This is a genomic window from Staphylococcus simulans (assembly GCF_047037175.1).
GTDB lineage: Bacteria > Bacillota > Bacilli > Staphylococcales > Staphylococcaceae > Staphylococcus > Staphylococcus simulans_C.
Genome location: NZ_CP178241.1, coordinates 2,072,820 through 2,188,162, shown reverse-complemented (window position 1 = coordinate 2,188,162; position 115,343 = coordinate 2,072,820). Strand labels below are relative to the sequence as shown.

General features: G+C 37.9%; 95 protein-coding genes, 1 tRNA gene, 1 pseudogene, 3 riboswitches and 3 other annotated features (2 of these 103 cut by a window edge). Of the genes and pseudogenes, 36 read left to right on the top strand and 61 right to left on the bottom strand.

Features of this window, described 5'->3' with window-relative positions; translation table 11 throughout:
• From treP to gltB, 5 genes are all read right to left on the bottom strand, one after another.
• Window positions 1-1,104, bottom strand: partial view of a PTS system trehalose-specific EIIBC component gene (gene treP / locus ACFCT9_RS10495; RefSeq protein ID WP_412519152.1) — the 5' portion only. 324 nt of this gene lie to the left of the window's left edge; the window shows 1,104 of its 1,428 coding nt (coding positions 1-1,104); its start codon is at window positions 1,102-1,104; its stop codon lies beyond the left edge, outside the window.
• 138 nt (window positions 1,105-1,242) lie between these two features.
• Window positions 1,243-1,632, bottom strand: a complete 390-nt coding sequence (locus ACFCT9_RS10490; RefSeq protein WP_412519150.1) for a VOC family protein — start codon at window positions 1,630-1,632, stop codon at window positions 1,243-1,245.
• A gap of 172 nt (window positions 1,633-1,804) precedes the next feature.
• Window positions 1,805-1,897: transfer RNA gene (locus tag ACFCT9_RS10485), tRNA-Ser, on the bottom strand.
• 132 nt (window positions 1,898-2,029) lie between these two features.
• Window positions 2,030-3,502: a glutamate synthase subunit beta gene (locus ACFCT9_RS10480; protein ID WP_412519149.1), complete on the bottom strand. Its 1,473-nt coding sequence runs from the start codon at window positions 3,500-3,502 to the stop codon at window positions 2,030-2,032.
• 24 nt (window positions 3,503-3,526) lie between these two features.
• Complete coding sequence (gene gltB / locus ACFCT9_RS10475; RefSeq protein ID WP_412519147.1) at window positions 3,527-8,017, bottom strand: glutamate synthase large subunit; 4,491 nt, start codon at window positions 8,015-8,017, stop codon at window positions 3,527-3,529.
• A 147-nt stretch (window positions 8,018-8,164) separates the two neighbouring features.
• Between gltB and gltC the strand changes: the two genes are divergently transcribed.
• From gltC to ACFCT9_RS10445, 6 genes are all read left to right on the top strand, one after another.
• Entirely contained in the window at window positions 8,165-9,049 is an 885-nt protein-coding gene (gltC, locus tag ACFCT9_RS10470) for a glutamate biosynthesis transcriptional regulator GltC (RefSeq protein ID WP_412519145.1), read from the top strand.
• 252 nt (window positions 9,050-9,301) lie between these two features.
• Window positions 9,302-9,694 carry a hypothetical protein gene (locus ACFCT9_RS10465; protein ID WP_412519143.1) on the top strand — a complete coding sequence of 131 codons (393 nt, stop codon included), beginning with the start codon at window positions 9,302-9,304 and terminating at the stop codon, window positions 9,692-9,694.
• Between the two features lie 95 nt (window positions 9,695-9,789).
• Window positions 9,790-10,902, top strand: coding sequence for a YibE/F family protein (locus ACFCT9_RS10460; protein ID WP_412519141.1), 1,113 nt, complete (start codon window positions 9,790-9,792; stop codon window positions 10,900-10,902).
• Window positions 10,899-11,681 (top strand): YibE/F family protein, encoded by a 783-nt coding sequence (locus ACFCT9_RS10455; RefSeq protein WP_412519139.1) that lies wholly within the window; start codon window positions 10,899-10,901, stop codon window positions 11,679-11,681. The genes ACFCT9_RS10460 and ACFCT9_RS10455 overlap by 4 nt, the downstream gene beginning before the upstream one ends.
• Before the next feature lie 79 nt (window positions 11,682-11,760).
• Window positions 11,761-12,033 carry a hypothetical protein gene (locus ACFCT9_RS10450; RefSeq protein ID WP_412519137.1) on the top strand — a complete coding sequence of 91 codons (273 nt, stop codon included), beginning with the start codon at window positions 11,761-11,763 and terminating at the stop codon, window positions 12,031-12,033.
• Between the two features lie 354 nt (window positions 12,034-12,387).
• Window positions 12,388-12,684 carry a HesB/YadR/YfhF family protein gene (locus ACFCT9_RS10445; RefSeq protein WP_412519135.1) on the top strand — a complete coding sequence of 99 codons (297 nt, stop codon included), beginning with the start codon at window positions 12,388-12,390 and terminating at the stop codon, window positions 12,682-12,684.
• 97 nt (window positions 12,685-12,781) lie between these two features.
• Here ACFCT9_RS10445 and ACFCT9_RS10440 read toward each other — a convergent pair whose 3' ends face one another.
• Complete coding sequence (locus tag ACFCT9_RS10440) at window positions 12,782-13,789, bottom strand: LysM peptidoglycan-binding domain-containing protein (protein WP_412519133.1); 1,008 nt, start codon at window positions 13,787-13,789, stop codon at window positions 12,782-12,784.
• Between the two features lie 484 nt (window positions 13,790-14,273).
• Here ACFCT9_RS10440 and ACFCT9_RS10435 point away from each other — a divergent pair, with 484 nt between their 5' ends.
• Window positions 14,274-16,691 (top strand): 5'-nucleotidase C-terminal domain-containing protein, encoded by a 2,418-nt coding sequence (locus ACFCT9_RS10435; protein ID WP_412519131.1) that lies wholly within the window; start codon window positions 14,274-14,276, stop codon window positions 16,689-16,691.
• An 83-nt stretch (window positions 16,692-16,774) separates the two neighbouring features.
• Here the strand turns inward: ACFCT9_RS10435 and ACFCT9_RS10430 are convergent, their stop codons facing one another.
• Window positions 16,775-17,572 carry an arylamine N-acetyltransferase family protein gene (locus tag ACFCT9_RS10430; RefSeq protein ID WP_412519129.1) on the bottom strand — a complete coding sequence of 266 codons (798 nt, stop codon included), beginning with the start codon at window positions 17,570-17,572 and terminating at the stop codon, window positions 16,775-16,777.
• Window positions 17,573-17,679: 107 nt separating this feature from the next.
• Here ACFCT9_RS10430 and merB point away from each other — a divergent pair, with 107 nt between their 5' ends.
• Both merB and ACFCT9_RS10420 read left to right on the top strand, forming a co-directional pair.
• Window positions 17,680-18,279, top strand: coding sequence for an organomercurial lyase (gene merB / locus ACFCT9_RS10425; RefSeq protein WP_412519128.1), 600 nt, complete (start codon window positions 17,680-17,682; stop codon window positions 18,277-18,279).
• Window positions 18,280-18,341: 62 nt separating this feature from the next.
• Entirely contained in the window at window positions 18,342-18,518 is a 177-nt protein-coding gene (locus ACFCT9_RS10420; protein WP_412519127.1) for a hypothetical protein, read from the top strand.
• 112 nt (window positions 18,519-18,630) lie between these two features.
• Here the strand turns inward: ACFCT9_RS10420 and ACFCT9_RS10415 are convergent, their stop codons facing one another.
• The 6 genes from ACFCT9_RS10415 to ACFCT9_RS10390 form a co-directional block, all read right to left on the bottom strand.
• Window positions 18,631-19,779, bottom strand: a complete 1,149-nt coding sequence (locus tag ACFCT9_RS10415; RefSeq protein WP_412519126.1) for a bifunctional cystathionine gamma-lyase/homocysteine desulfhydrase — start codon at window positions 19,777-19,779, stop codon at window positions 18,631-18,633.
• 16 nt (window positions 19,780-19,795) lie between these two features.
• Window positions 19,796-20,701 (bottom strand): PLP-dependent cysteine synthase family protein, encoded by a 906-nt coding sequence (locus ACFCT9_RS10410; RefSeq protein ID WP_412519124.1) that lies wholly within the window; start codon window positions 20,699-20,701, stop codon window positions 19,796-19,798.
• A 247-nt stretch (window positions 20,702-20,948) separates the two neighbouring features.
• Window positions 20,949-22,280: a sodium-dependent transporter gene (locus ACFCT9_RS10405; protein WP_412519123.1), complete on the bottom strand. Its 1,332-nt coding sequence runs from the start codon at window positions 22,278-22,280 to the stop codon at window positions 20,949-20,951.
• Window positions 22,281-22,570: 290 nt separating this feature from the next.
• Window positions 22,571-23,134 carry a TetR/AcrR family transcriptional regulator gene (locus ACFCT9_RS10400; RefSeq protein ID WP_412519121.1) on the bottom strand — a complete coding sequence of 188 codons (564 nt, stop codon included), beginning with the start codon at window positions 23,132-23,134 and terminating at the stop codon, window positions 22,571-22,573.
• 278 nt (window positions 23,135-23,412) lie between these two features.
• Window positions 23,413-24,138, bottom strand: a complete 726-nt coding sequence (locus ACFCT9_RS10395; protein ID WP_412519120.1) for an alpha/beta hydrolase — start codon at window positions 24,136-24,138, stop codon at window positions 23,413-23,415.
• 158 nt (window positions 24,139-24,296) lie between these two features.
• Window positions 24,297-24,797, bottom strand: a complete 501-nt coding sequence (locus tag ACFCT9_RS10390) for an isoprenylcysteine carboxyl methyltransferase family protein (protein WP_412519118.1) — start codon at window positions 24,795-24,797, stop codon at window positions 24,297-24,299.
• Between the two features lie 402 nt (window positions 24,798-25,199).
• On the opposite strand from ACFCT9_RS10390, the pseudogene ACFCT9_RS10385 reads away from it, so the two are divergent.
• Window positions 25,200-25,817: pseudogene (locus ACFCT9_RS10385) on the top strand (LysE/ArgO family amino acid transporter).
• Between the two features lie 188 nt (window positions 25,818-26,005).
• On the opposite strand, the gene ACFCT9_RS10380 reads toward ACFCT9_RS10385, so the two are convergent.
• From ACFCT9_RS10380 to ACFCT9_RS10345, 8 genes are all read right to left on the bottom strand, one after another.
• On the bottom strand, window positions 26,006-26,605 hold the full coding sequence (locus ACFCT9_RS10380) for an alpha/beta hydrolase (protein WP_412521667.1): 600 nt from the start codon (window positions 26,603-26,605) through the stop codon (window positions 26,006-26,008).
• Window positions 26,606-26,647: 42 nt separating this feature from the next.
• Window positions 26,648-27,631, bottom strand: coding sequence for a ring-cleaving dioxygenase (locus tag ACFCT9_RS10375; RefSeq protein WP_412519117.1), 984 nt, complete (start codon window positions 27,629-27,631; stop codon window positions 26,648-26,650).
• Between the two features lie 236 nt (window positions 27,632-27,867).
• A complete protein-coding gene (locus ACFCT9_RS10370; protein ID WP_412519115.1) occupies window positions 27,868-28,671 on the bottom strand; it encodes a DUF4097 family beta strand repeat-containing protein in 804 nt (267 codons plus the stop codon).
• Window positions 28,668-29,228 carry an HAAS signaling domain-containing protein gene (locus ACFCT9_RS10365; RefSeq protein ID WP_412519113.1) on the bottom strand — a complete coding sequence of 187 codons (561 nt, stop codon included), beginning with the start codon at window positions 29,226-29,228 and terminating at the stop codon, window positions 28,668-28,670. The genes ACFCT9_RS10370 and ACFCT9_RS10365 overlap by 4 nt, the downstream gene beginning before the upstream one ends.
• Window positions 29,221-29,544: a PadR family transcriptional regulator gene (locus ACFCT9_RS10360; protein ID WP_412519111.1), complete on the bottom strand. Its 324-nt coding sequence runs from the start codon at window positions 29,542-29,544 to the stop codon at window positions 29,221-29,223. Before ACFCT9_RS10360 ends, ACFCT9_RS10365 begins: the two co-directional genes overlap by 8 nt.
• 219 nt (window positions 29,545-29,763) lie before the next feature.
• Window positions 29,764-30,888 carry a 5-methyltetrahydropteroyltriglutamate--homocysteine S-methyltransferase gene (locus tag ACFCT9_RS10355; protein WP_412519110.1) on the bottom strand — a complete coding sequence of 375 codons (1,125 nt, stop codon included), beginning with the start codon at window positions 30,886-30,888 and terminating at the stop codon, window positions 29,764-29,766.
• Window positions 30,889-30,960: 72 nt separating this feature from the next.
• Window positions 30,961-31,195: a binding site (T-box leader), on the bottom strand.
• A 70-nt stretch (window positions 31,196-31,265) separates the two neighbouring features.
• A complete protein-coding gene (locus ACFCT9_RS10350) occupies window positions 31,266-31,736 on the bottom strand; it encodes a DUF523 domain-containing protein (protein WP_412519108.1) in 471 nt (156 codons plus the stop codon).
• A 16-nt stretch (window positions 31,737-31,752) separates the two neighbouring features.
• Entirely contained in the window at window positions 31,753-31,935 is a 183-nt protein-coding gene (locus ACFCT9_RS10345) for a hypothetical protein (RefSeq protein ID WP_412519107.1), read from the bottom strand.
• 75 nt (window positions 31,936-32,010) lie between these two features.
• Window positions 32,011-32,110, bottom strand: a riboswitch (SAM riboswitch).
• A 611-nt stretch (window positions 32,111-32,721) separates the two neighbouring features.
• Here ACFCT9_RS10345 and ACFCT9_RS10340 point away from each other — a divergent pair.
• Window positions 32,722-33,192 (top strand): thioesterase family protein, encoded by a 471-nt coding sequence (locus ACFCT9_RS10340; protein ID WP_412519105.1) that lies wholly within the window; start codon window positions 32,722-32,724, stop codon window positions 33,190-33,192.
• Between the two features lie 54 nt (window positions 33,193-33,246).
• On the opposite strand, the gene ACFCT9_RS10335 is transcribed toward ACFCT9_RS10340, so the two are convergent.
• From ACFCT9_RS10335 to ACFCT9_RS10290, 10 genes are all read right to left on the bottom strand, one after another.
• On the bottom strand, window positions 33,247-34,029 hold the full coding sequence (locus ACFCT9_RS10335) for a (S)-acetoin forming diacetyl reductase (protein ID WP_412519104.1): 783 nt from the start codon (window positions 34,027-34,029) through the stop codon (window positions 33,247-33,249).
• Between the two features lie 154 nt (window positions 34,030-34,183).
• Complete coding sequence (gene cysC / locus ACFCT9_RS10330) at window positions 34,184-34,783, bottom strand: adenylyl-sulfate kinase (protein WP_412519102.1); 600 nt, start codon at window positions 34,781-34,783, stop codon at window positions 34,184-34,186.
• Window positions 34,784-34,785: 2 nt separating this feature from the next.
• A complete protein-coding gene (sat, locus tag ACFCT9_RS10325) occupies window positions 34,786-35,985 on the bottom strand; it encodes a sulfate adenylyltransferase (protein ID WP_412519100.1) in 1,200 nt (399 codons plus the stop codon).
• Window positions 35,986-36,003: 18 nt separating this feature from the next.
• A complete protein-coding gene (locus ACFCT9_RS10320) occupies window positions 36,004-36,915 on the bottom strand; it encodes a sulfite exporter TauE/SafE family protein (RefSeq protein ID WP_412519098.1) in 912 nt (303 codons plus the stop codon).
• A gap of 137 nt (window positions 36,916-37,052) precedes the next feature.
• Window positions 37,053-37,814 carry a uroporphyrinogen-III C-methyltransferase gene (cobA, locus tag ACFCT9_RS10315; RefSeq protein WP_412519096.1) on the bottom strand — a complete coding sequence of 254 codons (762 nt, stop codon included), beginning with the start codon at window positions 37,812-37,814 and terminating at the stop codon, window positions 37,053-37,055.
• 98 nt (window positions 37,815-37,912) lie between these two features.
• Window positions 37,913-39,619, bottom strand: a complete 1,707-nt coding sequence (locus tag ACFCT9_RS10310) for an NADPH-dependent assimilatory sulfite reductase hemoprotein subunit (RefSeq protein ID WP_412519094.1) — start codon at window positions 39,617-39,619, stop codon at window positions 37,913-37,915.
• An 18-nt stretch (window positions 39,620-39,637) separates the two neighbouring features.
• Window positions 39,638-41,479, bottom strand: coding sequence for an assimilatory sulfite reductase (NADPH) flavoprotein subunit (locus tag ACFCT9_RS10305; RefSeq protein WP_412519092.1), 1,842 nt, complete (start codon window positions 41,477-41,479; stop codon window positions 39,638-39,640).
• Window positions 41,480-41,638: 159 nt separating this feature from the next.
• A complete protein-coding gene (locus ACFCT9_RS10300; RefSeq protein WP_412519090.1) occupies window positions 41,639-42,364 on the bottom strand; it encodes a phosphoadenylyl-sulfate reductase in 726 nt (241 codons plus the stop codon).
• 280 nt (window positions 42,365-42,644) lie between these two features.
• A complete protein-coding gene (locus ACFCT9_RS10295; RefSeq protein ID WP_412519089.1) occupies window positions 42,645-44,540 on the bottom strand; it encodes a DUF5776 domain-containing protein in 1,896 nt (631 codons plus the stop codon).
• A gap of 130 nt (window positions 44,541-44,670) precedes the next feature.
• The gene (locus ACFCT9_RS10290) at window positions 44,671-45,267 is read right to left on the bottom strand and encodes a complement inhibitor SCIN family protein (RefSeq protein ID WP_412519087.1); all 597 of its coding nucleotides are present in this window, start codon (window positions 45,265-45,267) and stop codon (window positions 44,671-44,673) included.
• Between the two features lie 163 nt (window positions 45,268-45,430).
• Here ACFCT9_RS10290 and ACFCT9_RS10285 point away from each other — a divergent pair, with 163 nt between their 5' ends.
• On the top strand, window positions 45,431-45,835 hold the full coding sequence (locus ACFCT9_RS10285; RefSeq protein WP_412519085.1) for an NUDIX hydrolase: 405 nt from the start codon (window positions 45,431-45,433) through the stop codon (window positions 45,833-45,835).
• A 156-nt stretch (window positions 45,836-45,991) separates the two neighbouring features.
• Entirely contained in the window at window positions 45,992-47,149 is a 1,158-nt protein-coding gene (chrA, locus tag ACFCT9_RS10280; RefSeq protein ID WP_412519083.1) for a chromate efflux transporter, read from the top strand.
• Between the two features lie 72 nt (window positions 47,150-47,221).
• Here the strand turns inward: chrA and ACFCT9_RS10275 are convergent, their stop codons facing one another.
• From ACFCT9_RS10275 to xpt, 6 genes are all read right to left on the bottom strand, one after another.
• Window positions 47,222-48,283, bottom strand: a complete 1,062-nt coding sequence (locus ACFCT9_RS10275) for a PTS sugar transporter subunit IIC (protein ID WP_412521666.1) — start codon at window positions 48,281-48,283, stop codon at window positions 47,222-47,224.
• 193 nt (window positions 48,284-48,476) lie between these two features.
• A complete protein-coding gene (locus ACFCT9_RS10270; protein ID WP_412519082.1) occupies window positions 48,477-49,253 on the bottom strand; it encodes a VOC family protein in 777 nt (258 codons plus the stop codon).
• A gap of 293 nt (window positions 49,254-49,546) precedes the next feature.
• Complete coding sequence (gene guaA / locus ACFCT9_RS10265) at window positions 49,547-51,088, bottom strand: glutamine-hydrolyzing GMP synthase (protein ID WP_412519081.1); 1,542 nt, start codon at window positions 51,086-51,088, stop codon at window positions 49,547-49,549.
• 16 nt (window positions 51,089-51,104) lie between these two features.
• A complete protein-coding gene (gene guaB, locus ACFCT9_RS10260) occupies window positions 51,105-52,571 on the bottom strand; it encodes an IMP dehydrogenase (protein ID WP_412519080.1) in 1,467 nt (488 codons plus the stop codon).
• 33 nt (window positions 52,572-52,604) lie between these two features.
• The gene (gene pbuX / locus ACFCT9_RS10255; protein ID WP_412519078.1) at window positions 52,605-53,873 is read right to left on the bottom strand and encodes a xanthine permease PbuX; all 1,269 of its coding nucleotides are present in this window, start codon (window positions 53,871-53,873) and stop codon (window positions 52,605-52,607) included.
• Window positions 53,870-54,460: a xanthine phosphoribosyltransferase gene (gene xpt / locus ACFCT9_RS10250; protein WP_412519077.1), complete on the bottom strand. Its 591-nt coding sequence runs from the start codon at window positions 54,458-54,460 to the stop codon at window positions 53,870-53,872. Before xpt ends, pbuX begins: the two co-directional genes overlap by 4 nt.
• Window positions 54,461-54,863: 403 nt before the next feature.
• Window positions 54,864-54,965, bottom strand: a riboswitch (purine riboswitch).
• 232 nt (window positions 54,966-55,197) lie between these two features.
• Between xpt and ACFCT9_RS10245 the strand changes: the two genes are divergently transcribed.
• The 4 genes from ACFCT9_RS10245 (at window position 55,198) to ACFCT9_RS10230 (ending at window position 59,188) form a co-directional block, all read left to right on the top strand.
• Window positions 55,198-55,596 (top strand): general stress protein, encoded by a 399-nt coding sequence (locus tag ACFCT9_RS10245; protein WP_412519075.1) that lies wholly within the window; start codon window positions 55,198-55,200, stop codon window positions 55,594-55,596.
• Window positions 55,597-55,743: 147 nt separating this feature from the next.
• Window positions 55,744-56,409 (top strand): hypothetical protein, encoded by a 666-nt coding sequence (locus tag ACFCT9_RS10240; protein WP_412519074.1) that lies wholly within the window; start codon window positions 55,744-55,746, stop codon window positions 56,407-56,409.
• 116 nt (window positions 56,410-56,525) lie between these two features.
• A complete protein-coding gene (locus ACFCT9_RS10235) occupies window positions 56,526-57,503 on the top strand; it encodes a hypothetical protein (RefSeq protein WP_412519072.1) in 978 nt (325 codons plus the stop codon).
• Window positions 57,504-57,862: 359 nt separating this feature from the next.
• Entirely contained in the window at window positions 57,863-59,188 is a 1,326-nt protein-coding gene (locus tag ACFCT9_RS10230) for an L-cystine transporter (protein ID WP_412519070.1), read from the top strand.
• Between the two features lie 119 nt (window positions 59,189-59,307).
• On the opposite strand, the gene nfsA is transcribed toward ACFCT9_RS10230, so the two are convergent.
• Window positions 59,308-60,063: an oxygen-insensitive NADPH nitroreductase gene (gene nfsA, locus ACFCT9_RS10225; RefSeq protein ID WP_412519068.1), complete on the bottom strand. Its 756-nt coding sequence runs from the start codon at window positions 60,061-60,063 to the stop codon at window positions 59,308-59,310.
• A 148-nt stretch (window positions 60,064-60,211) separates the two neighbouring features.
• Here nfsA and ACFCT9_RS10220 point away from each other — a divergent pair, with 148 nt between their 5' ends.
• The 5 genes from ACFCT9_RS10220 (at window position 60,212) to ACFCT9_RS10200 (ending at window position 65,383) form a co-directional block, all read left to right on the top strand.
• Window positions 60,212-60,988 (top strand): 2-keto-4-pentenoate hydratase, encoded by a 777-nt coding sequence (locus ACFCT9_RS10220; RefSeq protein ID WP_412519067.1) that lies wholly within the window; start codon window positions 60,212-60,214, stop codon window positions 60,986-60,988.
• Between the two features lie 381 nt (window positions 60,989-61,369).
• Window positions 61,370-61,939 (top strand): alkyl hydroperoxide reductase subunit C, encoded by a 570-nt coding sequence (ahpC, locus tag ACFCT9_RS10215; RefSeq protein WP_412519066.1) that lies wholly within the window; start codon window positions 61,370-61,372, stop codon window positions 61,937-61,939.
• A 16-nt stretch (window positions 61,940-61,955) separates the two neighbouring features.
• On the top strand, window positions 61,956-63,479 hold the full coding sequence (ahpF, locus tag ACFCT9_RS10210) for an alkyl hydroperoxide reductase subunit F (RefSeq protein WP_412519064.1): 1,524 nt from the start codon (window positions 61,956-61,958) through the stop codon (window positions 63,477-63,479).
• Between the two features lie 593 nt (window positions 63,480-64,072).
• A complete protein-coding gene (locus ACFCT9_RS10205; RefSeq protein WP_412519062.1) occupies window positions 64,073-64,696 on the top strand; it encodes a phosphatase PAP2 family protein in 624 nt (207 codons plus the stop codon).
• Between the two features lie 63 nt (window positions 64,697-64,759).
• Window positions 64,760-65,383, top strand: a complete 624-nt coding sequence (locus ACFCT9_RS10200) for an NDxxF motif lipoprotein (RefSeq protein WP_412519061.1) — start codon at window positions 64,760-64,762, stop codon at window positions 65,381-65,383.
• 63 nt (window positions 65,384-65,446) lie between these two features.
• Here ACFCT9_RS10200 and ACFCT9_RS10195 read toward each other — a convergent pair whose 3' ends face one another.
• Complete coding sequence (locus ACFCT9_RS10195; RefSeq protein WP_412519059.1) at window positions 65,447-65,887, bottom strand: carboxymuconolactone decarboxylase family protein; 441 nt, start codon at window positions 65,885-65,887, stop codon at window positions 65,447-65,449.
• Between the two features lie 157 nt (window positions 65,888-66,044).
• Between ACFCT9_RS10195 and ACFCT9_RS10190 the strand changes: the two genes are divergently transcribed.
• Window positions 66,045-67,211 carry an ArgE/DapE family deacylase gene (locus tag ACFCT9_RS10190; protein ID WP_412519057.1) on the top strand — a complete coding sequence of 389 codons (1,167 nt, stop codon included), beginning with the start codon at window positions 66,045-66,047 and terminating at the stop codon, window positions 67,209-67,211.
• Between the two features lie 54 nt (window positions 67,212-67,265).
• Here ACFCT9_RS10190 and ACFCT9_RS10185 read toward each other — a convergent pair whose 3' ends face one another.
• From ACFCT9_RS10185 to ACFCT9_RS10160, 6 genes are all read right to left on the bottom strand, one after another.
• On the bottom strand, window positions 67,266-67,853 hold the full coding sequence (locus ACFCT9_RS10185; protein WP_412519055.1) for a histidine phosphatase family protein: 588 nt from the start codon (window positions 67,851-67,853) through the stop codon (window positions 67,266-67,268).
• Between the two features lie 311 nt (window positions 67,854-68,164).
• A complete protein-coding gene (locus tag ACFCT9_RS10180) occupies window positions 68,165-68,776 on the bottom strand; it encodes a hypothetical protein (protein ID WP_412519054.1) in 612 nt (203 codons plus the stop codon).
• Between the two features lie 526 nt (window positions 68,777-69,302).
• Window positions 69,303-69,545, bottom strand: a complete 243-nt coding sequence (rpsR, locus tag ACFCT9_RS10175) for a 30S ribosomal protein S18 (RefSeq protein ID WP_002480324.1) — start codon at window positions 69,543-69,545, stop codon at window positions 69,303-69,305.
• Window positions 69,546-69,598: 53 nt separating this feature from the next.
• A complete protein-coding gene (gene ssb, locus ACFCT9_RS10170; RefSeq protein WP_002480323.1) occupies window positions 69,599-70,117 on the bottom strand; it encodes a single-stranded DNA-binding protein in 519 nt (172 codons plus the stop codon).
• Window positions 70,118-70,138: 21 nt separating this feature from the next.
• Entirely contained in the window at window positions 70,139-70,435 is a 297-nt protein-coding gene (gene rpsF / locus ACFCT9_RS10165; protein WP_412519052.1) for a 30S ribosomal protein S6, read from the bottom strand.
• A 162-nt stretch (window positions 70,436-70,597) separates the two neighbouring features.
• Window positions 70,598-71,581, bottom strand: coding sequence for a thermonuclease family protein (locus ACFCT9_RS10160; RefSeq protein ID WP_412519051.1), 984 nt, complete (start codon window positions 71,579-71,581; stop codon window positions 70,598-70,600).
• A 538-nt stretch (window positions 71,582-72,119) separates the two neighbouring features.
• On the opposite strand from ACFCT9_RS10160, the gene argF reads away from it, so the two are divergent.
• On the top strand, window positions 72,120-73,124 hold the full coding sequence (gene argF / locus ACFCT9_RS10155; protein ID WP_412519049.1) for an ornithine carbamoyltransferase: 1,005 nt from the start codon (window positions 72,120-72,122) through the stop codon (window positions 73,122-73,124).
• 86 nt (window positions 73,125-73,210) lie between these two features.
• Here the strand turns inward: argF and ACFCT9_RS10150 are convergent, their stop codons facing one another.
• The 5 genes from ACFCT9_RS10150 to ACFCT9_RS10130 form a co-directional block, all read right to left on the bottom strand.
• Window positions 73,211-80,161: an Ig-like domain-containing protein gene (locus ACFCT9_RS10150; RefSeq protein WP_412519047.1), complete on the bottom strand. Its 6,951-nt coding sequence runs from the start codon at window positions 80,159-80,161 to the stop codon at window positions 73,211-73,213.
• 438 nt (window positions 80,162-80,599) lie between these two features.
• On the bottom strand, window positions 80,600-81,697 hold the full coding sequence (gene ychF, locus ACFCT9_RS10145; RefSeq protein WP_412519046.1) for a redox-regulated ATPase YchF: 1,098 nt from the start codon (window positions 81,695-81,697) through the stop codon (window positions 80,600-80,602).
• Window positions 81,697-81,909 (bottom strand): DUF951 domain-containing protein, encoded by a 213-nt coding sequence (locus ACFCT9_RS10140; protein ID WP_002480311.1) that lies wholly within the window; start codon window positions 81,907-81,909, stop codon window positions 81,697-81,699. Before ACFCT9_RS10140 ends, ychF begins: the two co-directional genes overlap by 1 nt.
• Before the next feature lie 32 nt (window positions 81,910-81,941).
• Window positions 81,942-82,805 carry a mechanosensitive ion channel family protein gene (locus ACFCT9_RS10135; protein WP_412521665.1) on the bottom strand — a complete coding sequence of 288 codons (864 nt, stop codon included), beginning with the start codon at window positions 82,803-82,805 and terminating at the stop codon, window positions 81,942-81,944.
• A gap of 83 nt (window positions 82,806-82,888) precedes the next feature.
• On the bottom strand, window positions 82,889-83,692 hold the full coding sequence (locus tag ACFCT9_RS10130) for a ParB/RepB/Spo0J family partition protein (protein ID WP_412521664.1): 804 nt from the start codon (window positions 83,690-83,692) through the stop codon (window positions 82,889-82,891).
• 344 nt (window positions 83,693-84,036) lie between these two features.
• Window positions 84,037-84,382, top strand: a binding site (T-box leader).
• A gap of 115 nt (window positions 84,383-84,497) precedes the next feature.
• Here ACFCT9_RS10130 and ACFCT9_RS10125 point away from each other — a divergent pair.
• The 4 genes from ACFCT9_RS10125 (at window position 84,498) to ACFCT9_RS10110 (ending at window position 90,558) form a co-directional block, all read left to right on the top strand.
• Window positions 84,498-85,670: a trans-sulfuration enzyme family protein gene (locus ACFCT9_RS10125; RefSeq protein WP_412519045.1), complete on the top strand. Its 1,173-nt coding sequence runs from the start codon at window positions 84,498-84,500 to the stop codon at window positions 85,668-85,670.
• Window positions 85,624-87,465 carry a bifunctional homocysteine S-methyltransferase/methylenetetrahydrofolate reductase gene (locus tag ACFCT9_RS10120; protein ID WP_412519044.1) on the top strand — a complete coding sequence of 614 codons (1,842 nt, stop codon included), beginning with the start codon at window positions 85,624-85,626 and terminating at the stop codon, window positions 87,463-87,465. Before ACFCT9_RS10125 ends, ACFCT9_RS10120 begins: the two co-directional genes overlap by 47 nt.
• Entirely contained in the window at window positions 87,462-89,705 is a 2,244-nt protein-coding gene (gene metE / locus ACFCT9_RS10115) for a 5-methyltetrahydropteroyltriglutamate--homocysteine S-methyltransferase (RefSeq protein WP_412519043.1), read from the top strand. Before ACFCT9_RS10120 ends, metE begins: the two co-directional genes overlap by 4 nt.
• A 103-nt stretch (window positions 89,706-89,808) precedes the next feature.
• Entirely contained in the window at window positions 89,809-90,558 is a 750-nt protein-coding gene (locus tag ACFCT9_RS10110; RefSeq protein ID WP_412521663.1) for a cyclase family protein, read from the top strand.
• 467 nt (window positions 90,559-91,025) lie between these two features.
• Here the strand turns inward: ACFCT9_RS10110 and ACFCT9_RS10105 are convergent, their stop codons facing one another.
• The 10 genes from ACFCT9_RS10105 to rpmH all read right to left on the bottom strand — a co-directional run bounded on the left by ACFCT9_RS10105 (window position 91,026) and on the right by rpmH (window position 101,304).
• The gene (locus ACFCT9_RS10105; RefSeq protein ID WP_412519041.1) at window positions 91,026-92,186 is read right to left on the bottom strand and encodes an aminotransferase class I/II-fold pyridoxal phosphate-dependent enzyme; all 1,161 of its coding nucleotides are present in this window, start codon (window positions 92,184-92,186) and stop codon (window positions 91,026-91,028) included.
• Window positions 92,187-92,268: 82 nt separating this feature from the next.
• Window positions 92,269-92,380, bottom strand: a riboswitch (SAM riboswitch).
• 99 nt (window positions 92,381-92,479) lie between these two features.
• Entirely contained in the window at window positions 92,480-93,418 is a 939-nt protein-coding gene (locus ACFCT9_RS10100; protein WP_412519039.1) for a hypothetical protein, read from the bottom strand.
• Window positions 93,419-93,429: 11 nt separating this feature from the next.
• Window positions 93,430-94,353, bottom strand: coding sequence for a hypothetical protein (locus ACFCT9_RS10095; protein WP_412519037.1), 924 nt, complete (start codon window positions 94,351-94,353; stop codon window positions 93,430-93,432).
• Window positions 94,354-94,567: 214 nt separating this feature from the next.
• A complete protein-coding gene (locus ACFCT9_RS10090; RefSeq protein WP_412519036.1) occupies window positions 94,568-95,530 on the bottom strand; it encodes a hypothetical protein in 963 nt (320 codons plus the stop codon).
• Window positions 95,531-95,653: 123 nt separating this feature from the next.
• Window positions 95,654-96,496, bottom strand: coding sequence for a nucleoid occlusion protein (gene noc / locus ACFCT9_RS10085; protein WP_412519034.1), 843 nt, complete (start codon window positions 96,494-96,496; stop codon window positions 95,654-95,656).
• A gap of 46 nt (window positions 96,497-96,542) precedes the next feature.
• Window positions 96,543-97,265, bottom strand: a complete 723-nt coding sequence (gene rsmG / locus ACFCT9_RS10080) for a 16S rRNA (guanine(527)-N(7))-methyltransferase RsmG (RefSeq protein ID WP_412519032.1) — start codon at window positions 97,263-97,265, stop codon at window positions 96,543-96,545.
• Entirely contained in the window at window positions 97,266-99,140 is a 1,875-nt protein-coding gene (gene mnmG / locus ACFCT9_RS10075) for a tRNA uridine-5-carboxymethylaminomethyl(34) synthesis enzyme MnmG (protein ID WP_412519030.1), read from the bottom strand.
• A 16-nt stretch (window positions 99,141-99,156) separates the two neighbouring features.
• Entirely contained in the window at window positions 99,157-100,536 is a 1,380-nt protein-coding gene (gene mnmE / locus ACFCT9_RS10070; protein ID WP_412521662.1) for a tRNA uridine-5-carboxymethylaminomethyl(34) synthesis GTPase MnmE, read from the bottom strand.
• Window positions 100,537-100,669: 133 nt separating this feature from the next.
• Window positions 100,670-101,023: a ribonuclease P protein component gene (gene rnpA, locus ACFCT9_RS10065; protein WP_412521661.1), complete on the bottom strand. Its 354-nt coding sequence runs from the start codon at window positions 101,021-101,023 to the stop codon at window positions 100,670-100,672.
• 143 nt (window positions 101,024-101,166) lie between these two features.
• Complete coding sequence (gene rpmH / locus ACFCT9_RS10060; protein ID WP_000240855.1) at window positions 101,167-101,304, bottom strand: 50S ribosomal protein L34; 138 nt, start codon at window positions 101,302-101,304, stop codon at window positions 101,167-101,169.
• A 644-nt stretch (window positions 101,305-101,948) separates the two neighbouring features.
• On the opposite strand from rpmH, the gene dnaA reads away from it, so the two are divergent.
• The 6 genes from dnaA to gyrA all read left to right on the top strand — a co-directional run bounded on the left by dnaA (window position 101,949) and on the right by gyrA (window position 111,082).
• Complete coding sequence (gene dnaA, locus ACFCT9_RS10055; protein ID WP_412519028.1) at window positions 101,949-103,313, top strand: chromosomal replication initiator protein DnaA; 1,365 nt, start codon at window positions 101,949-101,951, stop codon at window positions 103,311-103,313.
• A 257-nt stretch (window positions 103,314-103,570) separates the two neighbouring features.
• The gene (gene dnaN, locus ACFCT9_RS10050) at window positions 103,571-104,707 is read left to right on the top strand and encodes a DNA polymerase III subunit beta (protein ID WP_057510713.1); all 1,137 of its coding nucleotides are present in this window, start codon (window positions 103,571-103,573) and stop codon (window positions 104,705-104,707) included.
• 369 nt (window positions 104,708-105,076) lie between these two features.
• On the top strand, window positions 105,077-105,286 hold the full coding sequence (yaaA, locus tag ACFCT9_RS10045; RefSeq protein ID WP_412521660.1) for a S4 domain-containing protein YaaA: 210 nt from the start codon (window positions 105,077-105,079) through the stop codon (window positions 105,284-105,286).
• Window positions 105,283-106,395 carry a DNA replication/repair protein RecF gene (recF, locus tag ACFCT9_RS10040; protein ID WP_412519027.1) on the top strand — a complete coding sequence of 371 codons (1,113 nt, stop codon included), beginning with the start codon at window positions 105,283-105,285 and terminating at the stop codon, window positions 106,393-106,395. Before yaaA ends, recF begins: the two co-directional genes overlap by 4 nt.
• Before the next feature lie 12 nt (window positions 106,396-106,407).
• Window positions 106,408-108,336, top strand: coding sequence for a DNA topoisomerase (ATP-hydrolyzing) subunit B (gene gyrB, locus ACFCT9_RS10035; RefSeq protein WP_412519025.1), 1,929 nt, complete (start codon window positions 106,408-106,410; stop codon window positions 108,334-108,336).
• Between the two features lie 61 nt (window positions 108,337-108,397).
• A complete protein-coding gene (gene gyrA, locus ACFCT9_RS10030; RefSeq protein WP_412519023.1) occupies window positions 108,398-111,082 on the top strand; it encodes a DNA gyrase subunit A in 2,685 nt (894 codons plus the stop codon).
• A 93-nt stretch (window positions 111,083-111,175) separates the two neighbouring features.
• On the opposite strand, the gene ACFCT9_RS10025 is transcribed toward gyrA, so the two are convergent.
• On the bottom strand, window positions 111,176-111,994 hold the full coding sequence (locus tag ACFCT9_RS10025) for an NAD(P)H-hydrate dehydratase (RefSeq protein ID WP_412521659.1): 819 nt from the start codon (window positions 111,992-111,994) through the stop codon (window positions 111,176-111,178).
• Between the two features lie 432 nt (window positions 111,995-112,426).
• On the opposite strand from ACFCT9_RS10025, the gene hutH reads away from it, so the two are divergent.
• Together hutH and serS are read left to right on the top strand one after the other, a co-directional pair.
• Window positions 112,427-113,941 carry a histidine ammonia-lyase gene (gene hutH / locus ACFCT9_RS10020; protein ID WP_412519021.1) on the top strand — a complete coding sequence of 505 codons (1,515 nt, stop codon included), beginning with the start codon at window positions 112,427-112,429 and terminating at the stop codon, window positions 113,939-113,941.
• A gap of 89 nt (window positions 113,942-114,030) precedes the next feature.
• Window positions 114,031-114,234, top strand: a binding site (T-box leader).
• Window positions 114,235-114,333: 99 nt separating this feature from the next.
• Window positions 114,334-115,343, top strand: partial view of a serine--tRNA ligase gene (serS, locus tag ACFCT9_RS10015; RefSeq protein WP_412519019.1) — the 5' portion only. It continues 277 nt past the right edge of the window; 1,010 of the gene's 1,287 nt are visible here — the first part of the coding sequence; its start codon is at window positions 114,334-114,336; the stop codon falls past the right edge of the window.

Here is a 115,343-nt window from a genome sequence, read left to right as displayed (position 1 = left end):
CATCTTACGACGTTTATAGACATACCAAGCACCTAGGGCTGCTGAACCTTGGCAGATATTTGAAATCGCAAGAATCGGCCATAAGTAAGTACCTTTTAATGAACTGCCCATTAATTGGAAGTCCACTGCCAAGAACATATGGTGTAACCCTGTAATTACAAGTGGCGCGTAGAATAAACCGTAAATTGCGCCGCCTAACCAACCTGCACGGTTGAATAAGAATGTCACAATATCTGTAATTCCTGTACCAATCCATAACGCAATCGGTCCGATAACTAAGAACGCTAGGAATCCAGTAACTAATAATGCGATTGGTCCTACAACTAACATCTTAATCGAATCATGAACGACTTTGTTTAAACCTTTTTCAATTTGCGCTAAAACATAAGCAGCTAATAATACCGGCAAGACTTGTCCTTGATAGTTCAACTGTTTAACGTCTAATCCAAAGATATGCCAAACAGGAATTTTAGATCCTTCATTCAAGGCATATTGTGATACCAATTGCGGATGCATTAAGACGAGTCCCAATACTAAACCAAGTACTGGGTTACCGCCAAACACACGCATACTACTCCAGCCAATCAAAGCAGGCAAGAAGATAAATGCAGTTGTCGCAATGACATTCACTATATCAGCGAAGTCATGAATTTGCGGGAATTGTTCTACTAATGGTTTTGGACCGAATAATTCTTTCATCGTTAAGAGATTATAAATCCCCATTAACAAACCGGCAGTCACGATGGCTGGTAAAATTGGGATGAAAATATCTCCTAATAATTTAACAAGTCTCTGTAACGGGTTCCCTTTTTTCGCAGCTGCTGCTTTGACTTCATCTTTTGAGGCACCTTCTTTACCGACCTCATTCATAAAACGTTTATACACTTCATCGACTGTCCCCGGGCCGATGACAATTTGGTATTGATTATCCGCTTTGAATTGTCCTTTAACAAGCGGGTTTTCACTTAATTCATCCTTATTGACTTTATTATCGTCTTTTAACACTAAACGTAATCGCGTGACACAATGCGTCGCTGTTTCTAAGTTTTCAGCACCACCGATTGCCTCCACAATCTGTTTAACATCTTTATCTTTTACAGCCATCTAACTCACTCCCTTTATGTTATCTTTGAATCTATTGTACTTGTCTAGACAAGTTGTGTAAAGGCTTTCATTTTAATTTTTTTAAAAAAGCGATAATCTTACAAATGAGATTACCGCTTCTTCGATTAAATACAACACTTAAGGTCGTTCAATAATTTGAATTAAATTACCACAAGTATCATCTAAAATCGCAAACTTCACACCATTTCCCATATCCATAGGTGCCATGGTGAAGCCTACACCTTGTTCTTTTAAATTTTGATACGTTGCTTGTACATCTTCTACATCAAACATGGTACAAGGAATACCTTCCTGCTTCAGCCCCTCTTGATATGCCTTTGCGACAGGATGTTGATTCGGTTCTAACAACAATTCAGTACCTTCAGGATCTTCTGGTGCAACGACGGTCAACCATCTATATTCCCCTGCAGGTGCATCTGTATGTTTTTGGAACCCTAATACTTCCGTATAAAATTTTAATGCTTGGTCTTGATCTTCCACAAAAATACTCGAGACTTTGATTTTCATTATGATTACCTCCGTTGTTTCGTCACTCTTTCATTCCTTTATTCGAAGCAAAGTAAACCTACACTTTTATCTTATGGTGTTAAAGCTATGATAGAAACTAAAAAGGCAATCATTCAACAATAGCGTTGAGTGATTGCCTTTTTATATCTATTAGTCTTGGATTTAAAAATAATGGCGGAGGAAGAGGGATTCGAACCCCCGCGAGCCGTTAAGCCCCTGTCGGTTTTCAAGACCGATCCCTTCAGCCGGACTTGGGTATTCCTCCAAAATAAGCACAAGAAATATTGTATGATATTTTCCAGATAAAGTCAACATTTCTCTTTAAGTTTTTATCTTTATGATAGCCAAATTCATAGAAAAACACACAGCCATAAAACGATAGCTGTGTGTTGAATCATTAACTTAATACTGTTTGCGTTTGTAGGTATTTGTGAACTGCTTTCGCAACGCCGCGACCTTCTTTAATCGCCCAAACGACTAAACTTTGACCACGTCTTGCGTCACCTGCCGCAAAGATATGCGGTTGACTTGTCGCATAATCTTTGTCGTTTGCGACAATACTGTTACGCTCTGTTTTCAAATTGAATTCATTTGGCACTGTATTTTCAGTACCGATAAATCCAATGGCTAATAAGACTAAATCTGCTGGCCAATGGCGTAAAGTATCGTTCATTTCTGTTGATCCGTCCGGTAATTGTCGCAATGTTTGTGTATACACACCGCGTACATTACCTAATTTATCAACATCATAACGCATAGAGTTTGCGCCATATGCACGAGGTTCAAAACCGAATTTCTCTTCATATTCACTATGTGCGTAATTCATTTTAAAGACTGGCATAGACATCGGCCAATAAGGATTACCTTCAATCTCATAACGTTCTGGTAATTTTGTGAATTGGTTGAACTGCACAATAGACTTACAATTTTCACGTAAAGCTGTTGCGACACAGTCAGCACCCGTATCACCAGCACCAATCACGATCACATTTTTACCTTCTGCAGTGATTGTCGCATCTTCTGGTTTTAATTCACCACTTAAAATTTGCGTTTGTTCTGTTAAATAATCTAAGGCGAAATGAATACCTTGTCCCATACGTCCTTCAAGCGGTAAATCTCTCGCTTGATGTGAACCTGTACAAACGATAATCGCATCAAATTGTTCATCTAATGTTTCCCGGGAAATATCGACACCAACTTCAGTATCAGTGACAAATTTTACTCCCGCTTCTTCCATCAAACGTATTCTTCTGCGTACAACTTCTTTATCCAATTTCATATTTGGAATACCGTACATTAATAATCCACCCGGTTCATGTGCACGTTCATAAACCGTTACATCATACCCCTTCGCATTCAATTCATCCGCAGCGGTTAAACCAGCAGGGCCGCTTCCGATAATCGCAACCGATTGTCCTAAGCGTTTTTCTGGTACACGCGGTTGTACCCATCCATTTTCGAATGCTTCATCAATAATCGTTCTCTCAATCCCCTTGATTGCGATCGACTCTCGATTAATCTTCATAACACATGATTGTTCACAAGGCGCTGGACACACACGTCCTGTAAAATCAGGGAAGTTGTTTGTTTCAGATAAGCGTTCATATGCTGCTCTGAAATCACCGTGGTATACTAAATCATTCCATTCTGGAATGTAGTTTCCGATAGGGCAACCAATTGTTTGGCGTCCTAAACTTTGACCTGTTTGACAAAACGGTGTACCGCAATCCATACAACGTGCACCTTGACGTTGTGCATCTTCTTTAGTGAAACGCTGTTGGTATTGAAGATGGTTTGTTAAACGCTCTGCTAACGAAAGTTCCGGCAGTGCTTGTTTGTCATACTTCATAAAACCTTTAAATTCACCCATATCTAAACACTCCTTCTTTTTTCGTTAATAGACAATTGAGAATGGACCTTCTAAATCTGATGCTTTACGTGTATCGTAGAAGGCATTCAAAATTGCTGTTTTAGAATTGTCTGCTTTACGTTCTTGATCTTCAATTTTATGCATCATTAATTTATAATCTTTCGGAATGACTTTCACGACTTTTTGAGCCACATTGTCAAAGTCAGCTAATACTGCTTTGGCTTTTTTACTGTCTGTATATTGAACATGTTCTTCTAACATATCCTTAATAACCGCAAATTCTTCTGGTTCAGTAATTGGGTCGAAATCAAGCGTTGGCAGTGCATGATATGATTTGAAGTGTGCTACATCATCAGGGAAGATGTAAGCAACACCGCCGCTCATACCTTGACCGAAGTTGTCACCGACATTACCTAAGACGATGACACGTCCGCCAGTCATATACTCTAAGCCATGATTCCCAATACCTTCTACGACTGCGTGTACACCACTATTTCTGATACAGAAACGTTCACCGGCATAACCGTTAATAAAGGCTTTACCGCTTGTTGCACCGTAGAAGCATACATTACCGGCAATAATATTTTCTTCACGTTCTTCATTTGGTGCATTAATGATAATCTTACCTCCGGATAAACCTTTACCAACATAGTCATTGGCATCACCTGTATGATGAATGGTTAATCCTGAAGGTGTGAATGCACCGACACTTTGGCCCGCATGGCCTGTAGTTTCAACATAAATTGTATCTTCGGGTAAACCTTCCGCTCCATGTGCGCGAGTAATCAAGCTGCCGGCAGTTACACCTACATCACGTTGCTCATTGCACAACTTGTATGTCCCTCTAAATAAAGCACCGTCTTTAATTGCTGCTTCAGCATCTGGAATCAATTCTGTTTGATCGAATCCTTTTTCCAAATGATGCTTTTGTTCAATTTGTTTGAATGTCGGTCCTTCATTTTGATAAAGCAACGGTGCCACATCAAGTGAACGCGCTTTGTCATTTGTGATTGAATGATTTGCTTCTAATAAATCAGTTCGACCAATCAATTCTTCAACAGAACGTAAACCAAGTTCAGCAAGCACTTCACGTAATTCTTGCGCAATAAAATGCATGAAGTTGACCACGTGATGTGCACGGCCGTTAAAGAGTTGACGTAAATCTTCATTTTGTGTTGCCACGCCGACAGGACATGTATCTTTATGACACACACGCATCATGACACAACCCAAAACAACTAACGGTGCTGTCGCAAAACCAAACTCTTCTGCACCTAATGCACAAGCATATGCTACGTCATGTCCAGTTAATAACTTACCGTCTGTTTCTAAACGAATACGTGAACGTAAGTCGTTCATCATTAAGGTTTGATGCGTTTCTGCTAGACCGATTTCCCAAGGCAGTCCAGCATGTTGAATACTTGTTTTAGGTGAGGCACCTGTACCACCGTCATAACCGCTGATAACGATTTTGTCGGCAAAGGCTTTTGCTACACCTGCCGCAATTGTTCCGACACCGCTCTTAGAAACTAATTTCACAGCGATATTCGCTTGTGGATTCGCATTCTTCAAGTCATGGATCAATTGTGCTAAGTCTTCAATAGAATAAATATCATGGTGAGGCGGTGGTGAAATCAAGCCGATACCAGGCGTTGAACCACGTACCTCAGCAATCCAAGGATATACTTTCGTACCTGGCAACTGTCCGCCTTCACCCGGTTTAGCACCTTGTGCAACTTTGATTTGAATTTCAGTCGCATGTTGCAAGTAATCACTTGTTACACCAAAACGACCAGATGCAACTTGTTTGATCGTACTTGTATAATCTTCGCCTTCTGGACCTTTCACATAACGTTCTGGGTCTTCTCCACCTTCACCGCTGTTACTTTTACCGCCAATCAAGTTCATAGCTTCTGCTAATGTTTTGTGCGCTTCAGCAGAAATCGAACCATAACTCATGGCACCGGTATTGAAACGGTGAACAATAGCTTCTACAGGTTCAACTGCATCAATACTGATTGGTGTACGTGCTTTAAATTGCATTAAGTGACGAATACGATCCGTACGTTGGTGATTGACTGTTTTAGAATATTCTTTGAACATGTCATAATCATTTTCACGACATGCATGTTGCAGTAATCGGATAGTAGTCGGATTGAATGCATGGTATTGACCTTGTTGACGCCATTGGAAGGTACTACCTGATTCCAAGTGCGCTTCTTTGCGACCTTGGCGTTTCTTGTTTTCTTCATCAATTAAGTCAATCGTTAATCCAGACAACTTAGATTGCGTACCTGTGAAGTACTTATCAATCACGTCATGAGATAAGCCGACTGCTTCAAAGATTTGTGCGCCTTGATAACTTTGAACGGTTGAAATACCCATCTTAGACATGACTTTGATGACACCTTCAGCTAACACATCTGTATACGTTTTAACTTGTGCTTCAACAGGTCCTGGCAATTCGCCTTGTTCTACTAATGCCGCAATCGTTTCTTGTGCTAAGTAAAGTACAACGGCATTGGCACCATAGCCTAATAAACATGCCACGTGATGGACTTCACGGATTTCTCCGCCTTTTGCTACTAAGCTTGTTTCTTGGCGTAAATCTTCAGTAATCAACGCCTGATGCAAGTAGCTGACCGCAAGTAAAATTGGAATTGCATAACCTGGTTCATCACGTAAACTGCTGTCATCCAATACTAAAATGTCATAACCTGCTTTAACCGCTTCAACCGCTTTCTCTCTCAACACTTCTAACGCATCTTCTAAGCTGCCGCTATACACTGTTGATAAGTGTTTCGCACGGAACGGTCCGTTTTCTGCAACTTTTAATTGTGCTTCTGTTAAGACAGGATGTTTCAATTGAAGACGATTTAACGCATCCGTACCCGGTACAAGCAAGTTACCTTCTTTACCTAAGTATGAAAGTTCACTTGTCACGATTTTTTCACGGTACGCATCGATTGGCGGGTTCGTAACTTGGGCAAATAATTGTTTGAAGTAATTGAATAATGACTCTGGACGTTCATTCAATACCGCAAGCGGTGCATCATAACCCATAGCACCAATTGGATCTTTCTTGCCGCGTACTAAATCAGCCATATATTTATGAACTTCTTCACGTGTATAACCGAATTGTTTCTGTAAGCGTTCAACAGTTTCGAAGTCCCAACCTTTTGATTCAAATGGTACTTCTAAATCTAAATCCACTTTATGTTTTTCCAACCATTCTTCATATGGCAGCTCACTCGCGATTTCCGCTTTCAACATATGGTTATGAACCACTTCATGTTTATCAAAATCAACAAGTAATAGACGACCTGGATTCAAGCGTCCTTTAAATGCCACATCCTCTTCCTCTACGTCAATAACACCTACTTCAGAAGAGAAGATGATGTAATTATCTTTCGTAACAGTATAACGACCTGGACGTAAACCGTTACGGTCAGTTAAAGCACCAATTTTGTCACCATTACAGAATGCAATCATTGTTGGACCATCCCATGGTTCCATCATATAGCTGTAGTACTCATAAAAAGCACGTACTGCACTTTGATTCGCTTTGCTGTATTGCCATGGTTCAGGCACTAATAACATCGCTGCTTTCTCAGGTTCCATCGCAAGCGATAAGAATTCAAGTGCGTTGTCGACAATCGCTGAGTCACTGCCGTCTACATCTAAAACTGCATGTACTTTCGGGCGATCATTTTCATCGAAAATCGTTTCTACTAAACGTTTCTGGCGTGCACGCATCCAGTTGACATTACCTCTAATCGTATTGATTTCACCATTATGCATCAATAAACGGTTAGGGTGTGCACGTTTCCAACTTGGGAAAGTATTCGTACTAAAACGAGAGTGGACTAAACCTAATTTAGATTCATAATCAGGGTGATTTAAATCATTATATAGTCCTTTAATCTGGTCAGAACGTAACCAACCTTTATAAACAATTGTTTTTGGAGATAAACTTGTGAAGTATAATTCCAACTCTTGTTCATCACCATAGAATTCAATTTGTTTACGTGCGAGATATAGGCGTTTTGCTGCATCTGCACTATGATTTAAATCAATAAAGACTTGTTGAATAACCGGCATTGTTTCTGCTACATGTGGTGCCACTGCTGAAACGTCTACAGGCACATCACGATACCCGATAACACGAAGTCCTTCCGTTTCAAAAAAGGCTTTAAAGACCGTTTCATGTCTTGAACCTGCAATGTGTTCTTTAGCGAAAAAGAAACCGACAGCATAGTTACCTTCTTCAGGTAAATCTAAATCTGTCTGTTCTTTGAAAAATTTAAATGGAATTTCAGTCATAATTCCTGCTCCATCACCAGTCATACCGTCGGCACCGATTCCCCCGCGATGATCCAGACGGCGCAGCATTTCTAGTGACTTAATGACAATATCATGCGTTCGTAAATTGTCCATGTTTGCATAAAATCCTATGCCGCAAGCATCATGTTCGTTTCTTGCATCGTACAAACCTTGCTTCTGCTCATTTGCCATGCTTGCTCCTCCTTTAAATATGCGTTGTATGAATTTTCAGATTATTATCGATAACTATTATAATATAGGAGGGTATTCTTCTGTTCAATTCAAAAATTAGATGATATCATTCTAATAATTAGAACAATAAGTGTGGTGCAGAAAATCATGGAATTTAAACAACTTAAATACTTCATTGAAGTAGCAAAGCGTGAACATTTATCAGAAGCCGCTTTAGAACTTAACATTGCGCAATCCGCCATCAGTCGCCAAATCTCACAATTAGAAGAAGAATTAAATATAAAGCTATTCAGAAGAGAAGGCCGTAACATCTATTTAACAGAAGCCGGCCAACGCCTCATGACACAAGCAACAAAAATTGTTGAACAAACCGAACAAACATTGAACATGTTCCGTCATGAACAAGAAGCTGAAGCTAAACGAATTAAAATCGGCTATGTCGAAAGCTATGTCTCTCAACTCTTAACGTTGCTAATACAAAAATTTGAAAAAGAACATGCGACAACGCTGTTACCGATGCAGCAGCCCAACGAAATGTTAATTAAATCTATTCTCAATCGTGATTTAGATGTCGCGTTTGTTGATTTAACCGCTGAACTTAAGAAATACAATGAAATAGAAATCATCCCATTATTCGAAGAAAACTATCAGTTATATGTCCCAAAACAAGATCCATTAACTGCGACAGTCAATCCGCCGCTAAAACAACTCAATACACAACCGATATTTTTGTTGGCAGATTTGCCTCAGCAACTTATACACCATCTTGAAAATACAGCGAAATGTACAACTTATCGTATTTCAACAGAACGACTCGCCTACTACTTGTTGAAACATAATCGCGGGTATTTGATTACACCTCATTATATGATGTTGCCTGAAAGCGAACATTTTGTACGGTTAAGCTTGGCACATACAGAACTCAAACGGACATTATGTACAATCGTTAGAAAAGACAATCATAAGCTAGAACTGACTGCTTTACTCAAAGAAATCACGACCTTGCTGTCTCATACTTCGGTTTATCATTAATAACTACTTTAAGCCCTGTGATTACACGTATTGTTGCATGTGTAATCACAGGGCTATTTTTAACGCTTCACTTCATTTTTTCTGTACTTTAAGCTCATTTACTTTTCGTTAATCTTCATCTGCACTTCCATCAATTTTATAGTTACCCTCTCTTTGGATCATGCACTTTATTCACGAATAACTTTCCATTTTCAATCAATTAGTATAACTTAAAGTTATATTACAATTAAATGATAGAAAGGAACTTAGATTATGCGCTATAAAATTAAGGAACAAGATTTATTAGAAAGTTTCAAACTTCATTATCCAGACTACGATTTTAAAGAGGGACGCCTACTTGTCGGCCAACACAAACGTGATAACCTAGAAATTTATTACTTGGGAGAAGATTTCTTTGCGGTAATGACTGTTGATTTCTTCTCATTCAACTTCTTAGAAATCGTGATACTCGAAAAAAATGCGATTGATGAAATTTCTTTGAAAGACGGTATGATATACAGAAAAATGTTTGTGAAAGTTGGCGATAAAACACTCAAATATAGTACGTCTCGTTTCTTACTCACAGACTTCCAACAAGACCATTATAATAAGTTTATTGATGGTCAAAAAGAACGTGTTATTTATAAAGATGGAAAATTTTTGTAAAAACAATCGATTTGAAATCATTGGCATTCTGCTTCCATTAAGCTTATAATCACGTTGTTAATTATTGATAGAGAATCTTAGAAAGGGTGACGAATATGTCATTCAAACAAAGACTACATCAGCCGTTTTTTTGGGTATTCATCGGCTTTGCGGTCATTTTCATCGCGAGTCTGGTATTCACAGTGTTTAATACACGTTTTTATCAAATGCCTATCGGTGAAATCACAAAGGTCCACCATCAAAAATCGGTTGATGTGACAGATGAACATCATAATCAAGATACAAAATATACCGAGCAGCTTGACTTCAAAGTATTAAATGGAAAGTTCGAAGGTCAAACCGGAACCATCAAGCATACTTATTATCAATCACAAGTAGATTCCGAAAAGTTTCGTGTACATAATAAGGTGCTGTTACATATTAACAAGCATCCAAGTGATGCGACGATTATCGAAAAGAAACGCGATACCCTAGTCGTGGCTATTACAGGTATCTTCTTATTGATTGTGCTTTGGGTCGGCCGTAAAGTCGGTATACAATCGATTTTATCGCTATTGATTAATAGTGGTGCTGTTTTAGGCGCAATTGCCATTCACAATGCGCTACCCTCTGTCAGCCTTTTTGGGTTAATGAGTCTAGCCGTCATACTCGCAACTGTAATCACATTATTACTCGTAACGGGTTGGCATTGGCGGACATGGATTACCATCGTCAGTACGTTGTTCGGTACCTTTATTTGTGTCGGCATTGCTGAAATGGTTATTCGAGCCACTGGCGGTTCAGGTATTAAGTATGAAACCATGAATTTACTTACCTTGCCACCTAAAGAAGTCTTCATGGCCTCTGTCATTGTCGGTACGCTAGGTGCAGTGATGGATGTTGCCATCACAATTGCGAGCGGTATGTATGAAATCAAAGAACGCACACCTGCGATTGATTCAAAACGCTGGGCATTAGCCGGTCGACATATCGGCCAAGATATTATGGGAACTATGACAAACATCTTGCTTTTCTCTTATTTAGCCGGCAGCTTACCGATGATGTTGATCTATTTAAGAAACGCCAATACAATTACGTATACAATTTCTATGAACTGGTCATTAGAAATTGCGCGTGCACTAATAGGTGGTATCGGCATTGTATTAACGATACCTGTCACCATTGTATTAATGGAACTTTGGGTGAAAGTAAGAGGTGAACAGGCATGAATGCGGTAATAATTCTAGCGTTAATTCTTTTCATTTTAATGATTATCTTTGGCGGTAAGAAAGGTGCTATTTCTTACGCTATGTTGTTTCTGAACTTTGTCTGTGTATTGCTTGCGTTGATTGCGATCGTGTTGCAGTTGCCGATTCCAATTGTCGCCTTAATCTTCTGCATTGTCGTTGCAAGTTTAAATTTATTTGGTTTAAACGGCAATAACGTTAAAACACAAGCGGCCTTTTATAGTACTTGTATCACAACACTTGTGTTGTTGAGTGCGATATATCTGGCTGTTGCACTTGGACATTTACAAGGATTTGCGGCAGAACAACAAGATGAAACCTACGTCTACTCTATGAATATCGGTATCAATATGATTCAGTTTATGGTCTTCACCACCTTGCTGGCAGTGATTGCGGCAGTGGTAGACCTTGCGATAACCATCAGTTCACCGATGTATGAGCTAAGTGAAACCAATACAAAACTCAACCAATTAGAACTATTTAAGTCAGGCATGCGCATTGGTCGAGAAATCCTGGCTACTTCAGCGAACACCATTTACTTAGCCTATTTCGGCGGTCAATTAACTTTGTTCTTTTGGTTCTTTAAATTGAATTATTCTTTCGGTCATATCATCAACTCTAAAATATTCGCACAAGAATTCGTCTCCATCTTGTTTGGCGGTATAGCTGTTGCGATGAGCATTCCGATTACTGCTTGGATAACTGCTTGGTTAATCAAACGTCAAACAAAGCATAAAGCCACTCAGACTACGCAAGTCTGACGTGAGTCAATCTATCGTCATGCATTTTGCACAATGTTATAATGTGGAAGTACCTTTTTAAGATAGGAGGTTATCTTTTATGGCAAAACAACCTAAATCAAAGTTACGTCGTTTATCTAATACGTTAAATATTGTCGGTTATGGTATTGAAGCTTATAACGCTTATGCTTACGATTCTAAAAACCGTAATTTATCACGTATCGGATTAGCGATTAATGTAACAGGAGGCATCCTTGATTTCTATACAGCATTGAAATCAGGTCGTTTCTTAACAAAAGTTTTCTCTTTCGCAAACTTAGCAACAGTCGTTGTAACGTCTTATAACCGATTCAAATCATTAAAATCAAAATAAAATTAAAATGAAGGCTCTATTTCATATCACTATCATATAAAATAGAGCCTTCATTTTTGATTTATACAACTTACTTCACCTATTCTATTTGAAATCATAGAACATCTAATGGTTTTTCATCCTAAATGCGATAATTCTAACCCACTTCGCACACTAAATCCCACTGTTTTCCAATATATTTATCATATCTATCACAATTGATTATCCATTCATTTTTTAACCGCTTCAAATTCAGATTGTGCAAGACTTTTCTTTAAAAGACTGCTATAATCGGGATTAAATAGAGATATATTTCAATTACACTTCTGCCTATCGACACAACTTAGTATCCGGCAACACCTAGGAGGTAACAACATGAAACTTCAAATCACTGATGAAGCATTGAAATGGTTTAGAAACGAATTGGACTTAGAACCAGGCGATAAAGTCAACTTCTATGTACAAGCTTATGTACACACTGGCTTACATGAACATTTTACAACTGCATTCAAAATTGAACCTTATGATAAAAACGCATCTGCAGCTGTAACAATCGACCGTATTACATTCTATATCAACGAGTCTGATGAATGGTTCTTCAAAGGACTAGACTTATTAGTTGATTACAACCCTGAAACAGATGAAATTGAATACAAAAGTACAAGACTATAAAATAACAAAATAACGAGAGGCATTGGTATAACCAGTTCCTCTCGTTTTGCATATTAAAAACCCAGAGGCCTATCCACCTCTGGGTTTAACATTCAAATTAATGAATGAAATTATAATAGCCGATTTGGCTTGCTGGAATTGTACGGTAAGTTGTGTAACCTGGGTTACCTGTAAAGTTCATTTCAGACACTAATAAACTTCCGTCACCATTAATACGTTCTACGAATGCAACATGACCGAAGTAACCTGCATCTGATTGTAAGATTGATCCTACTGTCGGATTATGGTCTACTGTGTAACCATCTGCGCGTGCCGCATTGTCCCAGTTATATGCATGCCACCAGTAAGTACTGATTGGTTTGCCGATTTGAGCACGACGGTTAAACGTATGCCATGTACATTGGCCCCAGTCATATAAGTTTGAGTGATAGAATACTGGCGTATAATATCCACCTGTTGATGTTGAAACACCTGGTGAAGGTGAATTTGTATTCGCAGCAGTTGTACCTGTCACTTTTAATTTTTGACCTGGATAAATAAAGAAGTTATTCAAGCCATTTAAACTCATAATGTTTTGGTAAGTTGTTCCGTATTTAGAGGCAATTAATGATAATGAATCACCTGGTTGTACTGTGTAAACTGAACCGCCTGAAACATTCGTTGTATTAGAAGTTGTCGTACTGTTAGATGCTGTACCTGACACCTTCAATACTTGTCCCGGATGAATTAAGAATCCGCTTAACCCATTTAATTGCATAATGTTTTGATACGTTGTCCCGTATTTAGAGGCAATTAATGATAATGAATCACCCGGTTGTACTGTATAAGTCGAACCACCTGAAACGGATGATCCACTTGAAGTACGTTGACTGCTTGTATTAGCAGAACCAGCTACTTTTAACACCTGGTTCGGGAAGATTAAGTTTGAACTTAAATTGTTTAATGATTTAATGTTCGCAATTGACGTATTATGACGTTGAGCAATTGACCATAAAGAGTCACCAGCTTGGACTCTATAAGTCGTAGCTGCATCCGCAGCTCCAGCTGTTGCGATAGCGGAAACCGCACTTGTCCCTACAACAGCAGCAATAATTTTCTTTTGCAATGGAAATGCCTCCTGACAATAGTATATTCTCTCTTTCAGCTCCGAACATTCTGTTCTGCCCCAACAGAAGTTCAAAAGCCGTTTTCTCTCTTTTCCACCTATACACTTAATTATTATACACGTCATTGAGCATACCTATATTATTATTACATGACATTTGTATTACAAAAAATTCTTTTAACTTTTTTAAATAGTGATGTAAGCGCTTAACTCGTCGTCCCAAAAGCTTCTACAAACGTAATAACTTTGAGTTTTTTGGCCATTCTCCCGCATATGTCAGGACTTATATCGTAGTCAAAAGCCCAACGCGCGCTCTCACTTTATAATTCCATACAAAATTTCAATCTATGAGTCACACAAATTGATTAAATAATTTACAAAATTAACAAAAAGACAATACCCCTCTACAACTTTCATTGATAAGATAGTGTTGTATGCACGTGATGCATATAAAACTTCATAAGATATACAAAGGAGGCTCCTCATGCACAAGCTACTGATCAGAACATGTTTCTTAGTTGCGATGTTGTTCATGGTATTTAGTTTCACAAGTTTCGCTGCAGAAACTGTGCAACCTGAAACACCTACAACAGATGCAAAAGTCGAACAGTCGACACCGCCATCTGATACAACAACAAAAGCAACAACAGATCCTGTTCAACAATCGACAGCAGCTGAACAGCCTGCAGAAAATATTGTATCTCCTTCAGATACAACAACACCTGCAGTAACAGCTGAACCGGCACCATCTAAAGCAACAACAACATCAGAAACACCCGCACAGGCCGGTGAACCAAAAGCAGATACTGCTGTTCAACCAAATGAAACAACACAAACGACAGCACCTGCAACTCAACCTGCACCAGATACAACATCTGCTGTTTCTAAAACAAACACAGTTGAACCAGCATCTCAAACGACACAACATGCGAAAATTCTGCATACCAATGATATGCATGGACGCATCTTAGAAGAAGACGGTCGTGTCATCGGGATGGCTAAATTAAAAACTGTCAAACAACAAGAAAATCCTGATTTAATGTTAGATGCCGGTGATGCTTTCCAAGGCTTACCGATTTCAAACAATACAAAAGGTGCAGACATGGCTAAGGCTATGAATGAAGTGGGCTACGACGCAATGGCTGTCGGTAACCACGAATTTGATTTCGGTGTTGAACAAGCACAAAAGTACAAAGAGCAATTAAACTTCCCTATTCTTTCCGCAAATACATATAAAGATGGGAAGCTCATGTTTGACCCGTACACAATCGTTAATAAGAATGGCATTAACTACGGTATTATCGGTGTAACGACACCAGAAACAGCTGTCAAAACACATCCAGATAATATTAAAGGTGTCACATTTACAGAACCGATTCCTGCTGTTCAAAAAATCATGGATCAAATCAAAGGACAAACAGATATCTTTGTTATTTTGTCTCACTTAGGCATTGATCCTTCGACTAAATCCGAATGGCGCGGAGACACACTTGCGGATACACTCGCACGTGATCGTCGTTTCTATGACAAAGAAATCATCGTATTAGATGGTCATTCTCACTCAGTCATCGAAAACGGCAAAATCAATCGTAACACTTTGCTTGCGCAAACAGGAACAGCGCTCGCAAATATCGGTAAAGTAGAATTTGATTATCAAAATAACAGTATCTCTAATCTGAATGCTTCATTAATCAATGTTAAAGATACTGCAGATATCACACCAGACCCTGCTTTAAAACAACAACTTGATGACGCAAAAGCAAAATTCGAAGCACAAGTTTCAGAAGTGATTATTCCTAATAATTCGATTCAATTCCAAGGTGAACGTGATGACGTTCGCAGACATGAAACAAACTTAGGCAACGCAATTGCTGATAGTATGGAAGCTTACAGCCAAAACGGCTTTTCTCACCCTGCTGACTTCGCAGTCACAAATGGTGGCGGTATCCGCGCTTCTATCGACAAAAATCAAGATGTTACATTAGGAGATATCATCACCGTTTTACCTTTCGGCAACACAATTTCACAAATTCAAGTCAAAGGTACAGATGTCGCAAAAATGTTTGAACATAGTTTAAGTGCACCTGTTGAAAATGGTCAATTAGGCGCAAACGGCGCATTCTTGCATATCTCTAAATCTGTTCGTGTTTATTACGATATCAACAAAGCACCAGGCGAACGCGTCTTAAAAATTGAAGTATTAAATAAACAAACTCAACAATTTGAAGCATTAGACCCTAACCGCATGTACTACATGACAACCAATGACTTTACCGCTTCAGGCGGCGACGGTTACGACATGTTAGGCGGTTTACGTGAAGAAGGCGGCTCTCTTGATAAAGTCTTCTCAGATTACTTAAGAAAAGCCGACTTATCACAATACGACACAGACAAAATCAGCCGTATTATCAATGGTCAGCCACCGGTTGCACAAACAGAAGAACAAGCTGATACAGAAACACAACCAACAACTGGCAACAATGAACAACCAAAACCAAATACAACGACACCACAAGCACCGACACAACCAGCATTACAACCTGTCGCAAGTACACAAACAACACAACAAACTGCTTCTTCAAATGTGATTCCATTCCCTGCAGCAACAGCACAAGCAGGATCATCGCAACACAACACATTTACGACAGCACAACAAACAGCTGCGACAACAACAGAGACACTACAATCTCATCAAACAGCACAGGCTTCAAATGTCTATGCATTACATTCAAACAATGCGGCAACACAAACTAAAGCCTCTGCATCTAAGCAAGATGCCTCAAGTACTGAGAAATCTTTACCTGATACAGGAAACAACAACCTTCCAGTATGGCCAATTGGTTTAATCCTTACAGGCATCGGTGCTGCATATCTTTCACGCAAACGAGATCATGCCGCATAAAAAACACAGCACAACTTCTGATTTTTCAGGGGTTGTGCTGTTTCTTTATCTACTGAGTATTTTACCAATGACATGTCTTATCACTATTCATTTTCATATGATGAATCAAATGTATGAATCGCTATTTTAGGAATATCAAAGTATTGGTTTAAAAATGTTTGATAATTCTCAGCTGTTGTATCTTGAATAGTTTTTTCACCATTGACTAATAGTGTTAAGTGATTGTCAGTCAACGTATTTCGGCCCACTTCGGTCGCCATAGTGATTAATAAGCCTTGTACAAAGATAGAATCTGGACTCGATTGATTAAATGCGATACCGTCTTTAAAATCTTTTAACTGTTTAGGTTCATTTAGCACACGATAACACGTCTGCCATTGATGATTATCATCAGACCATTTCTCAATATCATAATGTGTCCCATCGACATGATGTACACGATAACTGCCTGTCACATCCTGCACATCTGTTTCATCCATCGGCAACGCAAACTTCGGCATGTCCCCGAACCCGACATCCACAACATAAGGCACATCTTCAACCATAACTTGAAGTGACATATGTGAACCTTCACGTGCCCAACCTGTCGGACTTAATACTGTCGCAGATAATGCCTTTACTTCAAATCCTTTATATTCTAAATAGTGTTTAAAGAAATGGTTCATTTCATAGCAAAAGCCCCCGCGTTGTTCATCGACAACTTTATGCATCATCGCTTCGTCTGTCAGCGCAAGCGGCCAACCATTTTGTACATTGATATTTTCAAATGGCACATACAGCGCATAATGTCTGATATAGGCGTTCAAAGTTTCTAAACTTGTATCATTATATTGATTCGTATCTATTTCTAAATACTGTTCAAGTCTTGTAAAATCAACCATACTTCATCTTCCCTTTCTATATATTTTGTTTTAGTTGTTTATCGTGTTTCATAAGCGTAGAATTAAATCGAAATGATTACGATTAAAAAGAGAAGGAGTCGTTTTACATGCAATACTTTAATTTTGATGCGTTACTGACGCCGCACGAACATCAATTAAGACAAGCACTGATTCAAGACATTGTCGAGCAGCCAACTACTCCCCCTGCATTTACAGAAGCTCATCAAGCCTTGCTTGATAAGCATGTGATTGTTGTACAAGACCACCTTATCACTTGTCTCTATCCTTTTGCGACACATCCCACTTCATTCATAGTTCAACTTCAAGATCATACAACTGTCTATGCGATGTGTGCCATTGATGCATTAGGGATTCACTATACTTTAAATGAACCAATTAAGATTGAAGCACAATGTGCAGAGACAAAAGCACCGATTCAAATTTCACTTAAAGATGGCCAACTAACAACCGATTACAAAGAAGCTTATGTATTATTTAAAAATCTATGTTCAGAAACACAATGTGCGGATAGTTGTTGTCCTGAAATCCAATTTTTTGTCAGTAAACAAGCATTAGATCAATACTATCATACACATATCAATCAAAACATTGCGGTCGAAAATCATACAACCTATCATGCATTACCCCTTAATGAAGCAAACACTGTTGCTAAAGAAATTTTTGAAATCCGCGAAACTACTGAATAATAAATTAATAGTATAATACTATTTTCGATTTCTGCTGCAATACACTCAAGGAGACGTCTAATATGAAAGTTGAACTGAACACTAAAACGTATGGTAACCTCCCTTTAAAACTGGAAGTAGAAAAAGGTATATTCGTAGGCAAAAATGTCGAAGTTAAAGCAAAATTAGATTTAGAAACTGGAGAGGTGACTTTCCATATTTCTGAGGAAGATTTAGAAAAAATTAAGAAAGACATGTGATACTACACTTCATATTCCTAATCGATTCTTGATACAACTGATTTTAACAATACAAACAAAGGTGCCTCTCCAATATGGAAGGCACCTTTATATTATGCATTGATTTAATGAATTATTTTTGTAGTTGATCTAACGCTTGTTTTAAATCAGCAACTAAATCATCTGTATCTTCAATACCGACAGATAAGCGGATTAAACCATCTTCAATACCTTCTTTTTCACGTACTTCTTTTGGAATAGAAGCGTGTGTCATAAGTGCTGGTACTGAAATTAAGCTTTCTACTGCACCTAAGCTTTCGGCTAATGTGAAGTATTCAGTTTCACGAATGACTGCTTTTGCAGCATCAATATCAGATACGACAAATGATACAACACCTGTGTGACCTGATGCTTGGTTTTCATGTACATCGTGATTTGGGTGATTTTCTAAGCTTGGATGATAAACTTTTTTCACATTAGGGTGATCAGCAAGCATCGTTGCGACTGCTACTGCACTGCGGCTGACTTGTTCCATACGTAAGCCTAATGTTTTAATACCACGAATTAATAAATAACTGTCTTGCGGTCCAAGTACGCCGCCTGTTGAGTTTTGAATGAAGCCAAGACGTTCAGCTAACGCGTCATCACTTGTTGCGAGTAGGCCGCCAATGACATCACTATGTCCACCGATATATTTAGAAGCAGAGTGTAAGACAATATCTGCACCTAATTTTAATGGATTTTGGAAATAAGGAGACATGAATGTATTATCTACGACTGAAATTAAATTGTGTTTTTTCGCAATATCTGCGGCAGCTTTAATATCTGTTACACGTAATAATGGATTTGAAGGTGTTTCAATCATTAACATTTTTGTTTCTGGTTTAATCGCTGCTTCAATCTTTTCAACATCAGTTGTATCTACGAAATCTGCATCAATACCGAAACGGTTGAATACTTTTGTCAACACGCGGAATGTACCGCCATATACATCAGAATTCACAACGATGTGATCCCCTTTATCCAATAACATGATGACTGCTGACATTGCGGCTACACCTGAACCGAATGCGAAACCAAAACGGCCGTATTCAATATCCGCAATTGCACTTTCTAATGCCGCACGTGTCGGATTACCGCTGCGTGAATATTCATACCCTTCACGTAAATCCCCGATATCATCTTGTAAATACGTGCTTGTTTGATAAATAGGTGTCGTTACCGCACCTGTATAATCATCTGTAGTATGGCCGCCATGTACCATTTGTGTTTTCTTATTCATAAATCCTCTATCTCCTTTACGCTTTATTTTTTCCCGAATAATTAAAAATTGATTTAGACATATAACGGTCACTGCCGTCTGGGAAGATTGTGACAATCGTTCCTTTGTCTAAGCGTGCTTTGATGTCTAATGCACCTTGCAATGCAGCACCTGATGAACTGCCTACTAACAGGCCTTCTTGCAATGCGAGTTGTTTTACATTATGGAAAGCATCTTCATCTGTAATGGTTAAAATGTCAGTTACTAAAGCTTTATCTAAGAAGCCCGGCCATTTTTCAGAACCAATACCTTCTGTATCATGCAGACGTTTTTTACCGCCGTTCAATACAGAACCGACAGGTTCAACAATGACATTTTTAACACCATGTTGTGCTAATACTTCAGCTGTACCTGTAAATGTTCCGCCTGAACCGACACCTGCCACAAAATAATCAACCTCTGGCAATTCTTTTAAGATTTCTTGTGCCATCGTATCGCGATACGCACCTGGGTTGTCTTCAGACTCAAATTGATTTGTATAATATGCACCATGTTCCGCCGCATAGTCACGTGCTGCTTGTTGCGCACCTAACATACCGCCATTTTGCGGTGTACGAATCACTTGCGCACCTAATGCTTCCATAATCGAAATCTTTTCTGCCGCAAAACCAATTGGCGCATAAATCACACATTGTAAGCCATAGTGGTTCGCCGCAATCGCTAAGCCAATGCCTGTATTGCCAGCTGATGCTTCCACTATTGTGTCGCCGCGCTTAATTTGTCCACGTTCCATTGCTTGTTCAATTAAATATTTACCTAAGCGGTCTTTTACACTGCCGCCAGGGTTGAATTGTTCTAGTTTTGCATAAATTGATACTTTATCATCACTGAACGATTCCAATTTAACCAAAGGTGTATTACCGATTAAATCAAATCCAATCATAGATGTCCTCCCCGCGGAATGCATGATGACAGGCCCGATTCCTGTTTCTCATCACCCATTCCCATTATTCCTATCGTACTGGTATGAATTATAGCGTAATACCGTTGTAAATGCAATTTTCTCTTAATGTGTAAGTTAAAAATTTTGATGTAACTTCATTGTGTTTATTTAGGAGATTATGCATTAAAACCAAATACAAAAAGCTTCCTGCTGCATCACACAACAGGAAGCCTTTCAAAATAGGTATTTAATTAAAGAATTGAATCACGAAAACTAAGAGTATTACGATTGGTAAAACGTACTTCACCAAGTAATACCAAGGTATAAAGATTTTTAAACGATCACTGCCAAAGACAGATTTCAAATCTTCCTTCTTCAATAATTGACCGACAAATAATGTTGTTGCTAGTGCCCCTAACGGCATTAAAATGTTAGAAACTAAGAAGTCCATATTGTCAAAAATTGTACCGGCTAAGAAATGAATATCACTTAATGTACTAAATGATAAAGTTGCCGGGATACTGATAATAAAGACTAGTATACTACCGATAAGCGCAACCTTTCCACGCTTACGGTTGTCATTTTTAGTGAAGTTAGACACATTCAACTCTAATAATGAAATAGAGGATGTCAGTGCCGCAAACAAGAATAAGATCAAGAAGATTAAATAAAAGCCTGGACCAAAGCTCATTTTTTCAAATACATGCGGCAATACTTTAAAGAGTAAGCCCGGACCTTCTTCTGGTTTGTAACCGAATGCATTGATAGCTGGGAAAATCGCCAGTCCTGCAAGTAATGCGACCACAATGTTCATAATCACGATAGATAAAGCGGATGTTTTAATTGTCATTTCTTTAGGCGCATAACTTGCATAAGTAATCATTCCTGTCGTACCTAATGAAAGGGCGAAGAATGATTGACCTAATGCGAAGAGAATACCTTCCATCGTCAACTCTTCCATGCGTGGTTCTAATAAGAAACGAACCCCTTCAGATGCACCTTCTAATGATAATGAACGTACGACGATGAGGATTAAAAAGATAAACAGCAAAGGCATCATCACTTTAGATGCTTTTTCTAATCCATGTTCTACACCTAACATCACAATGACCATCGTCACTAAAATAAATGACCCTTGTCCTAACATGGTATAAAGCGGACTTGAGATGACTTGTTCAAACTGAATACTACCAAGCGTGCCATCTCTAAGACCGATAATCTGCATCGCCACTTGTGCGATATAAATCATAATCCAACCGCCGACTACGCTATAAAAACCAAACAAGACGAAAACAGCCAAGTTACCGCTCCAGCCAATAACATTCGTCCATTTCTTATGAGATAGTTTACCGAAAATAGCGGTTGTATAAGTTCTGCCAAGCTTACCGATTGTAAATTCCATAATGAGTAACGGCAAGCCTATGAAGATAGTAAATATTAAAAACATTAATAAAAACGCGCCGCCGCCGTAGATGCCTGCCATATATGGGAATTTCCACATGGCACCTAATCCGATCGCCGAACCTGCGCTTGCTAAAATAAATCCAGTTGAGGTTTTCCACTGTGATTGTTTCGACACGCTGCTCATCCTTTTCTATTGATTTCAGGATTAAAATCCATTTACTTTAAACAATTAAAGCGTTAAAGCGTTTATGCAAGTAAGTATACTATAACACAAATATAGCAATCCCTCAACTAGCATTCTGTCAAAAAATAGTACTTCATCCTTGCCATCATCAGGTTTTTAATCCATTTTTGATTTTTCCTTCTAAGCAGCAATAAACTTGTGATCAAGCTGATTTAGACATAAAAAAAGATTATCCATTTGGATAATCTCATCTAATTCTTCTAATTTTGGCTGATATGCGCTTAGTTAATACCTAACAAAGCATTTAATGTTGATTCAACATCTTTTTCCATTGTATAACGGCGATAACTCAATTCGTCAAAATAATTAACGAAAGTTGTGCGAACAAAGCCGCTTTCCATAATACCTAAAATTAAATCTTTGAAATCTCTGATTGGCATTGAAATATCGTTAGCTTCGAAATAACATTCTAAAACACGATTCAATTTGCTGTGTAACATCGCAATACCTTGATATAACTGTTCTTTGAACTCATCTGGGGCTTGGTTAAATTGTAAATACATGCGTAAATAACTGATGTTCGGTTTGAAAATCATGTCTAAAATAAAGTCACGCAAGTTTTCTAATGTACGTTGTGACACATTTTCCTGCAAGTCCAACATTCTTGAAAAATGTTGAATGATTCTATCCGCACACGCTTCATAAATATTCGCTTTGCTCGGAAAATAATAGTATAAACTGGCCTTCTTTATAGATACACTGTTGGCTACTTCTTCTAGGGTACAACCATAGTAACCTTTGTGTGCAAATAGCTCAATCGCGTTGTTGACTATTTCGTTTTTCATACGAAATACCTCCAATCATTTCTCTCTTCCTCTTTCTCTCTAGGTGGAAATAACTTCTTTTTCAGGGTAGTTAGTCTCTGTCAATTTTTTAACAATGGAATACTCTATGTTCAACTCACAGTCAACACACGTTTGAGTGTTCGTGGAAAACTTAATAGTAAAAGTACTCTTATGTTCATCATATCATATCCGAACACTCTGAAAAAAATATTATCCTGTATAATTTTACGCTACCTTCACCATTAAGTAAAACGTTTTCAAAAAAATACATTTAATTTTTACATAAAATCAATGATTTTTTCTATGACATTTTGTTTTTCTATGCCTCGTGTCATTAAATGCCCGGATTCCCTAAAGCACCCAGTCTCTATCTCCGATGCATTATTCACCCTTTCAGCAATCTTATCGACACTTTCTTTATAAGAAATGTCATCTTTCCCACCATATAACAATAGTGTCGGCATTTTGATTCTGCTAAGTTCATTCATCGTTTGATTTACAAACGATTCAAAATGCGCCGCACCTTCTTGATAAGCAGGTACATAAGCCATTTCTTCAGCTTGTTCTTCTTCAGTACAGCCGATGTAGTATTGTAATCTTGTACCATAGTAATTCAACCTGCTTAACACACCTTCTGCCGATTTATGGTAAGGGACTGACATTCCGATCACACGCGCCACTTCAAATTGTTCAGCTATTTTCAACGCAAAAATACCGCCCAACGATACACCCATAACAGTGATTTGACGGTATCCTTTCGTATGCAGATAACCATAAGCCGCTTCCGCATCTTCCCACCAGTCTCTAATATCATATTGTACAAACTCAGAAACAGGCAGGCCATGTCCTCTATAACAAGGTACATAACACGTATAGCCTTCTTTATGTAAGGATTCTGCGACGTCTTTCACATCTTGCACTGTCCCTGTAAACGAGTGCAACAACAGCACCGCTTCATCTCCCCCTTCTAAAAAGAGATGTTTAGGCGCTTTCACCTTCAACATGCATACTCACCTCCAACATTAACCTCATGTTTCTATTATAGGTGGTTCTTGCTACTGATTTCCACCTTATATTAGACACAATCATATATTGTTAAACTTTTAAATAAAAAAACCAAGAACATTTTAACTTTGTTCTTAGTCTTGCACAGTCGTTTTCTTTAATTAAGGTGTGCCATTGCGCTTTCTTCTTGCTTAATGCGCACATAGAGCGATACGGCGTAGGGAAGCAACAGTACACTCACAGGATAAGCTTGTGTCAACAAGATAACTCCGATTAATTCAGGAATAATATTTAAGAAGTAATTCGGGTGTTTCACAATCTTAAACAGCCCTGATTTTACAAGACGATGTTCTTTAAGTATGTAGACTTTCAATGTCCAAATTGGACCTAATGTACGAATCACCCAAAACAACATGATATAACTCACAATCAGTAATACGAGTCCAATTTGTGAAACCCCATTAAATGTCGGTTGTGAGAGACTCGTATAAACAAAACTCGTCACATAAATTAAGATATGTAATAACGCAAGATATTTTGAATTCTTTGCGCCATATTGTAGAGCGCCTTGCGCAATCAATTGGCGTTCATGTCGAATAGAAATGGATAATGAATATAAACGAATGACGAAGAATAAACCTAATAGGATTAAAACCATAATACGTGCCTGCCTTTTCTTTAAGAATTAAAAAAATCCGGATTTTGAAATAGAGACAAAACCCGGATATCCAATAAATAAGGATAATTGTTTTTCATATAGCGGTCATCAATATGAAAAAACCAGAAAGTAATAACTTAGATTCCTATTTATAGTTTAGTGTGTTACGTCTACACACACCATAAACCAAAAGTTAATAAATTATTAATTCCAGTTAAGAAACCCCTCTCACAACAAACATCTCTTTCAGCTCAACCTTGCTTACATGTGCGTTGTTGTATGCATTTCAGCTTTTCTGTATACTAAAAATCAATTCACTCGCATACAATCCTCTTTCATCACATGCCTAGCACAATCACAAAATCAAAGAGATGTTGTATAAAGAAAGAGGGTCGGTCTTAGATGGTACAAGCTATACTTCATGGTATTTTATTAGCGTTAGGTCTGATTTTGCCTTTAGGTGCACAAAACGTCTTTGTGTTCAACCAAGGTGCGAATCAAAAAAGATTCGCACGGGCTTTACCTGTCATACTCACTGCTGGTTTATGTGACACACTTTTAATTGTCGTCGCAGTACTCGGTGTATCTTTGATTTTAATGTCTATGCCGACGTTGCAATTAGTAATTTATCTCATTGGTTTTGTCTTCTTGATCTATATGGCTTGGTCACTATGGAAAGAAAAGCCTTCAAATATTGAAGAAGTTGAACCGATGCGTCCTAAGCAACAAATTTTATTTGCGCTCTCTGTTTCTTTACTTAATCCGCACGCCATTATGGATACCGTCGGCGTTATTGGAACAAGTGCTTCAATCTATGAAGGGACTGACAAATTAGCTTTCACTATTGCCACAATTTCTATTTCTTAGCTATGGTTTATCTTCTTGGCAATATTAGGTCGTGTAGTGGGGACTGTTGATAAGTCTGGGAAATTCATCTTAATCCTCAACAAAGTTTCCAGTATCATCGTACTCGCAGTTGCTTTCATCATCTTAAAGAACATCCTAGCTTTATTAATATAATCAAAATGAAACTTTTGCTGTGTTATCTCGGCTTCTGTATAGACAGAGGCCTTTTTATTTACTGACATATAAAAAGCACGCAGACTTCTGATGTTTATCAAAAGCCTGCGTGCTTGATTAAGGGGTTGGATTGAATTTGTCTTGGGGGCTTTCTTCAACCACGTGTCTATTCAGCTATTTATTTCAGTTTATTGTCCGTTAATGACTTTTGCTGCTTCATTGAGTGAATCTTCAGTAATGCCATGTGATTGTGTCCAATGCGTTGTAACATTTGCACCTGAACGTTGGAATAAGTCAATTAAACGTTCACTTTCAGATACAGGTACGATAGGGTCATGTGTACCCATTGAAAGATAAATGTCTGTACCAGTTAAATCTTTCACGTGATCAATGTGTGTTGGATAAAGACCTGCGAATAATAAGGCTTTCGCAAATTTAGTTTCATCACGTAACAATAAATTAATCGCAATGTTTGTACCGTTTGAGAATCCGACTAAAATTGCATTATCTAAATTAAAGTCATATTCTTTTGCGGCTGCTTGTAAGAACGCATATAACTCTGTACCGCGTTCTTCTAAGTCTTTCCAATCATATTGACCTTCACCATGACGTTTGAAGAAGCGTGTCATGCCGTTTTCGTCGACATTTCCTTTTACACCCAAAATATTATAGTTCGGGTTCAAACGCAGTGCGAGCGGGAATAAATCGGATTCATCTCCACCTGTGCCGTGTAATAAGATGAATGTAGGTTGATCTGCACTTTGACCTTTTCTAAATATATGTTTCATTGTATTTAAAGCCATCGTATCTGCCTCCTTAAAGCTAAATGATTAATTTTTACGGCCTGGTTGATTGTGGCGCGTAGTATCAATATGACGCACATCTGCTTCGATTTGTGCGCGATTTGGTTCCAAGAATGGTGGTAATGATAAGATTTCTCCTACTGTTTCGTAAGGTTCGTCTCCCATGAAACCTGGACCATCTGTCGCAATTTCAATTAAGATGCCTGGATAGAATTTAGAATATAATGATTTGAAATAGTAACGTTCTACAAATCCAGAGTTGCCGATTTGATATTTATTCAAACGGTCAATCCATACATCTAATTCATCTTTATCCGCAACACGGAACGCAGTGTGGTGGATTGTACCGAAACCTTGCATACCTGGGTTGCCGCCTAGTTTACGTACAATGACTTGTCCGCCGTTACCGCCTTTACCTGTTTCAAATAAGTGATAGTCGCCTTCTGATGTTACTTCTTTATAACCATATACTTCTTCGAAAATTTGTTTGAATGGTTCGAAACGACTGACGTTTAATTCGATTGGACCTAAACCAACAATCGCATATTCTGCAGGGACTGGCGCATTTTTCCATGCGACACCTGGTTCTACACTATCGTCTGAGTCTGTTTCATCAGAAATCAATGTGTAAAGTTGACCATCAAAGTCTTCAAAGCGTAAGATTTTTTTACCGAATAATTCAGTTGGCGCTTCATGTTTCACGTCAAACTCACTTAAACGGTCATTCCAAAAATCAATCGCCGCATCTGATGGCACACGTAATGTAATACGCGCAATTTCATCTGTGCCATGTGTACCTTTAGGAATACCTGGGAAATCAAAGAATGTCACATCTGTTCCTGCATTACCTTCATCATCCGCAAAGAATAAATGGTACGTATGAATATCATCTTGGTTCACTGTTTTTTTCACTAATCTTAGACCTAATACGTCTGTAAAGAAATCATATATTTTAACTGCATCACTTGTAATTGCTGTAACATGGTGCATACCTTTTAAATTGTTGTTCATTTTAATGTCATCTCCTTATATTTGAATAACTTCCCTTTTCTACTGTTATCTATCTCATTATGAGGAGGTTGTTCTTTTGATATACTTATTATATTTAATATAATAATACTACTTTTAAAATAATGCAAGCATTTATGCTCACACATCCTTTAAACATAGAAAAAAGCCCCAAAATTACGTATTTGGAGCTTGTTTACTATGAATAGCGCTTTATCTGCTTCAGCGCCTTAATTCCTTTAATTCACTTCAACTGTGCCTGTATCTGATTCTAACTCAAGTGTATGTGTCGCATTACCATAGCGTTTCTCTTTTAAATTAGGTTGGTGAATCTCTATATCAGCATCGCCATCATGAATGAGTTTCGTATGCTTTGGTGCCTGCGCATATTCTACTTTAATGTCGCCTGTATCTGATTTCGCTTGGAGGTTCACATCCCCTTTAATACCTTTAATTTCTGTGTCACCCGTATCGTTTTCAGATTTCATATTTTTAAACTGAGTATCTGTGACTTTAATATCACCTGTATCACTTTTAAGATTTAATGTATGAATATCAGAGGTTTTCAATAATAAATCTCCTGTATCCTGCTGACTTTCTAATTGATTTGCTTTTAAACCTTCAATCGTCATATCACCTGTATCATTGTAAATTGTCACATCTGAAAGTTGACGTTCAGGAACCGTAATCGTGATAGTCGCTTGTTTAATATTTCCAAATGTAAAATTAATCGTTGGATTCGGCAGTTTAGACTCAACAACTAACGTATCATTTTCAAGTGCACTTTTAACTTCTGTCTTTCCTTTAACGCCGCCTGACCCTTCAACACTGAAGTGATCACCTTTTTTAATCACGACGTTCGATGTATCGCTATTAATTTTTAAGTTCTTGATTTTCGCATCTTCCTGCTTATAATCTTTGGTGTAATGAATCGGCGTACCATGGTTTTTAAGTTGTTTCTTTCCTTCCACATAGCCCGCAATGCCAAAGCCGACTGTAATGACTAAACCTATACTAAAGATAATCAACAATGCTTTTCTCATGATTGCGCACTTCCTTTCACAACTTTAATATTCCAACGTAAATACTTCATAAAGAGAATATAACTCCATTTATAAGCTAGATACGTCACAGTAAATAACATCAGCCCGATTCCGAAACATGTAAATGAAATGTAGACATCCAACAAAAGAATTTCTCCAAAGCCGTCTATCATACCTTTTACAAGCAAGAATAAAGGCGCTGCTAAGAAAGTGAGGGTCGCAATGCCTAAAGATAATAAAATACTTAATAACGTTGCGATGACAATAGTAATGACGAAGAAGTTCAAAATACTTAGTCCCATGACTGCCAGCACCGCATTCGTCACATTCCCCGCATTACGTGAAGATTCTGCTTTATCTACCGCCGCATTCGCACTCATTTCACGTCCAATATCTTTCGGGTTGCCTAACTCTTGTGAAATTTCATCTTCAGTTTTACCTGCTTCTTTACCACTGATAAAGTGCGTTTCATATTCATTTAAAATGTCTTGGCGTTCTTCTGGTGAAACACGTGTTAAATAACGATTTAACAACTGTAAATATTCTTGTTTACTCATCTCTCTCACTCTCCTCAATAAATAAATCTACAGCTTCTGTAAATGCCTTCCATTCTTCAAGCAGTGCTTCTAAACGTTCTTGACCCGAGTCAGTGATACGGTAGTACTTACGTGCAGGACCTTCTGTCGACGGTTTGAAGTAAGTTGTTAAATAGCCTTCTTTCACTAAACGTCGCATTAAAGGATACACAGTGCCTTCAGCAATTGTGATACGCGGTGTAATCTTTTGTACAAGTGAGTAGCCATACTGATCTTCACCTTGGATAATCAACAGAACCAAGAATTCCAAAGCACCTTTCTTAAATTGTATATTCATAGCAAACCTCCAATACATTATTCAGTACTGTTTAATGTTTAATAGTAGTTCACTTATACTATACCTCTTACTATTAAATAATACAAGGTAGTGATTAAAATTCTTTGTCGGATTCGTGACTTTTGTGAAGTTAAGCTAAAGATAGGCATAAAAAAAGATGAATTTCACAATTAAATGTGAAACTCACCTTTTTTCTCTAATTATAAAATGATATCGCGCTTAACCTTTCACTTTTTCAGGCCATACTTCTTCCGCAACACTTTTGACTAAACGGATTTTCGCCCATTGTTGATCTTCGGTTAAATGATTGCCTTCTTCTGTTGAGGCGAAGCCGCATTGCGTACTTAAAGCTAAGCGTTCTAACGGAATGTATTGTGAAGCTTCTTTAATACGTTGAATCACATCATCTCTGTCTTCTAGTTCCCCATCTTTTGAAGTAATAAGACCTAAAACAACTTGTTTGTCTCCTGACACATGTTGGAGCGGTTCAAACCCACCTGAACGGTCACTGTCATATTCTAAAAGATAAGCATCTACATTTTCTTGATCGAATAAAGGTGAAGCGACACTATCATAAGCCCCTGACGCAAACCACGTTGAACGATAGTTACCACGACAAATATGCGTTTGAACACGCAAGTCTTTAGGCAAACGTTCAATCGTACGGTTATTCACCTCTTTAAACAAATGTTTTAAGCGTTCTTTTTCTTGTTGGTCTCCATTTTTAACATTGATTTCAGTCTGGTCACCTACTAAACGCCCCCATGTAGTGTCATCAAATTGAATTGTTTTTAGACCCGCTTCATACAAATCTTCAACCACCGTTTGATACGCATCCGCAATCGCATCTATTAACGCATCATCTGTTTCATAATATTGACGTGTCTCATTAATATTCTCTTTTCGTGTCAGTTCAGAGAAGAGTCTAGCGGGTGCCGGAACCGTTTGACGTGCTTCGATTCCTTCTGGTGTATGTTCTAATAAGAATTTAAAATGTGCGACAAATGGATGATTGTCTCCTGAAATCGGTCCTGTTAAACGTGCCGTTTCAATACGAGATTGTACCGCATCAAACTCAAAGCCCCCTTCATCTTTGATTGTTGCGACACCCTGTAATCCCCAGAAGAAATCTAAATGCCACCAGCTTCTGCGGAATTCACCATCTGTAATGGATTTCAAACCATTTTCAACTTGTTTATTAATCAATGTTTTAATCTCACGATTTTCTACTTCTGTTAAAGCTTCATGATCAATGGCACCTTTTTCAAACGCTGCACGTGCTTCCTTTAATGCCTCTGGTCTTAGAAAACTTCCTACAATGTCATAACGTAATAATTCACTCATCTTAACTTCCCCCTTGTTTAATATGTATCTTCAAATAATAAAAAAGCCCCCATAAAGCCTATGCTAAAGCTTTACAGGGGCGTAGAATTCGATTCTGCGCGGTACCACCCAGTTTCAAGAAGTCTCTACTTCTCCTCAACAGTACAATCATACTCGAGCAATGGTAACGTATGCTAACACGTGCCAGCCTAACGATTCAGCTGACAGATTCAGAGTCCATTTTCGATATTGTCGAATTACTTTTTCACACCAACCAAAAGCTCTCTGTCAATTCTTCAATATGTACTTTACTCGTCATAATCAATTAATATTATTTGAATTAATCCCAGTCTATAATTAAAAGAATATTCTGTCAATAATAAACTTCCCTACAAATTTCAAAACGATAGAAAACCTAATTGTGCTTTCCAATTAGATTCATCCGCAACCTTAATACCGTGTTTCATGAATAATGCACTACTCACACCGTCACCCGATTTTAGTTCGCCACTAAAGGTTCCGTCATAGATTTTAAACATACCGCAAGACGGACTTTTCGACTTCAAAATCACCGCTGTACATTGATGTGCTTGAAGTATTTCTAATGCCTTTAATGCACCTTGTTTAAATGCATCCGTCACATCTTCACCAGTCGTCGCAACTACCTTTGCGCGACCTTCCCATACATCGAATCCATCTCCTCCAACAATTTCAGCTGGCGGTCTCGGCGTCGTTAACCCACCTAACACTTCAGGACAAATGGCGATGGCCTTGTTCTCTTGAATGAGATGACGTAATTCATCATTTAATTTATGACTCCCATCGTAACGTACATTATCACCAATTAAACACGCACTGATTGCGATCATGAACTTCCCCTCTTTCCTACGCTTCTTCTAACCATTCTTTAATGACTTCTAAAGGAATCATTTGTCTAAGTGTTGATTCAATATCATGAATATGTGCTTTTCTACCTATGCTGCTGGCCATATTCATCGGTTTATAATCTTCCCATTGTTCCAGTTCTTCCATTTTCTCTCTGATTTGCTGCTTAGTGAATGTTGTCATTTTATTTACCACCTTTTTCTCATTTTGGATAAATAAAATAGCCCTCCTTGCAAGAAGAAGCGCTTCACGTACGTCTTCTTATCTTTCAAGTTACCTTGTTGGATTTAGCACGTCACCTGACGGTTGTTGCTGGAGCTTCACAGGGCCAAGTCCCTCCACTCACTCTTAATAAGAACTATTTTATTTATTACTATCATACCGTATCTAAATCAATTTTCAACTTATTTGATAAAGTTTATTGATTCAAAATCAACATAATAAAACGGGTAATTCTAAATATGTTAATTTGTATGTTTCAATAGATGAAATTGTACTCCCTTTTTTAATAATATCTTAACCTTTGCCTCTTTTACTCTCATAAGTTTCTCCTCTTACATGCCCGCATTCTAAGCGCTTTTCCGGGCTTTTACTGTTATTCATCACTTCATATTTTACAACTAAACCATCCTCATCTTGATATGCTGTTATCCTCTTAGTCAAAAACTCCATAAAACCGTTAACTTTACACGCAAAATTATTTTGATTGTAATTATTCTGAAGAATTTATTGGTTATCATGCTTTTCGATAATAACTTTCTTTATACAAAATGGTTGATACTGTATTCTTTATTTTAATTAATGATTCAAATCTATTTTGATTTATGAAATTGTTTCTTCTTGCTTAAGTTAGCCCTGCTTTAATCACTTCATAACGAATACTCTCACACTATAAAGTTGATACGTTTAAACTATAATATCCATTAATATGATACACTGCTATTATACGTACAAAGGGGGCAATTAAATATGGGGTATATCTATACTTATGAAGATAAGGTGCATCCTTCTTGGATTGATCATAATCACCATTTACATGATGCACAGTATTTTTCGATTTTCAGTGATGCAGTCGTCGGTTTCTTTGCGAAAATGGGGTTCTCAATTGATTACCGACAAAAGCATGACACGACAATCTTTAACTTAGAGGCACATATCACGTTTCTAAAGGAAATGTTGTTAGATGAATCATTCAGTGTAGAGGTATATGTTTATGATTATGATCATAAACGTGTTCATTTCTTCTTAAAGATGTTTAATCAAGACAAAGTACCAACCGCTACATATGAAGTGATTATGATGGCGGTTGATAACAAGCAACGTCGAAGCAGTCAGTTTCCTGAATTTGTATTCGACAACATCAAAACGTATTACGATGAACAAGGGGAATTCGAAACACCAAAACAACTCGGTCATGCGATCGGTATTCCTAGAAAATAAAAAAGAAGGCAAGTGCCCTGTTTGAGGTGCACTTGCCTTTCCTTATGTCTTATATTAATTGAAGACCATACCGCCATCGATAATTAAAGCTTGACCGGTCATGTAGTCACTGTCAGGGCCTGCGAGATAAGACACACAAGCTGCCACATCTGAAGGTTCTGACAAACGTTTTAATGCGATATTTTTAGAGAATTGTTCCATACCCCATTCATATGGTTTGCCTGCTTCATCCGCTGTTTTTTGTGCGATATCTTCCATCATCGGTGTTTTAACGATACCCGGACAATACGCATTCACAGTAATACCTTTATCTGCTAAATCACGTGCCGCAGTTTGTGTAATACCACGAATAGCGAATTTAGTTGCGCCATATAATGCTAGGCCAGGGTTTCCGACTTGTCCTGCTTGTGAAGATGCGCTGATAATTTTACCGCCATGTCCGAGAGATTCGAAGGCTTCTACAGCTGCTTGAATACCCCAGAAGACACTGCCTACGTTAACATCAAAGACTTGACGATATTGATCGTACGTGATGGTATCAAGTGGTGTTTGTGGTCCTAATCCTGCATTATTAACAATCACATTGAAATCACCGAAATGATCTTTCACTGTGTTCACTGCCGCAAAGACTTGATCACGGTCTGACACGTCTACTTTTACCGCAATTGCATCATAGCCTTCATCACGTAAGCTTTGTGCTACCGCTTCTGCAGTGGTTTCATTATAATCTGCCACACCTACTTTAAAACCGTCTTCTGCAAGTCTGCGACAAATTGCTTCTCCGATACCTTGTCCGCCGCCTGTTACCATTGCCACTTTATCTCTTACTACTGTCATGTTATTCTACTCTCCTTGTTGTTTTAAATCGTATTGTTCACTTCTATTTTAATCTATTATCAGAATAATCTCAAAACTTAACGTGGCGTATTGTCATAAAAAACATCCCAATCATTAGATGTTTAATCTAACCTTTGGGATGTTTGTGTGATTATTAAATGATTTGTTTGTCTTCTAAGTATTGAATAATTTGTTGTACCGCTTCTTCCACAGAAGTCGTTTCAGTATCCACGACAATTTCCGCATTTTCAGGGGCTTCATAAGGTGCATCAATACCCGTGAAGTTTTTAATTTCTCCTGCACGTGCTTTTTTATACAACTGTTTCGGATCACGCTGTTCACACGTTTCTACACTGGCTTTCGCATAAACTTCAATAAATTCGCCGTCTTCTAAGATGTCACGGACATGATCGCGGTCTTCACGATAAGGTGAAATAAACGCCGTTAATGTAATCAGTCCTGCATCTGCCAATAATTTACTCACTTCGCCAATGCGACGAATATTTTCTTTACGGTCTTCTGGACTAAAGCCAAGATTACTGTTTAAGCCATGACGAATATTATCACCGTCTAAACGATATGCACGAATATGACGTTCATAGAGTGCCTTCTCCAAAGCAACACTGATGGTAGACTTACCTGAACCAGATAATCCCGTAAACCACAGCACCACACTCTTATGGCCATTTTGTGCTTGGCGTTCTGCTTTGGTTACTTCTGAATCATGCCATGTAATGTTTTGTGATTTTGTCATCGTTACGCCTCCTCGTTTTGTTCTCTATGTCTGCGTAAACCACGAATTAAGACTTCCGCAACTTCAGGACGTGAGAATTCTTTTGGTAAGGATTCACCATTACGTAATTTTTCACGTACTTTTGTACCACTTAAATGGACATGATGTTCAGCACCATGCGGGCAAGTTTTTGCGGTCGCCATATTACCGCATTTTTTGCAGTAGAAGGCATGTTCGAATTTCAAAATATGAATGCCGAGTTCATCTTGGTATTTTGTAATGAGTTCTTGGGCTTCATATGTACCATAATAGTCACCCACACCTGCATGGTCACGACCTACAATGAAATGTGTACAGCCATAGTTTTGACGTACAATCGCATGTAATATCGCTTCACGCGGTCCTGCATAACGCATTGCAGCTGGATAAATGGCTAAACGTGCACGGTCTTTAGGATAATAGTGTTTTAAAATCACTTGATAGCTTTCCATGCGTACATCCGCTGGAATATCATCTGCTTTGGTTTCACCGACTAATGGATTCAACAATAAACCATCAACCGTTTCTAGCGCACTTTTTTGAATATATTCATGTGCGCGATGCACTGGGTTACGTGTTTGGAAACCTACGACTGTTTTCCATCCTAAGTCATGGAACATTTGACGCACTTCAATCGGATCTAATTCAAATTCTTCAAATTCGCTATGGTCTGGACGATTTACTAATTGAATCGGACCCGCTAAATAAACCTCGCCTTTATCGTATACTTTTTTAACACCTGGATGTGCCGCTTCTGTTGTACCGTAAACATTTTGCGCTTCTTTTTCTTTATCATATGTGTACTTTTCTTCTAACGTTAAGACCCCATAAAGTTGTTCGTCTTCGCCATAAAGCGCAATTTGTTCACCGATGTCATATTGATCTGCTTCTTCTTGACTTACTGGTAAAGTAATCGGAATACTCCATAATGTGCCATCCGCAAGATGTAAGTTTTCAACGACGTTTTGATAATCCGCTTCTCCCATAAAGCCTGTTAACGGACTGAAGCCGCCGATTGCGATTAATTCTAAGTCAGATAAACTCCATGCATTTAACGTTAAAGCTTTAAATGATGCGGCTGCTTCGATTAAAGCCTCACGTTCTGCACCTTCAAGTTGACGATTAATTAACTTCCCGCCATGCGGTGTATTCGTATGTTCTAAAATTTGTGTTGTTGTAGCCATTTAACTCATCTCCTCTTATTATTTTGCTCTTCCTACTTTATTTGCTTCTTTTTTATGAAAAAAGTTCGGTAATTTACCTTCTTTGCGTAAAATGATGAACAGTAACGCAAACCATCCTACGACGACTGCGATTCTGACAAATGTAATTGCTTCTCCTGGTGCATCAAAAGCTTTTAATAACGTATTACTGTTGGTAAAGATAATTAAACCGCCCACAAAAATACCTAAGACATTCACTGGAATGATTTTCACAAGCCATGCCGCAAAAGGTGCTGCCGCAACGCCGCCGACACTTAGTGCTAAGACTAAGCCCCAGTTAATTAAATGGAGCGGTAAGAAAATCAAGAAACTGATTGACGCCGCAATGGTTACAAAGAACTCACTGATGGAAACACTGCCAATAACATGACGGACATTGATATCACGACGCGCAAGCAGTGCTGAAGTATTCACAGGTCCCCAACCGCCGCCACCAATAGCTGTTAAAAATCCCGCAGTCGCACCAAGCGGGAACATAAATTTATTACTTAATTCTGCGCCTCTTGTCAGCTTCTTTGCCTGTCCGCGCTTAAACGCAAATTGAACTAAAATATAAATACCAATGGTAATCAGGAACAAAGCAACGACAGGTTTAACTAACCCTGCATGCAAATGGCTGACTGCCGCAGCCCCAATGAAAGCTGCCATCGATCCCGGCACCGCTAATTTCAGAATTAAACGCTTATCTGCGTTAGAGAATGTCATGTGTGAGACACCTGATGCTGCTGTTGTCGCTATTTCAGAAAAATGGATTGTCGCTGATACAATGGCAGGCGCTAAACCGAGCGATAACAAAATTGATGATGATGTTACGCCAAAGCCCATGCCGAGAGAACCGTCAACCAGTTGTGCAAAAAAACCTACGAGGGCAATAATTAATAGTTTTCTCATTGTCTTTGCTCCTTTCTTTCAATACTCAAGTTTTTATTGTTAGAATTTTCATTTTATTTACGTTGTGCAATGTAATAGATAGTTATTATTCTTATCTGTTTACAAGGAATTAAAGTTAAAAAAGCCTCATGTTTTTCTTACTGTTGTGCTGCTGTTTGTGCAGAAACCGATTCAAACCAACTGATTTTGTCGCGTAATTCTACCACTTCACCAATCACAATCATCGAAGGATTTTTAAAATCTTTGGCGACCTCTGTAATCGTTTCTAATGTGCCGACTGCAGTTTGTTGCACACCGCTTGTCCCTTGATATACCAATGCGGCAGGTGTATCTTTCGATCTGCCATATTGTATTAATAAGCGACAGATTTCAGGTAATCTGCTGACGCCCATATAAATACAAAGCGTTTCAGGGCCGAGTGCTAAATGTTTCCAATAATCTTCTTTTAACGTTTTTTCCTTGTTGACACCTGTCACAAATGCGACAGAAGAACTATAATCTCGATGTGTCACTGGAATACCAGCGTATGCAGGTGCTGCGATACCTGAGGTAACCCCCGGTACAATTTCAAACGGAATATGATGTTCTGCTAGAACTTCCGCTTCTTCACCACCTCTGCCGAATAAGAAAGGATCTCCACCTTTCAAACGCGTGACTGTGTGTCCTTTACGCGCAAAACTTACCATTAATGCATTGATTTCTACTTGTGGAATTGATAAACCGCTCGGGTCTTTTCCACAATAAATTAACCTTGTATTCGGTTTCGCATATTGAAGTAATGCTTTATTAACGAGGCGATCATATAAAATCACACTGGCTTGTTCAATAGCTTTGACACCTTTCACCGTGATTAAATCCGGATCTCCTGGACCTGCGCCTACGATATATACTTTTACCATTCGATCACCCCTTTGTTTTATTTCGATAATCGTTGTAAATGACACACGAAAGGACGTATCCAAGTGCGTAGACACGCCACTTTCTTATGTCACTGATTTTATCTGAAGTCACGACCATCCGTTACTTTTTCTACAATACCTTTACGAACGACGAAATCACCGAAGTGTTCACCTTTTTCACGTTCTTTACTATATTGTTCTAGAATTGGGCGTAAACTTTCTAAAATTTCTGCTTCGCCAATATTTTCTTTATAGAGTTTATTCAAACGTTCGCCGATAAAGCTGCCGCCTAAATAGAAATTATATTTGCCTGGTGCTTTACCAATAAAGGCAATTTCAGCTAATGCAGGACGTGCACAGCCGTTTGGGCAACCTGTCATACGAATCGTAATTTCTTCTTCTGATAAGCCGAATTCATCTAAAATTTCTTCGATTTTAGTCACTAAAGATGGTAAGTAACGTTCTGATTCTGCCATTGCCAGACCACAAGTCGGGAAGGCTACACAAGCCATAGAGTTACGACGTAAACCGCTGTAATTTTTACCGTCAGTTAAGCCATATTCTTCGATAATCGCATCGATTGCTGCTTTATCTTCTTTCTCAACATTCGCAAAAATCAAGTTTTGGTTTGGCGTCATACGAATTTCGCCTTTATGGATTTGTGCTAATTTCTTAATCGCTGTTTTCAACTTAAAGTCTTCTGTATCTTTAATACGGCCATTTTGAATGAATAATGTATAGTGATATTTGCCTGAACCTTCTACCCAGCCTAAACGGTCACCGTTGCTTTCAAATTCAAATGGTTTCGCATCTTCGATTTCCCAACCTAAACGGCGATTTAATTCTTCACGAATCCAGTCAACACCTTTACGTTCCACTGTGTATTTGAAACGCGCTTGTTGACGGTCTGCACGGTCACCGAAATCACGTTGAATCGTTAAGATTTTTTCACAAACTTCCGGTGCAGTTTCTTTAGGGATATAACCTAATACTTTCCCGACTTGAGGATGTGTTCTTAAGTCATCGTGTTTACTGCCCATACCGCCGCCGACAGTCACTGTGAATCCAGTCAATTCATCATTTTCAACGATACCGATTAAACCGATATCTTGTGAATACACATCAATATCGTTAGAAGGTGGTAACGCAATTCCAATTTTGAATTTACGTGGCAAGTAAGTTTTACCGTACATTGGTTCATGATCTTCTTGCTTAGAATCGATGATTTTTTCACCGTCTAACCAAATTTCATGGTACGCTGTGGTCTTCGGTAATAAGTGTGCACTAATTTTATCAGCAAACGCATTGATTTCACCATACACATCGGATTGGTAGGGATTAGGGTTGCACATGACGTTACGATTGACGTCACCGCACGCTGCGATAGAATCAAGCACAGCTGCGTTAATCGCTTGCATTGATTTTTTTAAATTACGTTTCAAAATGCCGTGATATTGTACGGTTTGGCGTGTCGTCAAACGAATTTGTTCACCCGCATAATCATCTGCTAATTGGTCTAATTTCAACCATTGATCTGTAGAAACGCGCCCCCCAGGAATACGTACACGAATCATGAATGCATATAGCGGTTCTAACTTTTGTTTACGTCGTTCTTGACGTAAGTCACGATCATCTTGCATATAACTGCCGTGGAATTTTAATAACTTCGTATCATCTTCTGCAATGGCGCCAGTCACAGGGTCTTTTAAACCCTGTGCAATGGTACCGCGCAAATAATTGCTTTCGCCTTTATTACGTTCTAAATCATCTAAGCCTTTATATAAATCATTGTTATTCTCAGCCATAATTTGCCTCCTCAAAAATTAATATACGTCACGTTGATAGCGTTTTTCTTTTTTCAATTCTGATAGGTACTCTTCTGATTCTTCCTCAGATAAGCCGCCTTCTTTTTCCAGTACATGAATGATAGCTTGATGTACATCTTTCGCCATGTGTTTTTCATCGCCGCAGACAAAGATTGCTGCGCCGTTTCTCAACCATTCATAGAATTCTGCACTGTTTTCATCGATTAAATGCTGAACATAACGTTTTTCTTCTTGATCACGCGAAAAGGCTAAATCTACTTTTTCTAAGACACCGCTCTTCAACCAATCTTGAATTTCAGTTTGGTATAAGAAGTCTGTTGTAAAGTGCGGGTTACCGAAGAATAACCATGTATTACCTGTTAAATCCAATTCTTCACGCTCTTGTAAAACACTGCGGAACGGCGCAATACCTGTACCTGGTCCAATCATGATGACTGGTGTATGGTCGTCGAATGGGAATTTAAAATTAGGGTTTTTCTTCAAGTAAACTTTTAATTTATCGCCTGGTTCTACACGTTCTGCGAGTTGAACACTGCAGACACCTGAACGCTGACGATTATGCGCTTCATAACGCACTGCACATACAGTAATGTGCACTTCATCTTCATTGGCTTTATGACTGCTTGAAATTGAGTAACTTCTCGCAGGAATTTTTCTTAAGATTTGATGTAATTGGCTCGGTTGGAGTGATTCTGTAGGGAAATCATTCAATAAGTCGATAAAGTCGCGCCCATAGATATAATCTTTCACCCATTCACTATCAGACGCTCTATCTAATAGGTCTTCATTATCGAAAAGCTGTGCAGCACTTTCGATTAATGGTTTGGTTAGCTTTGTAATTTCAAAGTATGATGTCAATGCTTCTTCCAAGGACATTTTGTCACCTTGTGTATTGACAGTAATATCTTTTTCAGCAACCCAATCTTGCATATCGATAATTTCATCTACAAGTTCTGGGTCATTTTCAGGCAAGATATTAATAGAATCACCTGGTGCGTATTCATCGCCATAACCTTCTAATGATAATTCAAGATGACGAACTTCTTTCTCAGAACCGCGCCCTGTTAAATTAATATTTTCTAGGACTTCTGCTTCGTATGGAAATGTTCTTGAATAAATCGGTCCAGAAGCGTCTTCCACAGGCGCATCTTGTGCTTCTTGAACGACCTGTTTCACTTCTTGATCGCCTAATTCATTAATAATGTTTTCAATCCATGCATTCGCAAGTTCTTCAAAATCAATATCACAATCGACACGAGGTAAAATACGCTCAGCGCCGAGTTCTTCTAAACGTGCATCGAAGTCTTTACCTGTTTGACAGAAGAATTCGTAAGATTGATCGCCTAAAGCGAGAACTGAGAAACGCGTACCTTCTAGTTTAGGTGCTTTACGACCATATAAGAATTCATAGAATGATAATGCATTATCCGGCGGATCGCCTTCACCATGTGTTGAAGTGACAATAAGCAAGTCTTCCACATTTTTTAAATCTTTCGTTTTATACTGATCCATTTCAGTCAATGTCGCATCAAAATCATTTTCTTTCAGTTTGCTTTCTAGTAATTCTGCCACCCATTGGGCGTTACCAGATTCAGAACCGAATAAGACAGTAATTTTACGCGGTTCCACAGCTTGCGCTTGTGGTTGTGCAGGTGCTGTTGTTGCTGCGGGTGCCGCTGCGCCTGAAACAGGTGCTTGTGTTGTTGTACCATCATGTACATGTGCTGTTAAATAACCGCTGAGCCAGAGTTTCTGGTCATTTGATAATGATGCTAACGCTTGATTAATGAGTTGTGCCTGTTCATCATTGAACGGACTATTTGTTGCTGATAAATTCAAGTGTCTTCCCCCCATGTAATAGATTTTATTCTTAGCTTTTCAGTAGGAATTGTGTTTAAAAAAATATGCCTGTTTAATACAAGTATAGCCATTGTGCTTTATCAATTCCAACATATCCACTAGGAATTATATACAAAAAAATTAATGATAATCTTTAAATTAAGATTTACGTCCGATATGAAGACCGCATTCTGTTTTCATGTTGTTTTGCCATCTGCCTTCTCTAGAATCTCCGCCTTCAAAAACAGGTGATGTACATGGTGCGCATCCGATACTCGGATAATTTTGATCATGCAAGGCATTATAAGGTAAATCATTTGATTTGATATAATCCCATACATCATCCCAAGTCCAATGGATTAACGGACAAACTTTAATCGATTCAAATCGGTCATCTTTATTCACAAAGTTTGTATTACGTCTCGTTGGAGATTGTTCGCGTCTCAAACCTGACATCCAAGCTGTTTGACCCGTCAATACTTCTTCAAGCGGTTTAACTTTACGAATATAACAACATTGGTTTGGATCTCTGCGCCAAAGATTGCCGCCGTACGCTTGTGCTTGTTGATCAAGTGTCAAATCCGGCTGCTTCATAACAATGTTTAGTTTTGGATATTTGGCTTTAACACGGTCAATTAAATCGTAAGTTTCATCGAAGTGCAGACCCGTGTCTAAAAAGACGATGCGTGCATCTGGTTTCACTTGCGAAATTAAGTTAATCAGAACAATGCCCTCTGCTCCGAAACTGCAAGCATATACAATTTCATCTCCGTAAGTATCATATGCCCATTTCACAACATGATACGCACCTTTTGTTTCATCTGAAACATCTAATGTTTCAAAAGGGTCAGAGGTGAAGTCTGTATAAGTAATTTTAGAAGTCAATAAAATACTCTCCCCTCATAGTATATAGATATAGCACCCTACAATTCAAATTGATACAATGATGTTCGAATTGTCAGAAAATAATTATGTATTGAATCTTACCGTTTTCTCTATCCCCTGTCAACAATATTTATAATAATTTCACAAACTTAATATCCTTCTTTCACTATGCGTTATTTTATACTATTCAGAGTCAATTTCATTTAATTTTTATCGATACTTCAACGCGTTACCATACTATCTTAATAAAAAAAGAAGAAGAGATTTCATTCCCTTCTTCTTAATCAACCACCTGTACAAAATCTCGATTGGCGGTCATAAAATAACCAGATTTAGTTTTTAAACGCGGTGTGCCTCTAGAAGAACATACAATTTTATCAATTTCTATCACGTCGTTTAATTTCGGTTGAACCTCTGCTTCTGTTTTAAAATTACGATCTTCATAGGCCTTACACTTTTTAGTCACTTGAACTTTAGTTGGCAAGTCTACAATATATTGTTCTGATACATCATGCTCTAATTGTTCGACAAAGTTTTTATTCGCAGTAATTAAATTGCCGTCTGTTAATACTAAACGTGGCGTACCTTTTTTCGAATACTGTATCTCTGATACATTAAACACTTCACCCTTTTCCATCGAATGAGCTTGTTCTTGTGTAAATTCTGTATCACCGTATACTTTGAATTTCTTAATCGCCCATACTTTGCTAGGACACTCAGTAAAGTACTTCGTCGTATCCACATCACGAGACGTATCTGAAGTTTGTTTTGGTTGTTTAGCAACATATTCTACTTTCTGTCCTTGTCTTTTTAAAGCATGACCTTCCACTACACTTGGCAACATCATATGCACTAAAAATGGTTTGTAGTGATCATAAACAACTTGCAGATTATAATCGAAGTCAACGTTTAACGCATCTGATGGAATCCAGAGTTGATTATTTTGTTGTTCAAACGGGACATTTTGGATTACTGATTCATCTGAAAGTTTCACTAAATTCACTGCACTGACTTCTGTTGTATCCGCTTTATAAAGCATAATAGCTTCATAAAATCGATTATTTTGAAGATGCGTGCCATTATAGACCGCATAGAATGGTTCATATAATGGCGCAATACTTTGTAAGTCTTCTGGCAAGTGATAGTACACAAGTCCATCAGCAATATAATGCGGTGCATGTATACCTTCGCTTAATAACGTAATCAATGTCTCTACTTTTTCATGATCTCGACTTAATAAACATGCACATACTTTCTCATATTTCGGTTCAGTCAAATAGTCTCTAATTGCTAAACCGCGTTCATCTAAAGTCGAAACTAAGCGATGAAACGCCTCATAAAACTGCGCTTTCTCTGTGCTTTTTAAGAATCGGCGATTCATAAATAAGCGCGATAAATAATCCATTTCTACAATCCGGCTTATCGCATGTTTGCGTGCAGTCTCCGGGATGTCTAAATCTAATAGTTTTTTCAATACTTCTAAATTAAAATCGGTTTTTTCGAAAATATCTGTTTCACTAACCAATGATTGATTTTCTCCATAGCGGTTCACATGATAAACAACGACGTCATTCATTGCGGCTGTTTCAGCATGTGCAATCACTTCAGTGAAAAACAACTTATCTTCTCCATATTTCATCGGTTCAAAATCAATGTGATGTTCTGAAATCACAGATTGCTTAATAATCTTGCCTGGCGGCCCTACGGCACGAAAGATTTTATCGATTTCGTAAGGTACAAGTCCTTCTTGCTTTGTATAAGCACTAAAACGTGCGATTTGGCTAATCGCATGATCTTTATGTTTTAAACTTTGGCCGAACACTATATCACTTTGTGTCGTTACTGCTTGATTAAGTAATTTCGGAAATCCTTCTGTATCTAGCCAATCATCAGCATCTAAAAAGGTAATATAAGTACCTTCAGCCGCTTCTATCCCCACATTTCTTGGTTTGGCAGGACTGCCGCTATTTTCTTCTAACTCAATCACACGCATATAATCACGTGTTCGTTCAAATTCTTTTAATTGTTCCAATGAACCATCGGTTGAAACATCATCAACAAAAATCGCTTCTACTTCCTCATGATTCAACTTTAATTCATCAATAGATGTCAAACATTGTCGTAAAAACTGCGCTTTATTATAGACTGGAACAATAATTGATAAGGTTTTAGACATAACACTCACTCCCTTAGATGCTGTCTACCATTAATTATGTTTACCCTTATAGTGCTCAACTAAAAAGTGAAAGCCAAAAAACACAGCAACCTTCTAGCGATTACTGTGTCAAAATACTTATATTTGCTTATTATCGTTGCGCTGTTATAGCTTTATACGCTTCTACCTTTTGAATCGCTTGCTGAACTTCATGAATCGCATTCACTAATTCAAAATCTGGTGTTGTTTGGCTTAATACACTGTGTGCTTTTGAAACGGTTTGTTTTAATTGTGCTTCATCTTGGTTCATTGACAAATGGCTTTCCGTTAACAAGCTGTTTGCCTTTGTGATTAAACTTTGCAGTTCAGCCTTTTTGTTTTGTAAGTCTGCACTGCCTTTTTCAGTTTGCAGGTGTAATTGAAATACCTCATTATAGATGACTGAAAGTTTGTTAATCGCTGTCACAACTTGCGAATCATTATTAGATTTTTGTTGTTTTTTCGCGAAATGAATGGCTTGGTTTAATTTATTTTGATAGAACGTCGCACCTGATTCTTTCGCCATTGCTTTGTAGTAGTGACTTGCGTTCAATAAGTTAGTTAAGTTTTCTTTGGGTTGTACACTGTAATCTCGGAATTCATGTGCGCCAAATGTGGCAGCTTGTGCTTGATTTGAATATACATGTGCGCCAGCTGATCCAAGTAATACGCTTGCTAAGCCTGTCAGTAAAAATTGTTTAAAATTCATAGTTGTTGTCTCCTTCAATTTATATGTTTTTATTATATGTCAGTTATACGCTAAAATTGAATTAACTAATTATTAACTATAAATTATCTTTTGCATAATTTTAGACATAAAGTGTTCACTTTCAGACGCTGACCGTCTATGCATTAAACGAGGAGGAAGAACATTGACCCCTAAACATATTGTTTCTGCGTCATGTGTTGTTATGAACGAGGAAAATCAAATACTTTTAATCAAAAGTCCTTTGCGAGGATGGGAAATTCCTGGCGGGCAAATAGAAAACGGTGAAACAATCCGAGAAGGTGTCATTCGTGAAGTGAAAGAAGAAGCCGGCGTCAACATCAAACTCACGACATACTGTGGTGTCTTTCAAAACACTGAACACAGTATCATCAATCATTTGTTTAAAGGAATCTATACTGATGGCACACTTACAACGAGTGATGAAAGCTTGGAAGTTGGATTCTATACCTATGAAGAAGTTATGGAAAAAGTAACTTGGGGGAATTTCACAGAGCGGATTCGTTTATGTTGCGAGGAAGATGCGCAGCCTTTCTTAGTGTCTTTTTAAGATATAAACACGACAACTCTAACAGAAAAGACAGCCATTCAAATTCTTCACAAATTTTACAAAAACCACACCTCACCTTTACGTATTTCGCAATATAATGAAGACTAACGCAAAACTATAAGTTAATTTAATTTAATTTTGTATAAGGAGCAGCCTATGTCTCATTATTTCACTATTTTTATCGTGGCTCTCAAGCTTGGTTTAATGTCCTTTGGCGGCCCGACGGCACACTTAGGTTACTTTTATGATGAGTATGTGAAGAAAAGAAAATGGTTAGATGAAAGTGAATACTCTGACTTAGTCGCACTATGCCAATTCCTTCCTGGACCTGCCAGCAGCCAAGTCGGTATCGGAATAGGAACTATCAGAGGCGGCGTTTTAGGGGGTATCCTCGCTTTCTTAGGATTTACGATGCCTTCAGTAATTGTCTTAATGCTGTTTTCTGCTTTATTTGTGAATGGCACAGCACACTTCACTTGGATGCAGGGATTAAAGCTGGTTGCTGTCGCAATTGTGGCACAAGCCATTATCGGTATAGGCAAAAAATTAACCAATACAAAAACAACCATCGCATTGGCCATGTTTGTGTTGGCACTTTCATTACTGATTAACAGTATATTCATTCAAGTGATTGCTTTGACGATAACTGGATTATACGGTGTCTTATTCCTCAAGCCTGCATCTATGCCAGAGTCTAATACTAAAACATTCTATTTACCAAAAAGATTAGGTGTTATTTCTTTATCATTATTTGTTTCTTTGCTCGTTGTATTACCAATCTTAAGCGCAACAACACAAAACATTTGGATTAAAATGTTTGATAGTTTTTATCGTTCTGGTTCACTTGTATTTGGTGGCGGTCATGTTGTACTACCGCTGTTAGAAAAGGAATTTGTACCGCAAGGTCTTATCTCTTCTGATCATTTCATTACAGGTTATGCGGCGGCGCAAGCTGTACCTGGACCATTATTTACTTTTGCGTCTTATATTGGCACAAATATCGGAGGCATTTTAGGAGGATTGCTTGCGACATTCGCAATCTTTTTACCGGCTTTTTTATTATTGTTTGGTGTCTTGCCATTTTGGGATAGTTTTAAATCTAATCTTTATGCGAGAGGTTTTTTGAAAGGGATCAGCGCAGGTGTGGTTGGTATTTTAATCGCAGCATTCTATCAACCCATTTGGACTTCTACGGTTAAACAACCTTTAGACTTCACTTTCGCCAGTATATTATTTGTCTTGTTGGCTTATTTTAAACTGCCTTCGTGGGCCATCGTACTTATCGGAATTGGAATAGGTGTTCTGTTCTATTAAACAATAAATTTACAGCACTAAAAAAACAACACACATCAGGTGATTACCTTTTGTGTGTTGTTTTCTGCTTACTTATGCTTCTTTCATGGTTGGTTTTGCATTGTTTTTGATAATTTTGGATTCGTAACCTGTCACTTCACTATTACGAATTGGATAGTTTCTAAAGACATATGACATAATCCAACCGACCACAAAGCAAATTGCAGCTGCAATAGCAGCGTATTTTAAGACCTCAAGTGCTGGGTTGAAACCAAACATCACGAGAATACCTGGTGTCGGTGCTGCGGTACCTGGCGCATCATTGACTAATCCTGAGTAAGCAATGACCATACCAGCCAGTCCGCCGCCGATAAAGTTCGTCACGTAGATTGGCACTGGGTTAGAAGACACTAAATCTGCCTTTGACAGTGGTTCAATTGCAATAGAAATGACTGATTTCAAGTTACCGATTTTCAATCGGTGTAGTAACGTTGTATTCATGAAGCTAGACGCAAATGCTGTTAAAGCAGCAACGGCCATTGGTACACCTGTTAAGCCTAACATTGCTGTTAAAGCCATAGAACTTAGCGGTGATGTGCCGACAACCGTCACAATACCACCAAGAATCAGACCCATCAACAATGGACTCGTATTCATCGCCACATCGATAATACCACCGATTTTTAGTAGCGATCCGTCAACTAACGGCGTGAACCAGACCCCTAATAAACGTCCAATTGGAATACAGAATAATACTACAATAATAAAGTCCATACCATTTGTAATTTTCTTTTCAATAAAGCGAATCACAAATGACATCAGGTATGCCGCAAATAATGCAGGAATCAGCCCGATTTCCGCAAATGCGACCGCAAGCAACGCTGAGTTTTGTGGATTGATCTTTCTTGATAATGCAACTAGGAAAGCGACAATGACCCCACTCAATGTCCCGGCTAAACTACCCGTTTCCTTTAAAAACTTAATATCTAAAATATCTCCCAATACAAACCCTTGCAGCGCTTCTACTAAGAATGTAGCAATCGCTGCTGTTGCTAAAGCCCCCATGACTGCGCGCCCATCTGGCGCATAATACGTGAACACAGTGAAAAATACTAAAATGAGCAATAATAAACCTGTACCGATTAATATATCTATTTTGCACAGCCCCTTTGTTATTATATGTCCATTCAAGTTTATACCTTTTAGCACATGAAAGCAAATGAATATTTTGTTTATTTAGACTTTTCGAAATTATAAATACAAATATCCAGAATTATATTGCCTTTAAAAAAGACTGAATAAAAAACTCTCCCGTATCATCTATCATGACACTATGGAGAGCAGATCATTAATTTTTTGATTGATTAATTGTTAAATTTAATCCTTCAGGTGTTTTATGCTTTTCTATATTTTTATTGGCATCTACAATGTTAAAGGCAGTCAATCCATATGTGTTTTCAGCATCTTTTAGTGGTTGATTCGACTGCCAAGTATTAATGGCTAAATGGTGATGGTATTTCTGGTCAGATAAGAATAATGCAGATGCAATTTGAAATCCTAATTGAAGGTAGAATTCACTTGAAGCGCTTAAATCATGTGTTTTCAAATGGAGATGTCCTATTTTCGCTTTAGCAGGCATGTCTTCCCATTTTGTTTCTCCCGCTTCAGCTAAAATACGTGGGACATCTAATTGCAGCGTATCCATGACTACTAGTTCATTCTGCCATTGCCATGATTCAGATGGACGGTCGATGTACACTTCAATACCGTTACCTTCTAAATCATTAAAATAAATGGCTTCGCTGACAAGATGATCTCCCCCAGCAATAGGTACCTTTTCATCTGAAAGATGTTTAATTAGCGCTCCTAGTTGTGTAACATCACTTAATAAAAATGCAATATGGAATAACCCTGCTTCTGTCTTACTCGCAAAGCGTCCATTATCTAGTTGTTTTAAGACAACCTCATGACCATCCTCACCCACAGCTAAAACTGTTTGTGTTGATGTGGATGTCATAACTTTAAGACCTAATATATGATGATAAAAATCAGTTTGACGTTTTATATCTGCGACATTTATTTCAATTCGATTAACATGTTTGATTGTTGATTGATGAAAGTTCATATTGTTACCTCTCTTTTTATAAGTATAATAATTATACCTCTAAAAAGAAGAAATTGCTTAAAAAAATACTTGAGGCTTTTACTTATCTTTTTTCATCCAATAAAAGTTCCCAATAACGATTCGCTGTAGTTATCGGGCTCGGTGTTTATCATGTTAGCATCATATTTGTTACTTAATTAATGACACATACGTTCACTTTTGAGAATTCGTGTCCATTTTCATGATGAATTTACCTTAAAAAAACCCTCTAACCATTGTGGTTAAAGGGTTTTCGTTTTATATATTATAACTGATTATTCCCACTCGATGGTGCTTGGTGGCTTAGAAGTAACATCATAGACCACTCTGTTGACGTGATCTACTTCGTTTACGATACGGCTTGAAATCTTTTGTAAGACTTCCCAGTCGATACGTGCAAAGTCACTTGTCATACCGTCAATTGAAGTTACGGCACGGATACCGATTGTATAGTCATACGTACGGTAATCACCCATGACACCTACTGAACGCATGCCTGGTAGTACTGTGAAGTATTGCCAGATTTCACGTTCTAAACCTTCTTCACGAATGACTTCTCTTAAGATAGCGTCTGATTCGCGGACGATTTCTAATTTTTCTTCAGTGATTTCACCTAGAACGCGGATACCAAGTCCTGGACCTGGGAATGGTTGTCTCCAAACTAAGTGTTCAGGGATACCAAGTTCGATACCTAAAGCACGCACTTCGTCTTTGAATAATGTATTGATTGGTTCAATTAATTCAAATTGCATATCTTCAGGTAATCCACCTACGTTATGGTGAGATTTAATAGTTTGTGCTGTTTTTGTACCTGATTCGATAACGTCAGTGTAAAGTGTACCTTGTGCAAGGAAGTCTACACCTTTTAATTTTGATGCTTCATCGTCGAAGACATAAACGAATTCATTACCGATGATTTTACGTTTTTGTTCAGGATCAGAAACGCCTTTCAATTTATCCATGAAGCGATCTTTCGCATTCACACGGATGATGTTCATGTTGAAACCTTCACCGAATTGTTCCATAACCATATCGCCTTCGCCTTTACGAAGTAAACCGTGGTCTACGAAGATACAAGTTAATTGATCGCCGATCGCTTTATGCAAGAGCACTGCAACGACTGAAGAGTCGACACCGCCGCTCATTGCGCAAAGGACTTTACGGTCTCCGACTTGTTCACGGATTTTTTCGATTTCTAACTCAATGAAGTTTTCCATTGTCCATTCGCCTGTACATTCACATACACGACGTACGAAGTTACGTAAAATATCATTACCAAATTCAGTATGACGTACTTCTGGGTGGAATTGAACACCGTAGATACGGCGTTCTTTATCTTCGATTGCTGCGTAAGGTGTGCTTGGGCTGTCTGCGATAGATTCAAAGCCTTCTGGAATTTCGATAACTTTATCTGAGTGACTCATCCATACTGTTTGCTCTTCTGGTAAACCAAAGAAGATTTCATCAGATTTCGCACGGATAATTGCTTTACCGTATTCACGTTCATTCGCACGCTCTACTTTTCCGCCTAATAGTTTCGTTGTTAACTGCATACCATAACAAATACCAAGTACAGGTACGCCTAAATTGAAGATTTCAGGATCGATTGTGTAAGAACCTTCTTCGTATACTGAGTTTGGTCCACCTGATAAGATGATACCTTTTGGATTCATCTTTTTAATTTCTTCAATTGAAATTTCATGGTCGTGCAACTCACTGTACACACCCATTTCACGAATACGACGTGTAATTAATTGGTTATATTGGCTACCAAAGTCTAATACAAGAATTAACTCTTGTTCTTTCGCCATTTCCATAAATCAGTTTCTCCTTTTATCTTGAGTAGTTTGGTGATTCTTTTGTGATTTGGATATTGTGTGGGTGGCTTTCTGCTAAACCAGCAGGTCCCATACGCGTAAACATTGCTTCTTCACGTAATTCTTTTAAGTTGTGAGAGCCTGTATAACCCATACCGCTTCTCACACCGCCCATCAATTGATAGATGTTGTCTTGTAATAAACCTTTGTATGCGATACGGCCTTCAATACCTTCTGGAACGTATTTTTTAGGTGTTTTATCTTCTTGGAAGTAACGGTCATTTGAACCACTTTCCATTGCACCTAATGAGCCCATACCACGGTATGTTTTGTATTGTCTGCCTTGGAAGATTTCAGTTTCGCCTGGGCTTTCTTCAGTACCTGCAAGCAAGCTGCCTAACATTACTGCGTGTCCGCCAGCTGCTAATGCTTTGACAACATCGCCAGAGTATTTGATACCGCCATCAGCGATGATTGCTTTGCCATGTTTACGTGCTTCAGTTGCACAATCGTATACTGCAGTGATTTGAGGTACCCCAACACCTGCAACAATACGTGTTGTACAAATTGAACCAGGTCCGATACCTACTTTAACAACATCTGCGCCAGCTTCAAATAATGCTTTTGTTGCTTCAGCAGTCGCAACGTTACCTGCGATAACTGTTACTTCTGGATATTTAGCTTTGATATGTTTCACTTGATCGATAACACCTTTAGAGTGACCATGTGCAGTATCGATAACTAATGCGTCCACACCAGCTTCTACTAATTTTTCTGCGCGGATATCAGTATCTTTAGAAATACCGATAGCTGCTGCACATAATAAGCGACCTTGTGCATCTTTCGCAGCGTTTGGATATTCATGAACTTTTTCAATATCTTTAATAGTGATAAGTCCTTCTAATTTTCCATTTTCAGTTAATGGTAATTTTTCGATTTTATGTTTTTGTAAGATTTTTTCTGCTTCGTCTAAAGTTGTGCCGACTGGAGCTGTGATTAAGTCTTCTTTTGTCATGACATCTGAAATTCTAATTGAGAAATCTTCAATAAAACGTAAGTCACGATTTGTGAGAATACCAACGAGGTTGCGGTCTTCTTTATTGTCTACGATCGGTACACCTGAAATACGGTATTTACCCATTAAGGCTTCAGCTTCATAAACTTTTTCTTCTGGTGTTAAGTAAAACGGATTTGAAATAACACCATTTTCAGAACGTTTAACTTTTTGTACTTCATCAGCTTGATCTTCGATGTTCATATTTTTGTGAACAACACCAAGACCACCTTGTCTTGCCATAGCAATTGCCATTTTTGACTCAGTTACAGTGTCCATACCTGCTGAGATAACTGGAATTTTCAATTTGATTCTGTCTGATAACTCAACACTTAAGTCAACTTCCTTAGGTAATACATCAGACTCCGCTGGAATTAACAGTACATCATCGAACGTCAAAGATTCTTTAGCAAATTTATTTTCCCACATTGAATACAGCCTCCATTATTTGTTTTAATTACATTATTTCACATTTTCTTCGTTTTGTTGATACTTTATGCCGTTAAAAAAGAAATTAAGTACAATTGCGGAGATAGCTCCAAGTACAATTCCATTTTGTGTTAACCAAGCGAATTGTTCGCCCATTGCTTTAAATGCTTCTGGAACAGCACTAATACCTGTTCCTAAACCGACAGCTACAGCAATAACTAATAAGTTATTCTGCTTTTTAAAATCGATACTGCCTAAGATACTGACACCATAAGCCATTACCATTCCGAACATTGCGATCATTGCACCGCCGAGTACAGGTAATGGGATAATGTTTGCTAACGCGCCTAACTTTGGAATACAACCACAAATCAAGAGCAAGATAACCATTCCATAGATGACATTATTCTTTTTCACGCCTGACAGTGAAACCAAACCGACATTTTGAGAATAAGCAGTATATGGAAAAGCGTTGAAGATTGAACCGATGACAATCGCAAGTCCTTCCGCAGTGTAACCTTTACGATAATCGTTACGTGTCAAAGTTCTTCCTGTAATTTGACTTAACGCTGTATACACGCCCGTTGATTCAATCAAGCTGACTAAAGCAACAATAAAGAATACTAAAATTGCGCCGATATCAAACGCAAAGCCTGAAAATCTAAACGGCTTAGGGAACTCGAACCAGTGGGCTGTCCCAACTTGGTTTAAGTCAACTACACCGAATGCGCCAGCAAGTATTGTTCCGGCAATCAATCCGATTAAAATTGCAATTGATTTCAAGAAACCACGTGTAAAGCGTTGTAAAATCAAGATAATCAACAACGTTGAAAAACCTAAAATGATATTTTTCATATCACCGTAGTCTTTCGCACCTTGTCCGCCCGCTACATAGTTCATAGCAACTGGCATTAAATTAATCCCGATAATGGTTACGACACTGCCGGTTACGACAGGCGGGAAGAATTTAACAACGTATGAAAAGACAGGTGCAATTAAGACGACTAGAATCCCAGATACAAAGAGTGACCCATATAAAACGTCCAAACCTTTGGTTTGGCCGATTAATATCATCGGTGCAACTGCAGTAAAGGTACATCCTAAGACAATCGGCAACCCGGTACCTGTTACTCTATTCGCTTCTAAAAATGTGGCAACCCCACACATGAAGATATCGACTGTTACAAGGTATGCGATTTGCTCTGGTGTAAACTTCAAGCTTGTCCCGACGATAATTGGAACAAGTATAGCACCTGCATACATTGCAAGTAAATGTTGTAGACTTAAGATGAAATTCTTCATGCGTTCTCTTCACCTTCACCGACTAAAGTTACTTGGTTGCCTTGAAGTGATGCAACTTGGCAAAGTGAAGAAACTTTCAATCCAGCTTCTTCCAAACGTTTACGTCCTTGTTGGAAGCTTTTCTCCACGACAATGCCAATACCTACTGTTTCTGCACCTGCTTGTTCTACTAAACGGTTCAAACCAAGTGCAGCGTCCCCATTGGCTAAAAAGTCATCAATAATCAATACGCGGTCATGCTCACTTAAAAATTCTTTAGAGATAATGACACGATTGGTTTTGTTTTTCGTGAATGAATGAATATCCGTCTGATAAAATCCATCTGTCAAAGTACTTGGCTTTGCCTTTTTCGCAAAAAGACAAGGCACTTCAAAACGATATGCTGCCATGATGGCTGGTGCGATACCTGATGCTTCAACAGTTAAAATTTTAGTAATCCCTTGATCTTTAAATTGTTCGTAAAATGTTTCTCCGATGTCATACATTAAAACTGCATCAATCTGATGGTTTAAAAACCCATCAACTTTCAAGATTTTCTCGCCGATGACAACGCCATCTTCTTTAACCTTCTTTTTTAACGCTTCCACGTCAACAAACCTCCTAAATTTGTGTATAAAAAAAATCCCAAACTACTCTATGAGTTTCAGGATCTATGAGTGGCACAGGGAATACACATCATTCTCAATATACAGTTCACTTTGGGTCAGGAGGTTCAATTTAAATCATCCTATACCAATTAAGTATAAGATCATTCTTGTTGACGCCTTCTGTGGTTAACGCAAGTCTAACCCCTTCTAGCGTGTTGCCAAAGCAACTTATAAATGATGGTTTGAGAAGCTGTCATTGTTCTCCGCGTTTCAAAACCTAATCGCTCGATATACGCAAACACGTAAACACTATAATATAAGCCCCATCTCCCAAATAGTCCTCAACTTATATTGCAGTATGAACAGTTTGTCTACCCGTATTGTTTTGAAAGCACCATTGTGTTGTATTGTATCAGTGACTCATAGTCATGTCGTTAAGGCGACATGGTAGAAACTTCTAAAGCCTAATTCTCTAGATTATATGAGTTAGGTAAATTATTTAATGATAATATCAAATTTCAGGCTTTATTTCAATATCTGAAACTTAATTCATCTTATTTCATGAAAAACCCATTGCGCATGACAGGAAATTTGTCATTTCCTTATTAAAAGTTTGAATTTTCTTATATTTATTTGATAGCTTCGCCGTCTAATAGTATAATTTAGATGGTTCAATTATAGAAAAAAAGGGTATACATTATAACATTAAACATATTTTGCGGAGGGGGAGCTTTAACATGGCAAATATTACTGTACTTACATCACAAGACGAAATTTTTGATACTTTAAAACAAAAGTTAGACGAGGGGTATAACAAAGACGAAATTTCAGTTATCAGCAAAAACAAATTAAACCTTGGTAGCGTTTCAAGCACAGATATGACTGTGCAATCTACAAGTGGTACGTTCAGCGACAGAGTTGCTCGCCTCCTTACTGGGGAAGATGGCGAAGAAGCTGTCTTATTACAATACGATTTATCAGATACTGAACGTCAAATTCTTAAACGCGAACTTATTAATGGTAATATCGTCGTTCTTGCAGACAAAAGCGACTTCAGACACGACTCAGACAGACAAGAATTCAAAGACGAATACGAAGAGAAAAAAGATAAACATGATAAAGAATATGAAATTTGATTTGAAATGATGATAATCAGCAGCTGAGTCTGCTGATTATTTTTTTATCATGAGATGTTCAAATTTTAATATTCATCATTCCACTTATACATATTAGCCTTATACATCAATATGCTATAATCAAAAGAAATATGGGAGGGCAGTGTTATGGAATTTAAATTAGTGAAACAAACATCTGATCCATTGTATGAAGCAGCTTTAAATCTTTTCGATAACTATCAATTCGGAAACGTGACGCAAAAGCATCACGTATTCAAACAATCACTTGAAAATAAACGTACCCAAAATGATTACGTCTTCTTAGTCGGGTTAGACAATAATGAAGTGGTCAGTTTTGCGTCAGGACACTATGAAGCAACTACAAATGCGGCATTTATTATGTACTTAGTTGCCGTAGACACACCAAAAAGAATGCACTATTTAACTGACACATTAGACAAACTCCAAGAAGAGTTGGACAACCTAGCCAACCGTGTACATGACCGCGACGTCAATTTCTTTATGATGGAAGCATTACCGATACCAGATTCTCTAGAAGAACCAGATGCCGACTTATTAGTACAACGTCATCGTTTCTTAAAAGAACACGCATTTGAGGAGCAAAAAGAAATCAACTATATTCGACCTGCATTAGAGCCTGGCGGCGAACCTATTCCGTTAAATCTGTTCTTGCACGCACGTATACCATTAACAAAAGACATTTACGGTACAAGTGTTAAATCTTGTTATATTTTAAAATATGTATTCGCAAATCACCTTTCACGCAAAACCGTTTATCCGCTCCTTGAACAAATGGATCTCCGAAAATCGTGAGAGCCCTTGAAATCGTAAGGAAATCGGGTTAAACTAACATAGAGGTTAGACTAACGTTTGTGTGACGTAAGACACACGTCCTACTTAAAATTATAGAGTGAAAGGATATAGATCAGATGCTAACAAAAGAATTCGCCCAACGCGTCGAATTAAGTGAGAAACAAGTACGTAAAATCGTACAACATTTAGAAGAACGCGGTTACCATTTAAAGAAAACAGAATATCGTGGTCGTGAAGCAACTGACTTCCAAGAAGAAGACATCGAGTTATTCACAGAGATTGCGGATAAAGTTAAACAAACAAATAGTTATGATTTAGCTTTCGAAGAGTTAGAAAAAGAAAATGATTTCTTGCAAATCGTTGTAAAAGAAGAGGATCAAAATCAACTACCTAGCGACCAAAACTTCGCAAAACTATTAAGCGACTTACATAACGACATCACGAAAATGCGTGAAGAACGCCAAATGCTGGGTCAAATGATTTCTCAAGTACACCAACAACAAAAAGACTTACAAACTTTACAACAACAAATGACTACTAAACTTGATCAACACGAAAAAACTTTGAAAGCAATTGAAACTGCACAAAAAGATCAAGCAAAAGCAGTTCAAGATAATACTGAAGCAATGAAATCTCATACTGAAAAAGTTTTAGCACAACCACAACCGACTGTTGAAACTAAAACTGAACCTAAAGCAGAAGAAAAAGTAACAACAACTTCTGAAGTTAAAGAAACTGCACCATCAACACATGAAGTTAAAACCGAAAACACTTCAACAAAAGAACAAACTCAAAAAGTATCAGAAACACCGCTTTCTGACTATAAAGGTGCAACAACTTCAACTGAAGCTAAACAGCCCGCGCAAGCTGAACCGGTTAAAACTGAAACAACTTCAGAACAACCATCAAAAGAAACATCTGAAGCAGCAAAAGATGAAAATAAAGAAAACGAAGAACCAAAAACAGAAGTTCAAGGCACACCTGGTACAACAACACCTGAACCAGAAATTCCAATTGACAACCAACATGAACCTACTGTTCCACCACATAAAGAAGAGAAAAAAGGGTTCTTCGCACGCTTATTCGGTATGTAATTCAAACATTATTCAAATCCAATCCGAGCATTCGGGTTGGATTTTTTGTTTTTGTTCACAACTTTTTTTTAATACTGCTTTAAAAACTGTCATTGACCCTTCCTTATATATACGATATATTTACTATGTATTAAAACAGACTTTACAACTTTCAAGTACTGTTGTATAAAAAAGTTGATACACATCTGCTAAGTTCAGTTACTATAAAATGAACTTCCTTCTTTATGCAGTTATTTGAATTAAATCAAGTCTTATCTTTTGTTAGAAGATAAATATTTACGAAAGGAAGTTTGATTCAATTGGGTTTCACTATTCTTAATATTGTCATCTTCGTTCTGCTTCTCGCCGGACTTTTTTTCATGGCAAAAAAACATGTTTCTTTCTCAAAACGTGTTTTCACCGCACTGGGCATCGGGATTGTCCTTGGTGCGATTATGCATCTTGCATATGGTGCTGGTTCTAAAATCACGACCACAACAACAGATTGGTTTGGCATTGTAGGTAATGGTTATGTCGCATTACTTCAAATGATCGTTATGCCACTCATCTTTATTTCTATTGTCGCAGCTTTCACTAAAATTCAATTAGGTGAAAAATTTGCGAAAATCGGTTTCTACATCTTTGTATTCTTAATTGGAACCGTAGCAATAGCAGCAACTATCGGCATTATTTCAGCACTTCTCTTCGGTTTAGATGCCTCATCTATTGATTTAGGCAGTGCCGAACAATCACGTGGTACAGAACTTGCGCAAAAAGCGAAGGATATGACCGCAAGCACCCTACCACAACAAATCTTAGAACTCTTACCAAAAAATCCATTCTTAGATTTTACAGGACAACGCACAACATCAACCATCGCAGTCGTTATTTTTGCGACATTTATCGGTTTTGCTTATTTACGCGTTGCACGTAAACAACCTGAAAATGGACATATTGTAAAACGTGCTATCGAAGCAATCTATTCAGTGATTATGTCTGTTGTGACATTCGTTTTACGTTTAACACCATATGGTATCTTGGCGATTATGGCGAATACCATCGCAACGAGTGATTTCGGTGCACTATGGACATTGGGCAAATTCGTGCTGGCTTCATATGTGGCATTAATTACAATGTTCATCATCCACCTAATTATCGTCAGCATCCTCGGCTTGAACCCTTGGCGCTATGTGCGTAAAGTTGCTGAAGTATTAATCTTCGCATTCACATCTCGTTCAAGTGCAGGTGCACTGCCTTTAAATGTACAAACACAAAAATCACGTTTAGGTGTGCCTGAAGGTATCGCGAACTTATCTGCATCATTTGGTCTTTCTATCGGTCAAAATGGTTGTGCAGGTATCTATCCTGCAATGTTAGCAGTGATGGTCGCGCCAGTCGCAAATGTTGAAGTCAACTTGCAGTTTATTATCACTTTAATTGCGGTTGTTATTATTTCATCATTTGGTGTTGCCGGAGTTGGCGGCGGCGCTACATTTGCGGCAATCTTAGTACTTTCAACGTTGAACTTACCTGTTGCTTTAGCAGGTGTACTTATTTCTGTTGAACCATTAATTGATATGGGACGTACCGCATTAAACGTTAATGACTCTATGCTTGCCGGAGTCGGAAGTGCTAAATTAACAGGCAATCTCGATAAAGAAAAATTCAATGCTAATCAATATAATGATTTAAGCACTGATTACTAAACGCCTCTTTTTCATCCACAATATTATTGAGGTATAAAGAAACAGCCCTATCTCATTTCACCTTGTATGGTGAAAGATAGGGCTGTTATTATTTAATGTTTGAACGCTGCTTCAAACAATTACTTTTTAGCAAATCCTGATTTTTGTAATTCTTCTAAGATGTCTGCACGCTCTTTCATTGTTAAGAATTGAGTGATTTGTTCAGACCATGTTTCTTTACGTTCTCCATTTGTACGTTTGTCGTAATACTCACTTACAACTTGATCGTAGTCTTTAATATAACCATATTCTTCTTCATCATCTTGGTTATATCCATTTTCATGGAAGACAGATTCGAATGGTAAACGTGGTTTTGGTGTACCATTTTCATCATCTGCCGGCACACCCAATGCCATTCCGAATAATGGGAATGTATAGTCAGGTAAATTTAATAATTCTTTCACACGTGAAACATCATTACGGAGTGAACCTAAATAAACCATACCTAAACCTAAACTTTCAGCTGCAATTGAAATATTTTGCGCTACTAAAGCAACATCAATTGCACCTACAAGTAATCCCTCTGCTGATTCAAATGAGCCTTGTAAATTCTTGTCGGTATGTTCATTTATTAAATCTTGACGATGATAGTCCATCACAAAGACAAATAGATAGCCACTTTCCTCAACATAAGGTTGACCTGAAACTTCTCTTAACGCTTTTTTAATTTCAGGATCTGTAATACCGATAATAGAATATGTTTGTAAGTAGCTTGATGTAGAAGCTCTTTGACCCGCTTCCACTAATTTTTTTACTGTTTCTTTACTTAAAGGTTCATCTTTAAATTTTCTTACAGTATGGTGTTTCATCATAATTTGATCAATTACATCTGACATAGAATTTCCATTCCTACCTTTCAAATGATTTTAGCAACCTTATTCTACCCTCTTTTATCATCACTTAAAAGTTTAATGCTTTGAAAGTTGTTAGAATAAAAGCTATCCTATGAATAGTAGCAATTTTCAGAATTGAGGGGAGATTATTATGGTCCAATACAAAAAAGAAATTGTTAATGCATTATTTAAAGCACAACAAAATCATGAACCGATTGACTTCGTATCAGAAAAATACGGCATCAGCGAATCGGTTGCTTATCAAATTCAAGACGCTTTAATTGATGAATTAACACAAGCAAACAACAGTGAAATCGCAGGTTACAAAGTAAGTATGACCAGTGCAGAAACGCAAGCATATGCGAATACAGATGAACCGGCTTACGGAACAATCTTATCTGATAAAGTTGTGAAATCCGGTGAAACGGTTCAATTATCAAAACTATTCGCACCACTCATCGAACCTGAACTTGTCTTCGTAATTTTAAATGATATCAGTCCAGATGCATCAGACGAAACAATCTTGAACAGCGTTAAGGTTGCGCCAGGTATCGAAATACCGGATGCACGTTATAAAGATTGGTTCCCTAACTTTACTTTAGGCGACTTAATTTCTGATAATACAGCTTCAGGTTTAGTCGCATTAGGTGAAGCTGCTGATCGTGTCTCTTATGAAGACTTTGAAAACATTACTTTAAAATTAACTAAAGATAATGAAGAAATCGCAACAGGTGTTTCTTCTGATGTATTAGGTAATCCTATCGAAGCTTTAAAATGGTTAGTTAAAAAACTAGCATCTCAAGACAAACAGCTGCTTAAAGGCCAAATTGTTTCATCTGGTACCTTTGTGCCGCCTGTTACAGCTGAAAAAGGCACGTACCGTGCAGAATATAGTTATCCAGGCTCAATTGAAGTCACATTTGAATAATTTATTACAATACCCCTTCCTGTTGTTATAAAGACAGAAACGGGGTATAACCTTATTATAGAGATTGCAACTAATAATCAGCCATCTTTATTGAGAAAATTAATCTCTAATTGATATTGAGAAATAATTGTTAATTTCCTATGAATTTCTTTGCTTTACACATGTTCTAAAAGTCGTTAATATTTCTAATACACTAGTACTTACAGTGTTTGACACATTATTGTGCATACACAATCACGAATATTGACTATTTCTGACGATAATGTGATAATAGGAATCAAGGAGATTAGAATTATTATAAATAAATAATTAGGATAATTTAGCTATCCTGATTAGCTTTCTAATCAAACAAACTTTTTAATTTCTAGGAGGATGTATTTTATGTCATTAATTAACAAAGAAATTTTACCATTCACAGCAGATGCTTATGATCCTAAAAAAGATGAGTTCATCGAAGTTTCAGAAGAAACATTAAAAGGTTCTTGGAACGTTTTAGTATTCTACCCAGCAGACTTCTCATTCGTTTGCCCTACTGAATTAGAAGACGTTCAAAACCAATACGACGAATTACAAAAATTAGGCGTAAATGTTTACTCAGTATCAACTGATACACATTTCGTACACAAAGCTTGGCATGACCACTCAGAAGCTATCAGCAAATTACAATACACAATGATTGGTGACCCATCACAAACAATCACTCGCAACTTTGATGTATTAGATGAAGAAAAAGGCTTAGCTCAACGTGGTACTTTCATCGTTGACCCTGATGGCGTAGTACAAGCTGCAGAAATTAACGCAGACGGTATCGGCCGTGACGCAAGCACTTTAGTACACAAAATTAAAGCTGCTCAATATGTACGTCAACATCCAGGTGAAGTTTGCCCAGCTAAATGGGAAGAAGGCGGCGAAACTTTACAACCAGGTCTTGACTTAGTAGGTAAAATTTAAGGAGGCATTCATATAAATGCTGAATAAAGAGTTAAAATCACAATTATCTCAACTTCTTGAATTAATGGAAGGCGACGTGGTTTTAACAGCGAGTTATGATGACAGCGACAAATCTAAAGAGTTGAAAGACCTATTAGATGAAATTGCTGATATGTCATCGCATATCACTGTTAAAGAGGATACACTGAAACGTACACCAAGTTTCAGTGTGGATACTCCTGATGCGCACACTGGCATTGTATTTGCCGGTGTGCCATTAGGTCATGAATTCAACTCACTCGTACTGGCTTTATTACAAGTCAGCGGACGCCCTCCGAAAGAAGAACAAAGTGTTATCGATCAAGTCAAAGCGCTCGAAGGACCACTTCATTTCGAAACATTTATCAGCTTAAGCTGTCAAAAATGTCCAGATGTGGTTCAGGCGTTGAACATGATGAGTGTGTTAAATCCTGACATCACGCATACAATGATTGATGGTGCAGTCTTCAGAGAAGAATCTGAAGATATTATGGCAGTTCCTGCTGTATTCTTAAACGGTGAAGAATTCGGTAATGGTCGCATGAGTATCTCTGACATCTTAAATATGTTAGGCAGCCAAGCAGACCCTTCTGAATTCAATAATAAAGAACCTTTCGATGTATTAGTCATCGGCGGCGGTCCTGCAAGTGGTACAGCTGCTATCTATACTGCACGTAAAGGTTTACGTACAGGTATCGTAGCAGACCGTATCGGTGGTCAAGTCACTGAAACTGCAGGTATCGAAAACTTTGTCACTGTTAAAGAAACAACAGGTCCAGAGTTCTCTTCAGCTTTAGAGCAACACATTAATGAATATGATATTGATGTGATGGATGGTATCCGTGCTTCTAACGTAGAGAAAACGGAAGATGGTATTGTTGTAACTTTAGAAAATGATGCCAAACTAACAAGTAAGACAGTCATTATTGCGACAGGTGCACGTTTCAGAAACCTCAATATTCCAGGTGAAGATGAGTTACGCAACAAAGGTGTAGCTTATTGTCCTCACTGTGACGGACCTTTATTCGAAGGTAAAAATGTTGCAGTTGTCGGCGGCGGCAACTCTGGTGCTGAAGCTGCTATTGATTTAGCAGGTATTGTTAAACACGTTACACTTGTTGAATATAAAGACTTCTTACGTGCAGATGAGATTTTACAAAAACGTTTACGTGAATTACCAAACGTTGAAATCTTGAAAAATGCACAGTCTTCAGAAATTCTTGGTGACGATCATGTTACTGGTCTTAAATATGAAGACAATAAAACAGGCGAAACACATCAAATTGATGTAGATGGTATTTTCGTCCAAATCGGTCTATTACCGAACACTGAATGGTTACAAGGTGCAATTGACACGAACAACCACGGTGAAATCATTGTTGACCGCAAACAAGAAACAAGTATGCCGGGTGTATTCGCGGCAGGCGATGTAACAGACGATCGCTTCAAACAAATTATCATCGCAATGGGTACGGGTGCAGATGCTGCACTGAACGCATTTGATTATATTATCCGTAATTAATCTCTCCCTATCATTTGATTAAGACGGATAACCAACAAGACAGGCAAAGATAAATTTCTTTAAGAAAGCTATCTTTGTCTGTCTTTTTTCATACATATTCATGTTACAATTAATATAATGCACTACAATATAGCTGAGAAAAGGAGCTTGGGTTGTCTATGTTATTATTACTAGTTTCTATAGTCCACCTCACCCAAGCTTCCCGCTCTACTGTCAATGTCAACAACCTTTTCATTGGTTTGAATCAAACCCGCACGTTTACAGGAAACCTCGATTGGAAACAGCTGCAGCACTATTATCAGTCACTGCAATTACGTTATTTCAAACGTCTTTTATATATCAGCCTTCCATTAAGCGTCCTCGACTTATTTATACTTATCAAATTTGGCCATGCTTGGCTCATTTTAGTCGAACTCGGTATATATTTATCACTGCTCTTCTTCTTGTTGCGAAAAGTTGAAACATATATTCAATCTCATGAATGAACAAACCTATCACCTACTGTTAGGTTCAGTTCATCCCAAAGTAGGATGGCAAAGGTATGACAATAAGCTATAATTTGTATAAATCGAGAAAGAAAGTTAGGTTTTATTATGAAGGTCCTACACACGAAGTACATCGGTATTACCCTGGTTGCTTTTATCATTTTAATGCTGCTGGTGAAATTGGACTTCATCCTTATCATAGACGAACCTATATATAACTTCGTCAGACTCTTACATCAAGTTCCATTTATGGACAGCTTCTTAATCGTCTACTCTAACCTATTTCAACCATGGCACTTAGTTGGCTTTATGGCTGTCATTTTGATTATTCTCTTCTTTAAGAATAAAACGCTCTCTGTCATCACTATGACATGGGCAATTATGACACTTGTGTTAGGCATCGGATTGAAGTACTTTATTCATCGCGCACGTCCTGTAGAATATATCTCAGGATTCAGTTTTCCAAGTCTGCATACATTAACTATTTTTGTTGCGGCAGCAGTGTTCTTAACGTTGATGCGCAAACGTTATTGGCACTATATCATGTATGTCATGATTTTCATCATGATGATTTCACGTATTTATGTACATGCACATTACTTTTCAGATACTGTTGGTGCAGTATTATTCGGTTATCTCATGCTGCAAGTTGCGCAAAATCTCATTGTGAAATATCACTTGGAAGTACCTTTCCCTTCAAGATTGGAATCTCCATGGCACCGAGATACTTAACGCATACTAGGCTGTTAAGCTATAATGAAAGTAATCATATAGAAAAGTGAAGGAGAAACTAAAGTGAGCAAACTAAAACAACTATTAATCATCGCTTTCACATTAATGTTAGCCATAACATTGACGGCTTGTGCACAAAAAGATGAAAAGCAAGAACATCACGCAAAATATGCGCCTAAAAATGCAACACCGATTCATAAAATAAAAATCTTTGAATCGTCCGAAAAAGGCAAAGAATTGACTGAATCGGAAATGCGAGATAAGTTAAAGACCTACTTAGATGCGAATAATGATATTATCGATAATAAGTATGTCTTACAACATAAACTAGATCAACAATATGATGGAAAACAAAAAGTTTCAGATCAATTAGATACAGATCTACGCGATTTAGCTAACCTCACAACGAAAAACCAAATGAATTTTGAAGCGTTCTTGAAAGATAATAAAGTACCTTCAAACCAAAAAGAAGACATCGAGCGTATGAGTAAGTACTTTAGCGCTGTTAATTATAAAGCCGCGCGTGCGGATCAACAATTAGAAGAATTAGGCTATAGTCCACAAAAAACGGTCAATGTAGTAGATGTTCCTACGAACTATGCAGGTGACGTTAACTTAAAACAACAAAAGAAAATCAAAACTTTCTTAAAGAAACAAAACCTACCTACTAAAGCGATAGATAAATAAACAACTAAAAATATAAAAATGCGCGAACACTCGTTAAACAGTGCTCGCGCATTTTTTCATACATTAAACATTATGTTCATTACCCATTGAAATAGAAAGTCTATTCCAGAAGTTGATTTGATTAATCACAAAGACTAAGTCTGTATATTCCTCTTCTGAAAATTCTTCACGTACACGTTGATATAACGCATCCGGTACACCAGTTGCTGTAATTAAAGTAATAGCTTCCGTTAATTCTAATGCTAATTTAGTTTTTTCAGAGTAAATGTTTGTATCATCCCACGCGTTCAATAAGAATATTTCTTCTTCACTTACACCGATTTTACGTGCATCTTTTGTATGCATCGCTAAACAAAATGCACAACCATTGATTTGAGACGCACGAATTTTCACTAATTCTTGTAAGTGCGCATCTACGCTCGCTTTTTTCAATTCTTTTTCCATATCATAAAGTATCTTGATTTTGTCCTTAGCTACATTTTGATACTGAATTCTATTATTCAATGTCATGCCTCCTGACCATTAAGCCGTATATTTATTTCACTTCTAATTATAATTTTACGCTTATTTATTTTAATGTGCAAAAGTGCGAATTGTTTGAATACTGCAATTGTATATTTTACGCTTATATTGTATGAAAAATAACAAGGGAGCTGAGGATATGGGAAAATTAACGACAGACGAACGTGTTCAAATATTAAGCGATATAGTGGGTATTGAATCTGTGAATGATAATGAATTAGAGGTTGCAGAATATTTACAAGACCTCTTCAAAAAGCATAATATTGAAACTAAAATCATTAAATTAACAGATACACGCGCCAATCTTGTAGCGGAAATCGGCAGCGGCAGTCCTGTTATCGGCGTCTCTGGTCATATGGATGTCGTGTCCCCTGGTAATCCAGAAGATTGGCAAACACCGCCTTTCAAATTAACAGAAGATGATGAAGGACGCTTACACGGTCGTGGTGCAGCAGACATGAAATCTGGTTTAGCGGCATTTGTGATTAGTTTAATTGAATTACACGATCAAGGCTTACCAAAAGAAGGCACAATCCGTTTACTTGCGACTGTAGGTGAAGAAATTGAAGGCGATGGCGCTAAAGCCTTCTATAAAGAGGGTTATATGGATGATGTTGATGCATTATTAATTGCGGAACCTTCTCAAGATACGATCATCTATGCGCATAAAGGTTCAATGGATATTCGTGTCACATCAAAAGGCTCATCTGTGCATAGTTCTATGCCGCAACTTGGCTATAATGCCTTAAATCCATTGGTAGACTTTGTTCATCGTATTAATGAAGCACAAGCCAATATCTCTGTGACCAATGAAGAGTTAGGAAATCCTGTCGCAAGCGCAACAATCTTCAACAGTGGCACACAAGTCAACTCTATTCCTGATTATGCAGTGGCTGAATTCAATATCAGAACGATTCCAGAAGCAGATAATGACGGCTATCAAGACTTATTCGAACAAGTCGCAAAAGATGTTAAAGAGAAATACAGTGATGCTGATTTAGACATTGATACGTATATGTCTCGCTCTTCCGTCTTCACAACAGGTGAAAATCCAATCATCGATCTAGCGCAATCACTAGGTAAAGAATATTTAGGTGATGATATCCCTAAAAAACCATCACCAGGTGTTACAGATGCAGCTGACTTAGTAGTTGATAAAGGCAAAGACTTCCCATTTATTATGTTCGGACCGGGTGAAACAAGCCAAGCACACCGCATTGATGAATATGTTTATAAAGATGTCTATCTAAAATTCATTGATTTATATGAAGCGTTATTACCTCAAGCTATCGATAAATTAAAATAAGGTAACACGCAATAAGTTAAGCGGTTGAATCCTAAATAAGGGATTCAACCGCTTTTATATGTTTTCAGTATCGACAAGAATTGGATCACAATTCTCAATGTGCTTATCGTATAATTCCTCTTCAGTAATGACGCCTAAATAATATAAACAACAACGTATCCAAATTTGATGTGCCACAATCACGACAACTTCATCCCTAATATCAAGCACATCTTTAAAGAATTCATCTATTCTTCCTAATACATCTGAGTAGTTCTCTCCACCAGGTGCTCGTTGTGTGAAACTATTTCGGAAATCGCTGAATCTTGGATCTTCAAAATAACGTGTGTAAGCCGGATTATCACGCAACGTATCTCTCGGATAGCCTTCAAACTCACCTAATGAACGTTCTCTCAACAATGGTGAAAAAGTATGCGGAATTTGACTGTCAAAACCATTTTCATACGTTTGGATGGTACGCGTTAGGTCAGAAATATAAATATGATCTATATGTATTCCTTCGAAGTATGTTTTTAGTGCCTGCGCCATACGCACGCCTTCTTTCGTTAAAGAAACGTCTAATTGTCCAGTAAAGTAATGATTTCCATGATGATTGTCATAGTTTGCGGTTGATTCTCCATGCCGTATCAAATATAGCTTCACGTTGTGTTCACTCCTATAATCTCAATATCCTCTGTTTTACTCAATTCACTTAACTTCACTAAGACACTAAGCAAATAGATTTAACGTAATGATAACATGTTTTTATATAATTTTATCTACTTAATGTTTGTTTGTTATCTAATTTTAACATTCTTGTAGGGTCTCTTGTGTACAAGTGAATAGATTATATGGATTTTTTCTTTAACAATACCGCAATACTGATTTCAACGGATGAAAAACAAAAGAAAAGAAAGACCCTGCAATCATTGATAATCTATCAATCTTACAAGGTCCTTTTGATTTATTCACTTTTAAATTTCACCAAGCTGATTATTTTTCATTAAAATTTTTAAGAATTCACGCTCTACTTCTAATAAATGAACGTAATCATCTGACATGATTTCTTTACTTAATTCGATATTCTTTTCAGAGATGAAGTTAACTAATGCTTCATTATCTTGATTGTGGGAATATTCACTTTTCGCTTGCGCAAGCAATGAATCCTCACAAACTAATATGAAAGAACGACCATAAGCAATATCGATTTTACCACGTTGATAGTGAGATTCTAAGAATCTTTTTGCTTCGTCTAAATCATCAGTATGTTCAAAAATACCAAATACTTGTTCAGTTACTTTATCTGATAAATTAGCTAAACGATCTTTTTCTGGCTGGTTATCTGGTTTCACTCTGTCTTTCACTAACATTTTTTGTTTTTTAATTTCGTCTTCAATCAATTCTAATTCTTTCGTACGTGCCTCTTTTGACCATTTGTTTTCATTCTCTTTATACGTCTTTAATAAATCATTGGCTTTATGCAGATCAAAGTGTTCCTCATTTGTACCACTATGTTCTAATCCATCATAGTGCGTTGGATGAGAGGTTTCATTCGTATCATTTTTATTTAATTCTTGTCTAGTCATATTACGATACTCCTTTTTCAACTTGACATTCATTCAGTAATCCAATGTAGCGGATACATTTCAAAGATATTTTACCCCTCTATATATGCGGTAAACACAGTGTACAACCCATCAAAATATCCTCATTTAAAACACTTAGGGAACGCAACTGTCATTTTAGGATTAAAATTTTACAGTTAAGTAGGTTAAATGACGACTTAAGGAATTTTGCACAATGGAATAGAAAAATCATCTAGAATGAAATTAAGATAAAAAAAGGAGGTTACTTATCATGATGATCGCAGACATTATTGGTGGTATTATCAAATTAATCGTGAACTTAGTAGACACTTTCGCTCCTAAAAAATAATCCAGTAAATACTTAATGACTTTTATAATACGTCCGTGTATCGGGCGTATTTTTTATGTCACAAAAATTGTAGAGTTAATTTGTTTTCTCGCCCTATTTCGGGCCTTTTTTCAATAATTTAGACACAAAGAAACCCCGTAAAGCCTATGCCTACGGGGTTTATCTATAAATTTTATCTTAGTTTTCGTCTTTAACATATGGTAATAAAGCCATATGACGAGCACGTTTGATAGCTGTAGTCAACATACGTTGATATTTAGCTGAAGTGCCAGTTACACGACGTGGTAAAATTTTACCGCGTTCTGAGATAAAACGTTTTAATAAGTCAGTATCTTTATAGTCGATGTGTGTAATTCCGTTTGCTGTGAAATAACAAACTTTTTTACGACGACGTCCGCCTCTTCTTGGTCCACCTGCCATGGTTAACTGCCTCCTTTAATCGATATTTTCAATTTTTACGTTCATTACACGTATTAGAATGGTAAATCATCGTCACTGATGTCAATTGGTCCGTTCGTATTTGCGAATGGATTATCTGATTGACCAGCGTTGGATGAATTATTGTTTTGATAAGATGACGTATTTTGTCCTTGTTGTTGACCACCATAGTTTTGACCATAGCTCTGGAATTGGTTATTACCGCCAGATTGTTGGCCATGACGTTGGTTTTGTGATTTTGGTTCAAGGAATTGAACACTGTCACATACAACTTCAGTAACAAAGATACGGCGTCCTTCTTGGTTTTCATAACTGCGTGATTGTAAGCGACCATCTACGCCTGCAAGACTACCTTTAAATAAGTAATTACTTACGTTTTCTGCTTGTTTTCTAAAAACAACACAGTTGATAAAGTCTGCTTCACGTTCCCCTTGCGCATTCGTAAACGTACGATTAACCGCTAGAGTAAAAGTCGCTACACTTACGCCTGAGGGTGTCGTTCTGTATTCAGGATCCTTAGTTAAACGGCCTACTAATACAACTCTGTTAATCATTTAAACGCCCCCATTCTGTTTTTACTTATCTTCGTCTTCGCGAATAACCATATAACGAAGGATATCGTCATTGATTTTTGCTAAACGTTGGAATTCATCTGTAGCTTCACTGTTTTCAGTGTTGATACGTACAATGTTGTAGAAACCTTCTTTGAAATCTTCGATTTCGTAAGCAAGGCGACGTTTGCCCCAATCTTTTTCTTCAATGATTTCAGCACCGTCGTTAGTTAAAATATTTTTGAAACGTTCAACTAATGCTTTTCTTGCTTCGTCTTCAATGTTTGGACGAACAACGTACATAATTTCATATGTTCTCATTTTTTATCTGCACCTCCTCGTGGACTATACGGCTTACTCTCAATTGGAGTAAGCAAGGAATAATTTTCATTACTCACAATCAAGAATTATAGCATAGTCATTTACTTTTTACAATCATTTTTCTCATTCGAATTCAAATGAATTCTACTTTTTTCATACCCATTAATTGATTTCACATGCCCATCCATCTTTATCTCCATCCATTTTATTTTGATAAGCTGGATGACTTTTCGGCACCCCGTTTGGATAATCCTTTCTTAGCGCTGTACAGTTCGCATAATATTTAGTCTCTCCACTTGCTTGTTGACTGCTAGATGCGTTGTTTTGGGAAGATTGGGAGCCTGACGGCACACTACTTTGACTGTTATCTTGTGATACACCATTACTCCAAATATTTAGATGCTCTTGTTGCGCTAAGCGTTGACTCTCTTTTAACTGATCCAAATATGTAATACTCGGTGGATAAATATAAGCCACTTTAGCTAAACCTTGTCTAACTAGCGCGTTGTTAACCATCACACCATCGGCATAGACGTATGCCAGATATCTACCATACTTATCTGTCTTACCGCCTTTATCAAATTCAACTTCAACCTTAGCAGCATTCATTAACATATTTTTTGTGAAATCAGATGCTTCTTTACCATAAGGCTCCACACCCTTTTTAGGATGTTTGGTTTCTGGCGTATCAATCAATAATAATCTGAAAGCAGACTCTTTTCCTTCATATCTCAGTCTTACTGTATCTCCGTCTACAGGACGTGTAAATTCTACTTCTTCTCTAACAAGTCCATTAGGTTGCGTTTTGGGTTCTGACTTAAGTTCACGCTTTTCTTCCTTTTGCTTGTTATCTAATTCTTTTTCAGACTTTGGTGTTGCTTTAGGCTGTTCTGACTGTTCTTCTTTATTAGTATCTTTCGATTCATCTTGTGTTTTATCTTGTGTCGTTTCTGCAGTTTGATTATTTGTTGCTTCAGGTTTCGCATCTGGTTCTGACATTCCAAAGAACATCAAACTTAAAATAAATGCTGCTAAAGCAATAATGCCTGCTGCTTTCTTTTGTTTCCCTTGAATCCACAAAAAGACAAACATTGCTATGTAAATAATAAATACAATAAAACACAATACACCTAGTATTCCCAACATCTTGTACACCTTCTCTTTAATGCTCATTTCTTTCTATTCTATACTATTTCTTTATTCTTCATAAGATTCAATCTACACTTTATAATAACTCTATCGTTATTTCTGCTGATTTTAAGTTGAAAAAGATAGAATATGTCAGATGAACCTGACAAACTTTCAACACAGAACATGAACACGAGATTAAGTTGCCAAACACCGTAATAAACTTGTTGATTATACAATACAGATAGTATGAACTGTCACATTCTAAAAATGGTTCATTTCTAGCATTCTGTAAAAAAGTATGAATTTTTATAAATAGTTATGTATTTTTATTCGTTATAGTGTATAATAAACCAATAATGATGAGAGACACCTCGTTTTATACATGACTGCCATGTTACAAGTAATATCTAAATTCCAAAACTATAAAACTATGATTGTTTAGTAATGATGAGAGTTATGTAAAGTTTTTTAAAACTATATTTATTTCATTGTCTTGAAAAATAAGTCACTTATAATGAAGGTATAATATATCACAAAGAGGAGTTGTAGTAGAATGCAAAACTTAAGAAACAGACATTTCCTAACACTATTAGATTTCAGTCAAAAAGAAGTAGAATATTTATTAAACCTTTCAGAAGATTTAAAACGTGCGAAATACGCAGGTATTGAACAACAAACACTTAAAGGAAAAAACATTGCATTAATTTTCGAAAAAGACTCAACTCGTACTCGTTGCGCATTTGAAGTTGCGGCAGCTGACCAAGGTGCAAGCACGACTTACCTTGGACCTACTGGTTCTCAAATGGGCAAAAAAGAAACAGCAGCAGATACAGCACGTGTATTAGGCGGCATGTATGACGGCATCGAATATCGTGGATTCTCACAACGTACTGTTGAAACATTAGCTGAAGAATCAGGCGTACCTGTATGGAACGGCTTAACTGACGAAGATCACCCAACACAAGTATTAGCTGACTTCTTAACAGCTAAAGAAGTATTGAAAAAACCTTATCACGAAATCAACTTCACTTACGTAGGTGACGGACGCAACAACGTTGCGAATGCGTTGATGCAAGGTGCAGCAATCATGGGTATGCGTTTCAACCTAGTTTGCCCTAAAGAATTAAATCCTACAGATGAATTATTGAGCCGTTGTAAAGAAATCGCTGAAGAAAACGGTGGCGAAATCTTAGTAACAGACGACATCGATAAAGGTGTTAAAGGTTCAGACGTACTTTACACAGACGTTTGGGTATCTATGGGTGAACCAGACGAAGTTTGGGAAGAACGTATCAAATTATTAAAACCTTACCAAGTTAACCAAGAAATGATTGAAAAAACAGGCAACCCTCATGTTATCTTTGAGCACTGCCTACCTTCTTTCCACAACACTGACACAACAATCGGTAAACAAATCGAAGAAAAATATCAATTAAAAGAAATGGAAGTTACAGATGAAGTCTTCGAAGGCAAACACTCTGTAGTATTCCAAGAAGCTGAAAACCGTATGCACACTATCAAAGCTGTAATGGTTGCGACGCTTGGAGATATTAGATAATTCAATTTAACTTTATAAACAAAAATGCCATGGTAACGGGGAGATATCCCGTACCATGGCATTTTCACTTTAGACTACCCTCAGTCTTATTTATCTGTTTTTTCGTTATTATTAAAACGTCTTGCGATAAAACCTAATCCAAATAATGTCAACAATGAACCTAGTAACGGCATTGATGAAGGCTCATTACCTGTCTTCGGCAATGTTCGTTCATTATGCTTACTCACTCCTTGTTTTGCAGGAGTTTTAGCATTTAATGATGTTGCTTTTTTAACTTGATCATCGTGTTTGACTGGTGATTCTTTCTCGTTTTTCGGCTCATCTTGTGATGATCCACTAACGACTTCGTCTAATTTCTTATCACTTGTTTCATTCGATACATTAGCTTTCTCTTCTTTAGATATTGCTGTATTTTCATCTAGAGAAGTTTCCAATGATGTTTCTTCTTCATCTGTTGATTCATCTTCTAGTACCACAGGTGTTGATTCTGTCTCAGATTCTGTTGATGTTTCCGCTTCTTGTTCTTCACACACTTCTGATGTCGGTGCTGTCGGTACTTCCGCTTCTGGTGCCTCTGATACTTCTGGAACTTCCTCAACCGGTACCTCTGATTCTGTTGGTGTGACAACTTCAGATTCTTCTGGCGTTGGTGCTGTCGGTACTTCTGTTTCTGGTGCCTCTGATACTTCTGGAACTTCCTCAACCGGTACCTCTGATTCTGTTGGTGTGACAACTTCAGATTCTTCTGGCGTTGGTGCTGTCGGTACTTCTGTTTCTGGTGCCTCTGATGCTTCCGAAACTTCCTCAACCGGTATCTCTGGTTCTGTTGGTGTTACTTCTTCACACACTTCTGATGTCGGTGCTGTTGGTACTTCTGTTTCAGGCTCCTCTAATGCTTCCGGAACTTCTTCAACCGGTATCTCTGGTTCTGTTGGTGTTACTTCTGCAGATTCTCCTGGCGTTGGTTCTGTCGGCACTTCTGTTTCAGGTACCTCTGGCTCAACAGGAACTTCAACTAGTTCAACCTTACCTTCAACCGTTTCAGATTGATTGTCCGCTAAATCTTTAGCGTAAGCTTTTACGCTTTCATTACCAACAAGAGATTGTGAATCTAGTAATTCTACTTTCCAATTACCTTGAGCATCCGCTTTAGCATTTAAAACATTACCATTAGCTAATACTACAAACACATTTGAGTTGGCTTCTGCAGTACCACTGATAGATTGATCCGTAGATTTAATGCCATTAACAACAGGAGCTGCTGGTGCTTTTGTATCTTTTACTGTTTGTGTCGCTTCTGGTGATTGGTTATTCGCTACATCGGAAGCCACGGCTTTGATCACTGCGTCATGTGCTAATGGCGTTTCAACTTCTGTTGTCCAAGCACCTTTTTCGTCCGCTTTAACTGCTTTAGTAGAACCATCTGGCAACGTTAGTGTCACTGTATTCAATGGTTCGCTTGTTCCACTTACTACCTTTGTTCCCGCTTCTACCGTATTGATTGTTGGAACTGTTGGGACTTTCGTATCTTTCACTGTTTGAATTGCTTCTGGTGATTGGTTATTCGCTACATCGGATGCGACTGCTTTGATGACTGCCTCATGCGTTAATGGAGTCTCTACTTCTGTTGTCCAAACACCTTTGTCATCCGCTTTAACTGTTTTAGTTGTGCCATCTGGCAACGTTAGTGTCACTGTATTCAATGGTTCACTTGTTCCACTCACTGTTTTAGCGCCTGCTTCTACTGGATTAATCGTTGGTACCGCTGGGACTTTCGTATCTTTCACTGTTTGTGTCGCTTCTGGTGATTGATTATTCGCTACATCTGATGCGACTGCTTTTACGACTGCGTCGTGAGTGAATGGTGTCTCTACTTCTGTTGTCCAAACACCTTTATCATCCGCTTTAACTACTTTAGTAGAGCCATCTGGCAACGTTAGTGTCACTGTATTCAATGGTTCGCTTGTTCCACTCACTGTTTTACTTCCTGCTTCAATTGGATTGATTGTCGGTACTGCTGGTGCTTTTGTATCTTTCACTGTTTGTGTAGCTTCTGGTGATTGATTATTTGCCACATCTGATGCGACCGCTTTGATCACTGCGTCATGCGCTAATGGCGTTTCAACTTCTGTTGTCCAAACACCTTTATCATCCGCTTTAACTACCTTAGTAGAGCCATCCGGTAACGTTAGTGTCACGGTACTTAATGGTTCGCTTGTTCCACTTACTACCTTAATTCCCGCTTCAATTGGATTTATCGTTGGTACCGCTGGGACTTTCGTATCTTTTACTGTTTGCGTTGCTTCTGGCGATTGGTTGTTTGCCACATCTGATGCGACTGCTTTGATCACTGCGTCGTGAGTGAATGGTGTATCTAATTCTGCAGTCCAGTTGCCTTCTGCATATGCTTTAACTACCTTAGTAGAACCGTCCGGCAATGTTAATGTCACTGTACTCAATGGTTCGCTTGTTCCACTCACTGTTTTACTTCCTGCTTCAATTGGATTGATTGTCGGAATTGTTGGAACTTTCGTATCTTTTACTATTTGCGTTGCTTCTGGTGATTGATTATTCGCCACATCTGATGCGACTGCTTTGATCACTGCATCATGTGCTAATGGCGTTTCAACTTCTGTTGTCCAAATACCTTTGTCATCCGCCTTAACTGTTTTCATTGTGCCATCTGGAAGTGTCAACGTTACTGTACTCAATGGTTCGCTTGTTCCACTCACTGTTTTAGTGCCTGCTTCAATTGGATTGATTGTCGGTACTGCTGGTGCTTGTGTATCTTTCACTGTTTGGATTGCTTCTGGTGATTGATTATTCGCCACATCTGAAGCTACCACTTTGATGACTGCGTCATGTGCTAATAGTGTCTCAACTTCCGTTGTCCAAACACCTTTGTCATCAGCTTTAACTACTTTAGTAGAACCGTCCGGTAACGTTAATGTCACAGTACTTAATGGTTCACTTGTGCCTGACACTGTTTTAGTGCCTGCTTCTACCGCATTAATCGTTGGAGTCGCTGGGACTTTCGTATCTTTTACCGTTTGCGTTGCTTCTGGTGATTGGTTGTTCGCTACATCTGATGCGATAGCTTTTATGACTGCATCGTGAGTGAATGGTGTATCTGTTTCTGCAGTCCAGTTGCCTTTTTCATCTGCTTTAACTGTTTTAGTTGTGCCATCCGGTAACGTTAATGTCACAGTGCTTAATGGTTCACTTGTTCCACTCACTGTCTTAGTGCCTGACTCAATCGCATTGATTGTCGGTACTGTTGGGACTTTCGTATCTTTCACTGTTTGGATTGCTTCTGGCGATTGATTATTCGCCACATCGGATGCGACTGCTTTGATGACTGCCTCATGCGTTAATGCAGTCTCAACTTCTGTTGTCCAAACACCTTTGTCATCCGCTTTAACTGTTTTCGTTGTTCCGTCTGGAAGTGTCAACGTTACTGTACTTAATGGCTCACTTGTGCCTGACACTGTTTTAGTGCCTGCTTCAATTGGATTGATTGTCGGCACGGCTGGCACTTGTGTATCTTTCACTGTTTGCGTTGCTTCCGGTGATTGATTATTCGCCACATCGGAAGCAACGGCTTTGATGATTGCGTCGTGAGTGAATGGAGTTTCAACTTCCGTTGTCCAAACACCTTTGTCATCCGCTTTAACTGCTTTAGTCGTACCGTCTGGAAGTGTCAACGTTACTGTACTTAATGGTTCGCTTGTTCCTGATACCGTTTTACTTCCTGCGTCAATCGGGTTAATAGTTGGTACCGTGGGCACTTGTGTATCTTTCACTGTTTGTGTCGCTTCCGTTGATTTATTATTCGCCACATCTGATGCGACTGCTTTTACGACTGCGTCATGTGCTAATGCTGTATCAACTTCTGTTGTCCAAACGCCTTTGTCATCTGCTTTAACTGTTTTGATTGTGCCATCTGGAAGTGTCAACTTTACTGTACTTAATGGTTCACTTGTGCCTGACACTGTTTTAGTGCCTGCTTCAATTGGGTTGATTGCTGGTGCTTTTGGCGCCAATGTATCTGACACTTTTACGTTAATTGGTTCAGATACTGTACCATGTTTTCCTGTCGCAAATACCTGTGTAACATCGTTATGTTCTAAAGATGTCCCCTCTGGCAATTGTGTTGTCCACTGTCCATTTTTATCTACTTCTACTTCTGCTGTTTTACCGTTCGCAAAAGTAAGTGTGATAGTGCTTTCCGGCTCTCCTGTACCACTGATTTCTGTAGCACCTGCTTCAACTGGATTCACTGTTGGGGTATCAACTTGATACACTGCGACTAATGGGTTTAAGGTTTGTAATAATTCTTCTTTAATCGCAGGATCCGCAAATTCTAAGCCTGTTAATGCTTTAAATAATTCTCTGCGGTAATCTCTTTCAGGATGATTTTTAATAGCTTCCGCAACACGTGTTACGTCTGCTCTGATTGCTTCGTCGAAACGACGGTTTGCATCTGCTTGTGTTTCTCCATCCACAATAAATCCTTTATCAGTCAATGTATAAGTCAACGTTTCTCTTTCTGTATTTTCTTTAGAAAGTGTCACGTTGTCTTTCGTTTCATTTCTAACTAATGCACGGCGACCTACAGGTTCACGGTGACGTACGATTACTTTGTCACCATATTCTAAATCAAATTTTTGAAGTTCTGATGCCAGGCTTTGATTACCAATCAATGATTTATCTAATACTGTTGTTCCATCTGCTTTTTGAATCGTTACATGTGCATATTCATCTGTGAAATACACATGTGGTTTACCTGTGTTTTGTTTATATGTCACTTGTTTCGTATCTGGATTATAGCTTACTGATGCCATTTCCCAACTTGATATACCTCTGATAGAAATCGATTGAGTCACGTTATTTTGTACATCATCTTTTTTAGGATAATCAAGTGTAGCTTGGTTATCCGCACCTTCTTTTACTACCAGATATTCACTTTCAGGCAACGCATTTGTTGTTGAAAGCGGCGCAACAATTTTATACACACCTGCACGTAAATTAGAGAACACTGCTTTGCCATCTACAACTTCTGCACTTGCAACTTCTTGTGTTCCTTCCATCAAACTTACTTTGACATTGTCTGGCAACACTTGTCCGTTTAAATTAACACTCACTTGAGCATTCTCATGTACTGTTGTATCTGCTAAATCTGATGAGTTTACAAGCTCATAGATTGTAGCTAAGCCAAGTTTTTCTTTGATGCGTTGCTGTTCTGCAGGATTAGTAATTAAAGATGCTAATGGGTACGTGAATGTATTGTTGTAAGTGTCTAAATCATCTTTTAGTGATTGCGGCATTTGTACTTTATATAAATCAAAGTAAGCTGTACCATTAATGCCGTTTTTCGCTAACCAGAATGTCGTAATCCATCTTGGTACATCTTGTTCGAATGGTTTACCCGCTGCGTTCATATCCGCTTCTTCTTGACGAATACCTTTCCACAAATCAGTAAAGCCTTCAATACCTGTCAAACGCACCATTTTCGTCATGAAATCAAGGTTGCCGCGGAAGCCGCCATTATAGAAATTCATTTCACCTGAAGTAACTTTGTCATGAAATTCTTTTTGGATGCCTTCTTGGTTATTTCCATATGCCCAACCATCGTTTACGCCCATGATTTTAGTTTGATATTCATTGGCTAAGATATTATTTTCAACTTCAATTAAGTTCATTTTAGGATCATAAGTCATTGCGCCGTCATAACCATGACCGACTTCATGCAGTGCTAACCAACCTCTTTCAAGATAACCTGACATAGATGGGTTATTTGACCCCATGTTATTTGTTGAATAATAAGCAAGACCTGGTCCATGAGCATCCGCAATCGCAAAGTATTTTTGGCCTACATTATAGTGTACAGAGTTAATGTCATCGTTTAATCCAACCCATTTATCATAATGATTAATAACATCTTCATAATACGCAATCATATCTTCTAAGTTCATAAAGCCCCATCGGCCTGGGTTTTGGCCTAAGTTTGCGATGCGTTCACGGTCTACATTCGGGATTAAGAAAGCAATTTTATCGCCATCTACATAGCCATAACTTGTATTACGTGCTGCCCAATCTGCATCAAAAGCTGCCTTATCTCCACCTTTACGGTAAGTCGGCAATGTCACACCCGCATCACCTTCAACATAGTATTCCACGACTGGCTTTTTCGCTAATCCCGTAGGAATACGTAAAAACGCTGCACTATCCATCGTCGCAGAGACTTGTGTCCAACTGCCATCTTTAGAAACGTTCGCATTACGAATTTCTGGTTTGTCATTTGTCATCAAATCCACACGTAAATCCGCTTCATTACTGCCTTGTGCTTGTCTGATATAAAGCTTTTTATTGGCAGGTACGATCAAACCTAAACTTTCTCTGGCATGATAAATACCACGCTGCATTTTTGCAGTTCTCGCTACTTCTGATTTTTCATATACAGGAATTTCTTTGGCATAAACTTGCTCGTTAATCCCCTCTATTTTGGCAACAGGGTGAGCGTTCGCAGCGGGTGCTGGTGCACTTGTATTTGTAATAGGTTGTGCCGGTGCATCTGTCGTTGTTGCTGCTCTTGTCGCTACTTTAGGCGCTTCAGGTTGAACAGCAGGCTGTGATTGCGTAGTAGCTGTATCTTTAGCTGCTGTTGTCGCAGGTTGTGATACTTCTGGTGCAGTCACAGGTTCAGGTTTTGCTGTTTCGCTTGTTTGGTGATCAACAGGAGGTTGTTGAGTCGTAGCGTCTTGTGAAGCAGGAGCGTTATTAATTGTTTCGTTTGTTGCTGTAGGAACAGTCTCTTTAGTTTGTGCTTTTGCAGTGTCACTATTTGTTTCAGGTTGTGTTGTAGGGTTTACAACAGTTGTGTCAGTATTTTCTGCAGCTTGCGCTTGTTGATCCAGGGATGTATAGATTAATGTTCCAAATAGAACTGAAGCAATCCCTGCGCTAAATTTTCTAATGTGGTATTTATTTCGTAATTCTTTATCGAATAATACATCATGTTGCTGTTTTCTAGGCATTAAATGTTTCACTTCTTCCGTGTGTATTTGTTCTACACAATTCTATCATTAATTTTTTGGAAGATGTAAAAAACTTTATTGATTTACACAAGTTTTACTAAAAATTTTAAAATCTTTTCGAAGAGATAACTAGTTACTTCTATCTTAAAATGCTTGTTATTAAAGCATTTACATTATCACATAAAATCAATTAAAATAACTATCTATTCTGATATACGTTTAAACTTCATAAAACATCTCATCTTAAAAGTCATATATTTTATTCGAAACATACAATGAGAACGTAACAAATTTACGATATTGTTCTATTCATAAAATCCTATATACACACGCCTTAATGCCATACATACGAAATAAGCGCAAACAAAAAACACGCCCTCAACAGCGCACATTCATATGCTTTGTTGAGGACGTATTTATGAGATTAGTTATATTGTATTATACGTTGAATCTGAAGTGTACAACATCGCCATCTTGCATGATGTATTCTTTACCTTCTAAACGCATTTTACCTGCTTCTTTTGCACCTTGTTCTCCGTTATTTTCAACATAGTCGTCATAACTTGTGACTTCTGCACGGATGAAGCCGCGTTCAAAGTCAGTGTGGATAATACCCGCACATTGTGGGGCAGTCATACCTTTTTTGAATGTCCAAGCACGTACTTCTTGTACACCTGCTGTGAAGTATGTTGCAAGACCAAGTAGGTTGTATGTGCTGCGGATTAAACGGTTCAAGCCAGGTTCTTCGATACCTAGGTCTTCTAAGAACATGTCTTTGTCTTCATCATCTAATGTCGCAATTTCTTCTTCAATTTTCGCACTGATAACGATGACTTCTGAACCTTCTTTATCTGCGTATGCTTTAATTGTTTGAACTTTATCGTTATCCGCTTCATTCACTTCATCTTCACCAACATTCGCAATATAAATCATTGGTTTTGAAGTTAATAATTGTGCTTGTTTCACATATTTCGCATCTTCTTCATTGAATTCTAAGCTGCGAATTGGATCTCCGTTTTCTAAAGCTTCTTTGATGCGCTCTAAAATACGAACTTCATTCACTGCATCTTTATCTTTTTGACGTGCCATTTTTTCAAGACGTGGCAAGCGTTTATCTACAGATTCTAAGTCTGCAAGTACTAATTCCATGTTGATAACTTCAATATCATCAAGCGGATCAACACGACCAGAAACGTGTGTTACATTATCATCATCGAATGCACGGACAACTTGGCAGATTGCGTCTACTTCACGGATATGAGATAAGAATTTGTTTCCTAAACCTTCACCTTTAGAAGCACCTTTAACAATCCCTGCGATATCAGTGAATTCGAAAGTTGTAGGGAGTACTTTCTTAGGGTTAACGATTTCTGCTAAAGCATCTAAACGTGAATCCGGTACTTCTACAATCCCGACGTTCGGGTCAATTGTAGCGAACGGGTAGTTCGCCGCAAGCGCACCCGCTTTTGTAATTGCGTTAAATAATGTAGACTTTCCGACGTTTGGTAAGCCTACGATACCAGCTGTTAAAGCCATTAGTCATTCTCCTTCTCTTGTGTATCATGTGATACAAGTATTTTCTTTAATTTTTTATTAAACTCTGTACGAGGCATCATAATACTTCGATTGCAATGTTCGCATTTAATTCTGATATCTGCACCCATACGAATTATTTTAAATCGGTTTGCGCCGCAAGCATGCGCCTTTTTCATCTCCACAATGTCATTCAGACCATACTGAGCTGCCATTTACAATCCTCCATCATTATGAATTCTTATTACTAAGATTTTTGACCATTAAACTGCATCATAATAGGGGTTGGTGATTTAATGTCTTCTTGGTTCAAGAAGTTCGCAACCTCTTTACGTAAGATACGAGCGCCTGGCACAGTATTATTCGGTGTTGTTTCTGCTGCTATTTTCATGATATAAGCATTACCAGTTAAATTTTCAATCCCAAGAATCTCAGGTTGTGAGACAAAGAGATAATATTTAGAACTTAAAGATTCTAAGAAGTCCTGTAACTTACTCTCTACTTTATTTACATCTTCTTCCATCGCTATTGGTACTTCTACCAATGCTTTACCATTACTGATTGAGAAGTTGGTAATCTCTGACATGACACTATTCGGCAACACGGTTAATTCACCTGTATACGCATGTATACGTGTTGAACGAATACCGATAGATTGCACTGTACCTTCTGTAATAGGTGAACCGTTCAAGTTGATTTTAACATAATCTCCCACATCAAATTGATTCTCAAAGATAATAAAGAATCCTGTAATGATGTCTTTCACAATAGTTTGTGCACCAAAGCCGATTGCTAAACCAACGACACCAGCTCCGGCTAATAATCCTGTGACACTAATTCCAAATTTACCTAATATCGTTGTTAATACAATAAACCATACAACGTAACGCACAATATTCTTCAACATCGCACTTAATGTATGGGATCGTTTTCTGCCATGTGCATTGCGGTTTTGCAGTTTAAAGAACTGATCAATCGACTTATTGACTAAGTTGATAATAATCATCGCAACGACAACATAGATAACAATCATAATGAGTTTATTAAGTATCAATGCGTAGGTTTCAGGCTTCGTAAACGGCTCAATGAGCGAGTTGAAAACACCTTGCATTGTATTCCAAAACGTATTCAAAAAATCGTCCTCCTGTCATTTCACAACAATTATATATTTTACCATGAATACAACATAATTTCTTATGTTTCACTGTGTAATTGTTGAATCAAACGCTTAAATTCTTCTTCTGATTTGAATTCAAAAGTAATTTGACCTTTATTACGTTTCGTCGTTATCGCCACATTGGTACCAAAGCGTTCTTTCAGCAAGCGTTCTTGACGCTCAATCATACGTGGTTTCTTTGATTTTGTCTTAACCTCAGTGTCTGAAGGATTCGACGTCAACTCGGCTATATATTGTTCTAAATAGCGGACACTCCATGCCTCTTTCATCACTTGCTTGGCAATTTGTTTCATTTGGGCTTCGTCTTTTAATATGAGCAATGTGCGACCATGTGCACCAGACAACTTGCCATCTTTCACCCACTGCGCAATGGTAGGAGGTAAATTTAATAAGCGCAACATATTCGCAATATACGGACGAGATTTACCTAAGCGTTCAGCCACTTCTTTTTGTGTCAAATCCAAGTCATCCATCAATTTACGATAACTTTCCGCTTCTTCAATCGCATTCAAATCTTCGCGCTGCAAATTCTCGATAATCGCAAGTTCCATCATCTCAGCATCAGACATTTCTTTAACAATCGCCGGAATGGTAGCTAAACCTGCTAACTGCGAGGCTCTGAAACGGCGTTCACCTACAACGATATGGTAACCTTGAACCGTTTTGCGCAAGATAATCGGCTGTAATACACCATGTTCGCGAATAGATGCGGCGAGATCTTCTAATCTCTCTTGATTAAAATGTTTTCTCGGTTGATAAGGATTCGGACGAATCGAATCTAAACTGATAGCTGTGACATGTGCATCGTTCTCATTTGTCATTTCACGCACGTTCCAGTCACCTCACTTTCTGAGTTCCAAAATAACGTTATAACTTTGATTTTTGCTCCTCTCTTATTGTAAGGAAAATCGTTAGCGCAATAAAGGAAAATTCATTACTCGTTTGAGAAATAACGGCTGAAATGTGCCCTGTTTCAAAAAAAATATAAAAAAATTTTATCGCTGTTCAACCCTTGGTACACTTATGTTTATGCTACTTTAAGTTATCAGTAAAAACACACTTTTCTGAAAATTCTGTTGACAAACAAAACAAAACCAATATACAATGTGGTCATCAACAAAAAACAAATCTTTTTACACAAAAGATAACGAATTGAATATCGTTTAGAAACACGATAATAAGGAAAGTAGAACTTAAACTGCTGACACAGAGAGCTTCTGTCCGCTGAAAGGAAGCACAGAAAGAAAGTTTGAAAATGGCCTTGGAGTGGTGGTGTCGATATGAGGCATCAACGGGGGCGCCCGTTATAGCGCTACAGTATTAACATTTTTGCATAATGGCGTACTGGAATGACGCACACGTTATTGTTACTCACAGCGACAGCTGATACATATAACGGAACCGACCTTCAGTAGCTGCCATGAACAGATTTAGCGTACTGGAAGAGGTTGCTTTAGCAATAAAGCAGCGAATTAAGGTGGTACCGCGAAGCTCAAGCTTTCGTCCTTTACATCCGATTTTTTCGGGTTTAAAGGACGGAAGCTTTTTTTCGTGGTCAGCTTCCCTCCTTAGTTCCAGAACTTCCGCAGCCAAAAGCAATCTCAATAACTAAAGGAGTGTATATGTATGTCACTATCATCAGAAACAAATTTAATTAAGTACCATCAATTCCCGCACATTTTAGCAGCCAACCCGCCACTTTATGACTCATCGACTTTCCCAACAGCATTGATTGGTTCAGAGGTTCCTTACGATTATGCAAGATCAGGTCATCCGAACCGAGCATTGTTAGAAGAAAAGCTTGCAGCACTTGAAGATGCGAAATACGGTATCGCTTATAACTCAGGAATCGGTGCCATTTCAGCAGTTTTCTTCTTACTGAAATCAGGCGATCACTTAATTATTCCAAATGATGTATACGGCGGCACATACCGCTTATGCGAACACGTTTTACCAAGTTTCAATATCGAAGTCACAGCAGTAGATACAACAGACCCGAAAGCCGTTGAACAAGCGATTCAAGAGAATACAAAGTTAATTCACTTGGAAACACCGTCAAATCCATTGTTTAAAGTGACTGATATTCAAGCCATCGCAGATGTCGCAAAACAACATAACATCTTGGTTTCAGTCGACAATACATTCTTGACACCCCTATCACAAAAGCCATTGCATTTAGGTGCTGACATTGTTATCCATAGTGCCACAAAATTCTTAAGTGGCCACAGCGACTTAATTGCAGGTGCAGTTGTGACGAACAACGCGGAAGTAGCAGAATCATTACAATTCTTGCAGAACACTTTAGGAAGCGGATTATCAGCTCAAGACAGCTGGACACTGACAAAGCATCTTAAAACGCTTTATGTTCGATGGAATCAATCAGTGAAAAACACACAAAAGATTGTTGAATTCTTGAAATCACGACCTGAAATTACTGAAGTGTATTACCCAGGAAATGATGAAATCAATCAACGCCAAGCTGAAAATGGCGGTGCAGTACTTGGTTTCAGACTTAGCGAAGCAGAAAAGGTACCAACATTTGCGAAAGCTTTAAAAATACCGCAAATCGCAGTCAGCCTAGGCGGCATTCAAACCATCGTCTCTCATCCAGCAACAATGTCACATGCTTCTGTACCAGAAGATGTGCGTAACGAACGCGGAATTACGTTCGACCTCTTGAGACTGAGTGTGGGCTTAGAAGACCCAGACGAGTTGATTGCAGATTTTGAAGCAGCATTGGAGGAAGCATACTATGAGCCGATTTCTACAAACTTTGAGCGAGAACGTATTAGTAGCTGACGGTGCAATAGGAACGATTCTCTACTCTGAAGGGATCGATACTTGCCCTGAAGCATACAATCTCACTCATCCAAAGAAAATAGAACAAATTCATCGATCTTACATTGAAGCTGGCGCAGATGTTATTCAAACCAACACTTACGGTGCAAACTTCGAAAAGCTCCAAGCTTTCGGATTAGAACACCAAGTAAGAGACATCACACGCGCCGGTGTCCAAATAGCGAAACAAGCAGCCAATGAAGACACGTTTATTTTAGGCACTGTCGGAGGTTTTAAAGGTGTGAAACAAAATGACTTGTCATTATCGACGATTTTGTATCACACAGATATTCAAATTGAAACACTGATTGACGAGGGTGTTGACGCACTCCTCTTTGAAACTTATTACGATTTAAACGAACTCTTGCAAGTCATCAGAGCGACGAAGAAAAAGTACGATATTCCAGTCATCGCACAGTTAACCGCTTCTAGCACCAATTACTTACAAGACGGTACAGAAATTAATGAAGCACTTAAACAAGTAGAAGCAGAAGGTGCAGACGTCATCGGCTTGAATTGCCATCACGGTCCGCACCACATGCAGCAATCTTTTACACATATTGAGATTCCGCAACATGCGCTTCTCTCATGTTACCCGAATGCCAGTCTCTTAGATTTTGAAGACTCTGCCATTCAATACAGCGACAACGCTTCTTACTTCGGTAAGATTGCAGAAACACTCGTAAAAGAAGGCGTGCACTTAATCGGCGGCTGTTGCGGCACCACACCTGAACATATCCGCTTCATCAAACAAGCGGTTCAAGGTTTAAAACCGACATTAGAAAAGAAAGTTATTCCAATCAGAAGAAAAAGTAATTATCCTTCAATTCCAGTTCAAAAGAATAACTTAACGACTAAAGTCAAAGCAGGCCCGACAGTCATCGTCGAACTTGATACACCAAAACACTTAGATACAACGAAATTCTTTGCGAATGTCACGAAACTAGACAAAGCAAAAGTCGACGCGATCACACTAGCAGATAACTCACTCGCAACCGTACGCGTCAGCAACATCGCGGCAGCGAGTATTATTAAGCAGAATTACAATATTGAACCGCTGGTCCACATTACCTGCAGAGACAGGAACTTAATCGGTTTACAATCTCATTTACTCGGCTTATCACTGCTTGGGATTAACGAGATACTCGCGATTACAGGTGACCCATCTAAAGTGGGGCATCTGCCGGGTGCGACGAATGTTTATGATGTCAATTCACGAGGTTTGACTGAACTTGCTGTTCGGTTTAACCAAGGGCTTAATATTGATGGCGGCGCATTGAAAACTAAAACAAACTTCAATATTGCAGGCGCGTTCAACCCGAACGTCCGCAAGATGGAAGCAGCGGTGAAACGCTTAGATAAGAAAGTAGCCTGCGGGATGAGTTACTTCATTACCCAGCCTGTCTACACCGTCGAACGTATTCAAGAGATTGCTGAAAAGACAGCACATCTCGATACACCGTTCTTTATTGGTATCATGCCGATCACAAGTTATAGAAATGCAACATTCTTACACAATGAAGTACCTGGCATTTCATTGCCAGATGAAATATTAGAGCAGTTTGAAGCGGTTAAAGATGATAAACAAAAAACCAAAGAACTGAGCTTGCGCATCTGTCGCAAATTAATAGATGAAGTAATCAAACACTTTAATGGATTGTATCTCATTACACCATTTGAACAAGTCGATTACTCACTCGAACTTACACATTACTTTAAAAAACAAACTGAAAAAAACCAGGAGGCAATAATATGACAATTACAACAGCAAATATCGGATTCCCACGTTTAGGACGCAAAAGAGAATGGAAGAAAGCAATCGAAAGTTATTGGGCAGGCAAAACAAATTATGATGAATTAACAACTACTTTAAACGACCTGCACAAAGAAAACTTATTATTACAAAAACACTATAGCATCGACAGCGTACCTGTTGGAGATTTCTCATTATATGACCATGTATTAGACGTATCACTATTATTCAACATCATCCCAGAACGTTTCCAAGGCCAAGAAGTCAACGACGATTTATTATTCGACATCGCACGTGGTACAAAAGATAATGTCGCAAGTGCCTTAATTAAATGGTTTAACACAAACTATCACTATATCGTACCTGAATGGGATAATGTAACACCTAAATTAAACCGCAATGTCTTATTAGAACGTTTCGAATTCGCGAAACAATTAAATGTGAACGCGCACCCTGTAATTTTAGGTCCGGTAACATTCGTTCAATTGTCACGCGGCGGAGATCAAACATTTGAAGAAAAAGTAGATGCATTACTTCCACTATACAAAGAAGTCTTACAATCACTTGTTGATGCAGGTGCTGAATACATTCAAATCGAAGAACCTGTCTTAGTTACAGATGACGCAGAACAAATTCACGACGTTACACGTCACGCTTACGAATACTTCGACAAAGCAGGATTAGCTGACAAATTAATCATCCAAACTTACTTTGAACATGTAGACTTAGAATTTGTGAACAGCTTACCTGTTAAAGGTTTCGGTTTAGACTTCGTACATGACCGCGGTAAAAACCTTGAACAAATCAAAGCAGGCAAATTATCTAAAGACAAAGCCCTCTATGCTGGTATTATTGATGGCCGTAATGTATGGGCTGCAGATATCGAAGCGAAAAAAGAATTAATTGAAGATTTAGAAAACTATACAAATGAATTAGTGATCCAACCATCATCTTCTTTACTTCATGTACCTGTATCACTAGATGATGAAGAATTAGATCAATCTATTGAAGAAGGATTAAGCTTCGCAACTGAAAAATTAGATGAATTAGACGCATTAAAACGCGTTATCAACAACGGAGACAGTGAAAAATACGATAAATTAAAAGCAGCTTACGAACGCTTCCAAAACCAAGCATTCAAAAACCTTGAATACGACTTTGACAGCGTACGTACACAACGTGAATCAGCATTCCCTGAACGTAAAAAAGTCCAAGATGCACGCTTAAAATTACCAGAATTACCAACAACAACAATCGGTTCATTCCCACAAACAAAAGAAGTACGTAAAAAACGTGCTGACTGGAAAAACCACCGTATCAGTGATGAAGAATATAACCAATTCTTACGCGATGAAATCGCACGCTGGATTCAAATCCAAGAAGATATCGGCTTAGATGTATTCGTACATGGTGAATTCGAACGTAACGACATGGTTGAGTTCTTCGGTGAACGTTTACAAGGCTTCTTAGTAACAAAATATGGTTGGGTTCAATCATACGGTTCTCGTGCAGTTAAACCACCTGTTATCTATGGAGATGTTAAATGGACTAAACCAATCACAGTGGAAGAAACAGCTTATGCACAAAGCTTAACAAAACACCCTGTAAAAGGTATGTTGACAGGACCAGTCACTATCTTAAACTGGTCATTCGAACGTGTAGATATTCCACGTCAAGAAGTACAAGATCAAATCGCTTTAGCGATTAACGAAGAAGTTTTAGCATTAGAAGATGCTGGTATTAAAATCATCCAAGTTGATGAACCTGCATTACGTGAAGGTTTACCATTACGCTCTGAATACCATGAAGAATACTTGAAACAAGCGTTACGTTCATTCCGCTTAGCAACATCTTCAGTGGCAGATGCGACACAAATTCATACACATATGTGCTATTCTCAATTCGGCGAAATCATTCATACAATCCACGACTTGGATGCAGATGTGATCTCAATCGAAACATCACGCAGCCATGGTGCTTTAATCAAAGACTTCGAGGATGTAACATATGATTTAGGTATCGGATTAGGTGTTTATGATATTCACAGTCCACGTATTCCGACTGAAGAAGAAATCACAGTCGCAATCAACCGTGGTTTACAAGAAATTGACCGTTCATTATTCTGGGTTAACCCAGACTGCGGTTTGAAAACACGTAATGAAGACCAAGTAAAACAAGCATTAACTGTTTTAGTATCAGCAGTTAAGAAATTAAGAAACAAAGAAGGACAAGAAACAGCTTAATTCACTTGTCATCAGTGGTTTGCGAGTGAGCCCGCAGTCTTAAAGCTCACTCGTCAGTCCACTAACAATCAGCCCTACAATTTTAAGCAGTCATGAGGTGTTAATAATGAGTTATCCTTTATGGGATCAGCTGAAAAGTCTGAAAGAAAGCGAATGGGTCGACTTAACGCATACTTTTGATGCAGACAGCCCACATTTCAGCGCATTAGAAGCAGCATATATTGATACAATCAGTACCGTTGCAGAAGATGGTTATTTCGTACAAAGATGGAGTGTTGCCACACAATACGGCACACATATTGATGCCCCCATCCATTTTGTCGAAAACAGAAGATATTTACATGAATTAGATTTGAAAGAATTAGTGTTACCGCTCATCGTGTTGGATTATTCGAAAGAAGTTGCGGAAAACCCCGAATTCCGTTTAACACGTGAACACTTACTTGAGTGGGAAGCACAACATGGCCGTATCGAACCTGATACGTTTGTCGCATTCCGCAGTGACTGGTCACACCGTTGGCCGAATGTGGAACAATTTGAGAATAAAGATGCACAAGGTAATCCTCACGCACCCGGATGGTCTCTCGATGCATTACAATTCTTACTTGAAGAACGCGGCGTACGCTCAGTCGGTCATGAAACATTCGATACAGACGCTTCCGTTGATGTCGCAAAACATGGCGACTTAATCGGTGAACGTTATGTACTCGGTCAAGACACGTACCAAATTGAGCTCCTAACGAATTTAGACCGCCTTCCAGAACGAGGCGCAGTGATTTATACAATTTGTCCAAAACCGGCAGATGCGCCAGGATTCCCGGTCCGCGCATTTGCGATTAAACCAAACGCATAACATGGACCAAGCGATCATCCATATTATGCAGCCATTATTAAATTTAGAAAAGCGAAACTCCTTTAAAAGTTAAAGCTATGAGTAAATACTATAAAAGTTGGCTACGTTGCCCTGGGTCCACAGGAATTGGGGCAATGAATCGCCACTGTTCTTAACCCGATAAGAACAATTCTTTTCATAAACGTTTACTATTTTGAACCCGATACAAAATAGTAAGTAAATTCCGATTACCCACTCTCCCGATAATGGGTAATCACTATACTCCTTTTTACTACTTATAAAAAGCACTGAATATAAAGTAAATGTCCCACCACCCCGTGAACAAAAGACTTTATATTCAGTGCTTCATTTTGTTTAAAAAACCAAAAATAATAGCCGATTGTGCTATAACACAACCGACTATCCTATACATCTAAATTATACATGCCCTTGAATTTTAAAATTTAACAGCTTACTTAAAATAATCATTATTCATTGTACATTTTACTTAATGATTTCAACCGCTTCGCCGCTTCCTCTAATTGCTCGTCATCTAACGCAAGAGATACCCTTACATAATGACGGCCATTTTCACCAAATGGAATACCTGGGGCTACTAAAATAGATTGGTCTTGAAGCAAGAATTCCACAAATTGTTCCCCATCATAGCCTTTTGGTGCTTTCAGCCATAAGAAGATTCCCCCTGTCATCGGTTCATACGGAATATTTCCTTCATCTAAAATAGCTGTAAAGCGATCTCGGCGCGCTTTAAAGACTTCACTTTGTTTATCTAGGAAATAATCATAGTTATTTAACGCAAATGTTGCCGCATCTTGGAGTGCGCCACACATACCGGCATGATGATGTGTATGATATTTCTTCAATGCTTGAATCACATCTTTGTTGCCGACTGCGAAACCAACACGATAACCAGACATATTATAGCCTTTAGAAAGTGAATACACTTCGATTGCGACTTCTTTACCGCCAGCTGTTTGTAGAATACTCGGATTCTTATGATCAAACCCGAACGCAGCATAGGCAAAATCATGAACAATTTTCGTTTCTGTCCCTCTGAATTTCTGAATGACATCATCAAATACATCTTGTGTAACTGTTGAGCCTGTTGGGTTATTGGGATATGTTAAATAAACCAGTTTAGTCTGACTTAAGACTTCCTCGGGTACTTTATCAAAGTCAGGTTGGTAATTTGGCGGTGTTAATTCTAATGCATAGGGTTTCGCATCTGCGAACAACACTCCTGCTAGGTAGTCTGTATAACCTGGATCTGGAAGCAAGACATAATCTTCAGGGTTAACGATACAATTAGGTAAACCGACTAATCCATTCTTGGTACCATATAGAATACATACTTCATCATCTTTATCTAATTCAACGTTATATTGACGTTTATAAAAATCAACTATTGCTTGTTTAAAGCTTTCTTTACCATGAAATGCGCCATATTTTTGATTCTCCGGCACACGTAGCGCGTTCGCAAATTCATCGACAATTCCTTTTGGCGTTTCACCATCTGGGATACCTACTGCCATGTTGATGAGAGGAAGCGGACCATGTTCTATCTTTCTCCCCATTGTTTTTCCGAAATAACTATCTGGTATGTTCGCTAATCTTCTTGAAATAACCATTAAAAATTCCCCCTCGTTTAATAAACCTATAAAAAAAGCTATACACCACTCCATAAGTGACATATAGCAGCTATGTATATGGCACCTATCTTTCAAGTCATACTTGTTGGATGTAGCACAGTCAGACTCAAACATTGAATCCTCTGTTGCTGAAGCGTCATTGGGCCAATTCCCTCTACTTCTCTTGATAAGTTTTAATGAATTCTATTGTACTAAAAATTCTGACATTTTTCAATTTAAGTTGAAATGAAAAACTCTATAGCTCGCTATCAGCCATAGAGTTAACATCTCTCTTATTCAGGTTGTCCTTTTGAATCAAACTTCTCAACGGATCCGTCTGAATGTACAATATACGAACCTGCTAAATCACCTGATTTATCCACAAATGAGAAGCCCCATTTACCACCCTCAAGTTGTTCAGGTTCTTTATACGTATAAGTGCTTGTATCTAATTTATGTCCTTCAAACTCTTCTACTTTATCAATAACATTCGCACGTGTGACTGTGCCCTCTGAATTCGAATTTTGTTTTGTGTTACTTTCAGAAGAAGAAGCAGACTTACTGCTTGTTCCTACTTCAGGCGTTTCACTAACCGAAATCATATTTACCACTTTAGAGAAATTTGGATTATCCTTATATTTTTCATACAAGTCTTTAAGATTATAGATTTCGCCATAATCTAATAGTTGTTGATACGTATTCGTTCCTTTTTCAGGCATAATAATGATTTGTGAGTCTGTCATAGCCATCATTGTCAGATAGTTGCCTTTTGATTCATATGTTTCATAAACATCCATATTAGATGGTTGACCTGGTACTTGTCCGTCAAATGTTCTTTGAAATTTAATAATTTGAACTGATTTTTGTATCCTATCAGTATTATCTAATTTCGTATAACTATGATTTAATAATTCCTCTGCAGAAACGGTTGTTTCTGCATACTTTGAATGACCCACCGCAAACATTGCTAAAGCAATTTTATCTTTGTTAGTCAGTTGATTAAAGCTTTTGATAGTATGAGCGCTTTTCTCTGATTTGGAATGGTCATATCCACTATTCTTTTCTGAAGCTCCTTCATTATTGCTTGGTTTTTCAGAAGTTTTGTTATCTTTATGCTGCGCTTCTTGTTTAGTGTTTTCTTTACTGCCAGATGATTTATTGTCACTATGACCGCATCCTGAAAGGAATAAAGCTAGTGTTGCCGAAGCAGCAAATAAATACTTCAATTTCATCTGTTGTCCTCCTATTCAGGTTGGCCTTTTGAATCAAACTTCTCAACGGATCCGTCTGAATGTACAATATATGATCCTGCTAAATTACCTGATTTATCCACAAATGAGAAGCCCCAGCTTCCATCACTTTTTTGTTCAGGTTCTTTGAACGTATAAGTGCTTGTATCTAATTTATGACCTTCATATTCTTCTACTTTATCAATGACATTCGCACGCGTTACTTTGCCTTCAGAAGAAGATGCGCTATTATCACTGCTACTGCTTGATTCATCTTCTTTTGGTACAGGTTCAGGTGACTCACTAATGCTAATTAGGTTCGCTACTTGTTGGAAATTTTCGTCTTTATATTGATTATAAAGCTCATTCACATCATACAATTTTCCAAAGTTTACTAAATCTTGATATGGATTAATCCCTTGTGTACCTGAAACTAAGACTTGTGTATCACTAATGCCAATAACAACAACTGCAGGGAATTTAGAGTCATTTGAATCATAAAAAACCATATTTTGAGGTGCATTTGGAATATATCGAGATACATCTTTAATTTTAGATAATTTTAATTGTTGAATATCTCGTTGTTGTGGTCCGCCATTCGCATTTTGAACATAGCTATGGTTCAACAACTCACTAGGAGTGACCGTAAATTTAGCTGACTTCGGCGCATATAATGCCAAAGCAACCTTTTCCTGAGGCGTAAGCTGGCTTACTGGTTTAACATTTGATTTTGATTCTTTTTTAGCTTCTGAATTTTCATTAGATTGATTTTTGTTAGTTGAGTTTGAACTTGATTCTTTTTTCTCAGTTTTTTGGTTATCGTCTTTTTTTGTCTTTTCTTCGTGCTTTGTTTCGTTATCAGATTTTACTTGTGAACCGCAACCTGCCAGTAAAATTGAAAGTGCTGCAGCGGCAGTCAATACATGTTTAAATTTCATAGATAGTCTGCTCCTCTTTGTTTATTTGAATATATAATTTCATTATATAGAAGCATCAGGACACATGTTGTCCTAAAGTAAAAGAAAGCATGAAAAAAACCACTCGCAACGAGGCGAATGGTTTTTAACGTTTATAAACTTTGATTAAAATTTCAAAATAATCATCGTGAGCGCGTTTTTTTCAACACGTATACTACTTTGTTTATCATTTTAACTATTTACTGTATTCTAATTTAAATACTTTTCCATCTTGATACACTGTATATTCACAGTCCAAACTCGTCGCATTTTTTTCTTTTAATATGACTTGCGCAACATCATTATGATTTCCCTTATTCACAGATACATCATATTTATTAGTGTCAATTGTATGCCCATCGTACGCTTCTATTAATTTTAATACAGTCTTAGTGTCTTCATCATTAAGCTTTTCAAATGAAGTGTACTTACTAATATTTAATATCTTTTGCTTTTGTTCTGTACTTGAAGACGCACTATCCGCTTCTTTAGAAGATGATGCATTATATCCCTCTGGATATCTCACTGATTCGCTTACTTTAACTAAACTTGCGACCTTTTTAAAGTTTGGATTATGCCCATATTGTTTATATAAGTCTTCAATATTAAATATATGCGTAAATGGTTCTTTTAACACCTTTTCATACTCTACTGGATAATTTGTGCCGGTAATTATGATTTGATTACCAGCTAAACCATACAAAGTAGCACCTCCTCCTCTTCCTTGGACAGGTTCATAGAATTTAACACCTTGAGGTATATTAATAATTCTGTCAGGTAAAGCTTTGTTTAATTGATATGTTTGTATAGGTACCGCTTCAAATGGTGCCGGTTTTGTATAGTAATGCTGTAATAACTCATCTGCTGTTACCATCATTGATTTTGCTTCTGGCGCAAACATTGTTAAAGCTATTTTCTCATTGATTGTTAATTGGCTGACTGCTTTCTCTATTTGTTGTGCATCTTTGTTTGCTTCATTTTCTTTATTGGTAGTTGATTTGTGTTCGCTTTTTTTATTGTCCGTTTTACTTTTTGCCTCTTGTTTTGCAGAATCGTGTTGTTTGTCATTGTGCTTTTCATTTTGATTGTCGTTGTGACTACATCCAGCTAATAAAAGTGTAAGTGCTGCAGCTGAAGTGAATAAATGTTGTAGTTTCATAGATGTCTTAATTCTCCTTTACTTCAGATATCCCATACTTTTCTATTATATACAAAAAACGTTTAGTTGTTCACTTTTTATCTGAGTAAATAAAAAAACCACTCGCAACGGGGCGAATGGTTGTTAACGTTTATAAACTTTGATTTTAATTTCTAAATAATCATCGTGATCGCGTTCTTTTTGTTCAACACGGATACCGCTTTGTTCGATAGTTTCAAAGCTGTTTTGTAGGGTTTCTCGTGCTTTCGTCAAATCTTTGGCGAATTGAAGCGGCACAGCTTTTACCTTTTCAGGTCCTACTTTGGCTTTGACTCTCGCTTCTGTTTGTTTCACGTTCAAGCGTTGATCAATAATAATTTTGACCATTTCTTCTTGTTCTTCGTGAGATAAACTTAACAAAGCGCGTGCATGACGTTCTGTAATCTTGCCTTCTGAAAGTTTCGCAAGCACTTTAGGCGCAAGTTTCAGTAAACGTAGTTTGTTTGCGATAAAGCTTTGGCTTTTACCGACACTTTGAGCTAATTCACTTTGTGTCGTATCTCCAAGCTCTAACAGCTTTTGATAAGCTTCCGCTTCTTCAACTGCTGATAAATTCTCACGTTGAATATTTTCTATTAAAGCGACGACTGCTGTTTCTTCATCTGTCATATCGCGAATAATCACGTCTGCATAAGCCATATGAATACTGCTCATAGCTCTGAATCGACGTTCACCGGCTATGATTTCATACATACCTTCTTCAATCGGTCGTACCACAATCGGTTGCAGCAATCCATGTTCTTGAATGGATTCCGCAAGTTCATTAATCTTGCTTTGATCAAAGACTTGTCTTGGTTGATAGCGGTTCGGCACAATTTTTTCAATTTGAATGGATTCAACATGATTATTGCGTTCATCTTCAGTAGCGCCTGTCATTTCTTCATCTTTATTTGTTAAACCGAATAGTTTAGAAAAAGGCTTTTTCATTCCGCAATCTCTCCCTCTAAATATAATTATATACTAATATTTATTTTTATTTTAGTAAAGGAGATTTATTAGGCGTACCGGCTTTTCTCGGATACTTTTTAGGTGTTTTACTACGCTTCTCAATGATAATAATTTGACGTTCACCTGCATCTTCAGGAAGCTCAAATGTTTCAACCGCTTCAACTCTTCCTCCGAAGACACCAATCGCAAAGCGTGCTTCTTCTAATTCTTCTTCACCTTTAGAAGACTTCATCGCTACGAAATGACCGCCTGTTTTCACTAACGGCAAGCACAGTTCACTTAATACTGTCAGGCGTGCAACTGCGCGCGCCGTTACAAGGTCATAAGACTCCCGGTTGTCTCCACGAGTGTTACCAAAGTTCTCTGCACGTTCATGTACAAAGCTGACTCCTTGCAGTTCTAAAGCATCCGCAAGATGATTTAAGAATTGGATACGTTTATTCAACGAATCTACAATTGTCACTTTTAATTGCGGAAAGACAATTTTTAATGGGATACTTGGGAACCCGGCACCTGCACCAACATCACAGATACTAAGTTCTTTTGTCATATCCACATAGAATGCCGCAGTAATCGAATCATAGAAGTGCTTCAAATACACTTCTGATTCGTCTGTAATGCTTGTTAAGTTCATTTTTTCATTCCACTCTACAAGCATTTCATAATAAGTTTGAAACTGTTGTTTTTGTTGGTCGTTCAATGTAATGCCATGTGTTTCTAGCTTGTCAGCCAACCATTCAACACTCATTTATTTCACCCTTTCAAGCTTACCTTGTTCTAGATAGATCAGTAAAATTGAAATATCAGCAGGATTAACGCCTGAAATACGTGACGCTTGTGCAATGTTTAATGGTTTAACTTCTGCTAATTTTTCACGTGCTTCACTTGCTAAGCTGTCAATTTTACTATAGTCCAAGTCATGTGGAATTTTCTTTTGTTCCATACGTTTAACTTTTTCGACTTGTTGTAATGATTTATTGATATAACCCTCATATTTTGTTTGAATTTCAACTTGTTCTTCTACAGCAGCCGGAATTTGATGTTCTTCTTCTAAGATATCAAGAATTGCTTGATAATCCATTTCTGGACGGCGTAATAATTCAATGGCTAAAATACCATCTTTTAATGGAGAACCGTTGCGTGATTTAATCACTTCTTGTGTGTGGTCATTTGGTTTAATACGAATATTAGATAAACGGTCAATTTCCGCTTGGATTTGATCACGTTTTTCATTGAATCGTGCATAACATTCTTCTGAAATTAAACCTAATTCATGACCGAGGTCAGTCAAACGGAGGTCTGCATTATCATGACGTAATAATAAACGATATTCTGCACGTGAAGTTAATAGACGATATGGTTCATTTGTACCTTTAGTAATCAAGTCATCGATTAAGACACCGATATATGCATCTGAACGGCTTAATACTTTTTCGCCTGTACCTAATACACGGCCTGCCGCATTAATACCAGCCATTAAACCTTGACCAGCCGCTTCTTCATACCCTGAAGTTCCGTTAATTTGTCCTGCAGTATATAAGTTTTTGATTTTTTTCGTTTCAAGTGTCGGCCATAACTGTGTCGGTACTAATGCATCATATTCAATCGCATAACCTGCACGCATCATGTCTGCTTTCTCTAAACCAGGAATGGTTTGCAGCATTTCACGTTGTACATGTTCAGGCAAGCTTGTTGAAAGTCCTTGAACATAAACTTCATTCGTGTCACGGCCTTCTGGTTCTAAGAAGAGTTGGTGACGTGGTTTATCGTGGAAACGCACGTATTTATCTTCAATAGATGGACAATAACGTGGCCCTTTACCTTTGATCATACCTGAGTACATCGCTGAAAGATGTAAGTTATCATCAATCACTTGATGTGTTTTATCATTTGTATAAGTTAACCAGCAAGGTAATTGATCTAAGATGTATTCAGTTGTTTCGAAACTGAATGCACGTCCGACATCATCACCAGGTTGGATTTCTGTTTTATCATAATCAATTGTTTTTGAGTTCACACGCGGCGGTGTACCTGTTTTGAAACGTACTACTTCAAAACCAAGTTCACGTAAATTGTCCGCCAGTGTAATAGATGGTAATTGGTGGTTAGGACCGCTTGAATATTTCAAGTTACCTAAAATAATTTCACCACGTAAGAATGTACCTGTAGTAATGATGACTGCTTTTGAACGGTATTCTGTACCGATATTTGTACGCACACCTTTGATTTCGTCATCTTCAATAATTAATTCATCTACCATCCCTTGCATGATATGCAAGTTTTCTTCATCTTCTAATACACGTTTCATTTCACGTTGGTATAACGCTTTATCTGCTTGTGCACGTAACGCACGTACTGCAGGCCCTTTACCTGTATTCAACATACGCATTTGAATATGCGTTCTATCAATTGTTTTTGCCATTTGGCCGCCAAGTGCATCAATTTCACGTACAACGATACCTTTAGCCGGTCCGCCTACTGACGGGTTACATGGCATAAAACCAATATTATCTAAGTTAATTGTCAACATAAGTGTGTTAGCACCGCGTCTAGCAGAAGCTAATCCTGCTTCAATACCAGCATGCCCAGCACCGATGACAATTACATCATAATCCAAAGCCATACTTTGTCCTCCTTTATTATTTTCCGAGACAGAATTGACTGAATAACTGATTAATCAATTCGTCGCTTGCAGAAGCACCAATAATCTCTCCTAAAATTTCCCAAGTTCTTGTTAAGTCAATTTGAACCATATCCATAGGAATACCAGCTTCTGCTGCATCTATTGCATCTTGTATCGAATGACGTGCTTGTTTCAGCAATGAAATATGTCTTGAGTTTGAAACATAAGTCATATCTTGGTTTTGAACTTCACCGCCGAAGAACATGTCACGAATTTGTTCTTCTAATTGATCAATGCCTTCTTGTTTTAACATTGAGGTTTCAATGACTGGCATATCTCCAACCATATCACGAACTTCATCTAAATCAAGACGTTGTTCTAAGTCTGTTTTATTTACAATAACAATCGCATCTTCGTTCTTGATGACTTCATATAATTTAACATCTTCTTCAGTTAATGCTTCATTATAGTTTAAGACAAATAAGATTAAATCTGCTTCGCTTAAAGCTTTGCGTGAACGTTCCACACCGATTTTCTCTACAATGTCCTCAGTCTCACGGATGCCTGCTGTATCGACGAGACGAAGTGGTACACCACGCACATTGACATACTCTTCTAAGACATCCCGCGTAGTTCCTGCAACTTCTGTAACAATCGCTTTATTATCTTGAATCAAGTTGTTCAACATAGAAGACTTACCGACGTTAGGCTTACCGACGATAACGGTTGAAAGTCCTTCTCTCATAATTTTACCCTGTGTACCCGTTGCTAAAAGTCGATCGATTTCAGATTTGATTGCTTCTGATTTCTCTAATAAGAATTCAGTTGTCGCATCTTCTACATCATCGTATTCCGGGTAATCGATATTCACTTCAACTTGTGCTAGGATTTCTAAAATCGTTTGACGCTGACGCTTAATCATATCACTCAAACGTCCTTCAATTTGATTCATCGCAACTTTAGACGCCCTGTCCGTCTTAGAACGAATGAAATCCATCACAGCTTCAGCTTGAGATAAGTCGATACGTCCATTTAAGAATGCACGCTTTGTATACTCCCCTGGCTCTGCCATTCTAGCGCCAGCTGTCATTGTAAGTTCTAATACACGATTAATTGTTAAGATGCCGCCGTGACAGTTAATTTCTACGATGTCTTCTCTCGTAAATGTTTTTGGTGCACGCAGCACGGATACCATTACTTCTTCTACTACCTCGTTCGTTTCGGGATCAATAATATGTCCATAATTAATGGTATGCGAATCTACTTCAGCTAATGGTTTCTTTCCTTTATAAAGCTTATCAGTGATTTCAACTGCCTGACTTCCTGATAAACGGACAATACCAATCGCTCCCTCTCCCATTGGAGTAGAAATACTGGTAATTGTATCTAAATCCAACATGCTGCTTCGCCTCCTCTACTTAAATTTCTAACTCTATAATTGTAATGACTTTTATTGTAAATTGCCACATATGTGTTCGAATTCTATGGAGGTTAGACTTACGTTTGTCTGATGTAAGACTTCGGTTAGTCTATTTAATCCTCTTATTGAATAGTTTTGCAATTTTAAGAACGTGTTCTAAACTTTTCTGAATTTCCAATACCGTCATATCTTTTGCAGGTTGTCTTGCAATCACAATAATCTTTTTCGCAATCATATCATCTTTATGTACTTTAAAGTTTTCTCTGATTGCCCTTTTAATACGATTGCGTGTCACTGCATTGCCGAGTTTTTTAGAAACACTGATTCCCAATTGAAAATGAGTCAAATTTTTATCTGGCATGACATAAACGACAAATTGGCGATTTGCGAACGACTTTCCTTTTCTATAAATCGTTTGAAAATCGCTATTCTTTTTAATGCGATATGCTTTTTCCACTTCCATCACTCACTTATTTTTCTATTCTTGCTGCTCCCCTACCCTATCACCAAGTTCTAGTGTAAAGAATCAAAATTGCATATTCCAACCCGTGTATCTTTTTTTACCTGCATGAAAGCAAAAAAAAGACCACTGATAGGTCAGTGATCTTATGCTGATAAAACTTTACGGCCTTTACGACGACGACGCGCTAAAACTTTGCGGCCATTTTTAGTGCTCATGCGTTTTCTGAAACCATGAACTTTACTGTGTTTACGTTTATTTGGTTGATAAGTACGTTTTACCATGTAAAAACACCTCCATATCGAATCTATGTTCATTTATAGTCGCTTTCTCATCTTATCAATGTAATGAGAGTCTTGGAAAAGATCTGCATCTACAGCCTCATCTAATATAACCGAGATATTACAGTCTTCTACCAAGTATCACCGAAGTATTTCTACGGTGTCTGCGAAAGGTTAAGCATCTATATCAATAGGCTTACCTTACTTAGTTTAATTATCAATATCTTAGTCATAATTCAAGCAACTACTAAAATATAACAAATTCAACCTTATAAAGCAAGTACATTTTAAGGGGGATTTATTCAAAAAGTTATCCACTTATTCACAGATGAATAGTGACATTCTGTGGATAATTATGTTACTATACACAGACGTTTGCACATAAAAGTCACATATCCACAAGAGTTTGACAGGTAGAATTGTTAATAAGTATAATTGTGTGGATAAGTCTTGTAAGGTTCGATAAATAAACGTTTTATCACTAACAATTATCAACATTTTTTCTGTGTATAACGCAAAATCAACTAAAGTTATCTACCAATTGTGATTAACTTGTGGATAATGATTAACAACCTGTGTGGAAAGTTATCCACTGGGTGTGATTTTGTGTATAAGTCAAAAAAATTTAAAAGAAAGATGGAGTTTATATGTCAAAAGAAGAAATTTGGGAAAAAGTTCTTGAATTAGCTAAAAACGAATTGGCAGAAGTCAGTTACTCAACTTGGTTTAAGCCTCCAAAAACTCAGCTGATCGACATTGAAGAATCCGAAGCGATTATTTTAGTCGAAGATAACTTCATTCAAAATTTTCTAAAGAAGCAATACATGGGGATTGTAGAAGATTTGTTTGAAAAAGCGATTGGAACGCCGCTTAAACCTAGATTTGTCATTCAAAGTGATTTAACAGCTGATCAAAAACTTAAAGATGATCAAAAAGACAAACAACTTGAAAAAGAAACGGAAACACCTGCTTTCTTAAACAGCAGCGAAGATCAATTCAACGCACATAACACGTTCGAAACTTTCGTTATCGGGCCTGGCAACCGTTTCCCTCATGCAGCAAGTCTTGCAGTTGCGGAAGCTCCCGCAAAAGCTTACAACCCGCTCTTTATCTACGGAGGCGTAGGTTTAGGCAAAACACACTTGATGCACGCAATCGGACATTACGTCTTACAAAATAATAAAGATGCTAAAGTAATTTACACATCAAGTGAAAAATTCACGAATGAATTCATTAAATCAATTCGTGACAACGAAACGGAACAGTTCCGTGAAAAATATAGAAATATCGACGTTCTATTGATTGATGATATTCAATTCATTCAAAACAAAGAACAAACACAAGAAGAATTCTTCCATACTTTCAATGACTTACACCAAGCAGAAAAACAAATTGTGATTTCAAGTGACCGACCACCAAAGGAAATTTCAAAATTAGAAGATCGCCTGCGTTCACGTTTTGAATGGGGCTTAATCGTTGACATCACACCGCCAGATTATGAAACAAGAATGGCAATTCTGCAGAAAAAATTAGAGGAAGAAGATGTGGATATTCCATTAGAATCTTTAACCTATATCGCAAATCAAATTCAGTCGAACATTCGTGAATTAGAAGGTGCATTAACTCGAGTTATCGCCTATTCAAGATTGCAAGGTGAACCGATTACGACTGAACTGACTGCTGAAGCGCTCAAAGATATTATTCAAACACCGAAATCTAAGAAAATCACAATCCAAGATATTCAAAAAGTAGTCGGTCAATATTACAATGTGCGCCAAGAAGATTTCATTGCGAAAAAACGTACAAAATCCATTGCCTATCCGCGTCAAATCGCGATGTATCTTTCACGAGAACTCACAGATTTCTCTCTTCCAAAAATTGGAGAAGAATTCGGAGGCCGTGATCATACAACAGTGATTCATGCACATAGAACAATTCGGGTAGACATGGATAAAGATCCAATTTTCAAGCAAGAAGTAGAAAATTTGGAAAAAGAAATTCGAAATCAGTAAACATTTTAAAAACTTTACTAGCAATTCGGGTAAAAATAAGTGAGAAATCGACGCTGTTATAATACAGCAGCATAAACCGGTATTGTGGACAATGTGCAAAAGTTGTACACACCATACACAGATTATCCACATGTGTATAACTTTGCGCGACAAGGTTTTTACTCGGTTATCCACTTATCCACAGCCCCTACTACTATTACTACGGTTTTAAAACCTATATAATTAATTTATAAACGACTGGAAGGAGTTTAAAATTTATGATGGAATTCACGATTAAAAGAGACTATTTCATAAATCAATTAAATGACACATTAAAAGCCATTTCACCAAGAACAACATTGCCAATCTTAACGGGTATCAAAATCGATGCTAAAGAAGAAGGCATTATATTAACAGGTTCAGATTCTGAAATTTCAATTGAAATTTCAATCCCTAAAGAAGTTGACGGAGAAGAGATTGTAACGATTGCTGAAACAGGATCCGTTGTACTTCCTGGTCGTTTCTTTGTAGACATTATTAAAAAATTACCAGGCAAAGATGTGAAGTTATCAACAAATGAGCAATTCCAAACATTGATTACTTCAGGTCATTCAGAGTTCAACTTGAGCGGATTAGATCCAGATCAATATCCACTTTTACCTCAAGTTTCTCAAGATGACGCAATTCAATTACCAATCAAAGTACTTAAAAACGTGATTGCACAAACAAACTTCGCAGTGTCCACGTCAGAAACACGGCCAGTTTTAACAGGTGTGAACTGGTTGATTCAAGATAATGAATTAATATGCACTGCAACAGACTCACACCGTTTAGCAGTTCGTAAATTAAAATTAGAAGACGAAGACATCGAAAATAAAAATGTCATCATTCCAGGTAAAGCTTTAGCTGAACTAAATAAAATTGTCACTGATTCAGAAGATGACATTAATATCTTCTTTGCATCTAACCAAGTGTTATTTAAAGTCGGCAATATCAATTTCATTTCAAGATTACTTGAAGGACATTATCCAGATACTTCTCGTTTGTTCCCAGAGAACTACGAAACAAAAATTGAAATGAGCAATAGTGATTTCTATCACGCGATTGACCGTGCATCATTGCTTGCACGTGAAGGCGGCAACAACGTCATCAAATTAAGCACAGGCAATCAAGAAGTAGAACTATCTTCTACATCTCCAGAAATCGGTACGGTTAAAGAAGATGTTGATGCAAACAGTGTGGAAGGCAGCAGCTTGAAGATCTCATTCAACTCTAAATACATGATGGATGCTTTAAAAGCAATTGATAATGACGAAGTTGAAGTTGAATTCTTCGGTACAATGAAACCATTCACTTTAAAACCAAAAGATGACGATTCAGTTGTGCAATTAATCTTGCCAATCAGAACGTATTAATCTCAAAAATAAAAGGTGACATTCACTTTAAAAAACGGAAATCCTCTTTGCAGGGTTTCCGTTTTTTTATAGGCAGATACAAAATAAGTACATGAAATTCATTTTAAAGTGTCTCAGATGTCGCTGAATGCACTTTAAAATTATTTAGGATAAAAATATCGATGCGCTTAAAATGTTCAATGTCACCTTTTAAAATGCGAAAAATGAGCATTAAGCCCTCTAAAAAAATTAATTTCTGTGATTAACGTGAAAAAATGATGAGAAAACGCTAGATTTCAACCGTTCAAACATGAAATTTTTGTCGAAAAAAGGTATAATATATTAATGACCTTATAAAGAAATGGAGTGAGTGTGTTGACTGAAAAAATCATGGTTGAAGGTGACATTACTTTAGGACAATTCCTGAAAACTGAAGGCATTATTGAATCAGGCGGACAGGCAAAATGGTTTTTAAAAGAATTCGAAGTTTTCTTAAACGGTGAACGTGAAACACGTCGCGGTAAAAAACTCGAAGATGGCGATCAAATTGAAATACCTGAAGTGGGTTCTTTTGTAATTGCTCATCAAGGTGACCAATGAAATTAAATGCACTCCAACTTGAAAATTATCGCAATTATGAAGCAGTCGCATTGGATTGCCATCCGGATGTGAATATTTTGATTGGTGAAAATGCGCAAGGCAAAACTAATTTATTAGAATCCATTTACACACTTGCATTAGCAAAAAGCCATCGGACTTCAAATGATAAAGAGCTCATCCGCTTTGGGGCTGAGTATGCTAAAATAGAAGGTGAGCTGAGTTATAGACATGGAAAGATGCCATTAACCATGTTTATTACTAAAAAAGGCAAAAAGGTTAAAGTAAATCATTTAGAACAACATCGTCTGACACAATATATCGGACATTTGAATGTTGTTCTTTTTGCCCCAGAGGACCTGAATATCGTCAAAGGGTCACCGCAAGTCAGACGTCGCTTTATTGATATGGAGTTAGGTCAGATGTCTGCGGTGTACTTAAATGACCTGTCTCAATATCAACGGATATTGAAGCAGAAGAATAATTATTTGAAGCAGCTTCAGATTAAACAGAAAACAGACCGCACAATGCTTGAGGTTTTAAATCAGCAATTTGCGGAGTATGCGCTTAAAGTAACATTGAAACGTGCACACTTCATCGAGGAACTAGAAGTGCTTGCACAACCGATTCATGCCAGTATTACGGATAACAGAGAAAGCTTAGAGGTTAAATATCGACCAAGTTTGAAACTGTCTGATACTGAGGATGAAGCGGCTTTGTTTGAAGAAGTGCAGCAATTGATGGCTGACAATATGGATAGAGAAATAGAACGCGGCGTGGCACTTTATGGTCCGCACCGTGATGATTTAGGTTTCAACGTAAATGGGATGGACGCTCAGACTTATGGCTCACAAGGTCAACAGCGAACATCTGCATTATCAATTAAGCTGGCTGAGATTGAACTGATTAACAAAGAAGTCGGCGAATACCCTATCTTATTGCTTGATGATGTGCTGAGTGAATTAGATGACTCTCGTCAGACTCACCTGCTGAGTACAATTCAAGATAAGGTGCAGACATTTGTGACAACAACGTCTGTTGAAGGTATTGATCATGAAATTATGAAACATGCAAAACTTTACCGCATCAATCAAGGTGAAATTATCAAGTGATAGAAAGTGAAGGTGGAAGCATTGTCAGATGTGAACAACACGGAAGATTATGGTGCTGGACAAATACAGGTATTAGAAGGACTTGAAGCCGTTCGTAAACGTCCAGGTATGTATATCGGATCGACTTCAGAAAGAGGTCTGCACCATCTTGTATGGGAAATTGTAGATAATAGTATTGACGAAGCATTGGCTGGCTATGCTGATAAAATCGAAGTCATTATCGAAAAAGATAATTGGATTCGTGTAACAGATAACGGTCGTGGTATTCCAGTTGATATTCAAGAAAAAATGGGCCGTCCTGCAGTTGAGGTTATCTTAACTGTATTGCATGCCGGCGGTAAATTCGGCGGTGGCGGATATAAAGTATCAGGTGGTCTGCATGGTGTAGGATCTTCTGTTGTTAACGCATTGTCTGAAACATTAGAAGTGTTTGTACACCGTAATAATGAAATATATAACCAAGCATATAAACGCGGGATTCCGCAATATGATTTAAAAGTGGTTGGCGAAACAGAACATACTGGAACAGAAATCCGCTTTAAAGCTGACCCTGAAATCTTTACTGAAACAACAACATACCAGTATGAAATACTTCAAAAACGTATTCGTGAGTTAGCATTCTTAAATAAAGGGATTCAAATTGCTTTACGTGATGAACGCGGTGAAGAAGTAAGAGAAGACTCATATCACTACGAAGGCGGTATTAAATCTTACGTTGAGCTAATCAACGAGAATAAAGATCCTTTATTTGATGAGCCTGTTTACTTACATGACCGTAAAGATGACGTAGAAGTTGAAATTGCATTGCAATACAACAGCGGTTATTCAACTAATTTATTATCTTATGCGAATAATATCCATACCTATGAAGGCGGTACACATGAAGATGGCTTTAAACGTGCGTTAACACGTGTATTAAACAGCTATGGTATTCAACAAGGCATTATGAAAGATGATAAAGAACGTTTATCTGGTGAAGATACACGTGAAGGCTTAACAGCAGTTGTCTCAATCAAACATAGTGATCCTCAATTCGAAGGACAAACAAAAACTAAACTCGGCAACTCTGAAGTTCGTCAGATTGTAGACAGACTCTTTACAGAGGATATGGAACGCTTCTTGTTAGAACATCCACAAGTTGCCCGAATTATTGTTGAAAAAGGTATGATGGCTTCTCGTGCACGTATCGCAGCGAAAAAAGCACGTGAAGTAACACGAAGAAAATCAGCATTAGAAGTATCAAGTTTACCAGGTAAATTAGCTGACTGCTCAAGTAAAAACCCTGAAGAAAGTGAAATCTTCATCGTCGAAGGTGACTCTGCCGGGGGGTCTACAAAACTTGGCCGTGATTCAAGAACACAGGCGATTTTACCGTTACGCGGTAAAATCTTGAACGTTGAAAAATCACGTTTAGACAGAATCCTGAACAATAATGAAATCCGCTCTATGATTACTGCATTTGGTACAGGTATCGGCGAAGAATTCGATATTACTAAAGCACGTTATCACAAAATCGTTATCATGACAGATGCCGATGTGGATGGTGCGCATATCAGAACATTGTTATTGACGTTCTTCTATCGCTTCATGCGTCCGTTGATTGAAGCGGGCTATGTCTATATTGCACAGCCGCCTTTATTCAAATTGACGCAAGGGAAACAGAAATACTATGTCTTTAACGAACGTGAATTAGAGAAATTGAAATCTGAATTGAAACCGACACCGAAATGGTCAATTGCCCGTTATAAAGGTTTAGGTGAAATGGATGCAGATCAATTATGGGAAACTACAATGAATCCAGAGCATCGTTCAATGCTGCAAGTGACATTAGAAGATGCGATTGAAGCGGATTTAACTTTCGAAATGTTAATGGGCGATGTCGTAGAAAACCGTCGTCAATTTATCGAAGAAAATGCGGTTTACGCAAACTTGGATTTCTAATTTTGGAAGCTATGAATCAGCGAAACAGCTACGGAATTAATAACTTAAGGAGGCAATCTTGATGGCTGAATATCCTGAATCAAGAATAATTGAACGAAATATTAGTAACGAGATGCGTGAATCGTTCTTAGACTATGCGATGAGTGTTATCGTATCTCGTGCTTTGCCAGACGTCAGAGATGGTTTGAAACCAGTACATCGTCGTATTTTGTACGGGTTGAATGAACAAGGGATGACGCCTGATAAACCGTATAAGAAATCCGCACGTATCGTAGGTGACGTAATGGGTAAATATCACCCGCACGGTGACTCATCTATTTATGAAGCCATGGTACGTATGGCTCAGGATTTCAGCTATCGTTATCCTCTTGTAGACGGTCAAGGTAACTTTGGTTCCATGGATGGCGATGGTGCAGCTGCAATGCGTTATACAGAAGCGCGTATGACGAAACTTGCGACAGAATTATTAAGAGATATCAATAAGGATACTATCAACTTTATTGATAACTATGACGGTACGGAAAGAGAGCCGGAAGTCTTACCGGCACGTTTCCCTAACCTTTTAGTCAACGGTGCTGCAGGTATCGCAGTAGGTATGGCGACCAACATTCCGCCACATAACATGACGGAAGTCATCAACGGGGTCTTAAGTTTAAGTCATAACCCAGATATCACAATCGCAGAGTTGATGGAAGACATTACAGGACCAGATTTCCCAACTGCTGGTTTAATTCTAGGTAAGAGCGGTATCCGTCGTGCTTATGAAACAGGACGCGGATCAGTTCAAATGCGTGCACGTGCAGAAATTGAAGAGCGTGGGGGCGGTCGTCAACGTATCGTTGTGACTGAAATTCCATTCCAAGTCAACAAAGCACGTATGATTGAGAAAATTGCAGAATTAGTACGTGATAAGAAAATCGACGGTATTACAGACTTACGTGACGAAACAAGTTTACGTACTGGCGTACGTGTCGTGATTGATATTCGTAAAGATGCGAATGCGAGTGTTATTCTAAATAACTTATATAAACAAACACCACTTCAAACATCATTCGGTGTGAATATGATTGCCTTAATTAACGGCAGACCGAAATTAATCAATCTAAAAGAAGCATTGGTTGAATACTTAGAGCATCAAAAAGTCGTAGTGCGCAGACGTACAGAATACAACTTGAAGAAAGCGGAAGATCGTGCGCATATCTTAGAAGGTTTACGTATTGCGTTAGACCATATCGATGAAATCATTACGACAATTCGTGAATCTGATACAGATAAAGTAGCCATGGAACGTTTACAAGAACGTTTCAAATTATCAGAGCGACAAGCACAAGCTATTTTAGATATGCGTTTAAGACGTTTAACAGGTTTAGAAAGAGATAAAATTGAATCTGAATATAACGACTTAATTGCATACATCGAAGAGTTACGTGCTATTCTTGCTGATGAAGAAAAACTACTTCAATTGGTACGTGATGAATTAATTGAAGTCAGAGAACGTTATGGTGATGAACGTCGTACTGAAATTCAACTTGGCGGCTTAGACCAAATTGAAGATGAAGACCTTATCCCAGAAGAACAAATTGTAATTACATTAAGTCATAATAACTACATTAAACGTTTACCTGTTTCTACGTACCGTGCACAAAATCGTGGCGGTCGCGGTGTTCAAGGTATGAATACATTAGAAGAAGACTTTGTAAGTCAAATTGTGACGATGAGTACCCATGACCATGTATTGTTCTTTACGAACAAAGGTCGTGTCTATAAACTGAAAGGTTATGAAGTGCCGGAACTCTCACGTCAGTCTAAAGGTATTCCGGTTATCAATGCGATTGAACTTGAAAATGATGAAGCAATCAGTACGATGATTGCGGTGAAAGATTTAGAGAAAGAAGATGCTTTCTTAATCTTCGCAACAAAACTTGGTATTGTGAAACGTTCATCATTAAGCAACTTCTCACATATCAACCGTAATGGTAAAATCGCAATCAACTTCAGAGATGATGATGAATTAGTAGCGGTACGTCTTACAGACGGCTCAAAAGATGTCTTACTTGGTACATCACATGCATCATTAATCCGCTTCAAAGAATCACTTCTACGCCCACTTGGCCGTACAGCAGCAGGTGTGAAAGGTATTACCTTACGTGAAGGTGATGCAGTCATCGGACTTGCAGTCGCTGACGGTGATAGTGAAGATGAAGTATTAGTTGTCACTGAAAATGGTTACGGTAAACGTACGCCACTGGATGAATACCGTATTTCTAATCGTGGCGGTAAAGGTATCAAAACAGCCACAATCACTGAGAAAAATGGTGATATCGTCTGCATTACAACAGTCACTGGCGAAGAAGACCTTATGATTGTCACAAACCATGGTGTTATCATCCGTATCGATGTCGGCGACATTTCACAAAATGGCCGTTCCGCACAAGGGGTACGCTTAATCCGCTTAAGCGATGAACAATTTGTATCTACTGTCGCAAAAGTCCAAGAAGAACCTGAAGAAGTGTTAGAAGACGTTTCTGATGAAGAAACAAACCCAGGTGAAAATGGACCGACACCAACGATCGGTGAAGAAGTCGTAGAATCAGAAGATGATGACCGTACCATCCACACAGAAGCATTAGATGAAACTGTGGAAGAAGACGAAGAACGTAAAGAATTAAGACAAGACTTCATGGATCGCGTAAATGAAGATATTGAAAACGCAGATTCAGATGATGAAGATAACGAAGAAGAATAATAAAAAACAATAGATAAAATAAAAGCTTTCTGCAGAACCTTTAGGTTAAGCAGAAAGTTTTTTTTTATTACGCGTATTAGATTAAGTTCAAACTTATCTTTCTTCTAAACGTTTCATCGCATACGGGATTTCCGCAATTAAGTTTGAGGGTGGAACGACATACATGTCTTTAGATAAATGTTCACCAATATAACTATGGACATATGTGGCAGTTTTAACCGCATAATCAAAGTCATCAAACTGACCGATAAAACTAGTGATAATACCAGATAATGTATCACCCATACCGCCAGTTGCCATTGCAGGTGTACCAATATCTAGTTTATACGTGTTATCTTTTAAATAAATTTCTGTGCCATGTTGTTTTAATACAACTGCTGCGTTTAATTGATCAACGACATCACGGTTGCGTTCGTATTCTTGTTCTTCAATAGGAATACCGCTTAATCTTTCCCATTCCATTTGGTGGGGTGTGAAAACGACATTTTGACATTTTGGAACATCTACTTTTAACTTACTCATAATTGTGATCGCATCACCATCGACAATTAGGTTCTGATGCGGTTGAATGTTTTGAAGTAAGAATGTCATCGCATTATTTCCTTTGAAATCAAGGCCGAGTCCAGGACCGATTAAAATACTGTCAGATGTCTCAATTAATTTAGTTAACATCTTTGTATCATTAATATCTACAACCATCGCCTCAGGACAGCGTGAATGTAATGCAGCATGATTGGTCGGATGTGTTGCGACTGTAATCAAACCGCTTCCGCTATAGACGCATGCACGTGCAGCCATAATAATTGCGCCGCCTAAATTCGCGTTACCGCCAATTAATAGGATTCTGCCGTAATCGCCTTTATGTGTCTCGTTTTTTCTTTTTGGAATCGTAACATCTGTTAAAATTTCCACCATAATCCCTCCATAACCCATTCATTTTACACTTAAGCTTCATACAATGGAGCTTTAGGTTTTCGATGTATTGATTAGTTTTATTATTTAAGCACACCCGTATGAACAAGATGAGCTTTTTATACTGTTATTTTGATTGTTGCTCAATGCATTACCACATCTTATACCTATCGTATAGGTAAGTCAATACTTTACTTGATAAGTCTTAGTGAACGTTTTGTTAAGACTTGTGAGCAGCGTGTATGCTGATATTTGTTTCGCTTATTAAACGCGTATTTAGACCTGAATAGAAAGACGTTATTTAAATTTAGCGTGCTAAAATAGTGACGTGTTAACACGCTACGGCTTTGAGAAAATCTATTGTCCTTCTAAAAATGTAAGCGTATACTTGTGATAATTGTATACATTTATTTTACTGAGGGGGTAATTCAATTGACATTAGAATTAAACGGAGCTTCGCTCACAATTGAAGATATAAAGACATTTTTACACCAGCAAGATAAGGTAGCAATCTCATCTGACGCAATGGAACGCGTGAAGAAAAGCCGTGCGATTGTGGAAGATATTATCAACAACAAAGAAACGATTTATGGGATCACAACAGGATTTGGATTATTTAGTGATGTTTTAATCGATCCACAGCAATACAATCAACTTCAAGTGAATTTGATTCGTTCACATGCCTGTGGTACAGGGGATCCATTTTCTGATGATGTCGCGCTTGTGATGATGGTTCTGCGTTTGAATACGATGTTGAAAGGTCATTCAGGTGTAACGACTGATTTAGTCGATCAACTGGTTTACTTTATCAATGAACGTATTATTCCGGTTATTCCACAGCAAGGTTCTTTAGGTGCTTCAGGGGATTTAGCACCATTATCTCATCTTGCATTAGCCTTAATTGGGGAAGGCAAAGTGGTATATCAACAACAAGTACAAGACAGTGCCAATGTATTACATGAATTAGGACGTGAACCTTTAGCGTTATCAGCAAAAGAAGGTTTAGCATTGATTAATGGTACACAAGCAATGACAGCACAAGGTGTGATCAGCTGGATTGAAGCGGAAGCATTAGCGTATCAATCTGAATGGATTGCATCATTAACGCATCAAGCTTTAAATGGTATTACAGATGCATATCGTCCAGAAGTCCATGATGTACGTAATTTCCCAGAACAAAGTGCAGTGGCAGATCGTATGTTGTATTGGTTAGAGGATTCTAAATTAACAACGACACAAGGTGAAATCAGAGTACAAGATGCTTATACACTACGTTGTATTCCACAAGTACATGGCGCAAGCTTTGAAGCTTTAAAATTTGTGAAACAACAATTAGAACGTGAAATGAATGCGGCCAATGACAACCCATTAATCTTCCATGAAGATGATGAAACATTAGTCATTTCAGGCGGTAACTTCCACGGTCAACCTGTTGCGTATGCGTTAGATTTCCTAAAAATTGCGGTAAGTGAACTTGCGAATATTGCAGAACGTCGTTTAGAACGTTTAGTGAATCCACAATTAAATGGCGACTTACCTGCTTTCTTAAGTCCTGAACCAGGCTTGCAAAGTGGTGCGATGATTATGCAGTATGCGGCAGCAAGCTTAGTTTCAGAGAATAAAACACTCGCACATCCAGCAAGTGTAGATTCCATTCCTTCTTCAGCGAACCAAGAAGATCATGTATCTATGGGTACAATCGGTTCAAGACATGGTTATCAAATTGTAGATAATGCGCGTCGTGTGTTATCTATCGAATTGATTATTGCGTTACAAGCTGTAGAATTAAAAGGTATTGATCAATTGTCACCACGTTCTCGTGAAAAATATGAGACGTTAAGAAACATTACGCCATCTATTACAGAAGACCGTCAATTCCACCATGATATTAACCAAGTATCACGTTATTTACAGCAAGCAGCTTATACGGATGCAGAATGCAAATAACATGAATTTTTCTTGAATTCAGAAAAATTTTATATTTATGTTGCAATTTAAATAACTATTTGCTATAGTGAAGTTAAGTTCATAAGACATTGTTCGCAGGATAAGTAATCCTAGTTATTAATTCCAGAGAGCTTATGGTTGGTGTGAATAAGCAATTAAGACTACGTGACGAATCTACCTGCATTTGAGAGAACAACCGGTTTAACCGTTATTTTAGAGAGAGTGCAGTATATATCAATTTTTTGATTTATACTGTTAAATAGGGTGGCAACACGTAATACCACGTCCCTTGTAGGGGCGTGGTATTTTTTTATGCTTTTTCAGCTACCCGCACTATATTATTATTTTGATTTTAAATACCCCGACACTTATTTTGAAAGGATGACTGACACATGTTAGATATTAAATTGTTTAGAAATGAAACGGATCGCTTGAAAGAGAAAGTAAAATTACGCGGAATGGACCCACAAATTGTGGATACAGTATTAGATCTTGATGGTAAACGCCGTGAATTAATTGGTAAAGCAGAAGAAATGAAAGCTGAACGTAACCGAGTAAGCGGTGAAATCGCTGAGAAAAAACGCAATAAAGAAAATGCGGATGATGTTATTGAAGAAATGAGAAAACTTGGCGACAAAATTAAAGATATTGATACTGAGTTAAACGAAGTGGACAATGATTTACATTATAAATTATCTACAATCCCTAATATCATGCATGATGATGTTCCTGAAGGTGAAACAGATGAAGATAATATCGAAGTGAAAAAATGGGGTACACCTCGTGAATTCGACTTCGAAGCGAAAGCACACTGGGATTTAGTTGAAGAATTAGGTATGGCAGATTTCGAACGTGCTGCACGCGTATCTGGTGCACGTTTCGTCTTCTTAACAAATGAAGGTGCACAGTTAGAACGTGCGTTAATGAACTACATGTTAACAAAACATACAACACAGCACGGCTATACTGAAATGATGGTACCACAGCTTGTGAATGCGAATTCTATGTATGGTACAGGTCAACTTCCAAAATTCGAAGAAGACTTATTCAAAGTTGAAAAAGAAGGACTTTACATGATTCCGACTGCGGAAGTACCGTTAACTAACTTCTACCGCGAAGAAGTCTTGTCTGCAGATCAATTGCCAGGCAAGTTCACTGGACAGTCAGCTTGCTTCAGAAGTGAAGCGGGTTCTGCCGGACGTGATACACGTGGCTTAATCCGTTTACACCAATTCGATAAAGTTGAGTTGGTACGTTTTGAAAAACCTGAAGATTCTTGGGATGCATTAGAACAGTTAACAAGCAACGCAGAAGCAATCTTAGAAGAACTTGAATTACCATATCGTCGTGTCATTCTTTGTACTGGCGACTTAGGATTCAGTTCAAGTAAAACATATGACTT

Bases quoted from the DNA above. Each gene is read 5' to 3' on its own strand.
- ACFCT9_RS10490 (WP_412519150.1), bottom strand. From the start codon at position 1,632: ATGAAAATCAAAGTCTCGAGTATTTTTGTGGAAGATCAAGACCAAGCA.
- ACFCT9_RS10480 (WP_412519149.1), bottom strand. From the start codon at position 3,502: ATGGGTGAATTTAAAGGTTTTATGAAGTATGACAAACAAGCACTGCCG.
- gltB (WP_412519147.1), bottom strand. From the start codon at position 8,017: ATGGCAAATGAGCAGAAGCAAGGTTTGTACGATGCAAGAAACGAACAT.
- gltC (WP_412519145.1), top strand. From the start codon at position 8,165: ATGGAATTTAAACAACTTAAATACTTCATTGAAGTAGCAAAGCGTGAA.
- ACFCT9_RS10465 (WP_412519143.1), top strand. From the start codon at position 9,302: ATGCGCTATAAAATTAAGGAACAAGATTTATTAGAAAGTTTCAAACTT.
- ACFCT9_RS10460 (WP_412519141.1), top strand. From the start codon at position 9,790: ATGTCATTCAAACAAAGACTACATCAGCCGTTTTTTTGGGTATTCATC.
- ACFCT9_RS10455 (WP_412519139.1), top strand. From the start codon at position 10,899: ATGAATGCGGTAATAATTCTAGCGTTAATTCTTTTCATTTTAATGATT.
- ACFCT9_RS10450 (WP_412519137.1), top strand. From the start codon at position 11,761: ATGGCAAAACAACCTAAATCAAAGTTACGTCGTTTATCTAATACGTTA.
- ACFCT9_RS10445 (WP_412519135.1), top strand. From the start codon at position 12,388: ATGAAACTTCAAATCACTGATGAAGCATTGAAATGGTTTAGAAACGAA.
- ACFCT9_RS10435 (WP_412519131.1), top strand. From the start codon at position 14,274: ATGCACAAGCTACTGATCAGAACATGTTTCTTAGTTGCGATGTTGTTC.
- ACFCT9_RS10430 (WP_412519129.1), bottom strand. From the start codon at position 17,572: ATGGTTGATTTTACAAGACTTGAACAGTATTTAGAAATAGATACGAAT.
- merB (WP_412519128.1), top strand. From the start codon at position 17,680: ATGCAATACTTTAATTTTGATGCGTTACTGACGCCGCACGAACATCAA.
- ACFCT9_RS10420 (WP_412519127.1), top strand. From the start codon at position 18,342: ATGAAAGTTGAACTGAACACTAAAACGTATGGTAACCTCCCTTTAAAA.
- ACFCT9_RS10415 (WP_412519126.1), bottom strand. From the start codon at position 19,779: ATGAATAAGAAAACACAAATGGTACATGGCGGCCATACTACAGATGAT.
- ACFCT9_RS10410 (WP_412519124.1), bottom strand. From the start codon at position 20,701: ATGATTGGATTTGATTTAATCGGTAATACACCTTTGGTTAAATTGGAA.
- ACFCT9_RS10400 (WP_412519121.1), bottom strand. From the start codon at position 23,134: ATGAAAAACGAAATAGTCAACAACGCGATTGAGCTATTTGCACACAAA.
- ACFCT9_RS10395 (WP_412519120.1), bottom strand. From the start codon at position 24,138: ATGTTGAAGGTGAAAGCGCCTAAACATCTCTTTTTAGAAGGGGGAGAT.
- ACFCT9_RS10390 (WP_412519118.1), bottom strand. From the start codon at position 24,797: ATGGTTTTAATCCTATTAGGTTTATTCTTCGTCATTCGTTTATATTCA.
- ACFCT9_RS10380 (WP_412521667.1), bottom strand. From the start codon at position 26,605: ATGAAACATATATTTAGAAAAGGTCAAAGTGCAGATCAACCTACATTC.
- ACFCT9_RS10375 (WP_412519117.1), bottom strand. From the start codon at position 27,631: ATGAACAACAATTTAAAAGGTATGCACCATGTTACAGCAATTACAAGT.
- ACFCT9_RS10370 (WP_412519115.1), bottom strand. From the start codon at position 28,671: ATGAGAAAAGCATTGTTGATTATCTTTAGTATAGGTTTAGTCATTACA.
- ACFCT9_RS10365 (WP_412519113.1), bottom strand. From the start codon at position 29,228: ATGAGTAAACAAGAATATTTACAGTTGTTAAATCGTTATTTAACACGT.
- ACFCT9_RS10360 (WP_412519111.1), bottom strand. From the start codon at position 29,544: ATGAATATACAATTTAAGAAAGGTGCTTTGGAATTCTTGGTTCTGTTG.
- ACFCT9_RS10355 (WP_412519110.1), bottom strand. From the start codon at position 30,888: ATGAGTGAATTATTACGTTATGACATTGTAGGAAGTTTTCTAAGACCA.
- ACFCT9_RS10350 (WP_412519108.1), bottom strand. From the start codon at position 31,736: ATGATCGCAATCAGTGCGTGTTTAATTGGTGATAATGTACGTTACGAT.
- ACFCT9_RS10345 (WP_412519107.1), bottom strand. From the start codon at position 31,935: ATGACAACATTCACTAAGCAGCAAATCAGAGAGAAAATGGAAGAACTG.
- ACFCT9_RS10340 (WP_412519105.1), top strand. From the start codon at position 32,722: ATGGGGTATATCTATACTTATGAAGATAAGGTGCATCCTTCTTGGATT.
- ACFCT9_RS10335 (WP_412519104.1), bottom strand. From the start codon at position 34,029: ATGACAGTAGTAAGAGATAAAGTGGCAATGGTAACAGGCGGCGGACAA.
- cysC (WP_412519102.1), bottom strand. From the start codon at position 34,783: ATGACAAAATCACAAAACATTACATGGCATGATTCAGAAGTAACCAAA.
- sat (WP_412519100.1), bottom strand. From the start codon at position 35,985: ATGGCTACAACAACACAAATTTTAGAACATACGAATACACCGCATGGC.
- ACFCT9_RS10320 (WP_412519098.1), bottom strand. From the start codon at position 36,915: ATGAGAAAACTATTAATTATTGCCCTCGTAGGTTTTTTTGCACAACTG.
- cobA (WP_412519096.1), bottom strand. From the start codon at position 37,814: ATGGTAAAAGTATATATCGTAGGCGCAGGTCCAGGAGATCCGGATTTA.
- ACFCT9_RS10310 (WP_412519094.1), bottom strand. From the start codon at position 39,619: ATGGCTGAGAATAACAATGATTTATATAAAGGCTTAGATGATTTAGAA.
- ACFCT9_RS10295 (WP_412519089.1), bottom strand. From the start codon at position 44,540: ATGTCTAAAACCTTATCAATTATTGTTCCAGTCTATAATAAAGCGCAG.
- ACFCT9_RS10290 (WP_412519087.1), bottom strand. From the start codon at position 45,267: ATGAATTTTAAACAATTTTTACTGACAGGCTTAGCAAGCGTATTACTT.
- chrA (WP_412519083.1), top strand. From the start codon at position 45,992: ATGTCTCATTATTTCACTATTTTTATCGTGGCTCTCAAGCTTGGTTTA.
- ACFCT9_RS10270 (WP_412519082.1), bottom strand. From the start codon at position 49,253: ATGAACTTTCATCAATCAACAATCAAACATGTTAATCGAATTGAAATA.
- guaA (WP_412519081.1), bottom strand. From the start codon at position 51,088: ATGGAAATGGCGAAAGAACAAGAGTTAATTCTTGTATTAGACTTTGGT.
- guaB (WP_412519080.1), bottom strand. From the start codon at position 52,571: ATGTGGGAAAATAAATTTGCTAAAGAATCTTTGACGTTCGATGATGTA.
- pbuX (WP_412519078.1), bottom strand. From the start codon at position 53,873: ATGAAGAATTTCATCTTAAGTCTACAACATTTACTTGCAATGTATGCA.
- ACFCT9_RS10245 (WP_412519075.1), top strand. From the start codon at position 55,198: ATGGCAAATATTACTGTACTTACATCACAAGACGAAATTTTTGATACT.
- ACFCT9_RS10240 (WP_412519074.1), top strand. From the start codon at position 55,744: ATGGAATTTAAATTAGTGAAACAAACATCTGATCCATTGTATGAAGCA.
- ACFCT9_RS10235 (WP_412519072.1), top strand. From the start codon at position 56,526: ATGCTAACAAAAGAATTCGCCCAACGCGTCGAATTAAGTGAGAAACAA.
- ACFCT9_RS10230 (WP_412519070.1), top strand. From the start codon at position 57,863: ATGGCAAAAAAACATGTTTCTTTCTCAAAACGTGTTTTCACCGCACTG.
- nfsA (WP_412519068.1), bottom strand. From the start codon at position 60,063: ATGTCAGATGTAATTGATCAAATTATGATGAAACACCATACTGTAAGA.
- ACFCT9_RS10220 (WP_412519067.1), top strand. From the start codon at position 60,212: ATGGTCCAATACAAAAAAGAAATTGTTAATGCATTATTTAAAGCACAA.
- ahpC (WP_412519066.1), top strand. From the start codon at position 61,370: ATGTCATTAATTAACAAAGAAATTTTACCATTCACAGCAGATGCTTAT.
- ahpF (WP_412519064.1), top strand. From the start codon at position 61,956: ATGCTGAATAAAGAGTTAAAATCACAATTATCTCAACTTCTTGAATTA.
- ACFCT9_RS10205 (WP_412519062.1), top strand. From the start codon at position 64,073: ATGAAGGTCCTACACACGAAGTACATCGGTATTACCCTGGTTGCTTTT.
- ACFCT9_RS10190 (WP_412519057.1), top strand. From the start codon at position 66,045: ATGGGAAAATTAACGACAGACGAACGTGTTCAAATATTAAGCGATATA.
- ACFCT9_RS10180 (WP_412519054.1), bottom strand. From the start codon at position 68,776: ATGACTAGACAAGAATTAAATAAAAATGATACGAATGAAACCTCTCAT.
- rpsR (WP_002480324.1), bottom strand. From the start codon at position 69,545: ATGGCAGGTGGACCAAGAAGAGGCGGACGTCGTCGTAAAAAAGTTTGT.
- ssb (WP_002480323.1), bottom strand. From the start codon at position 70,117: ATGATTAACAGAGTTGTATTAGTAGGCCGTTTAACTAAGGATCCTGAA.
- rpsF (WP_412519052.1), bottom strand. From the start codon at position 70,435: ATGAGAACATATGAAATTATGTACGTTGTTCGTCCAAACATTGAAGAC.
- ACFCT9_RS10160 (WP_412519051.1), bottom strand. From the start codon at position 71,581: ATGTTGGGAATACTAGGTGTATTGTGTTTTATTGTATTTATTATTTAC.
- argF (WP_412519049.1), top strand. From the start codon at position 72,120: ATGCAAAACTTAAGAAACAGACATTTCCTAACACTATTAGATTTCAGT.
- ACFCT9_RS10150 (WP_412519047.1), bottom strand. From the start codon at position 80,161: ATGCCTAGAAAACAGCAACATGATGTATTATTCGATAAAGAATTACGA.
- ychF (WP_412519046.1), bottom strand. From the start codon at position 81,697: ATGGCTTTAACAGCTGGTATCGTAGGCTTACCAAACGTCGGAAAGTCT.
- ACFCT9_RS10140 (WP_002480311.1), bottom strand. From the start codon at position 81,909: ATGGCAGCTCAGTATGGTCTGAATGACATTGTGGAGATGAAAAAGGCG.
- ACFCT9_RS10135 (WP_412521665.1), bottom strand. From the start codon at position 82,805: ATGCAAGGTGTTTTCAACTCGCTCATTGAGCCGTTTACGAAGCCTGAA.
- ACFCT9_RS10130 (WP_412521664.1), bottom strand. From the start codon at position 83,692: ATGACAAATGAGAACGATGCACATGTCACAGCTATCAGTTTAGATTCG.
- ACFCT9_RS10125 (WP_412519045.1), top strand. From the start codon at position 84,498: ATGTCACTATCATCAGAAACAAATTTAATTAAGTACCATCAATTCCCG.
- ACFCT9_RS10120 (WP_412519044.1), top strand. From the start codon at position 85,624: ATGAGCCGATTTCTACAAACTTTGAGCGAGAACGTATTAGTAGCTGAC.
- metE (WP_412519043.1), top strand. From the start codon at position 87,462: ATGACAATTACAACAGCAAATATCGGATTCCCACGTTTAGGACGCAAA.
- ACFCT9_RS10105 (WP_412519041.1), bottom strand. From the start codon at position 92,186: ATGGTTATTTCAAGAAGATTAGCGAACATACCAGATAGTTATTTCGGA.
- ACFCT9_RS10100 (WP_412519039.1), bottom strand. From the start codon at position 93,418: ATGAAATTGAAGTATTTATTTGCTGCTTCGGCAACACTAGCTTTATTC.
- ACFCT9_RS10095 (WP_412519037.1), bottom strand. From the start codon at position 94,353: ATGAAATTTAAACATGTATTGACTGCCGCTGCAGCACTTTCAATTTTA.
- ACFCT9_RS10090 (WP_412519036.1), bottom strand. From the start codon at position 95,530: ATGAAACTACAACATTTATTCACTTCAGCTGCAGCACTTACACTTTTA.
- noc (WP_412519034.1), bottom strand. From the start codon at position 96,496: ATGAAAAAGCCTTTTTCTAAACTATTCGGTTTAACAAATAAAGATGAA.
- rsmG (WP_412519032.1), bottom strand. From the start codon at position 97,265: ATGAGTGTTGAATGGTTGGCTGACAAGCTAGAAACACATGGCATTACA.
- mnmG (WP_412519030.1), bottom strand. From the start codon at position 99,140: ATGGCTTTGGATTATGATGTAATTGTCATCGGTGCTGGGCATGCTGGT.
- rnpA (WP_412521661.1), bottom strand. From the start codon at position 101,023: ATGGAAGTGGAAAAAGCATATCGCATTAAAAAGAATAGCGATTTTCAA.
- rpmH (WP_000240855.1), bottom strand. From the start codon at position 101,304: ATGGTAAAACGTACTTATCAACCAAATAAACGTAAACACAGTAAAGTT.
- dnaA (WP_412519028.1), top strand. From the start codon at position 101,949: ATGTCAAAAGAAGAAATTTGGGAAAAAGTTCTTGAATTAGCTAAAAAC.
- dnaN (WP_057510713.1), top strand. From the start codon at position 103,571: ATGATGGAATTCACGATTAAAAGAGACTATTTCATAAATCAATTAAAT.
- yaaA (WP_412521660.1), top strand. From the start codon at position 105,077: ATGGTTGAAGGTGACATTACTTTAGGACAATTCCTGAAAACTGAAGGC.
- recF (WP_412519027.1), top strand. From the start codon at position 105,283: ATGAAATTAAATGCACTCCAACTTGAAAATTATCGCAATTATGAAGCA.
- gyrA (WP_412519023.1), top strand. From the start codon at position 108,398: ATGGCTGAATATCCTGAATCAAGAATAATTGAACGAAATATTAGTAAC.